We start from the raw sequence: 115343 nt of genomic DNA on the forward strand, positions 1-115343 counted from the left end.
CGCGACGGCGTGGATGTCTACGTCCTGCAGTATTACCTGGAAGGCAGTTGCGGACAGCGCGATGGCAACAGCGACGGCGCCACACGCCCAGGCGATCTGTTCATCGTCGACGCTGCGCAGCCGCTCGCCACAAGCACGACCGACAGCCGCTTTCTAAGCCTGGCCGTCCCACGGCGCCTGCTGGCACCGTTGCTGCGCGCACCCGACGAACTCAGCATGCGCGTGCTGCGCGGCGATGCCCCGATGGTCGGGCTGCTGCGCGATCACCTGTGTTCGCTCTATCAATCGATGGGGAAGTTGAGCGATGCCGAAGCACAGGCTGTCATCCCGGGCACCCTGCAACTGGCTGCGGCCGCCATCAACTGCCAGGTGACCGAAGCCAATGCGCCGTCCGTTAGGGAAAGCCTGTTTGCCTCGATCTGCCGGCACATGCAGCACAACTTGTCGGATTTGACGCTTTCGCCTGAAGGCGTAGCCGTGCAGTTTGGTATCTCGCGTGCCACGCTGTACCGGCTGTTTGAGCGCGAAGGCGGCTTCTTCAACTACCTGCGCATACAGCGCCTGCGGCAGTGCCACGCGATCCTGGCCGACCGATCGCAGACACACCGTTCGGTGGCCGAAATCGCTCAGACCTACGGTTTTTCCGACGCTTCGAACTTTGCACGTGCGTACCGCCGCGCAACGAGCATGTCACCGCGTGAGACGCGCATGCTGGCCGTCGAAGGTCGCGCCGCTGCCATGCCCTTCGTGCAGCACAAGGACTGGCGCACCTGGGTCATGCAGATGCGCTGATGCGCGCAGCGCCCCCTTCCCGCACGCGCTTTTCCTCCCACCTCCCCCGTTTGCCGTTCCCGGGCTGAGACGCGCTGACAGGTTCCCGCGACAGCGGAACCGGTTAGCAGCGGCATGCGCCTTCTTCGTTGAACCGCGCCCGGCGTGCATGCGAGCATCCGGCCCGACCTGACGAGCGCCGATGCGCTTGCGGCGGGCACGGACGATGTGCCCTCTCTTCGTCGAACAGGTCAAAGCGGTGCGGACATCCCGCGCTTAGCACAACTCACAACGACAAAACGGGGGTCTCGTGAAAGACATAACGGGAAAAACGCTTGCCTTGACGCTGTTCGCAGCCGTGGCCCTGGCCGCGTGCGGCGGCGGAGATTCCGGCAGCAACACGGCCAGCAATGGCGGCGGCAACAATGGCGGCAACACGCCGCCCGCATCCACCTGCGGGGAAACTGGCGTCGATGCGAAGTACGCCTGCCAGACCGGCAGCACCGAGCCGCTGTATGCCTACCAGTGGGCGCTCAAGCAGGCGGCCAGCTTCTTTGCGGCGTTCGGCCTCGTGGCTAACGGCACGACCGACATCAATGTGGAAGACGCGCACAGGGCCGGCATCAAGGGCCAGGGCGTGAACGTGCTCGTGCTGGACGACGGCATCGACGTGCACAACGAGGACCTGTCCGCCAATGCCAACTCGGACATGACGCACAACTTCGACGATGGCTCGAACGATCCGACACCGGCAGATATCCCGGCGAACATCGCGCTAGCGCACGGCACCAACGCGGCCGGCATCATCGCCGCAGCGCAGAACGGCAAGGGTGTGATGGGCATCGCACCGCGCGCGACGCTCGGAGGCGCACGCTTCCTCGGGGCAGCGAATTCGGACACCAACGCGGCCTACGGTGGCGCCGACTGGTCGAAGAACGGCCACATCATCAATGCGTCGTACGGTGCGAACCCGCAGGCGCCCGTGGAGTACGACACGCCCACCTCGGCACAGGCAGCGGTTCGCGCGTTTCCGAACCTGCGCGGCGGCCGTGGGCTCGTGATGCTCAAGGCTGCAGGCAACGAGTATGAAGCGATCGTGGTTCCAGGGCTGCCGGTGCGGACGTGCCCTGCCGCCGGTGGCGTTCCTGGACTCGTCAGTTGCGAGAACTCCGCCAATGACCCCGAAGCGCTTGAGCCGGGCGTGATCATGGTGGGCGCGGCCAACGCGCGTGGCGTCAAGTCGAGCTATTCGAATGCCGGATCGGTCAACTGGATCACGGGCCTGGGCGGCGAGTACGGCAACGGCGGCAAGTACGGCGAGGTTGGCTCCGGGCCGAAGATCTTCTCCACCGATCTCAGCGGGTGCACTCGCGGCTACAGCCGTGCCAATACGGACGAACTGGATGACTTTGCGATTGCGGGCACAGCCACCAATCTGAAAGACAACCCGAAGTGCGACTACTCGAGCATGAACGGTACATCCGCGGCGACGCCCACGGTGTCCGGCGTGGTTGCCCTGATGCTCGCGGCCAATCCGAATCTGACCTGGCGCGATGTGCGTGAAATTCTGCGAGCCACCGCACGCAAGATCGACCCGGACTACGGCAATCGCGACGGCCGCAATGCCAAGATCGACCTGACGAGCAACACGGCCACGGCGGACACGAGTACGAGCTTGGTTGACGGCGCCACCACCGCACGCCTGGACTACGGCTGGCAGACCAATGCCGCTGGTTATGCGTATTCGACGTGGTACGGCTTTGGATTGGTCGACGCATCCGCCGCCGTGAAGATGGCCAAAGCCACCACAACGTATAAGCCGGCTACCTTGTCGGTGCCGGATTTCTCGGCCGCGTTCGCCAACGTCGCCCAGCTGAACTACGGCGCGGTGCAAAAGCTCGGCCAGTTCAACGTGTCGGCCACTGATAAGGTGGACGCCTTGCAGTTGCGGGTGTCGGGCTCCGTCTGCATTGGTAGCGTCGGCTTCTTTGTGAAATCGCCGTCGGGCACGGTGTCGGCGTTGTCCCTCCCGTACAACGGCTACTACAACGACGGCGTCAATGCCGTGAACAAGTACGGCCTTGGCAGCTACGCCTTCTACGGCGAAAACGCAGCCGGCACGTGGGAGGTCTATGCCGTAAGCGGCGTACCGACCAACGCCTGCTCGACGTACCAGCCCCAGGGCGGCACCCACACCGTGACCCTGCCCACGCCGCTGGCCGTGGAATACCGCGTGATTGCCGCCAAGTGAGCCCGTTCGGAGAACATTCAACATGATCCATGCAACTCTTATGAAGACCGCGTCGCTGGCGGTGCTCCTCTCGATGGGCGCCGCCTGCCAAGCCGCGGACCTGGCGGTCGGCAAGCACCTGAGCACGCAGGAACTTGCGCAGTACGCAAGTGCACCGACGGTGCAGATCGAAACGCAGTCGTTCAAGGTGCTCTCCAGCGGCACGCGTACCAAGGCCGCGGGCGCTGCGTCGGCAGCCGTCACGCAAGTCGCCAATGAGCGCGGCGTAGTCGGCGAGAGCCGCAACGAGGTGGTGGTCTCGCAGGTGTCAGTCGACAGCGTGCGTCAGGCAGTCGGCGCCCTGCCCGCAACACCCGTGTCGGCGGAGTATTACGGACACCTGAACATCAGCACGCTGCGCTTTGCGTCGTTCCAGGAGGCCGTGAACGCGCGTGCGCAGCTCAAGAAGACGCTGCCGCAGGCGCGGGTAGACATTCCGATCCAGTACGCCAAGCCCGTGGCGCGCTGAGCGCGCCGCCCGGTTGCACAAGACGCCCCGCCTCCGCGCGGGGCGTTTTGCATGGGGCGGCGTATCATCCGGGCCTTTCCCCAGTCAGGACAACACCATGACCAAGGCCACCGGCAGCTTCGAAGCGCTGGCCGCACGCGAAGGCGGCCTGCAGCACCGCCTCTCCTCCGCGCAACTCACCATGATCGCCATCGGCAGCGCGATCGGCACCGGCTTGTTCCTCGGCAGCGGTGCAGCCATTCAACTGGCCGGCCCGGGCGTGATCGCCAGTTACGCCATCGGGGCGTTCATCGCGCTGCTGCTCATGGGCTGCCTTGCAGAAATGGTGGTGGCGCATCCGACCACCGGCTCCTTCGGCGCCTATGCCGAGCACTACGTGAGCCCGCTGGCCGGCTTCCTCGTGCGCTATGCGTATTGGGCGGCCGTCGTCTTCGTCATCGGTGCAGAAGTGACCGCGGTGGCGGTGTACATGGCGTACTGGTTTCCGGGCGTGCCGGCGTGGGTGTGGATCGTCGGGTTCTCGGCCGTGCTTGTGTGGATCAATGCGAGCAGCGTCGACGTGTTTGGCGTGGCCGAATACTGGTGCTCGATGATCAAGGTGGTGGCCATCGTCGCGTTTCTGGCGGTGGCGAGCTACGCCATCTATCGCGCACCCGACGGCGGCCCGATCGGCTTTCACAACTACGTGAGCGCGGGCGGCTTCCTGCCGCACGGCTGGAATGGCGTGTGGTTTGGCGCGGTGGTCAGCATCTTCAGCTTCTTCGGCATCGAGCTGATTGCCGTGGCCGCCGGCGAGGCTCGCGAGCCCGAAGCCGCCGCCACCAGCGCCTTCCGCTCAACGCTGTTCCGGCTGGTGTTCTTCTACCTCTGCACGCTCGCGCTGATGCTCGCCGTCGTGCCGTGGCAGCAGGCCGGCACCGGCAAGAGCCCCTTCGTGCGGGTGATGGAAATTCTCGGCATAGCCGGGGGCGCCGGCGTGATGAACTTCGTGGTGCTCACCGCGGCGCTGTCGTCGATGAACGCACAGCTGTATGTATCGACGCGCATGCTGTTCAGCCTCGCACGCGGCGGGCAGGCACCTCAGGCGCTGGGCGCGGTGAGCCAACGCGGCGTGCCGCTGCGCGCGCTGGCGGTGTCCAGTTCGGGTGCGGCATTGGCGGCCGTGCTGAGCGTGGTGCTGCCGGGGCACTCGTTCCTGCTGATGATGTCGCTGGCGATGTTCGGTGCGCTGTTTACGTGGCTCGTCATCTTTGTGACGCACCTGCGCTTCCGGCGGGCCGCCGAGCGCGAGGGTCGCGCATTGCGCTTTCGCATGTGGGGTTTTCCGGTGCTGACCACGCTTGGCGCCATCGCCATGGCGGTCATCATCGTGAGCACCGCTTGGATGCCCGATTTCCGGATGACGCTGGTGGTGGGTGTGCCGTTTCTGGTGGTGCTAGCGGTGGTGTTCGGGTGGGTGCGCGGCCGGCAGTGAACGCCTGACCGCGCCCCGGCTTCAGGCGCGCGCCAGCGCCTGATCCAGATCGGCCAGCAGATCATCGATATGCTCGATGCCGATCGACAGCCGGATCGTCTCCTGCCGCACGCCGGCCTTGGCAAGCTCGGCCTCAGACAGCTGCCGGTGTGTGGTCGACGCCGGATGCGTTGCCAGCGACTTGGCGTCGCCAATGTTCACCAGCCGCGTGAACAACTGCAGCGCATCCTGAAAACGCGCCCCGGCAGCAAAGCCGCCCTTCACGCCAAACGTGAGCAGCCCCGGCGCCTTGCCTGACAGGTATTTGTGCACGAGCCCGTGGTCGGGGTGATCGTCCAGGCTGGCGTGGTTGACCCACTCCACCTTGGCATGCCCGCGCAGATGCCGGGCGATCTGCGCCGCGTTCTGCGTGATGCGGTCGATGCGCAGGCCCAGCGTTTCGATGCCCTGCAGGATCAGGAACGCGTTGAACGGCGACAGCGCCGCGCCGGTATTGCGCAGCGGCACCACGCGGGCGCGGCCGATATACGCCGCATCGCCGAGCGCTTCCGTATAGACGACACCGTGGTAGCTGACATCCGGCTCGTTCAGCCGCTTGAAGCGCGCCTTGTGCTTGGCCCACGGAAACTTGCCCGAATCGACGATCGCGCCGCCCAGGCTCGTGCCGTGGCCGCCCAGGTACTTCGTCAGCGAATGCACGACGATGTCGGCGCCATGTTCGAAGGGCCGCGCCAGGTACGGGGTCGGCACCGTGTTGTCGACGATGAGCGGAACGCCGTGGCGGTGCGCGATCTCGGCCAGCGCGGCAATGTCGGTGATGTTCCCGAGCGGGTTGCCAACGGTCTCGGCAAAGACGGCCTTGGTGCGGTCGTCGATCAGCGCTTCGAATGAAGCGGGGTCGCGCGGATCCGCAAACCGCGTGGTGATGCCCGACAGCGGCAGCGTGTGCGCAAAGAGGTTGTAGGTGCCGCCGTACAGCGTGCTGGTCGAGACGATGTTGTCGCCGGCTTCCGCAATCGTCTGGATCGCATACGTAACGGCCGCCTGCCCCGACGCCAGCGCAAGCGCCCCGATGCCGCCTTCGAGCGCGGCGATGCGCTTCTCCAGCACATCGTTGGTCGGGTTCATGATGCGCGAGTAGATGTTGCCCGGTACCTTCAGGTCGAACAGATCGGCGCCGTGCTGCGTGTCGTCAAATGCGAACGCAACGGTCTGGTAGATCGGCACGGCCACGGCGCGGGTCGTCGGGTCCGCGCTGTAGCCGCCGTGGACGGCCACGGTGTCGAGTTTCCAGGCAGGGGCTGTGGTCAGCGATTGCTGCGTCATCGTTGCGTCTCCGGAGGATTGATCTCCGGCGAGCATAGGGTGTGCCCTTCAGCGTGCGAACGACCGTTTTTGTCTTTGGTTATGCGTTCCGCCCCTCGTGCGCGCCCCCTGCAGCGCACTCCGTCTGCCAGCGCGCGATCAACGCGCGCAGCGCGGCGTCTCGCACCTCCAGGATGGCGAATACGCCCAGGGCATCGAGCGCGGGAACCGCCTCGCGCATCAACTGCGCCGCCTCGGCACGCTGGGCGCAATCGATGTCGGGATTCAGCCAAGCCTGCGCGTTGGCCAGGAAGGCGGCCACCGTGCCTTTGCGGATGGTCAGTCCATCGAAGTCGGCATGGCTGGCGGTGTCGGGAAGAACATCTTCTGGACGCATGGTCTATGTGCTCCTGGGTCATTGACCACGCCACTGTAGAGCGGGTAGCTTGGCGTCACTCCGTGATTACCGCCAATCAATACGCTTTTTGAGCCATGCCTTCCAAACCCCTTCTTCCAGCCGCGCGCGTGCACTCGGCCGGTGGTCGATGGATTTACGCGGTGGACCAGGCTAGCGCCGCGCCGCGTGCGACCGCACCCCACAGTCATGCGCGCGGGCAGTTGTTCGGAACGGATGTTGGCGTATTGACCGTGCAGACGGGCGCAAGCCGTTGTGTGGTGCCTGCAGCGCAAGCGGTATGGATTCCGCCCGGCGTCACGCACGGTGCGCAAACGCATGGGCCATTCGTCGGCTGGGCCGTCTACCTTGCGCCCGATGCATGCGAAGACTTGCCAGGCGCCCCCTGCACGCTGTCGATGTCTGTGCTGCTGCGCGCCGCCATCGCACGCGCAGCGACGTGGACGGACGCGCCGCTCGATCCCAAGCAGCAGCGCATCGCGGCAGTGATTGCCGATGAAATCCGCGCGCTCACACCGGCGGCCACCGCGTTGCCGATGCCCGTCGACACGCGACTGCGCAAGATCGCCGATGCGCTCATTGCCGATCCTGCCGATACCCGACGCCTGCAGGAATGGGCCGACTGGGCCGCCGTGGCCCCGCGCACGCTCACCCGGCGATTTGCCGGGGAGACGGGCTACGCGTTCGAGACGTGGCGCCACCGGCTGCGCATGATGTGCGCACTGGAACGGCTGGCGGCCGGCGCACCGGTGACAACGGTGGCGCTCGATCTCGGTTACGACAACGTCAGCGCGTTCATCGCGCGGTTTCGCGCAACGTTCGGCATCACGCCGGGCCGATACGCCGCCGGCGGATGCGCCGGGCTCACATTGACTTCTTGACCATCGCGCAAGCCGGCTCCGCCAGCGTATTGAACGCCTGCTCACCCGGAATCGTCTGCACAAGCTTGTAGTAATCCCAGGCCCGCGCCGACTCCGACGGCTTCTTGACCTCGAACAGGTAGATGTCGTGAATCATCATGCCGTCGGCGCGCACGTAGCCGCCCTGGGTGTACATGTCGTCGATCTTCATCGACTTGAGCTTGGCCATCACGCGGTCGGAATCATCCGTGCCGGCTGCCTGCACGGCCTTCAGATAGGTGAGCGTGGCCGAGTAGTCTGCCGCTTGCAGTGCGCTCGGCATCTTCTTGAACTTGGCATAGAACCGTTCGCCGAACTTGCGCGCGGCCTCGCTGGCATTCCAGTACCACGGGTCGATCAGCTGCATGCCCTGGGCGGTCTGCAGGCCCAGCGCGTGGATTTCGTCGATGGTCATGACCAGGCCGACCACGCGCATTTTCTTGTCGAGGCCAAAATCCTTGGCGGCCTTGATGGCGTTGATGGTGTCGCCGCCCGCGTTGGCCAGGGCCACGGCTTGCGCGCCGGAGCTTTGGGCCTGCAGCAGGTAGGACGAGAAGTCGGGCGCACCCAGCGGGTGCCTCGTGCCGCCCACCACCTTGCCGCCACCCGCCGAGATCACGCGGCGCGATTCGGCGTCCATGTCCTTGCCAAAGGCGTAGTCCACTGACAGCAGGTACCACGCGTTCACCCCCTGCTTGCGCAGCGCGCCGATGGTGCCGCGCACGTGGGCGTTCGTGTCGTAGGCGTAATGGACGGTGTACGGCGTGCATTCCTCGTTGGTCAGGCGCGGTGTGCCGCCGCCCAGGTTGACGTACACGCGCTTCTTGTCTGCCGCGATGCGGTTCATGGCCAGACCGGCTGCGGAGTTGGGCCCCGCAAACAGCACGTCCACGCCTTCGCGGTCGATCCACTCGCGCGCCTTGGAGGCAGCCACGTCGGCCTTGTTCTGGTGGTCGGCAGAAAGGATCTCGATGGGCTTGCCCAGCACCTTGCCGCCAAAGTCGGCCACCGCCATGCGGATGGCTTCCAGCCCGCCGGGGCCATCCAGATCGGCATACACGCCCGACATGTCGGTGACGAAGCCGATCTTGACCTTGTCGTCCGAAACCTGGGCGTGGGCAAACGAGGCTGCAATGGCAAGGGCCATCGCAGCCATGGCGCGGCGTGCGGGCATGTGTGTCTCCGGTGTGTTGTGTTGTCTGCGCGTGCTCTGCGGCGCGCGGCATTTGGGAGACATGGTAGCGAGGCCAATCGTGACGAACAGCCTCGCTGGAGGGGACACACTGTCAAAACGGAGTCAACAGTGGCCGCGCCCGGAACCGCCTAGGCGAAACCGTAGAGCTTGACCGGATTGGCGACAAAGATCATCTGCTGCCAATCCGCACGGCCGATCCACGCGGCCATCGTATCGAGCAGCGCGGCATCGTCGGGCTTGTTGGCGCTCTGGGTCGGATGCGGCCAGTCGGTGCCCCAGAGCATCCGCTCCGGCGCCATGTTGATGAAGGCCTTGGCCACGGGTTCGACATCCGCATAAGCGGGCGCACCCGTCCTGGAATCGACGTACGGACCAGACAGCGTGACCCACGTGTTGCCCTTGTCGACCAGGCGCTGTGCGGTGCGCATGGCGTCGGACTGCATGCCGCCCGGCTGTGGCACGTGGGCAATGTGATCGATGACAAGCGGACACGGCAGCGCAAGGAGATGCGGCTCCAGCGCGGGCAACTTCGCGCCTTGCACGACCAGTTCGATGTGCCATCCAAGCGCGCCGATGCGTGACGCCAGCGGTGCGAGCATCTCGACGGTGGTGGCCCCCGGATAGCTCAGGTTGAAGCGGATGGCCCGCACACCTGCGGCGTGCATCTCGGCGAGCTGGGCATCCGTCACGGACGTATCGACCACCGCGACGCCGCGCGCATTGGGCCCGAAACGCCTGAGCGCATCCAGCGTGCAGCGGTTGTCCGTTCCGTACGTCGACGGCGTGACGACCACGTTGCGCTGCACGCCCAGACGCGCCTGCACCTTGCGGTACTGCTCGATGCTCGCGTTGGGCGGCCGCAGCGTGGTGCCTGGGGCGCTCGGGAATCGGTCATCGTAGATGTGCATGTGGCAATCCACGGCGCCGGCCGGCAGCTTGAACGTCGGCGGGGCGCTGCCCGTGGACCACAACTCTTCTGCTTCGGTAAGCCCCGGAACAGCGGCCGCCACGGCACCGGCACCGGCCATCTGCAGGAACCGCCTTCTGCTGAATGCGTGCATGGTCAGGCGGTCTCCGTCTTGCTCAGCACCTGCGCTTCCGGCGTCGAGCGGCTCAACAGCAGCAGCGTCGTCACGCTCACCAGCGTCAGCACGGCCAACGGCATCAGCGCCAGTGCATAGCTGCCGGTGGCTTGCTGGACCCAGCCGTACACATTCACCATCAGGCCGCCGCCGATGAGGTTGGCAATCGCGTTGATGGTGGCAAGGCCCGCAGCGGCTGCGCTGTTCGAGAGCATGCCGGAGGCCAGCGCCCAGAACGGTCCCTTGAACGAGTAGGCCCCGACCAGCACCGCGCACAGCATCACCATGGTCGGCACGAGCGACCCGCTGAGCGACGTGCCGAAGAGGCCCAGGCCGATCAGCAGCATGGGGATGGCGGTGTGCCAGCGGCGCTCCTTCAGGCGGTCGGAGCGGCGGCCCCACAGCACCATCAGCACCGATGCCACGGCATACGGCACCGAGTTCAGCAGCCCCGTCTGCATGACGGTCAACCCGAACGATTTGAGAAGCTGCGGCTGCCATACCGACAGCGTGCTGCCGGCGGCCGATGCGCACACGTCCACCAGCGCGAGGCACAGCACGTAGCGATTGCAGAACAGCTTGAGCAGCGGCATCTGCGCAACCTTCTTCGGCCCGCGCGCTTCACCGGCCAACGTATTCGTGAGCCACTGGCGCTCTTCGTTCGACAGCCATTTGGCTTCCTCGGGCCGATTGGTCAGCACGCGCAAGCAGGCAAAGCCAAGCAGCACCGTGGGGATGCCCTCGAGGATGAACAGCCAATGCCAGCCGCGCAGGCCGGCAACCCCATCCATCTGCAGCAGCGCGGCGGAGAGGGGCGAACCGATGAAGCTTGCCGCCGGGATTGCAACCATGAACGTCGCCACAATGCGCGCACGATGCGTTGCCGGAATCCAGTACGAGAGATACAGCAGCACGCCGGGGAAGAACCCGGCTTCTGCAGCACCGAGGAGGAAGCGCAAGGCATAGAACGAGGCCGGGCCGCTCACCAGCGCCGTGGCCGCCGAGACCAGCCCCCACGTGATCATGATCCGCGCGATCCAGATGCGTGCGCCGTAGCGTTGCAGCGCCAGGTTGCTCGGCACCTCGAAGAAGAAGTACGACACGAAAAAGAGGCTGCTGCCGAAACCGAACACACGGGCCGTCAGCCCGAGGTCATGGTTCATCTGCAGCGAGGCCATGCCCACGTTGCCGCGGTCGATGAAGGCCAGCAGATAGCAGACCATGAGAAACGGCACGAGCCGCCAGACCACCTTGCGAAGGGTCCGCTGCTCGATCTCGGTGACGCCGGTACCGCCGGTCACTTGCATGTGTGTCTCCTGGCGCCGTCGGGTGCTGTGCGGCGCTGTTTGAATGTCTAGGTAGAAAGGTACTGCGATCGCACGATCAGCGTGTTGCGGCTTCACCGGCATCGGCGCCCGGGTCGCCCAGCCAGGCGATGGCCAGTGCGCCAATGATGAGCACAGCCGACACCGCTAGCAGCGGCGCCGTAAAGCCCTGCGAGTACTGCTTGATGGCACCGACCATTGACGGACCGACAAAGCCGCCGAGGTTGCCGACGGAAACGATCAGCGCCAGGCCGCCCGCGGCCGCACGCCCCGTAAGGAAGGTGGATGGAATCGCCCAGAACGTGGCCTGGAACGCCAGGATGCCGCTCACCGTCACGCACAGCGCCGCGAGCTTGAGCGCCGGTGCATCCAAGGCCGTGCTGGCCGCCAGCGCCACCGCTGCAACCACCAGCGCGGCAGCCACATACGGAACGCGGTTCTGCGCGCGGTTCGCCGTGCGGGCCCACCACAGCATGACCACCGCACCCAGCGCATACGGGATGGCCGTCAGCCAGCCGACCACGGTGTGCTCGACGCCAAACTGCTTGATGATCTGCGGCATCCAGAGGCCCACGCCGATGGAGCCGACGATGCCGCAGAAATTGATGAACGCCAGCACGAAGACGCGCCAGTTGGTCATGGCATCGCGCAGGGTCGCGCCGTGCTTGCTGGCGATGTCGCGTTGCTCCATGGCGAGGCGGCGCGCGAGTACGGCCTTCTCATCGTCGGTGAGCCATGTCGCCTTTTCCGGCCGATCCGCGAGCACGAACAGGCACGCGATGCCAAGCAGCACGGCCGGCAGCCCTTCGATCAGCAACAGCCATTGCCAGCTGCGCAGCCCATGCAGGCCGCCGAGTTCGAGCAGCGCGCCGGAAACGGGTGAGCCGATCATGTTCGCCACCGGAATGCCCACCAGGAAGGCAGCCGTCACCTTGGCGCGCCACTTGCCCGGAAACCAGTGCGTGAAGTAGAGGTAGATGCCCGGCGTGAAGCCTGCTTCGGCAAGACCCAGCAGAAAGCGCGCCGCCGCAAAACTCTTGGGCCCGACCACAAACGCCGTGGCCATCGAGAAGATGCCCCACGTAATCATGATCCGCGCGATCCAGATGCGCGCGCCCACCTTCTGCATGATGAGGTTGCTCGGGATCTCGAACAGGAAATACCCGATGAAGAACAGCCCCGCCCCGAACCCGAACTGTTCGGCCGTCAGGCCAATGTCCTTGTTCATGGTGAGCGCGGCAAACCCCACGTTGGTGCGATCAAGATAGCTGATCACATAGCACGCGAAGATGAACGGCAGGATGCGGCGGAACGCCTTGGCCAGCGTGCGTTCGCTCGCCTGGTAGTCCGCATCGGGCAGCGTGGCGGCGGGACGCACATCTGCGCCATGCGCTGGCGTGGTGGCACTCAAGGTCTGGGACATTTGCATGGTCTCCTCCATCGCGCTTCTGTGAGCGCTCAGGGTCGGGTATCGATGAGCTGGGGCTAGGTCGTGGCTTTTGTCTGCTTTGCCCGATGCGGCAGCGGGCCGGCGATGTCCATCTCGGTCTTGAGCACCGTGCCGGACACCGATTCGGTCATGAAGAGCGTCTTCATTTCCGGGCCACCGAAGCACAGGTTCGTGAGCGATGCACCTTCGGGGCTGGTCAAGACCATGTCCGGCTCCGCACGGTGGTTCAGCACCCATGCGCAGCCGAGTCCGGGGTTGGCCACGAACAGCCGCCCCGCCGTGTCGATCGTCAATCCATCCGGGCCGCTCGGGCCGTACGACGTGAAGAACTGGCCGACCTTGCTGACGGAGCCATCGGCCTGTAAGGGCACACGCCACACGCAGTTGCCGCGCGTCATGGCGACGTAGAGCACCTTCTCGTCGGGCGACAGCACAAGCCCGTTGGGGCTGGGGCAGTTGCCGAGCAGCATGTCGAGCCGGCCTTCCGGCGAGAGGCGATAGACGCGCCCCGTCGGGTCTTGCAGCCCGGTCTGCCCCTGGTCGGTGAAGTACAGGTTGCCGCGGGAGTCGAACGTCAGGTCGTTCACGCCCTTGAAGCGCTCGGAGTTGCGGCGCTCAAGATACGGCGTGACTTCGCCACGCTTGATGTCGAGCAGCATCAGCCCGTTGCGGTAGTCGGTGATGAGCAGGTGCGCATCGTCGACGAACTTCATGCCGTTGGGCTCGCCGTCGTATTCGGTCACCAGTTCCCAATCGCCCGCCATCGAGATGCGGAAAACGCGGCCATGCGGGATGTCCGTCACATACAGATGACCGTGGCCGCGGCCGTCCGGACACCACACCGGCCCTTCGAGAAACGAGTCGGTGGCTTGCCCGCCGCGATTGGCGCGTGCCCATTCCGTCTGGACATCGGGCTTGCGGAACTTGGCCGGCATGCGCGTGAAGACTTCAGCTTCACGCACCGCCGGTGGCGAGAGCAGGAACATGGACATCACGCCGCCGTGCGGGCACGTTCCTCGATCACCGCGAGCACATTGGCCGCTGCGCCCTTGCCCATGTTCACGTAGGCCGCATCGCTCACACCGCCGATGTGCGGCGACAGGATGATGTTCGCAACGCCCTGGAATGGGTGCGGCACCGTCATCGGCTCCACGTCGAAGCTGTCGAGCCCTGCTGCACGGACTTGGCCGCTGGCCAGCGCGTCCACCAGCGCGGCTTCGTCAATGAGGCCGCCGCGCGCCGTGTTGACCAGGATCGCGCCGGGCTTGAAGCAGCTGAATGCATCGCGGTTCAGCATCTTGCGGTTCTCGGCGGTCAGCGGGCAGTGCAGCGACACCACATCGGACTGCGCGTACAGCTCGCCAAGGCTCACCAGCTTGACGCCTGCCGGCGCCTCCTTGGCGTACGGGTCGAAGGCGATGACATTCATACCGAACGCCAACCCGATCGTGGCGGCCCGCCGGCCGATCGCACCCAGGCCGACCAAGCCAAGCGTGCAGCCATCCAGCTCGACCGACTTGTGCGTTGCCTTGTCCCAATGTCCGGCACGCATGCGCGCGTCGAGGTGCGGGACAGACTTGGCACACGCCAGGATCAGCGCCCACGCATGTTCGGCCACGGCGGCGGCATTGGCCCCCACTGCAGCACGCACCGCAATGCCACGCGCAGCGGCGGCATCCTGATCGATGACGTCGATACCGCTGCCGTGCTTTGAGATCACCTGCAGGTTGCCGGCGGCCGCGTCCATGATGCGGGCGTTGATCTTGCCGTAGCGCACGATGATCGCCACCGGCTTGTGGCGCGCGCAGAGCGCGACGATGTCGTCTTCGGTGGGCTGCTTGCCGGCAAACACGACTTCAAAATCGCCCAGCATCTCCAGGGCTTGCGGTGCCAGGTCAGCCGCCGTGACGAGCAGGACGGGCTTGGTTGCAGTCGTGCCCATTACAGTGCCTCGCCTTCGGCCAGCATGCCCGCGGCGCGCAGTTCTTTCTCGAGCCAGCCGGGGCGCGTATCGCCCTTGCGGATCGCCGCAATGCGGGCCGCTTCGGCGTCCACCTTTTTCTGTGCGAGCACGAGAATGCGCTCGACGTCGGCACGCGGGATCACGACCACGCCATCTGCGTCGCCCACGACCAGGTCACCCGGGTGCACCGTTGCGCCGGCAGCCGATACCGGCAGGTTCACGCGGCCAGCCACGCTCTTGGTCGGCCCGCACGGGTTCAAGCCGGCAGAAAAGATCGGGAACGTGCCGTGCGCCAGCTCATGCGAATCGCGCACCGCGCCATCGATGACAAACCCGGCAATGCCCGTTGTCTGCGCCTGCGTGGCCATGATCTCGCCGATGAGCGCGCAACTCTGGTCGCCCTTGCCGTCCACCACGATCACATCGCCGGGCTTTGCGACCGCCAGGGCGGCATGGATGGCGAGGTTGTCACCGGGGCGCACCTCCACCGTGACGGCCGGCCCGGCCACTTTCATGGTCGGCGCGAGCGGTTTGACGCGACAGTTCAAGGTGCCGCGGCGGCCGGCAACGTCAGCCAGGATGGCCGCCTGGAAGCGGGCAGCCGCCTCGACCAGCGCGGGCGAAACGCGTTCGATGTCGCGAACGATGGCGGAAGTGTTGTGTGAAAGGGTACTCATGAAAACCTGCCTCAGACTTTGATGTTTTACTGTGTAAAACTGTGGTGTACTCAGTGAAATCACTATAGCGACGGCAAGCGGGGCGATCCACTAGCGTTTACCCTTCCGCTAGATACAACAGCGTTGTACACAGTACAATCTCACCGTTCGAAGTTCGGGGAGTCGGAAAATGGGAAATGACGGCGTTGCCGCAGTAGAAAAGGCGCTGGCCTTGCTGGATTGCTTCAAGCCGGGGGCGGAGGCCCTGTCACTCGCGGCCTTGGCGCAAGCATCGGGCATGCACAAGACCACGGTGTATCGGCTGATGAACTCGCTGGAGCGCATGAGTTATGTCACCCGCTCCGAGTCCGGTGCGTACTCGCTCGGACCGCGCCTGCTGTATCTCGGCAAGCTCTACGAGCAGTCGTTCCACTTGTCTTCCGTGGTGGAGCCGGTGCTGCATGCGCTGGCGGCGGCCACGCGAGAAAGCGCATCGTACTACGTCGTCGATCACGGCCGGCGGCTGTGCCTGTTCCGCGCCGAGCCGTCCGAAGGCCTGCGCGAGACCCGCCTGCCTGGCACGTCGCTGCCGCTGGACGACACTGCCATCAGCCACGTGCTGCGTTATTGGGGGCTGGGTGAAGCGCTGTATGACGGCGTGCCCGAATTACCGCTCTTCACCTCCGGCGCGCGCGACCAGCACACGGCGGCGTTTGCCACGCCCATCTTCGGTTCCGGCGACAAGTTCATGGCGGCGCTGACGCTGTCGGGCGCAGCCTCCCGGCTGGAAGCGGCGCGCACCGCTGGGGATGTCGTCACGAAGCAGTTGCAGGCGGCGTCCGAGCTGTCGCGCAAGCTTGGTGCAAGTGCGGCGTTGTGCGAGCGCTTCTACGGCGGTTGATGGACGCCACGCTCGCGCCTCCGCGCTAAGAGCGCCCGGCGGATTCAGCCGGAGCCTGCGCCGCCGGTTCCGTTTCGGACGGACGCTTCGCATGGCCAATGCGCTGCGCGTGATAGATGCCGGTGTGGCCCGAGAAGAGATAGCTCACCACGCAGGCAATGCCGGCAAACGTGCCGACTTCGGGGCCGAAGAGTTCCATCGCCATCAAGGTCGACGCGATGGGCGTATTGGCGGCGCCCGCAAACACGGCAACGAACCCCAGGCCCGCCAGCAGCGGGAACGGCAGCGGCAGCACGTAGCCCAGCGCATTGCCCAGCGTGGCGCCGATGTAGAACAGCGGCGTGACCTCGCCGCCCTTGAAGCCGGACGCCAGCGTGACGATCGTGAACGCCGCCTTGCCGGCAAAGTCGTACGCCGGCAGCGGAATGTGGAACGCATCCACGATGACCGGAATGCCGAGGCCGAGATATTTGTCCGTCCCCAGCGCCAAGGCCGCCGCCACGACCACGCTGCCGCCCAGCACCGGACGCAGCGGCCCGAAGGCGATGCGATGCTTCAACAGGCGGCTGAGCCGGTGCGTGAGCGCCGCGAATGTCATGCCCGCCAGACCGAAGACGATGCCCGCCACCACGACCAGGCCGATCGCGACGGGCGTGAGATGCGGCACAAACGGAATCGCATACGGCGTGTGGTGCACGCCCAGCAACGGCGGCACCAGGTCGCCCACGATGGCCGCGATGAAGCACGGCAGGATCGCGTCATAGCGCAGACGGCCGATCGCGAGCACCTCCAGCCCGAACACGGCGCCGGCCAGCGGCGTGCCGAACACCGACGCGAAACCCGCGCTGATGCCCGCCATCAGCAAGATGCGCCGGTCCGCCGGGGCCAGCGAGAACAGCCGCGTGAGGTAGTCCGCAAAGCTGCCGCCCATCTGGACGGCCGTGCCTTCGCGCCCGGCAGACCCGCCAAAGAGGTGCGTGACAACGGTGCCCAGCAGGATAAGCGGCGCCATGCGCCTGGGCACGACGCGCTTCGGGTCGTGGATCTCATCGATCAGCAGGTTGTTGCCGCCTTCCACCGAGCGCCCCGTGTAGTGATAGAGCAAGCCGACGGCAAGGCCCGCCACGGGCAGGAACCACAGCAACCAAGGATGGGCCATGCGCGTGTCGGTCGCCCAGTCCAGCGCCAGCAGCAATACCGCGGAGCCCAAGCCCGCAAGCATGCCGACAAGCGCCCCCAATGAGAGCCAGCGCAGCAGATACCCGAACATGAGCAGCGGCTCGGAGCGTGTAACCATTTTCTTCATGATGGCCAGATTCGAAGAACTCAAACCTGAGCGACAGAACGTCGTTTGGGCGTGTGCCTACAACTTCCTTCGTCCAGGAACTTGTAGGCATCATCAGCCGGACGCGTCATCCGCAGCCCGGCGGTTAAGGGAGGCATGCCATCTCCGCAAGGCTCAAGATTGTGCCCGAAGCCAGTTGCTGCCACAACCGGGAACGCTCACCCGCGCCGCCCATAAAAAAGCCCGCCCGGGCATCGCGCCTGGGCGGGCTTTTCCGGCGTCAGGGGTGCCGCCTACTGCCGCAAACCCTTCACGCGGTCTGCGGTGATATCGGCGGGTTGCCCGCCAAAGCTCGTCCGCAGGTAGTTGGCCAAATCGGCCAGTTCCGTATCGCTCATCTGCGCAAAGCCCGGCATCTCCTGCATGGCTTCCGTGCCCGGGAAGCGCTGCGCTTCAATGCCGTCGAGCATGGAGACGATCAGGTTATGCGCGTCGGCATTGCGCACCGTGGCGTTGCCCAGCATCGGCACGGCCACATGGGGCTTGCCTTCGCCGTCGCGGCCATGGCAACCGGCGCAGACGGCGAGGTAATGCGCGCGTCCGGCCTTGAGCTGATCGACATTCTCAGGCGTGGCGGCCACCGGCTTGAGCGGCTGCGGCGCAGGCGCCTTGTCGCCCAGCAGATACGTCGTCAGTGCCGCCACATCGGCCTGACTGAGGTACTGCGTGCTCAGGTGGACGACCGGGTACATCTCGCCAAACGCCGAGCCTTGCGGCGCGATGCCCACACTGAAGAACGTCTGCAGGTCGTTCTGCGTCCAACCCCGTGATGCCAGACCGGCAGGTGTGATATCCGGCGCGACCACACGGCCCAGCGCCGCACCGGCAAGCGGTTTGCCGGCATCGAGCTGACCGGCAAACCCGCGCGGGCTGTGGCATTCCGCACAGTGGCCCAGCGCGTTGGCCAGATACCGGCCACGCTGCCACGCTGCTGGGTTGCCCACCGATGCATCGGGCAGCGCGTTCTTCAGGAAGAACACGTTCCAGCCCGCCATGGCGATGCGGATGTTGTACGGAAAGCGCAACTCATGCTCGCGGTTGGCAACGGCAGCCGGCTTCACCTGCTGCATCAGGTAGGCGTACATCGCATCGGTATCGCCGCGCGACAGGCCGCGATACGACGTGTACGGCATCGCCGGATACAGGTGCTTGTCGGGCGTCACGCCGTCGTGCAGCGCCTTGTAGAAATCGTCCGCGCTCCACTTGCCGATGCCCTGTTCCTTGTCGGGCGTGATGTTCGTGCCGTAGAAGGTGCCGAACGGCGAGGCCAGCGCCACGCCGCCCGCAAACGGCGCGCCGTCCTTGGCGGTGTGGCAGGCTGCGCAGTCGGCCGCGCGCACGAGGGCGCGGCCGCGATTGATCAGGTCGGCGCCGGTCAGCTTGGCCGGGGGCGGCTGGTCGGCGGCGGGCGGGATATCGGCGGAGCGGTCACCGCAGGCAGACAACGCCGCGGCGGCCAGCAGCGGCAGCAGCGCCTTTCGCGTCCATTGAGCCAAGTGCATCAGTTCAGCCATGGCCATCACTTGCCGTCCTTGACGAGCCCGGGCGTGCTGAGGACAACGTCCTTCACGGCCTCGAAGTAGCGCACGTAGCCGGTGCAGCGGCAGATGTGGTCGTTCAGCGCTTCGGTGATCGTCTCGTCAAGCTTGTCGCGCGCGACCGGCTCGCGTTTAAGGCGCTCCACCAGCACCGTCGCCCCGTTGACGAAGCCCGGCGTGCAATAGCCGCACTGAAAGCTGAAGTGCTCCAGGAACTTCTGCTGCACGAGCGTGAGCGACACCACCTCGCCTTTCTCATCGCGCTTGGCGTGCCCTTCCACCGTGCGCACCTTCTTGTTCTGGAAGAAATGCGCGCCGGTAATGCACGTACGCACTTCTTCGCTGGTGCCGTCCGGCTTGTCGAGGATGACCGTGCAGGCGCGGCACACGCCCTGCCCGCAGCCGAGCCTTGAGCCGGTCAGGCCGGCGTATTCGTGCAGGAAGTCGATCATCATCAGGCCCTCGGGCACTTGCGTGGGGCCGACATCCTTGCCGTTGATATGAACGGTGAGCGGTTGTGTCGTGATGGTCGTGATGGTCGTGTCGCTCATGCCAGTACCTCCTGAATCTTTTCCGCGGTCACTGGCAGGCTGGTGAAGCGGTGTCCGATGGCATGCGCGATGCCGTTCACAATGGCGCCCACCACCGGGATCATCACCACTTCGGCAATGCCCTTGGGCGGATCGGTTTCCGACACCGGCGGCAGCACCGTGCCGGTCTGCGTCCACACGGCCACGTCTTTCGCACGCGGCAGGTGGTAGCGGTTGAAGTTCCACGTGCCGTTGCCTGGGCCATCTTCGTACAGCGGCAGCGCTTCATGCAGCGCGTGGCCGATGCCCATGGCGAGCCCGCCCTGCAATTGCCCCGACACCAGCTGCGGCGAGATCTGCGTGCCGCACTCCATGATCGTGTGGTGCGACAGCAGATCGACCTTGCCGCTCGCTTCGTGCACCGACAGTTCGACCAGCGTGCCCACCGCGCTGTAATACGTGACCGACGCGTTGTTACGCTGCGTAGGCGCGATGAAGACCTTCTTGCGGTCCAGCACGTGATACCCGCCCGGCGTGGTCATCCTGGCCTTGCGCGCCGCGTCGGCCCCGTCGCCGTAGCGCACGGACAAGCCGTCGATCGGCACGCGCGTGGCTGCGCCGTTGACTTCGAAATCGGCCTCCGACCATTGCCAGCGGTTGAACACGTGCACCACCGCGCCCGTCACCAGGCCCAGCTCGTGCGCCTTCTTGACAATCTGCTCGTAGGGCAGCGCCTCCAGGCCACCGGCCGTGAGCTTGCCGTCGACCCAGCGCGCGTCTTCCACGCGCACCACGAGCGACGCCGCCTGGCCGCCGCCGATGCCCTGGCTCCAGATCGCCATCGCCGCCGGCCACAGGCCATGCATGAAGACGATGCGCGCCGCCTCACGCGTGCTGTGCGTGAAGTAATACGCCGAGTTGGTCGCGCTGGACGGCGACGCATATGCCGGAGACCAGCGCGGGTTGGCCGATGCCTTGTCCTGATCGGCCTGGCTCATGAGGTACGGGTCGCCGCTGGTGACAACGGGCAGGTCCGCCCAGTCCGTCACCGCCACGCGCACTTCCGCTGCGGGGCGGCCCAGCCAGCGTGCCACGGCCACGGCTTGCGAGGTCGACATGCCGGTGCCGATTTCCGCTGCCACGTGGTGCAGCGTGATCTGCCCATCGGCGCGGATTTCCACCTTGGCGAACGACGCCTCGGCGCCCGTGCCGAAATCCTTCTGCACGCACGCAAACCCAACGCCGTAGCGCTTGCCAGGGTTGGCTGCTTCAAACTCGGCCTTCTTCTTCGCGCGATTCACCCACAGCGGATGCACCTTGGCCGCCTGCAGCACTTCATCCACGCGGATGGCGCCGGCGGGAATCGCGCCCTGCGTGTTCTTCATGCCCGAACGCAGCGCATTCTTCAGGCGGAACTCGATCGGGTCCAGCTTCAATTGCTCGGCAAACTCGTCGACCATCACTTCGGTCGCGGCCATGCTCTGGAGCGTGCCGTAGCCGCGCGCCGAGCCCGCGTCGATGGCGCGGGAGGCAATCGCCACGGCAGTCAGGTCGTTCTTCGGGAAGTAGTAGATCGACTGCGCGGCCGTTGCGCCCACCATCGCGACGGACGGCGAGAAATTGGCACGCCCGCCGCCGTTGGCCTCGAAGTGACCCTGGAACGATTGGAACAGGCCGGTCTTTCTGTCCACCGCGATGCGGTACCGCATCTTGAATGCGTGCCGCTTGATGGAAGTCTGGAACTGCTCGTAGCGGTCATTCGCCAGACGCACCGGCTTGCCGTCGGCATACAGCGCCGTCACCAGGCCGTAGAACGGGAAGTTGTAATGGTCTTTCGAGCCGTAGCCGACCGTGTAGCACGGATGCACGATCACCTGCTTCACCGGGAACGCACCGCGGGCCTTGGCGATCATCTCGGCCGCGCTCTCGCCCACCTCTACCGGACTTTGCGTGGGCACGATCATATGCAAGGTCTGCGTGGTGCTGTCGTACCAGCAGTTGGCGTTGTCGTTTTCCAGCGCGGCGGTATCGACCGATTGCGTGTTGTACTCGCGTTCGAGCACCAGCCAGTCCGCAGGCGGTTTGTCGAGTTCTGCGGCGATCTGGTTGGCGTAGAAGATGCCCTGCTCGCCCAGCTTGCCGTGATCCACGCCGTCGGGCCACACGGGCTCGTGCTTGCGCATCATGCTCGGAAAGATCGGCGCGTTCTTCAGGCTGGAGAACACGTCATCGTCATACGGCCCTGCGCCGCCCACGCGCACAAAGCGGAAGGTGCCCCATGGATCGCGCTCGAGCGGCCCCATCTGCGCGCCGTAGCGGATGATCTTGTCCTGGAACTTGAGCTTGTCTTTCGCAAAACGGAAGCGCGCGAAGTCGTGATAGATCAGGATGGCGACGGCGTGGCCCAGGTAGGCGGGCGTCTTGCCGGTGGGCAGCAGCATGTCGTCGCCGTAGAACGCAGGGAAGGCGACGCCATCGCGCGCCAGGTCGTCTGCGGTCACCACACGATCGGGCTTGAGCGCGTCGCCGAGCAGGCTCAGGTCGAAACCTTCGTACGTGCGATCGGCCAGCGTGGTGCGCAGGATGAACGCGTGCGACTGCTGCTGCGGCCAGTGCGGCATGTCGCGCGAGCGGATGTCACGTGCGAAGACCTTGTCGCCCGTCACCTTGGCAATGCCGTCGATGCGGAACTTGGGCGTGCCTGTCTTCGGGTCCCACTGGACAGGCGTGAGGATCTTTTCTTCAAACAGGGCCGCAAATGCGCGGCCGCCCAGCGGTGCGATGACCACCGAGACGCCAGCCACGACGGTCGCTTTGAGAAAAGCGCGGCGTGACGGATGGGTAAGCGGCATGAATTCTTCCTCGAGGGGAGGATGATGTGGGGAAAGAGGAGGCGGCCAGGTGCGGGGGTTGCAAGCGGCTGCGCCTCTTTCGATTTTGGTTCGCGCGTTGCCGCAAAACAAGGCGAAGGCGTGAATACCCGTTATTCGGGGCCCGTTATCTGCCTTGGCATGATCTTGTGCATGCGCAGCATATCGGCCTCATCGCTCGCACCGCCGGGGCCCGTGTTGTCCAATTGCATTCACCAGTGTGCGCAATTGGCCGTGGATTGTTCAAGGCTGCCCGATCCGGCATGCTGCATGGATTCAGCAGCCGTCCACCAGAGACCTCGCGCAGGAGACACGCATGACCGCCCACCTGATCTTCGACGACCGCCCCACCGATGCCGATACGCTGCTCGCACGCGGTGCCGCCCTTGCCGGCGGTCTGCGCCGCATGGGCGTGCAGGAAGGCGACGTGATCGGCGTGCTGCTGCGCAATGCACCGGCCTACATCGACGTGATGCACGCCTGCCGCATCGCGGGGTGCTACTTCTGCCCGATCAACTGGCACTTCACGCCCGCCGAGGTGGAATTCCTCGTGCGCGATTCGGGCGCCAAGGTAGTGATCGGCCATCGCGATCTTGTCGACGCGGCGGAACCGCTGCTGCCGGCCCATGTGCAGCTGCTGCGCGTGGACGCCGAAGGCACCGACCGTGCCGACGGCTATGCCAACTGGCTTGCGCTGCAGACGCCGTACGACGGGCCGCTGGTATCGCCGCGCGGGCACATGGCCTATACCTCGGGCACCACCGGGCGGCCCAAGGGCGTGGTACGTCAGGCCGTGCCGCTCGACCAGCTCGACGCGCATCTGCAGAAGGCACGTGCCGTGGTGGCGGCCACGTTCGGTATCGTGCCGGGCTGCCGTGCGCTGGTGCCGGCGCCGCTCTATCACAGCGCGCCGAGCCTCTTCGCCCAGCAAGCCGCGCAGATGGCGGAGCTGCTGGTGGTCAACGCGCGTTTTGATGCGCTGCGCGTGCTCGAGCAGATCGAGCGCTACCGCATCGACACCGTCTACCTCGTGCCGATCATGTATGTGCGCCTGCTCAAACTGACGGACGAAGAGCGCAGCCGCTACGACCTGTCCTCATTGCGCTTCGTGGCGTCCACTGGTGCACCGTGCGCGCCGGAGATCAAACGCAAGATGATCGACTGGCTCGGCCCCGTCATCTATGAAACCTATGCGTCGAGCGAAACCGGCATGATCACGGTGATGGACCCGCGCGACGCAGCCGCCCGCCCCGGCAGCGCCGGCCGCCCGGTGTGCGATGCACGCGTGCGCATCCTGCGTGAAGACGGCACGCCCTGCGCCACCGGAGAGATCGGCCTGATCTACAGCCATCAACCCGCCTACCCCGACTTCACCTACCGCGGCAATGACGAGGCGCGCGGCAAGATCGAACGCGACGGCCTCGTCACGCTCGGCGACATGGGCTATCTCGATGCCGACGGCTACCTGTATGTGTGCGACCGCGCATCGGACATGGTCATCTCAGGCGGCGTGAACATCTACCCGGCCGAGATCGAACATGCGCTGCTGCGCCACCCCGATGTGGTCGACTGCGCCGTCTTTGGCGTGCCGTGCGATGAATACGGCGAGCGCCTCGTCGCCGTGGTGCAGACCGAACGCAAAGACCCGCAGGCCGAACCCGTGATCGAATGGCTGCGCGGGCAGATTGCAGGCTTCAAGATCCCGCGCCAGATTGAATTCACCACAGCACTGCCGCGCGACGACAACGGCAAGATCGCCAAGCGCCGGCTGCGCGATGCGTGGTGGGGCGACCGGCAGCGACGCGTTTAATCGCCGGACTCAACCAAGCCCCGCCAACGGGTGCACCTCCGCCCGCCAGGGCGACGTCAGAAAATGCCGCACCCGCTCGGGCCGCACCTGCGGCAGCGTGGCCGGCGCCCAGCCGGGCCGGTGATCCTTGTCCACCAGATGCGCGCGCACACCTTCGCAGAAATCGCCTTCCTGGATTCCGCGCGCAACGATGCCCAGTTCCATTTGGAAGCATTCCGCCAGTGACAACTGCCGCCCCCGCAGCAACGCTTCGCGCGTGACATGCAGCATCGTTGGCGAATGCGTGGTCATGGCGTCAAGCGTCGCCTGCAGCCACTGGCGCGGCTCGCGTGCCGATTCGCGCTCGAGGCTCTCTCGCAGCGTGGCCACAATGCGATCGACCGAAGAACGCCGGTCGAAATAGCGCAGCACCCATGGCATCGCCTGTGCAAGCGGCGCGTGCGGAACGACGTTGCACGGCGGCTCGAACACGCGGCGCAGCGCTTGCATGAGGTCGCCATCGTGCGGCATGCGCTGCAGCCGGTCTTCGAACGAGGCAAGCCATTCGGCAGGCACGCACACATCGGCCAGGTGGCAATGCAGCGCATCGGCACCGGTCAGCGTCACGCCTGTCAGACCGACATACAGCTCAAGCTCCGGCGACATCACGCTCAAAAAGCGCGTGGCGCCCACGTCGGGCAGAAAACCGATGCGCGTTTCGGGCATCGCCATCTTCGTGCGCTCGGTCACGACACGCAGCCTTGCGGCTTGCCCAAGGCCCATGCCGCCGCCCATGGTGATGCCATCCATCAGCGCAACGATGGGCTTCGGAAACTGGTGCAGCGCGTAGTCGAGCCGGTATTCGTCGACGAAGAATTGCAGCCAGCCGTCGTCGCCGTCCATGCGGCCCTGTTGGGCAAGCTGATAGAGCGCGCGGACATCACCGCCGGCGCAGAAGCCCTTCTGGCCCGCGCCGCGCAGCACCAGCGCGGCGATGCCGTCGTCATGGCGGCATTGCTCCAGCAGCGTCGCCAGTTGGCGCACCATGCCGTGCGACAGCGCATTCAGCGCAGACGGCCGGTTCAAGGTGATGACGGCCACGCGGTTCACCACGCGCATCAACACCTCGGGCTCGGCAGCGGCGGCCTCGGGCGGCGCCGCCTGCAGTTGGACGGCACTCATTGCAGCGTCTCCGATTCGTGTGTGGAATGCCAGCGCGGCGCGCGCTTCTCAAGGAAGGCGTTCACGCCTTCGCGCTGGTCCGGGTGGTCGAACAGATCGACAAAGCGCTCGCGCTCCACGGCCAGCGCCGCGCTGCGCGGCACGCCATTGCGCGCCTGATGGATGAGCTGCTTGCTGAAGGTGACGGCCTGCGGGCTCAACGTCGTTACACGCAGCGCCATGGCGATGGCGGCTTCGCGTGCAGCGCCCGTTTCCACCACCTCTTCCACCAGGCCGATGCGCAGGGCGGTCTGCGCATCGACGCGCTCGCCGGTCAGGATCATGCGCTTGGCCCAGCCTTCACCCACGAGCCAGGGCAGCGTCTGCGTGCCGCAACCGCAGCACAGCAAGCCGACGGCCGTCTCCGGCACGGCCAGCTTGGCATGGGCCTCGGCGATGCGGATGTCGCATGCCAGCGCGCACTCCAGGCCACCGCCCATCGCAAAGCCGTTGATGGCAGCGATCACCACCGGGCGCGCATTCTGCAGCGCCTCGAACGCGGCACCGAAACGTGCAGCGGCCTCGCGCGCCACATCGCGATTGCCATCGGCAAAGGTGTTGAGGTCGGCGCCCGCGCTGAAGAACTTCGGCCCGTGGCCCGTGACGACGATGGCGCGTACGCGTGCATCGGCGTTCAATCGCTCGACAGTGCCTTGCAGCTGCAGCAGACCTTCCGGGGTGAACGCGTTGGCCGGCGGACGCTTGAGCGTCAGCACCGCAACGGTGCCCTCATGCAGCGTTTCCAGTTCGATCATCACGCCGCTCCGTCTTTCCGATACAGCTTGATGACGGCGGAGAAATCCAGCTTGCCATCGCCCTTGCTGCTCACCGTTTGATAGAGCTGCTGCGCCAACGCGCCCAGGTAGACCGGCTGACGGACGGACTTTGCCGCATCGCCTGCCAGGCCCAGATCCTTGAGCATCAGGTCGGTACCGAATCCGCCCGTATAGCCGCGCGACGACGGCGCGGTCTCGATCACGCCCGGGAACGGGTTGTAGGTATCCGAACTCCAGCACCGGCCCGTCGACGTGTTGATGATGCCGCCCAGCACCTTCGGGTCGATGCCCAGCGCTTCGCCCAGCGACATGGCTTCGGCCACGCCGGCCATGGTGATGCCGAGCACGAGGTTGTTGCAGATCTTCGCGCCTTGGCCGGCGCCGGTGTCGCCGCAATGCACGAGATTCTTGCCCATGGCGGACAGCACCGGACGCACCTGCTCGAACGCCTGTGCGGTGCCGCCCACCATGAACGTCAGCGTGCCGGCCGCCGCGCCGCCCGTGCCGCCCGAGACCGGCGCATCGACAAAGGTGTTGCCGTGCTCGGCCGCCAGCGCGGCAAACGCCTTCACGCTGGCCGGGTCGATGGTGCTCGAATCGATGATGGGCACGCCCTTGGCAATGCCCGCCAGCACGCCGTCTTCCGCCGTCAGCACGTGGCGTACATGCGCGGCGGCGGGCAGCATGGTGATCACGGTTTCCGCGCCTGTCGCAGCGTCTTTGGGAGACGCGGCGGCCATGGCACCGGCTTCCACCAGCGCGCCCACGGCCTGCGTATTCAGATCAAAGACGGTCAGCGCGTGGCCCGCCTTGAGCAGGTTGCGCGCCATCGGGGCGCCCATGTTGCCCAGGCCGATGAATGCGATTTTCATGACAACGCTCCCGGTGCGATCAGCGCAGGCTGATGGTGGTATTCACGCCGCCGGCATCGACCGCGTCGTCAAACCAGCGCGCCGTGACCGTCTTCGTTTGCGTGTAGAACTGCACGACCTGCTTGCCGTACGGGCCCAGGTCGCCCAGCTTGGAGCCGCGCGAGCCGGTAAAGCTGAAGTACGGCACGGGCACCGGAATGGGAATGTTGATACCGACCTGCCCGACGTCGATCTCGCTCTGGAACTTGCGCGCGGCCGCACCGCTCTGCGTGAACAAGCCCACGCCGTTGCCGAACGGGTTGGCATTGACCAGCGCAATCGCATCGTCCAGCGTGGGTGCGGTCAGCACCAGCAGCACGGGCCCGAAGATTTCGTTGGTGTAGATGTCCATATCGGTCTTCACGTCGGTAAAGACCGTGGGGCCGATGAAGTTGCCGTCTTCGTAACCCGCCACGCGCACATTGCGGCCGTCGAGTGCCAGCGTGGCGCCCTGCTGCACGCCCGATTCGATCAAGCCGAGAATGCGTTGCTTGGCGGCGCGTGACACGACGGGGCCGACATCGGTACCCGGCTCGACACCGGCATTCACCTTGAGCGTTTTTGCCTTGGCGATCAGGTCCGGCACCCACTGCTGCGCAGCGCCCACCAGCACGACGACGGAGGTCGCCATGCAGCGTTGCCCCGCTGCGCCGAAGGCCGCACCCACCAGCGCATTGATGGCCTGCTCGCGATTCGCGTCTGGCAGCACCACGGCGTGGTTCTTGGCGCCCATCATCGATTGCACGCGCTTGCCGTGCTCGCTACCGAGGCGATAGACATGCGTGCCGACCGCGGTGGACCCAACAAACGAAATCGCCTTCACATGCTCATGCGTGCACAGCGCATCCACCACGTCCTTGCCGCCGTGCACGACGTTCAGCACGCCCGGCGGCACCCCGGCCTCCAGCGCCAGTTCAACCAGCTGCATGGTCGACAGCGGATCCTGCTCCGAAGGCTTGAGCACGAACGTGTTGCCGCACACGATGGCCATCGGAAACATCCACAGCGGAATCATGGCCGGGAAGTTGAACGGCGTGATGCCAGCGCACACACCAATCGGCTGGCGCAGCGTGTAGGTGTCGACCGCGCCGGCTACGTTCTCCAGGAATTCGCCCTGCTGCAGCGAGCCCACCGAGCACGCATGCTCCACCACCTCCAGCCCGCGGAAGATGTCGCCTTCGGCATCGGGCAGCGTCTTGCCCTGCTCGGCCGTCAGCGTGCGGGCGATGCGCGGCGAGTGCTCGCGAATCAGCGCCTGGAACTTCAGCATGATGCGCATGCGCGCGCCGACCGGCGTGTTCTTCCACGTGGCAAATGCCGCATGTGCGGACCGGATGGCCGCGTCCACTTCGCCGGCCGTGGCAAAGGGCACGCGCGCCAGCACTTCCTGCGTGGCGGGGTTCAAGATGTCGCGCCATTCCTTCGACTGCGATTCGACAAACTCGCCGCCGATCAGCAGCTTGACGGTGGGCGGGGTGTCCTGCTGTGCAGCAGGCTTGGCGGAAGCGAGGGAAGCAACGGCGCTCATGGGAGTCTCCTGGCGATTCGGTATCGGTTGCGGTGGCGGTAGCGGTAGCGGTAATGGGTTCAATGCGGGACGGGCAAATCAGGCGAAGTCTTCTTCCCAGTACTCGCCGGGCAGGCGAGCCGGTTGCGGCGTGCGTTCAAGCTCCAGCCGGCGGAGTTCCACGCGGCGGATCTTTCCGGAGATGGTCTTGGGCAGCTCGCTGAACTGCAGCCGGCGGATGCGCTTGTAGGGCGCCAGCTTTTCGCGCGAGAACAGGAACACCGCGCGCGCCAGTTCGGGGCCAGCCTCATAGCCCTGGCGCACCGTCACGAACGCCTTGGGCACGGACAGCCGCAGCGGATCGGAACTCGGCACCACGGCGGCCTCGGCAATGGCCTCGTGCTCGATCAGCACGCTTTCCAGCTCGAAGGGGCTCAGCCGATAGTCGGACGACTTGAACACGTCATCGGTGCGGCCCACGTAGACGAAGTAGCCGTCGTCGCGGCGCATCGCCACATCAGACGTGTGGTAATAGCCGTTGCGCATGGCCTCGGCCGTGGCTTTGGCGTTGTTGGCGTAGCCCTGCATCAAGCCGAGCGGGCGGTGCGAGAGCGGCAGCACGATTTCGCCTTCGCTGGCGGGCTGATCGTCGTGGTCGACCAGCTCCACGCGGTAGCCGGGCAGCGGGCGCCCGACCGAGCCCGGCACGACCGGCTGGCCCGGCGTGTTGCCGATCTGGCAGGTGGTCTCGGTCTGGCCAAAGCCGTCGCGAATGGTCACGCCCCAGGCGCTGCGCACGCGCTCGATGATCTCGGGGTTCAGCGGCTCGCCCGCACCGACGATCTCGCGCAGCTTGACGGCGTATTCCGCCAGCGGCTCCTGCACCAGCATGCGCCACACCGTGGGCGGCGCGCACAGCGTGGTCACGTTGAAGCGCACCAGCACGTCCAGCGTGTCCTTCGGCACGAAGCGGGCGTAGTTGTAAACGAACACGCAGGCCTGCGCATTCCACGGGGCGAAGAAGCAGCTCCACGCGTGTTTCGCCCAGCCGGGTGAGCTGATGTTCCAGTGGATGTCGCCGGGTTGCAGGCCGATCCAGTACATCGTTGACAGGTGGCCGACCGGATAGCTCTGGTGCGTGTGCTCGACCAGCTTCGGCTTGGACGTGGTGCCCGAGGTGAAGTACAGCAGCAACGGGTCGGTCGCCTTGGTCGGCCCGTCGGGCACGAACTGCGCGGGCGCATCGTAGGCTGCTGCCAGGTCGATCCAGCCTTCGCGCTGCGCGCCCACGGCGATGCGCTTGACGCTCGCATCCACACTGTCGAACTTGTGCAACTCCGCCGCGTCGACAACCACGCAGTTCGCGCCGCCCAGTTCAACGCGGTCGCGCACGTCATCCGGCGAAAGCTGCGTCGTGGCCGGCAGCACCACCGCACCGAGCTTCATTGCCGCGAGCATCACGTCCCACAGTTCGACGCGGTTCGGCAGCATCAGCAGCAGACGGTCACCCCGCACGATGCCGAGCCCCCGCAGGAAGTTCGCCATGCGCGACGAGCGCTCCGACATCTGCGCAAACGAAAGCTTCAACCCACCGCTTTGCGGGTCATCGACGATCCACAGCGCCGGGTTGTCGTTGCCGCGCGCCATCACGTCGAAGTAGTCGAGCGCCCAGTTGAACGTGTCCAGCGTCGGCCACGCAAACTCGCGATACGCCCGGTCGTAGTCGGTGCGATGGCGCAGCAGAAAATCGCGCGCTTCCACAAAACCCTGTGCTGCAGATACCGCTTCGTTCATCGTTGTCTCCTGGTCGGCGCGTTTGCGCTCTTTCGTATGCGGTCGATGTGCGCGGGGCGTGCTACACGTGCCGCGCGATCACCATCCGCTGGACTTCGCTGGTGCCTTCGTAGATCTGGGTGATGCGTGCATCGCGGTAGTGGCGCTCGACGGCGTAGTCGGCCAGGTAGCCATAGCCGCCGTGGATCTGGATGGCGTTGGAGCAGATCTCCTCCGCCAGTTCCGATGCGTAGAGCTTGGCCTGCGAGGCTTCCGACAGGCACGGCTTGTCTGCGCTGCGCAGGCGCGCCGCGTGATGAACGAGCAGCCGCGCCGCATTCAGGCGCGTGGCCATGTCGGCCAGCATGTTGGCGATGGTCTGGTGCTCGCGCAGCGCCTTGCCGAACTGGATGCGCTCATTCGCGTAGTTGCGCGCCGCATCGAACGCGGCGCGCGCAATCCCCACGGCCTGCGCGGCGATGCCGATGCGTCCGCCTTCCAGGTTCGACAACGCGATCTTCAAGCCCTCGCCACGCTCGCCCAGCAGGTTCTCCTCGGGCACGGCGCAGTCTTCCAGTGTGATCGGGCAGGTGTCCGACGCGCGAATGCCGAGCTTGTGTTCGGGTCGCCCCACGTGAAAGCCCGGCGTGTCCGTCGGCACGATGAAGGCGGAGATGCCGCGCTTGCCCGCCTCAGGGTCCGTCACGGCAAAGACGATGGCGATGTTCGCGCGTGCGCCGTTGGTGACGAACTGCTTGTTGCCGTTGAGCACCCACTTGCCGTCGCGCAGCACCGCACGCGTGCGCAGGTTGTTGGCCTCTGAACCGGCATGCGGCTCGGTCAGGCAGAACGCGCCAATCGCGCGGCCGGTGGCCAGGTCCGGCAGGTAACGCGCCTTCTGCGCCTCGGTGCCGAACTTGAGGATCGGGCCGCAGCCGACCGAGTTGTGCACGCTCATCATCGTCGCGCTGGCAGCGCAACCGGCGGCCACTTCTTCCAGCGCGAGCGCATAGGCCACGTAGTCGGTGTACGAACCGCCCCACTCCGCCGGCACGATCATGCCGAGCAGGCCCAGCTCGCCCATCTCGCGCACCACCTCGTCGGGCAGGGCGCCGTCACGGTCCCACTGCGCGGCGTTGGGCGCCAGGCGCTCGGTGGCAAAGTCGCGCGCAGCGTCGTGGATCATCCGCTGCTCTTCGGTATAGAAGTCGTCCATCGCTTGGCTCTTGCTTGTTGGCTGACCGGTGCCGCGTGACGCTGCCTGTGCAGGCGCCTTACACTGTGCAGCCCGCGGCGCTCGGGTTCGATGGGGAAAAAGTGTAGGCACGCGGCTGGGCGGCTTCGATGCCCGTCACGATCAACTTGCGTGAGCGGATTTGCCATACCGATGAAAAACAACGAAAAAGGAACCGTCTCTGTCAGCCTCGTCAACGAGGCCGTGACGCGTGCGCGCGCGCATGGCGTGGACATGCAGGCCATCATGGCCGCCGCGGGCATCACGCCGCAGATGCTGGCGCAGCCGCGCAGCCGCGTGTCATCGGCGCAGTACGGCGCGCTGTGGGCCGGCATTGCGCAGGCCATGGACGACGAGTTCTTCGGGCAGGACGCGCACCCCATGCGCTGGGGCAGCTTCGTGGCGATGACACAGGCGGCGCTCACCGCGCGCACGGGCCGGCAGGCGCTGGCCCGTGCCACGGGTTTTCTGCGGCTGGTGCTGGACGATCTGCACGTGCGCGTTGAAGAAGACGATCAGCGTGTGCGTCTCGTCTTTATGCACCGCAAGGGCACGCGGGTGCCGCCCATGTTCACCTACGCCACGTGGCTCATCATGGTCTACGGCCTGGTGTGCTGGCTCGTGGGGCGGCGTATTCCGTTCATTGCCGCGCGCTTCCGTTGTGCGGCGCCACAGGACGCGCAGGAATACCGCCTGATGTTCTGCGACGACATGGCGTTCAAGCACGATGCGTCGTACGTCGACCTATCGCGCGACTTTCTCGACCTGCCGGTCATTCAGACGGCCGCGTCCAGCAAGACGTTCCTGCGCGACGCGCCGGGCAACTTCATCGTCAAGTACCGCAACCCGGATTCCTTCGCCGCGCGCGTACGCAAGACGCTGCGCAATCTGCCGGTGGCCAGCTGGCCCGCGTCGGACGCAATGGCGCTCAAGCTGAACGTGGCCGAGGCCACCATGCGGCGGCGCCTGAAGCTGGAAGGCCACACGTATCAGTCGATCAAGGACGACCTGCGGCGCGACATTGCCATCGGCCAGTTGCAGGACACGCGCCGCACCATCGCCGACATTGCCGTCGCGGTCGGCTTTGCCGAACCGAGCGCCTTTCACCGCGCGTTCCGCAAATGGACCGGCATGCGGCCAACGGACTATCGACTGGCCAGCGCAGGCTGAGGCTGCGCGGGGACGGCGTCCCCGGCCGTACCGCTGACTTCCCGCAGGGTCTCCAGAAACGCCTTGAGCACCGGCGAGTGATCGTCCACGCGATAGTGGACGTACAGCGGTACAGCAGGCAGCGCCGGCTCCAGCGGGCGGAAGACCACACCGGGCGGTGCCAGGTTGGCCGTCGATCCCGGCAGCAGCGCCACGCCAAAGCCCGCGCTCACCAGCGCCAACAGCGTCTGCACTTCGGTCACCTGTTGGCGCACGAGCGGCGCAAAGCCGGCCTGGATGCACAGATGCAGCAGGTGATCGGCAAAGCGCGATCGCTTGGATTCGAACGCAACAAACGGCTCGCCGGCAAAGTCGCCGAGGGCCAGGCTGGTGTGCCCGGCCAGGCGGTGCGTGGCGGGTAACGCCATCACGATCGGCTCGTGCTGCAGCAGTTCGCTGCGCACGGCGGGGTCTTCCTGCCCCAGCCGGAAGATGCATGCATCGATGCGGCGCTCCTTGAGCGCGGCCACCTGCGCGGCGGGCGTCATCTCCTGCAGGCGCCATTCAACGCCGGGGTAGCGCTCGCGAAACTGGCGCAACGCTTCGGGCAGCAGCCCCACCATCACCGAGCTGATCATGCCGATTTCCAGCTCGCCAACCTGACCGCGGCCCGCCTGCCGGGTGAGGTCCAGCGCGCGGTTGAGCTGCGCAAACACGAGCGGCGCCTGCTCCTTGAGCGTGCGTCCCGCCGCTGTGAGTTCCACGCGGTGGTGGCTGCGCACAAACAACGGCGTGCCGATCTCGTCTTCCAGCAGCCGGATCTGCTGGCTCAGCGGCGGCTGCGACATGAACAGGCGCGCCGCCGCCCGCCCGAAGTGCAGTTCGTCGGCCAGCACCGAGAAATAACGCAGCAGGCGGATGTCCACGGTATGCGCTATGCCTTCAGGTCGAAGTTGAACGGCGTCTCGCGCTGGCGCTTGCCGGTCAAACGGAAGATGGCGTTGGCAATGGCGGGCGCCACGGGCGGGTTGGCCAGCTCGCCCACACCGCCGGGCTTGTCGCGGTTGCCATCGATGATGACGATGTCGATGGCGGGCATGTCCGACATGCGCATCACGGGGTAGTCATGGAAATTGCTCTGCTGCACCGCGCCGCCCTGGATGTCGATGCGATCGAACAATGCATGGCCGAGGCCCCACATGAGGCCGCCGTACAGTTGCTCCTCCACGCCGGTGCGCGAGACCGCCAGGCCAACGTCGGCCACGCAGGTGAGCTTTTCGACAACGACGCGGCCGTCCTTGCGCGCCACCTGCGCCACCACGGCGATGTAGCTGTCATACGCCTGATGCGTGGCGACGCCCAGTGCGTGGCCGTGCGCCGCCCTTCCCCACCCCGCACGCTGTGCGGCGGTGCGCAGCACGTCGACATGCCGGGGCCGGTCGGCCATGTGAGCGACGCGGAAATCAACCGGATCGCGCCTGGCCGCCACAGCGAGTTCATCGATGAAGCTCTCGGTGGCGAAGACGTTGGGGATGAAGCTGACGGCGCGGTACCAGCCTGTCGGGATGCCCGTTTCGTGCCGCACCCAGCCGATGTCCATGTGGTTGGCGCGGTACGGAAAATCCCACTTTGAGAGGGCCTCGGTGGTGCTGTAGTCCATGCGATCGGGGCGGTCGAAGTAGCCCGGCTCCCACTGTTCCGGCGATGCGGGCGACACCGCGCGAATGCGCAGCGCATCGAGCCGGCCCTGCGCATCAAGCGCGCCTTCGAGGCGATGATACGTGGCGGGGTGGCCGTACAGCGCGCGCATCTCGTCTTCGCGGCTGTTCATCAGCTTGACGGGCACGCCGGTCTTTTTGGCAAGGTAGGTGACTTCGAACAACCAGTATTTGCTCTCGCGCGCACCAAAGCTGCCGCCCGACACCATCTCGTGCAACACCACCTTGTCGCGCCGCACGCCGCAGATCACCTCGGCAGCCTCCATGGCGGTAGATGGCACCTGGATGCCGCCCCAATATTGCATGGCGCCGTCCTTGAACCACGCGGTGATGTTGACGGGTTCGAGCGGATTCTGCTGCTTGTAGGGCATGCGATACGCCGCATCGATGCGCTTTGTGCCGTGGGCGATCGCCACGTCGGTGTTGCCGGTCTGCACGGTGTGCACCACGCGCGCCTTGCCGCTGGCAAGCCATGCGGCCTGGTGCTGCGCGACCTGGCCGCTGTCGAAATCGGCGAAGGCGCTGTCGTCCCAATCGACCTTGAGCGCCGCGCGCCCCTTGTTGGCGGCCCAGTAGTCATCGGCCAGCACGGCCACGCCTTCCTGGTTACCGCCCAGCACATCGGCGCGCATCGGGATGGTCATGACCTGGCGCACGCCGCGCACCTTCAACGCCTCGGCGCTGTCGATGCGGCGCACGCGTGCACCGGGCATGGGCGCACGCTGCACGACCGCCACCAGCATGCCGGGCAACGACACATCGATGCCGTACTGGTACCGGCCCGTCGCCTTGGCCAGCGCATCGCGCTTATGCCGGAGCTTGCCGATGTACTTGAAGTCCGCCGGCTTCTTCAACGTGACGTTGGCAGGCGCAGGCAGACGGCCCGCCGCATCGGCCAATTCGCCGTAGGTGGCCCTGCGGCCGTCGGCATTGCAGATGACGGTGCCGTCTGCGGTGCTGCAAGCGGCCACGGGCACGCCCCAGCATTGCGCCGCCGCGCTGATGAGCATGGCGCGCGCCGTGGCGCCGGCTTGCCGCAGGCGCGCATATTCGAGCGACACGCTGGTACTGCCGCCGGTGGAATACACCTTCCAGATCGGATGGATGTAGTCCTGGAAGAACGGATCTTCCGGCGTGACGACGGCAATGCGCATCGGGTCGACATCCAGCTCTTCGGCCACGCAGGCGGCCAGCGCGGTTTGCGTGCCGGTGCCGGAATCGTGCTTATGGACGACGATCTTGACGGTGTTGTCGGCCAGCACGCGCACCCACGCATTGGGTTCGAATTCCCCCGCGGCGCCATCCTTGCCGGCGGCCAGTGCATCGGGCAAGCGAAAGCCGACCGCCAGCCCCGCCGTCAGCAGCGCGCTCTGCTGCAGGAAGCGGCGGCGCGACGGTGCGTGCAAGTCACGCGGCGCGTTCATGCCTTGCCTCGCTCGTCGGCGGCGCGCTTGATGGCCTGGCGGATGCGCCCGTAGGTGCCGCACCGGCAGATGTTGCCAGCCATGGCATTCGTGATGGCCTCGTCGTTGACGGGCGTGCCTGCCGCCAACAACGCAGCGGCCGACATGATCTGCCCCGACTGGCAGTAGCCGCATTGCGGCACGTCTTCGGCCACCCAGGCGCGTTGCAGCGGGTGCGTGCCGTCTTTCGACAGGCCTTCGATGGTGGTCACGCTGTGCCCGGCCGCCGCCGCTGCCGGCGTGATGCACGCGCGGATCGGCGCGCCGTCCAGATGGACGGTGCAGGCCCCGCAAAAGCCGCCGCCACAGCCAAACTTGGTGCCCGTCAGCTTCAGCCGATCGCGCAGCACCCAGAGCAGCGGCATGTCGGCATCGGCGTCATCCAGCGCGTGGGGCGCGCCATTGACCATAATCTCGGTCATCATTGTCTCCTCCAGAATCGGGCCGTCTTGTGCGGCCGCGCCTGGCTGCAATATGAAGCCGCGTACGGGCGCCCCGCCAGCGACGATTTCTGCCAGCCCGTGTAAGTCGAACTAACAGGTCACCCATCGCCGCCATGTACAAGCGTTATCCGTCGATCCAGTCGATGCATGCCTTCCTGCAGGCGGCGCGCACCGGCAGCTTTACCAAGGCCGCCCAGCAACTGGACCTGACGCACAGCGCGATCAGCCAGCAGATCCGCTCGCTGGAGGAATTCATCGGCCAGCCGCTGTTTGTGCGCGAGGCAGGCGGCATCGTCCTGACCGACGCAGGCCAGCTCTTTGCCAGCATGCTCACCGACGGCTTTGGTCAGGTGGACCGGGCGCTGTCTTCGGTGCGCAACCGGCACGTGCCGCAAACGCTCATCGTCGATGTCGACAGCGAACTGGCGCAGGGCTGGCTCAATGCGAGGCTGCCGCAATTACTCGAGGCCCTGCCCGGCTACCAGGTGATGTTCCTGTCCACCACGCGCGGCGAGCGGCCCTCGTTCGAGCGCGTGGACGTTTCGCTGCGCTACGGCTATGGCGAATGGGATGACTGCGAGATGGCGCTCGTCTGTGGCGACCACGTCACCGCCGTGGCGGCGCCCGCGCTGCTGGAGCGCCATGGCGTGCAGGCGCCGCTGGCGCCTGCGGCTGCGATGAGGCTGCCGCTGCTGGGTTACACGCGGCGCTCGTGGATTCCGTGGCTGGACGCCGCCGCTCTGGAACCGCTCGAGCCCGCCGTGGTGGCCGCATTCGACAACGCCGCCAACATGGTTGCCGCCGCCGAAGCCGGCGTCGGCGTGGCGCTGGTGCGTGGGCTGCTGGCGGCCGATGCACTGCAACACGGGCGCCTCGTGCGGCTGACCGATGTGGCCATCCCGGCGCACTACAACCTGTATGCCGTCTGGCAGCGCGGCCAGGGTGAGCGCGCACAGGCGGTGGTGAACGCAGTGCAGCAACTCGCGCGCGACACGCTGGGCGCCTGAGCGCCCGCCGCCTTCCGACCGACTTGCCGATATCGGCAACGTATCAAGACCGCCGCCAAATAGTATTGGCCGGCCCCCGGCCCCGACTCCGATACTGCGCCCCAAGCAGCACGCATCCGGCATCACGCGATCCGGCGAGGGGAAGGCACACGCCTAGCAAAGAGCGCCGCGCTGCAGGACGTGCCTGCCCCCACCGGGAAGCCATCACGCGCTTCCTCCCAGTCATCAGGAGATCCAACGATGATCATCGACATCAGCTGCTACCCCACCGACCTGGTGGACCTCGCGTGGTGGCACGACGGCGACCCCTTTACCGGCGAGCGCCTGCTCGAAATGATGGACGGCCCTTACATGATCAACGGCAAGCCGCGCCGTATCGACAAGGCCTTCATCCAGCCGCCGCAGGGCAACACCATCTACACGTGGACGGACGGCGAGCTTTCGGGCCGCGAGTCCATCGACGCCTACATGGCGTACACGCTCAAGATGGTGCAGACCTACCCCGACCGCTTCATCGGGTGCTTCGTCTACAACCCGCGCTGCGGCGTGCAGAACGGCGTGGAGGCCATCGAGCGCTATGTGAAGGAGCACGGTTTCAAGATGGTCCAGATGCAGGCCAACATGCACGCCTACCGGCCGGACCGCGCGCTGGATTGGGTGATGCCCGCGTTCGAGAAATGCGCCGAGCTGGGCGTGCCCGTCAAGCTGCATACGGGCGACGGCCCCTACAGCATTCCGTCGGAATGGATTCCGATGATCAAGCGCTTCCCGAACGTCGATTTCATCATGGCGCACTTCGGCGTGCAGACCGGCGGCGTCTACGTGTTCGAGCCGATGCAGTGGGCGATGGAGCTGCCCAATGTGTATTGCGAATCGGGCTGGTGCCTGCAGTCACGCATCGTCGAATTTGCCAAGGTGCTGCCCAAGCACAAGATCCTGTTCGGCACCGACACGCCGCCCAACGAGCCCGGCATGTGGCTGCGCCTGCTGGAAGTGTTGTGCATGGACCCGCCGCAGGGCCTGAACCTCGATGAAGACACGCTCGAGGATTACCTGGGCAACAACATCGCCCGCATGATCGGCCTGGAGCCGACCCGTCCGCCCAAGACCGTGGCCGAAGCCGAAGCGCAGCTCGCGCTGGCTGCCGCCTGAGCCACCGCAGACCGCACGGAGCGCAACACATGATTATCGATACCCATCTGCACCCGACCAACCTCGTCGACGAGGCCTGGCGCCACACCGGCACGCCGTTCAACGGCGAGCGCATGATCCAGCTGATGGACGGCCCGTACATGATCAACGGCAAGCCGCGCCGCATCGACATGGGCTTCATCCAGCCGCCGCCGGGCAACACCGGCTACCGCGACGGCAACCGCCGCGGCCGCGAGGGCATTCGCGACTACATGGCGTACATCGCCGAACTGACCCAGAAGTATCCGGACCGCTTTATCGGCAACTTCACCTACAACCCGCGCTGGGGCCCGGAGAACGGCGCGGCAGAGCTGGAATTCCACATCAAGGAATACGGCTTCAAGATGGTCAAGCTGCACGCCAACATGCACGGTTACCGGCCCGACCGCGCGCTCGACTGGCTGCGCCCGGCGATGAAGGTCTGCGCCAAGTACAACATCGTGGTGCTGATCCACACCGGCGACGGCCCGTACACCATCCCGACGATGTTCTACCCGATCATCCGCGAGTTCCCGATGGTGAACTTCATCATCGGCCACTTCGGTATCCAGACCGGCGGCAACTACTCGTTCGAAGCGTTCTGGATGGCGATGGACACGCCCAACGTGTACTGCGAATCCGGTTGGTGCTTCCAGTCGCGCATCGTCGAATTTGCGAAGCAGTTGCCGCGCGACAAGATCGTCTTCGGCACAGATTCGCCGCCCAACGAGCCCGGCATGTGGCTGCGCGAGCTGGAGGTGCTGTGCTCGGCGCCGCCGCAGGGGCTAGGCATCGATGAGGACCACCTCGAAGACTATCTGGGCAACAACATCGCGCGACTGGTCGGCATCGAGCCCACCAAGCCGCCCAAGGACCTGGCCGAGGCGGAGCTTCGCCTGAAGTCGACCTACGTCCAGACAGCAGAAGCGGCCTGAGCGCCGATCCCGCGGGTGCCGCGCCTCTGTGGTGTTCGGCGCCCGCCTCTAGCGAGGTGTGCCATGAGCATGACCCGGCTTGGCGAAGGCCAGGATTTCCACGTCTTCGCCAATCTCTATCGCGAGCTGTATCCCGAAGATGTGCTGACGGTGCGCCACGGTATCTCCGCCGACCAGGACGTCACCGCCGTCATCGATCAGCTCGCTGCGCGCAACCAGACCCCCATGCTGGTCTGCGAGCAGGTCAGCGGCCTGCAGGTGCCGCTGGTCACCAACGTCTTTGCCTCGCGGTCACGGCTGGCACGGTTGTTCGACGTGTTGCCGCATCAACTGCACGATGCCTTCCAGGCACGCGCCAATGCGCCCATCGCACCGCGTGTGGTCTCGCACGGCCCCATCACCGACGAGGTGATCGAAGGCGATGCCGTCGACGTTGCGCTGCTGCCGATGATCAAGCACTTCGAGAGCGATCGCGCGCCCTACATCACCAACGCCATCATCGTGGCCGAGGACCCGGTGACGGGCGTGGCCAACATGAGCTATCACCGCTCGATGCGCCACGCACGCAACGCATTGGCGACGAGCCTGCACTCGCGCGGCCACCTGTGGCGCATGCTGCAGACCGCGCGCGAACGCGGCGACGTGCTGCGCGTGGCGATGGTGGTGGGCGCGCATCCGCTGTTCATGCTGGCCGCCGCCGCCCGCCTGCCGTTTGGTGCCGACGAACGCGCCGTGGCGGGCGGCCTGCTCGGCGCGCCGCTCGATATCGTGCGCACGCCACGCTACGGCATCGGCGTGCCGGCGGCAGCGGAGTTCGTGCTGGAAGGCACCATCGACCCCGCCGCCTATGCCGAGGAAGGCCCGTTCGGTGAATTCACCGGCTATTCGTCCGACCGCTCCACCAACAATGTGCTGCGCATCGATGCCCTGATGCGCCGGCGCGACGCGTGGCTGGTCGACGTGGTGGGCGGCCCGTACGCCGAGCACCTGACGCTGGCCCGCCTGCCGCGCGAAGCCGAGATGAGCGAGAAGCTCAAGGCGCGTTTCCCATCGGTGACGGCGCTGCACTATCCGAACTCGGGCACCCACTTCCATTGCTATGTGGCGCTCAACCCCACGCGCGACGGCGAGGCGCGGCAGGTCATGCTGGCGTTGCTCGGCTGGGATCCGTACCTCAAGACCGTGATTGCCGTGGATTCCGATATCGACCTGCAGCAGGACGAGCAGGTGCTGTGGGCCATGGCCACGCACTTCCAGCCGCATCAGGATGTGTTCATGGTCGACGGCCTGCCGGGCAGCCCGCTGGATCCGTCATCGTCCGTGCACGGCACGACCTCGCGCATGGGCATCGACGCCACGCGCGGCGCCGGCTTCGAAGGCATCCGCGCACGCATCGATCCGCAGGCGATCGCCCGCGCGGGCGACATCCTCCACCAGGCCGGAGTGCGGCCATGAGCGCGCGCCACCCTCGCGCTCCCGCCCGGCCGCGCATGGTGGTCGGCATCAGCGGTGCATCGGGCTTCGTCTACGGCGTGCGGCTGCTCGAACTGCTGCGCGCGCTCGATGTGGAGACGCACCTGGTCGTCACGCGTTCTGCGCTGCTGACGATGGCGCACGAAACGCCGTACAAGCTGGCCGACGTGATCGATCGCGCTACGCATTACCACCGCGCGGACGACATGGCCGCCGGCATTGCCAGCGGATCGTTTCGCGCGCTGGGCATGATCGTGGCCCCGTGCTCGATGAAGTCTCTGGCGGAAATTGCCACAGGCGTTTCGTCGACGCTGCTGACACGCGCGGCAGACGTCACGCTCAAGGAGCGCCGTCCGCTCGTACTGATGGCGCGCGAGACGCCATTCACGCTCGCACACCTGCGCAACATGCAGGCCGTCACGGAAATGGGCGCCATCGTCGCACCGCCCGTGCCGGCCTTCTATGCGCGCCCCAATACGTTGGACGACATGATCGACCACACCCTCGGCCGCGTACTCGACCTGTTCGGGCTCGATGCCGGCACCGCCCTGCGCTGGGGCGAAGAAGCCTTACCTGCCTTAGTCCGTACCCCACCCACGCTCGACAAGGAGACAACATGAAACCCCAAGCCACGGCCCACGCCACGCTTCCCGGCCCGAACACCAAGATTCCGGTCACCATCCTCACCGGCTTCCTCGGCGCCGGCAAAACCACGCTGCTGAACTTCATCCTGCGCGAAAACCACGGCCGCAAGATCGCCGTGATCGAAAACGAGTTTGGCGAAGTCGGCATCGACGGCGGCCTGGTCATGGCCTCGGAAAACGAAGAGATCTACGAGATGGTCAACGGCTGCGTGTGCTGCACGGCCGAGGTGCGCGAAGACCTCGTGCGCATCGTGCGCCAGCTTGTCGCGCGGCCCGAACGACTGGACCACATCCTGGTGGAAACCAGCGGCCTGGCCGATCCGTATCCGGTGGCGCAGTCGTTCTTCATCGACGACCCGATTGCCGAACATGTGGAGCTTGACGCCATCGTGACCATGGTCGACGCCAAGCACATCGCCGCGCATCTGGACGACCTGCAGCTGGACGGTGTCGACAACCAGGCCGTCGACCAGATCGTCTGCGCAGACCGCATCGTCATCAACAAGGTGGATCTTGTGGGCCGCGACGATATCGACGCGCTGCGCGGGCGCATCCGCGGCTTGAACGCCACGGCCGACATCGTCACCTCCAGCTATGCCGAGGTCGATCTGAACAAGATCATCGGTGTCGGCGCGTTCGAGGCGACGCAGAAGCTGCTGGAGATCGGCGCAGACGCCGGCCACGGCGAGCATGACGCGCACGACCATGAACATGACCACGAACATGAGCATGCTCACGCCGATGCTCACGAGCATGACCATGAGCACGAACATGAGCACGACCACCAGCACGATCCGAGCGTCTCGTCCGTGGGTTTTGACGTGCCGGCCGACGTGGATCTCGTGCGCTTCCACACGTGGATCGACACCCTGCGCACCGAGCAGGCGGAAACGCTGTTCCGCATGAAGGGCATCCTGGCCGTGAAGGGTCAGCCGCAGCGCTACGTGCTGCAGGGCGTGCACAGCCTCATCGACTTTCGCGCAACGCAGCCGTGGGGCAGCGTTGCGCGCAGCAGCAAGATCGTCTTCATCGGCCGCGACCTCGACCGTGCGGCCCTGCAGGACGGTTTCAACGCGTGTCTGGCGGCGTGAGCATGCCATGACATGACATCCCCCTGACCCGAGGGCGGCTCCTGGCACGCCCCGGGCATGACAACGATAGGAGACAACCATGACAACAGCCGTACACCCGGTCGACCAGATTCTGTCGACCCGACAGATGTTGACGTTGGGCTTGCAGCATATGGCGGTGTCGTACATCGGCGCCATCGCGGTACCGATGATCATCGCGTCGGCGCTCAAGATGTCGCAGGCGGACACCATTGTGCTAATCAGCACCACGTTGTTCTGCTCGGGCATCGCCACGCTGTTACAGACCATCGGGTTCTGGAAGTTCGGGGTGCGGCTGCCGATCCTGCAGGGGGTGGCATTCAGCAGCGTGGGGCCGGTGATCGCCATCGGCACCAACCCTGCCGTAGGTTTCGCGGGCGTGTGCGGTGCGGTCATTGCGGCCGGGCTGTTTACGCTGCTCGCCGCACCGCTGGTGGGGCGGCTGCGGCGATTTTTTCCACCGGTGGTCACGGGCTGCATCGTGACCGTCATCGGCCTGCAGCTCTTTCCCGTCGCGTATGACTGGGTGGGCGGCGGACGCAACGCTGCCAACTTCGGTGCACCATCGTTTCTGCTGGTGGCCGCGGTGGTGGTCGCCACCATTCTCCTCATCAACCGCTTCGGCAGCCCGCTGCTGCGCAACCTCGCCGTGCTGGTGGGCATGATCGTCGGCACGTTGCTGGGCTGCGCCATGGGCATGGGCAACTTCCACGGCGTGGCAGACGCGCCATGGGTCACGCTGCCCGTGCCGTTCCACTTTGGGGTGCCTGTGTTCGCCGTGGTGCCCGCGCTGACCATGATCGTGGTGATGATCGTGCAGATGGTGGAGTCGATGGGCTTGTTCCTGGCCATCGGCGACATCGTCGAAAAGCCGATCGAAGAAGAGGAAGCCATCAACGGCCTGCGCGCCAACGGGCTGGCCAGCGCCATCGCCGGCATGTTCGCCGCATTCCCCTTCATCGCCTTCATGGAAAACGTCGGCCTCGTGGTGCTCACCGGCGTGCGCAGCCGCTGGGTGGTCGCCGTGAGCGGCGTGCTGATGTGCCTCGTGGCGCTGGTGCCCAAGGCGGGCGCCGTGATTGCGGCCACGCCGACAGCCGCATTGGGCGGCGCGGGCATCGCCATGTTCGGCGTGGTGGCCGCGGCGGGCATCCAGACCCTGGCGCGCGTCGACTATGAACACAACCGTTACAACGTACTGATCGTGGGCTTCACGATTGCCGCCGCGCTGGTACCGGTGCTGGCGCCGACATTGTTCAAGCAGCTGCCCGACTGGTCGCAACCGTTCCTGCACAGCGGTGTGGTCATCGCCTGCCTGGTGTCGGTCGCGCTGAACCTGCTGCTCAACGGCACCGAAGAAGCGCACGTGCCCGCGTCGGTCGTGCGCACGGCGGGCCGCGCCTGATTTTCCAATGGACCTCTCCATGCACAACACGCCTCAAGACATCCTCATCCGCCGCCCTTTGGCCGTCATGACCGGCCTACGCGGTGACGCAGCACGCGCCGGTGCGGTCGACATCCGCATCGCGGGCGGGCGCATCGCCGAGATGGGCCCCGACCTCATGCCCCGCCCCGGCGAGCGCGTCATCGACGCCAGCGACTGCATCGTCTACCCGGGCTGGATCAACACACATCACCACCTGTTCCAGAACCTGCTGAAGGCCGTGCCGGAAGGCATGAACCAGGACCTGCAAGGGTGGCTGGCCAGCGTGCCGTATCCGCGCCTGCCGCTGTTCACGCCGGAGCTGATGCGCACAGCTGCGCGCCTGGGCATGGCGGAGCTGCTGCTGTCGGGCGCCACCACCTGCGCCGACCACCACTACCTCTATCACGCAGGCGGCGGCACCGAATCGGGCGACATGCTGTTCGACGTGGCCGATGAATTCGGCATGCGCTTCGTGCTATGCCGTGGCGGCGCCATCGAATCGGCCAGCAGCCATCCGGGCTTCTCGAAGACGGCGCTGCAGCCCGAAACGCTCGACCAGATGCTGGCCGACATCGAGCGGCTCAAGCACCGCTATCACGACGACGCACCCGACGCGATGCGCCGCGTGGTGGTGGCGCCGACCACACCGACGTTCTCGTTGCCGCCGGCATTGCTGGTCGAGCTGGCACGTGCCGCGCGCGGGATGCACCTGCGCATGCACACGCATTTGTCGGAGACCGACAACTACGTGCGTTTCTGCCGCGAGAAATACAACTGTCTGCCCGTGGAGTTCGTGGCCGAGCACGAGTGGCTGGGCCCGGACGTCTGGTTTGCGCACCTCGTGCACCTGCAGCCGTCGGAGATCCGCATGCTGGCCCAGACGGGCAGCGGCATCGCGCACTGCCCGGTCAGCAACAGCCGGCTGGGCAGCGGCATCGCACCGGTGCCGCAACTGGCGGCGGCCGGCTTGCCGGTGTCATTGGGCGTGGACGGCGTGGCGTCCAACGAATCGGGCAGCATGACCGGCGAAGTCAACACCGCTTGGCTCATCCACCGTGCCACGCAAGGTGCCGGCGCCACCACCGCCGAAGACGTCATTCACTGGGCGACCGCAGGCGGTGCGCGCGTGCTCGGCTTGAGTGAGGTCGGCACGCTGCAGGTCGGGCAAGCCGCCGATCTGGTGCTCTACGACATCAACCACCCGCGCTTCTACGGCTTCCACGACCCCGCGCTCGCGCCCGTGGTCGCCGGCGAGCCCATCACCGTGCGCACCAGCATCATCGGCGGGCGGGTTGTGGTGGACGAAGGTGTGGTGTGCGGGCTCGATGTGGCGAGCATCCGCGCCGAAGCCAGCCGGGGCGTGGCCGACCTGATGGCGTGTGCCTGACGGATCAGACGTCCAGCCGCAGCGCCATGTGTTCTTCGTCGTAGAAGCGGTCACCGACACGCATGGCGCGGCGCTCGACGCCAAAGGTCTCGAAACCCGCGTTGCGATACAGCGTTTGCGCACGCGGGTTCTCGGCATTGGCACACAGGTGGATCTGCAACACGCGCACCGCACGCGCATGTGCAATGGCGGCGTCGAGCAGACGGCCCGCAATACCGCCCCGCCGATGCGCAGGGTCAACAAACACGCCCCACAGCATGGCCTTGTGGGCAACCTGCGCCAGCGGCTCGCGACGCAGTCCGGCAATGCCGATCAGCTCCGGCCCTGCGAATGCACCGAACACGATCTGATGCTCGGTCGCCCGGATGCGGTTGCGGGTTTCCTCCAGCGTGCGGCCCGACTCTTCATCGTGCGTCGGCCAGATAGCGGTCGGCGCATCTTGAATGGCCTTCAGGCGGAGCGCCTTGAACGCTGCCGCATCCTCATCGATCAACGGGCGGATGGCGATGTCGCTCATGGCTGTTTGGCTTCGACGGTAAATGCATCGCCGGTTTCGAAGAACGCGCCGCCCGCCAGGTAATGCACGGTCTTGCTGCCCGCATCGGTAAAGTGCCAGCGGCCGTTGCTGAACAGCGCGGGGTCCGCCCAGGCGGCGGTCACTTCAGCAATGAAGAGGTCGTAGCGCTTCTCGTTGTGCGGTTCGGGAATGACGCGGCATTCCAGCCACCCTGCGCAGCCTGCCACCAGCGGCACGTCGATCGTGCGGGCTGGCACCGTGGCCAGGCCGAGCGCATCGAACTTGTCGCCGTCCCGGCCGGACAGCGTGCCCACCGTGAGCGTGGTCTCGGCAATTGCGCGTGTGGGGATGTTCAGTGCAAACACGCCCGAGGCTTCGATCAGCTCGCGTGTGAGCGTGCGGCTGTCGACCACGACCAGCACTTTGGGCGGGTCAAAGTCGAGCGGCATCGCCCAGGCTGCGGCCATGACGTTGCGGACACCGTTATGGGCGCTCGTGACCAGCGTGGTCGGGCCGTGGTTCAGGAGGCGGTAGGACTTTGCGAGTTCGACTGGGGTGAGTGTGATGGGGTTGGGCATGATGGCGCGGGACTCAGGGGGAGGCGTCATCATAGGGTAATGGTGTTGGAGGGGGTGGGCGGGGGTTTCTGCCTTGTTCTTTTGTTGTTGGTGCATCCCTTGTTTCATCCCCTGCCGGGGCTGACTCACTTTCTTTGTCTTGCCAAAGAAAGTAAGCAAAGAAAGGCGCGCCCGAGATGGCGACCCCCTCCTTGAATTTATGTCGCAGGGAGGGAGGGGAGGCAAACTCGCTGCGCTCAGACAGCCTCCCCTCTTTTTCCTCCCTGCAACAGAAATTCAAGGCGCCATCTAGGGCAGGAAAGTCAAAGGACAAAGCAAAACACCCTGGGCGCAAGCCCAACGACAAAGGCCAACCTCGCGACGGGTTGGCCTTTTTCTTTTGACGTTAGGCCCTTGATGGCGCCTTGAATTTTCGTAAGCGGGCGGAAACAAGACGGGAAACTGTCTGAGCGCAGCGAGTTTTTCCCGTCTCCGCCCGGTTACGCAAATTCAAGGGATGGGTCGCCATCTCGGGCGCGCCTTTCTTTTGCCTACTTTTCTTTGGCAAGACAAAGAAAAGTAGGTCGTGCCCGGCAGGGTACGAAACAGGGATGAACCACATAAAAGAAACCCCAGCAAACCCCATCAACCGGGCCAAAACTCATCCCGCAACGCGCCGCGCAATATGCTCCAACGCCTCCTCCACCTGATCAATCAAAATCAGGCAGAGATCACCCGGCTGCAACCGCCCCAGCGCGGTGTCGATCGCCAGAAATTCACCACGGATTTCCTCAACACGGCTCGTGCGCGAGGCACCCTGCAGCCCTTCACGCAGCAACGCGAGCACTTCACCGTCAGCACGCCCACGCTGGCATTGGTCTTCGTACAGCACGACATCGTCAAACACGCCGCCAAGAATCTGCGTCTGCTTGCGGATGTCTTCGTCGCGGCGGTCGCCGGCACCGCTGATCACCACCATGCGGCGCTGTGCCGGCATGGTGGCCACGGCGTTGCACAGTGCCTGGATGGCATCCGGGTTGTGGCCGTAGTCGGCGATGAGCGTGGCGCCCTTGTAGTCGAACAGGTTGAAGCGGCCTGGCGCGGTGGCGGCGTCATTTACGAAGGTGGCGAGGCCGCGGCGGATCACCGCCCAGTCGATGCCGAGCGCCCATGCAGCGGCAATCGACGACATCGCGTTTTCCACCTGGAAGCCGATCGTGCCGTTGCGCGTGAGCGGAATGTCGGCCAGTGCGATGCGCGTTTCGTCGGCACCTTCGGCGGCGACGATCTCGGCGCCGTCGACAAACACCACGCGCTTGCCTTGTGCGCGGTGCAGCGCCATGGTCGGCAGGCCCGGATCGTGCGCGAAGAACGTGACCGAACCGGGGCAGCCGTCGGCCATGCGCGCGACCATCGGGTCGGCGGCGTTGAGCACCGCCATGCCGCGTGGCGCCACGTTCTGCACGATCACGCTCTTGAGCACGGCCAGGTCTTCCACCGTGCTGATGTAGTTCAGGCCCAGGTGGTCGCCTTCGCCCACGTTGGTCACCACGGCCACATCGCAGCGGTCGAACGCCAGACCTTCGCGCAGCAGCCCGCCGCGCGCGGTTTCGAAGACGGCGGCATCGACATCCGGATGCAGCAGCACGTTGCGCGCGCTGCGCGGGCCGCTGCAATCGCCGGTGTCGATGCGCTGGCCCTGGATGTACACGCCGTCGGTGCCGGTCATGCCCATGCGCAGGCCGCTGGACGCCAGAAGATGCGTAATCAGGCGCACGGTCGTGGTCTTGCCGTTGGTGCCGGAGACGGCGACCAGGGGGATGCGGCCGTCGTCGCCGTCGGCAAACATCGTCGAGATGATGGCCTCGCCCACGGCGCGGCCCTTGCCGTATGACGGCTGCAAATGCATGCGCAAACCCGGCGCGGCGTTCACTTCCACGATGCCGCCAGCCTGGTCCTCGAAGGGCTTGAGCATCGTCTCGCACACGGCATCCACGCCGCAGATGTCGAGGCCGACCATCTGCGCGGCCGCCACGGCCCGCGCCGCGATGGCAGGGTGCACGTCGTCGGTCACGTCGGTGGCGGTGCCGCCCGTGGAGAGGTTCGCGTTGTTGCGCAGGACAACACGCGTGCCCTTCGGCGGCACGGCATCGGCGCTCAGGCCTTGCTTGGCGAGCGTGGCCAGCGCAATGTCGTCAAAGCGGATTTTCGTGAGCGACGTGGCGTGGCCTTCGCCGCGGCGCGGGTCGCGGTTCACTTCGTCGACCAGCTCGCGCACGGTGTGCTTGCCGTCGCCGATCACTTGCGGCGGGTCGCGGCGCGCAGCGGCCACCAGGTGCTTGCCCACCACGAGCAGACGGAAGTCATGGCCGGGGATGTAGCGCTCGACGATGACGTCCGAAGAAATGTCGGCGGCCACTTCGTACGCCGTCATCACTTCTTCGCGCGTGCGGATGCGCACCGCCACGCCCTTGCCCTGGTTGCCGTCGCGCGGCTTGACCACCACGGGGCCGTGGATTTCCTGCGCGGCTTCCCACGCCTCTTCGGCACTGCGCACCGAACGGCCCAACGGCACCGGCACGCCCGCCGCATGCAGCAGCGTCTTCGTCAGGTCCTTGTCCTGCGCGATGGATTCGGCCACGGCGCTGGTCATGTCGGTTTCAGCGGCCTGGATGCGGCGCTGCTTGCTCCCCCAGCCGAACTGCACCATCGAGCCCTGCGTCAGGCGGCGGTACGGAATCCCGCGCGCCACGGCGGCGGAAACGATGGAACCGGTGCTCGGCCCCAGGCGCACGTCTTCGTCCAGCTCGCGCAGACGGTGCAGCGCATCGTCCAGATCGAACGGCTGGTCGTCGCGGGCGGCCAGGCAAAGTTGGCCGGCCAGCTCGAATGCCAGTCGGCCCACCTCTTCTTCGGTGTATTCGACGACGACCTGGTAGGTGCCGGGTTCGAGCGTGGGCTCGGTGTGGCTGAACGTCACCGGGCAACCGGCGGCAGCTTGCAGGCCCAGCGCGGCGGCTTCCAGCGCGTGCGCAATCGATGGCGCGTCGGCTTCGTCATCGGGACGCATCGGGCCAATCGCCGGAAAGCGCGCACGCAGGCGGTCTTCAAAGCCCGGCAGCTCGGCCAGCAGTTGGGATTGGTCCGAGCAGGCCACGATGGCCTCGATGGCCGTATGGCGGCACCAGAGATTTGGGCCGCGCAAGGCCCGGATACGAGAGACTTCCATGCAATCAGCTTTCCGTTGTGCTTTGGGCGTTCTTTCTGACTCAGGCCCGATCGTCAGGCCTTGGATTCGGCGCGGCCCATCCACTGGTGAACCTGCTCGACGGTGCCCTCGATGGCGCATTCGTCGCATTGCAGAACCAGCAAGTCGCCTGCGTTGAGCTGCGAGAGCGCCGCTTCCACGGCGTCCCGGCGCTTGCCGCCTTCGACAACGACTTCGGCCACGCGACCGCCGGCCTGTAGCCCCTGCTTGAGCAGCGCGTGCGCCTGGCGGTCGAACTCGGCATCGGCGCGTTTGACGCTGCCGTCTTCGCACAGCAGCACGCGGTCGAACGTCTGTCCGATGACGGTGCCTTGCGCCACGAGATCTTCATCGCGGCGTTGCAGGCCGGCACCGAACACCAGCGTGCGGCGTTGCGCGGGGAAGTTGTCCAGCGCAGCGGCCAGGGCTTCCAGTGCCGACGCGTTGTGCGCGTCGTCCACCACGATCGTGGCGCCGTTGTGCTGGAACAGCGTGAAGCGGCCCGGCACGTCCACCTGACCCACATCGAAGGTCAGGATGCCGGCGCGCATCAGGTCGTTCGAAATGCCCAGCGCCCAACCCGTCGCCACGGCCGCCAGCACGTTTTCAAGCTGGAACGGCACGCGGCCGGCGTAGGTCAGCGGAATGGCGGACACGTCGGCCAGCGCCAGTTCGGTCGGGCCGGTGGCGAGCACCACCTTGCCGTCACGCACGAACACGGCCCGCTTGCCCGCGGCGCGATGCTCAGTCATGGCCGGCAGATCGCCCGACAACGCGAAGAAGATCACATCGCCGTCACACAGATCCGCCATTTCAACGAGACGCGCATCGGCGGCATTGAGCACGCCGACGCCGGTCTTCAGCACAACGTCGATCTGCGTGCGCAGGACGCTATACATGCGGTCTTCGTCTTCGACGTAGAAGTCGCCCAGGTGATCGGGCTTGCCGAAGTTGGTGACCACGCCGACCTGGCAGCGGTCATACGGCAGCCCCTGCGAGAGGATCATGCCGCTGTCGCTCTCGAACACAGCCGCTTCCACGGCGCGGTTCATCAGGATGCGGTGGCAGGCGTCCCATGCGGCGCGGTCGGTGCGCGCGCCGGATTCCACCTGGCGGCGATCGAGGTACAGGCCGTCGCTGCAGCCCAGCCCCGTGTGCCTGCCTGACAGTTGCAGCATCTGCGCGACGAGCTTGGCCACGACGGTCTTGCCGTTGGTGCCCGTGATGCCGACGATGGGAATGCGGCCATCGTCCTGCGCGCCGTCCTTGTCGGAAAACAGGTGATCGACAATCGCGCGGCCCACCGGGCGCGGTTCGCCCTGTGCCGGCCGGATGTGCATCAGCAAACCGGGCCCGGCGTTGACTTCGACAATGGCGCCACGTTGCTCATCCAGCGGGCGCGAGATGTCGTCGGCCACCAGGTCCACGCCGGCAATGTCGAGCCCGACCACGCGTGCGGCCAGCGATGCATGCGCGGCCACGCTGGGGTGCACGCGGTCGGTCACGTCAAAGGCGACGTTGCCGTTGCGCTGGATCAGCACGCTGCGGCCCGCGGGCGGCACGGCGCTGCCGTCGGCATAGCCCTGGCGCTTGAGTTCGAGGCGCGCCGCGGAATCCAGGCGAACGCAGTTCAGCGGGTGTTCTTCGGTGTTGCCGCGACGCGGATCGGAGTTGATCTGCGATTCGATCAGTTCTTCAATCGTCGAAGTGCCGTCGCCGACCACCGACGCGGTTTCGCCCATCGCCGCCGCCGCCACGCGGCCGCCCACCACCAGCAGGCGGTGTTCGTTGCCGGAGACGAAGCGCTCGACGATCACGCCGTTGCCTTCCTCGATGGCCACGGCGTAGGCGGTTTCCACCTCTTCGCGGGTCATCAGGTTCGTGAACACGCCGCGTCCATGGTTGCCGTCGTACGGCTTGACGACCACCGGCACGCCGATGTCTTCGGCTGCGTCCCAGGCGTCTTCGGCGCTGTCGACCATGCGGCCTTCCGGCACCGGCACGCCGCACGACTGCAGCAGGCTCTTGGTCAGGTCCTTGTCGCGCGAGATCGATTCGGCAATGGCGCTGGTGCGGTCGGTTTCGGCCGTCCAGATGCGGCGCTGGCGTGCGCCGTAGCCGAGCTGCACAAGGTTGCCGTCCGACAGGCGGATCGACGGGATATTGCGATCATCGGCGGCGTCGACGATGCAGGCGGTGCTGGGGCCGAGGCAATGTTCGTCCACCAGGTCGCGCAGCGTTTCGACGGCGGCGTCCACGTCGTACGGGCGGTCTTCGATGGCCGCCATGACCAGATCACGGGCGGCGAACAGGGCAGCGCGGGTCACGTCTTCGTGCCACGCACGGACGATCACCTTGTAGACGCCGCGCACGGGCGTCTCGCGCGCCTTGCCGAAACCGCCGGGCATGCCGGCCAGGTTCTGCAACTCAAGCGTGACGTGTTCCAGGATGTGGCCGGGCCAGGTGCCTTCCTTCAGGCGCATCAGGAAACCGCCGCGCACGCCGGGGCTGCAGCGGTGCTCGATCAGCGTTGGGAGCCATGTCGACAGACGCTCGTAGAACCCCGGAATCGTGTTGGAAGGGAAATCCTCCAGTTCACCAATATCGACCCATGCCTCCAGCACTGGCCGATATGTCCACATATTCGGGCCGCGCAGCGACATGACATCGAGAATCTCAATGTCCTTCTTCTTCATTGACTTTGCTTGGAAGCAGGGGGCGATGTACCCGTGAATTGGTCCGTGAAATCGAACCGTTACCTTTCAATAACGTTACAACGGCGTCGGCGTTGACGTCTTGAGCCCGAAGTGCGTTGTGCAGCGCACCAAATGCCGTGCTGGCGTGGCTATGTATACTTGCGAGCAAAATTTGCAGGCCGCAACCATTGCGACGCCGCGCTCTTGCCTCGATTTATGTTCGTCCTTTTCCCGTTTTGGGCTGTTTTTTGGCCATTTGGACGCGCTTTTTGAATTCTTTGCGCCACTGATGACCCAGTCCTCCCCATCGTCCGCCCCCACCGTCGCCCGCGCTCAGGAACCCTGGAGTGTCGTGCTGGCTCCGAGCCTCGCTCCAGAAGAAACCGTCCTGGCCGGGCTGCAGCTGGATTTGGACGCAAGGCTGCATTTTACCCACGGGTGGCTGGCGGTTACGAACCGCCGCCTGGTCGGCCAAGCGCCCGGCGAAAAGGATTTGCAAAGCTGGGACATCGCTCCTGGCATGACGCTTGCCCATAGCGACCACGCCGGCGTCGGCACGCTGGAGCTGTCCGACGGCCAGCGCCGGCTGGCCAGCTGGCGGTACACGCTGGGCCGCAACACCGACGCGCTGCGGCTGGCCGACGCCTTTGACGCCCAGCGCAACGCCCTGACCACCGGTGCCCAGGCCGCGCAGCCCGACGCGGACATCTGCCCGACCTGCAAGGCGCCCCTGCCGCCCGGCGAAGACAACTGCCCGCAATGCAGCCGTGAACTGGAACAGCCGCCCTCGACCTGGGCGCTGCTGCGCCTGTGGCGCTTTGCCCGGCCGTATCGGTGGGAATTGCTGGCCGGCTTCGCCCTGCTGCTAATCGGCACGGCCGCCACCCTGGTGCCGCCGTACCTGACGATGCCCTTGATGGACAAGGTGCTGATTCCCTACCAGAACGGGCAACCCGTCGATTACCGGCTGGTGACGCTCTACCTGTTAGGGCTGTTTGGCGCAGCGCTGGTGGCATGGGTGCTGGGCTGGGCGCGCACGTATCTGCTGGCGCGCGTGTCCGAACGCATCAGCGCCGACCTGCGTACGACCACCTACGAGCACCTGCTCAAGCTGTCCCTCGAATACTTTGGCGGCAAGCGCACCGGCGACCTCATGGCGCGCATCGGCTCGGAAAGCGACCGCATCAGCGTGTTTCTGTCGTTGCACCTGCTCGACTTCGCCACCGATGTGCTGATGATCGCCATGACGGCCGTCATCCTGGTCTCGATCGATCCGTGGCTGGCGCTCGTCACGCTCGTGCCGCTGCCGTTCATCGCGTGGATGATCCACCTCGTGCGCGACCGCCTGCGCCACGGCTTCGAGAAGATCGATCGGATCTGGTCGGAAATCACCAACGTGCTGGCCGATACGATCCCGGGCATCCGCGTGGTCAAGGCGTTTGCCCAGGAAAAGCGTGAAGTGACGCGCTTTGCCGAGGCCAACAAGCACAACCTGGCGATCAACGATCGTGTCAACGCGGTGTGGTCGTTGTTTACCCCGACCGTCACGCTGCTGACCGAAGTCGGCCTGCTGGTGGTGTGGATCTTCGGCATCTGGCAGGTGAGCCACGACGCCATCACCGTCGGTGTGCTGGTGGCGTTCCTGACCTATATCAGCCGCTTCTACACGCGGCTGGACTCCATGAGCCGCATCGTGTCCGTCACGCAGAAGGCGGCGGCGGGCGCCAAGCGCATCTTCGACATTCTCGACCACGTATCGAGCGTGCCGGAGCCGGCCAAGCCTGTGCACATCGAGAAGGTGAACGGCGCGATCGAGCTGCGCGACCTGGGCTTCCGCTACGGCAACCGCGCGGTGATCCGCGGCCTGAACCTGTCGATCCAGCCGGGGGAGATGATCGGGCTGGTGGGGCACAGCGGCTCGGGCAAGAGCACGCTCGTGAACCTGATCTGCCGCTTCTACGATGTGTCGGAAGGCGCGATCCGTTTGGACGGCACCGACATCCGTTCGCTGCCCGTCTCGGAATTCCGCCGCAACATCGGCCTGGTGCTGCAGGAGCCGTTCCTGTTCTTCGGCACGATTGCCGACAACATTGCCTACGGCAAGCCCGATGCCACGCGCGAAGAGATCATTGCAGCCGCACGTGCCGCCCATGCGCACGAGTTCATCCTGCGCCTGCCGCATGGCTACGACTCGCTGGTGGGCGAACGCGGCCAGGCGCTGTCGGGCGGCGAGCGGCAGCGCATTTCGATTGCGCGCGCGCTGCTCATCAACCCGCGCATCCTGATCATGGACGAGGCCACGTCGTCCGTGGACACGACCACCGAGAAGGAAATCCAGAAGGCGCTCGACAACCTCGTGCAGGGCCGCACAACGATTGCCATCGCGCACCGCTTGTCGACGCTGCGCAAGGCGGATCGCCTGGTCGTCATGGATCGCGGCCAGATCGTCGAAGTGGGCAACCACGATGAGCTGCTCGCGCGCGAAGGGGCGTACTACAAGCTGTATCAGGCGCAGGCCCGTAATGTCGACGCCGACACCGATCTGACCAGCGACGGCGAGCGCGTGGACGCCGCCGCGCCGGCTTACGCGCAGTGATCCCCTTTTCTGAAATGACTGCGATGCAAACGCCCGACTTCAGCCTGAGCCGCAACGGCTTCGGCAAGCTTGTCATGACCCTGGCCGACGGCACCGTGCATGAAGGCGTGGTGCCCGTGCGTGCCTTTCCCATCTCCGCCGCCGACGAGGGCTTGAGCCTGATGAGCACCGACGGCCGCGAGCTGGCATGGATCACGCAGCCGGCAGCGCTGCCCGCGCCCATGCGCGCGCTGATCGACGCCGAACTCGCCGCGCGTGAGTTCATGCCCGAGATCCGCAAGATCGTCGGCGTATCGACCTACGCCACACCGAGCACATGGACGGTGCAGACCGACCGAGGCCAGACCGACCTCGTGCTGCGCGGCGAAGAAGACATCCGCCGCCTGACCGGCACCACGCTGCTGATTTCCGACAGCCACGGCATCCACTACCTGATCCGCGATCTGCTGTCGCTGGACAAGCACAGCCGCAAGATTCTCGACCGGTTCCTGTAAGCCCGCGCGGTCGTTACCGAGGCATCGGCTGCACGGCCGTCACGACTTCGTTGAGCAGGCGTTCAGCCTGTTTCCAGATGGCGCGCTGGTTGTAGTCGCCCGCCGTGATGACGACCACCATGTCGAGCCCCGGCACGATCCACAGGCGCTGGCCGCCGTTGCCGATGCCACCGATCCAGGCGTATTCCGCACCGCCCGCCGCCACCTTGCCGAGCCACCACTGATAGCCGTACTGCAAGCCCATGCCCGTGTCGATGTGGGGCGCCGTTGATTCGGCAATCCACTCGGCGGGCACGAGTTGCCGCCCATTCCATTGACCGTGCTGCAGCACGAGCTGGCCGATGCGTGCCAGGTCTCGGGGGCGCAGGCGCACGCCGGCAAACGCCAGCGGGCGGCCGCGGTAGTCGTCGACCCATTCCCAGTCGGTGATGCCCAGCGGTTCGAACAACTGCCTGCGCGCGTATTCCGGCAACGGCATGCCGACACGCTCCGCCAGCAGCAGCGCCAGCACTGCCGTGTTGCCGCCGTTGTAGTTGAACTGCGTGCCGGCCGGGGCCGCCATCGGCCGGTCAAACACGTAGTGCGCCTGAGACGTGTGCCAGAACAATCCGAACTCGTCGTTGTTGAACAGGCTCGTCGCACGCCATTCGTTCCAGGCCAGGCCGCTCGACATCGACAGCATCTGGGACAGCGTGATCGCTTCGCGGCCGTCGCGATTCAGCTCCGCCAGCGCCGGAAACAGCGATAGCACCGGCGTGTCGAGCGGCGGCGTCTTGCCCTGCCCCTGCGCAATGCCCCACAGCAGGCTCGTCACCGATTTGCTGATCGAGCGAATGTCGTGAAGCGTGCTGGCGTCGAACGTGCGCGTGGTGCGGAACAGGTCCTTCACGCGCTCATCCTTGCCCGGGTGATAAACCTCCCCCACCAGCCGGCCATGACGCACCACGAGCAGGCTGTGGAAATTGATATCGGCATCGGCGAAATTGCGCAGGACGGTGCAGAAGTGACCGGCATCGAAGCCCGCTGCGGCGGGGTCGGCTTCGATCTGCCAGCCGTCGTTCAACTGGGCGGGCGCCTCGCAAGTTGCCGCCTGCGCGCCGTATACCGTGCAAACCCATGCGAAAGCGATGCCAATGCTGCGCAGCCGTAGCGTCATCCCAGCCCCCTTGATGTGGCGCCAAGTATCGTAACCCGCACTTGAAGAATCAAACCCTTTGCGATGAATGGGCGATTCAGGCCCCCGATCAGCAATGGATCGGCCATCCGGTGGACCCCTCGGCCCACGTTGGAACCCGGCCCCGCGTTACCATGTCGGACCATTCTTATTCACCCGCTACATCACAGGCACCTATGGTCACACGTCGAACCCTTCTTGCCTCCGCCTCGGTTACCGCCACGCTGGCGGCGCTCGGTATCACACCCGAAGCGCTGGCCGCCGATCGCGTCAAGCTCGGCGATGCGGCGCCGTTCTCTTTCGATGCGCTGATCGAGCGCGCCCGCGCGATGGCCAGCAAGCCGTACGCGCCGCCTGCCACGGCGCCGGCCGACATCCTGTCCAAGATCGACTACGAAGCGCACGGCAAGATCAAGTTCGACACCGCCCACGCGCTGTTTGCCGACGGCCCGGGCCAGTTTCCGGTGACGTTCTTCCACCTGGGCACGTTCTTCCGCGCGCCGGTGCGCATGCACGTGGTGGAAAAAGGCGCCGCTCGCGAGATCGTCTACGACGAGTCGTACTTCGACATGCCGGCCGACAGCCCCGCGCGCAAGCTGCCGCGCGGCAGTGGCTTTGCCGGCTTCCGCTTCCAGGAAAGCCGCCTGGGCGACCAGAAAAAGCTCGACTGGAAGAAGAACGATTGGGTCGCCTTCCTGGGCGCGTCTTACTTCCGCGCCATCGGCGAGCTGTATCAGTACGGGCTTTCCGCCCGCGGCATTGCGCTCGACGTGGCGCAGGCCGGCAAGCCGGAGGAGTTTCCCAATTTCACGCACGTGTGGTTCGACACGCCGGCAGACAACCGCGCCGATTCCGTAACGATCTACACGCTGCTCGACGGCCCGAGCATCACTGGCGCGTACCGCTTCGTGATGCACCGCACGAAGGGCGTGGTGATGGACATCGACACGGCCATCTTCCTGCGCAAGGATGTCGACCGCTTCGGCATCGCGCCGGCCACGTCGATGTACTGGTTCTCGGAAACCGCCAAGGGCACCGCCACCGACTGGCGCCCCGAGGTGCACGACTCCGACGGCCTGGCCCTCTGGACCGGCAACGGCGAACGCATCTGGCGCCCGCTGAACGATCCGCCGCGCACGATGGCGTCTGCCTTTGGCGACAACAACCCGCGCGGCTTCGGCCTGCTACAGCGCGACCGCGATTTCAACAACTACCAGGACGGCGTGCATTACGAGCGCCGGCCGAGCCTGTGGGTCGAGCCGCTGGAAGGCTGGGGCGAAGGCGCCGTGCAGCTCATCGAGATCCCGACCGACGACGAGATCCACGACAACATCGTCGCCATGTGGGTGCCGAAGGCACCGGCGCGTGCGGGCAGCCAGTATCGTCTGCGCTATCGCCTGCACTGGCTGGCCGATGAGCCGTATCCGACGCAACTGGCGCGCTGCGTGGCCACACGCATGGGCAACGGCGGGCAGCCGGGCCAGCCGCGTCCGCGCGGCGTGCGCAAGTTCATGGTCGAGTTCAAGGGCGGCCCGCTGGAGAAACTGCCGTTCGGCACCAAGCCGGAGGCCGTGCTCAGCACCTCGCGCGGCACGTTCTCGTACGTGTTTACCGAAGCCGTGCCGAACGGCGTACCCGGCCACTGGCGCGCGCAGTTCGACCTGACGGTCGACGGGAAGGAGCCGGTCGACATGCGGCTGTTTTTGCGTGTGGACGGCAAGCCGCTGTCGGAGACGTGGCTGTACCAGTACCACCCGTTCCAATCGCCGGTGGGGCCGGTGGCGTCGTAAACGCCATCGCACACTCAACAAACAAGGCGGGGATTTCCCCGCCTTTTTCATTACTGGTAGGACAGCGTCACCACCGCGAGCGCTGGCTCCACCCCCGGCGAGCGCGACAAGGTGAGCGTGCCGTTGTTTGCCGTCAGCAAGCTGGCCTTGAAACCGCCGTATTTGACCAGGACGTCCGCCTTGCTGCGTGCATCGCCCACCCGCAGGGGCCTGAGCGACGATGCCCCACGCGCCTCCACCGACACATCGACCGGCACGGCCCGCACCGCCGTCGAGCGAAAGTCGAGCACCACCTGATCGCCGGACGCGGATGAACGCGCCTGCAAACCCTCGCCTGCGCCCGCCGCCCGCAGCGCTGGCTGCACACGGAACCCCGCCTCGACGATGGCGCCCGTGAAATAAATCACGCCGTCCTGGCTGCCGCCCGCAAGCGCGCCACTCGCTCCGACGGCCGTCGTGATGGCGACGGCCATTGCCTTGTAGACCCTGAACATAAGACCCCCCGGATGCCCGCCCCTCGGGCGATGTTTCGCGTCTGGTCGCCTTCCGACGGACCGCCGCAATAGTTTTTTACGATTTTCATCGTCCTCCAGATCCATCTCACTGTGGATTGCGGGCATCCCCAATTGCGGGTCAGATAGAGGAACCTGCAGCCGCGCGTCTCACGGCGCCGGCCACACGTCGAGCGCTTGCATCAACTGCTTGCCCAGCGGAATGCGTTTGGCCATATCGCCCTCGTGCGGCATGTCGATGTTCAGCGCAAACGCATAGACGCGCCCGGCACGCTCGACCCAGCCGACCCACCAACCGATCTCCGGCTGGTATTCGGTGGCGACGCCGGTCTTGGCATACAGCGCGGCATCGCCCTGCTGCTCGATCAACAGCATGCGGTGGACCATGTCCCACGTGCGCGGCTTGACCGGCAACTGCTTGAGCGCCATGCGGCTGGTGAAGCGCGCTTCTTCAAACGCAGAAATCTCCAGCGGGCCGCGTAGCCAGAATTGATCGATCACGCCGCCCAGCTGGCGATTGCCGTAATCGAACGCATCGACATACGCCTGCATGCGCTCAAACCCGACGCGGCGCGCGACTTCCTGATAGATCGGCACGGCCGACAGACGAATCGCCTCGGGCAACGCCATGTCGTGCTCCCACTGCTTGTAAGGCTGCGGCTTGCCGCCGTAGGGCAGCACTTCCTGGTCGTCGCGCACGGCGCCGGTGTCGAAGGCGATCAGGCTGTTCGGAATCTTGAACGTCGATGCCGGATGGATGCGCCGCGCGGCGCGCGCCGGATCGACGACATACGTGCGGTCGGCGCTGATGTCCATCAGCACGAAGGTGCCGGAGACGCCGGCGTCGTCGAACACGCGCTTGAGGTCATTGCGCACGACCAGCTCGGCATGAGCGGTGGCGGTGCTGAGGGCAACGGCGCAGGCCGTGAGGCCAAACGCGAAGGTCTTCGACCAGCGAGAGAACATGAAGGGCTCCATGAAATGAGTGAATGGCTGCCGGCTCGCGTCGATGCGGACAAGAGCCGGCGCTGCGCATCGTAGGGAGCGCGCCATGCAGCCGCCAGCGTGCAAGGCAAGCCTCACGTCACGCGCGTAACGCCTGTAACAAAGAGCTTGGCGCACAATGGCGCCACGTTTTCGCTTCGCCCGATTGTTTGCATGACGCCTCCGCCCCTGCCCGCCCTTCATGTCGAGCTGACCACGCCGCAAACCGTCGACGGCCGGCGTGCGCCGTTCCAGAGCCTGTGGCTGCTAGTGCGACTGGCCTACGCGCATCGTCTGTCGCCAGAGCAGCCGCTGGTGCGACTGGCCGACCTGCGGGGTGCCGTATCGGACGCAAGCACCCAGCGCATGATGATCAGCCGCGCCTTTCGCGACTGGCAGAACTGGGGCGTGCAAGCCGGCTGGGGCGAACAGCGCGACCGCGAGCCGCGCTTTCTCAACGCAGACAAGCGCAGCCAGGGCCCGTTCTGGCTTACGCCCGAAGACGCGTCGCGCGTGATCTGCCTGGTGGAAGGACGGATTGCCGATGACACCGATGTGCGCGCCTTCCTCGGTATCGCCGCGCCGGAGGGCAACCCAGATATGGGCGGTGAACCCAACGCCAGCGCACTGTCCGGACCCGCCCCCGGCACGCCAAATCCGGCTTTCTGGCACGCCTTTCTGACGGCGCGCCACGCCATGCGCGAAGGCCGCCTGCTGCATGCGCTCAGCACCGGCACAAGCACCTCCGACACCGAGCGCGGCGGCGCCCTGCTCGCCTTGCGCCACGCCGGCGACGCCGCAGACAACGACTTCCAGCGCGCCCTCGTCACCCTGGGCGAGGCAATGGCCGCGCGCCGGCTGGGCGATTCGACACGCGCCAGCGCCTTGCTCTCGCAACTGCGTGCGCACCGCCGGCAGCGCCATGTGCTGGGCAACGATTACCTCGCGGCCATGGAGCGCATCGTCACCGCATGGTGCGCGTATGACCGGCGCGACCTCGACTTTGCCGCGGGCCTGCTCGCGCGCTTGGCCGACGCCGAACCCAGCCGCAGCCTGCTGCGCTATCACCCGCAGATCCGTTTCGAGTGGAACAACCTGAGCGCACTCATCGAACGCGCCCGCCTGCTCTACGCCGATGCCGACGGCATTGCATCAGACGTACGCGCCCAGGCCGCGCAGCGCATCGTCGCGCAGTTCGAAACCGCGCTTGCTGCCGCGCTGGAAAGCCAGGCCTCCGACGCCGTGCAGCAAGTCGCCGCCAACCTCGGCATGACGTGCTGGCTGCTGCGCGATGTGCTTGGCAACGCGGTACATGCCGACGGCACGGTCGATGCCGTCCGTTGGCTGGCCATGAGCGAATGGCAGGCGCTGCGCAACGGCGGGCCGCTGCAATCGGCGTGGAACGCCATCGCGCTCATGCGCATTGCACGCGCCGATACAAGCCGCACTGCGCTGACGTTGAACGACCTGCGCGCGCAGGCCGGGCCGTTTGCCGAAGCCTTTGACGCGCGCTACTGGCCCCAGCGCTGGGCCGACGTGGCGGCGCTGCGTCTGCGCGAACACGACAGTGGCCGTCATCGCTACGGCCACGTCCAGGTGAGTGGCCTGCTGCTGGAGCTGGCGTGGTTTGCCCACGCAGACCGCGATCACGCCACCGCGCGCACGACGATGGAGCGCCTCTCGCAAACCATGCAAGACCTGGCGCCGCACGATCGCGCGTACTTCGTCCAGGCACTGAAGCAACTGACGCAGATGGCGGAAACGCCGCCCTGAGCCGTACGCGGAGCTGCACTCCCAGTAGATCGATGGAGGGATAAATTCGTTGCATCCCTAACGATCCGTCGCTAGACTGCCGCACATGTTTGATCACTGCCTGTACTTCAACACCACCGCGCTGGCGCGCTCCGTCGAACGCGAATGGGCGGCAGCGTACGCGCCGTTCGGCCTGACGCCGCCGCAAGGCTTTGTGCTGCGCGTGGTGCTCAAACGGCCCGGCGTGCTCAACCGCGAACTGGCCGAGGTGCTGGGCATTGCGCGGCCCACCGCCACGCGTCTTGTCGATGGCCTGGTCGCCAAGGGGCTGGTGGAGCGCCAGCCGTCCGCAGAGGATGGCCGCGAGTGGAACCTGTTCCCCACGGAAGCGGCCCGAGCAGTGGAAGCCGCGCTGCAGGCCGCCAGCGCCAAGGTGGCGCGGCGCTTGCGCGAGCACGTCGGCGCAAGCGCGTTCGACGATACGGTGCAGGCCATCCGCGACGTTCGGAGCGCGCTGAACACGTAAGACAGTAAGACAAACGGGGCGGCCATTGCCGCTTTTTTGATCATCAAATAGTTGCATCACTACGCATATCAACCAGGAGCGCGCGCATGACTACCGTTCTCGTCACCGGCATCGAGCCGTTTGAATCCGACCCGACCAACCCTTCGTGGGACATCGCGCACGCGCTCGACGGCACGCAGGTGGATGGTGCGGTCATCGTGGCGCGGCAACTGCCGTGCGTGTTTGGTCTTGCCAACGAACAATTGGTGGAGGCGATCGAGGCAACATCGCCGACCCTGGTGTTCGCGCTCGGGTTGGCCACGGGCCGAACGGAGATCTCGGTGGAGCGCGTGGCTATCAACGTGATCGACGCACGCATTCCGGACAACGCGGGCAATCAGCCCGTCGATACGCCTGTGGTGCCCGATGGGCCGGCGGCGTACTTTTCCACGCTGCCGATCAAAGCGATCGTGCAAACGCTGCGCGAGGCCGGCGTGCCGGCGGGCGTGTCGCAAAGTGCCGGCACCTACAACTGCAACCACCTGTTCTACGGTTTGATGCACCACATCGCCACCCGCGCGCCGCACGTGCGCGGCGGCTTCATTCACGTGCCGACCACGCCCCAGTTGGCGGCCCGGCATGCGGGCCGGCCCAGCCTTTCGATCGATACGCAAATCGAAGGGATCCGTCTGGCCGTGCGTACCGCACTGGCCACGCGCGCAGATGTGAAGGTCAGCGGCGGGGCCGTCCACTGACACGCGCACCGCCGGGGGCGGGCCCGACGCAGTCAGGCAACCAGCGGCATGAGCAACATCCGCGCGGCCAGTTCCTGCCGGAACCCTTCGAAGGCCTGCATGGCGGAATCGGCGCCGCGCGCGGTGTTCTGCAAGCGGATGCCGGCAACTTGATGGATGCCCACCGTGGCGAACACGTACCGCAGATACGGCATCAGGAAATCGGTCTGCGCGTGGGCACCATCGAAGTTGCCGCCGGAGGCGGACACCACCAGCACCGAGCGATCGGTCAGCGTGCCGACCTTCCCCTTTGGCGTGCGGCGGAACGTGCGCTCCGGCCGCACCACCAGATCGATCCACGCCTTCAGCGCCGAAGGCACCGTGTAGTTGTGCACCGGTGTGGAGATCAGCACCGCGTCCGCCGCCTCCAGCTCGCCGATCAGCGTTTCCGACAGCGCAAGTTGCGCGCGATGCGCTGCGGTGCGCTCGGCGTCGGGCATGAGGCTGGCCTCGATGAAGGCGGCATCGGGATGCGGCAGCGGCGTCGCCGCCAGGTCGCGCTCGATGATGCGCAGGCCACCGGAGGCTTGCGCCAGTTGCGCAATCACGAACTGCGCACCACGCCGACTGTGCGAGCGATCGTCACGGGGGCTCACAGCCACGTGCAGCAGGGTTGTCATCGCATTGCTCCAGGTTGCGTGTTCATGCCAAACCGCAAGGCGCCCGCAAGCAGCCCGTTGCGGTAATAGAAGCGATGGCCGAGCACGTTGGACAGCGGCGTGTCGAGCACCAGCCTTGCACAGCCCAGACGCTCCGCTTCGGCCTTGAGATGGTCCATCAGGACATTGCCGAGGCCACTGCTGCGCAGCTTGGCATCGGTCACAAGATCATCGACATACAGGAACGGCCCGTAGACGAGGTTTTCCTGCTGGCGATAGCCCGCAAGGGCAACCGGCGCGCCGTCACGCCAGACGGCGATAAGGCGATAGCCGTCTTCCACCTGCCGACGCCAGCGCGCGGCCAGTTCGTCCGCGTCGGCAAGGTGCGGCCGCAATTGCTGCATGAGGGGAAAGCACGCACGCAGCGCGGCTTCGTCATCAATGGGGCGGATGGTGTCCATGGTCATGCACCCTCCGCTGCCGCCGCGGCCGGCACCTGCGGGGCAAAACGCATCGCAACGGCAATGCGGTTCCACGCCTGGATGTTGGCGACGGCGGCCGTGAGGAAGGCGACTTCCGTCCGGGAAAAATGCTCGAGCACGGCGTCGTATTCGTGGTCTTCCACGCCGTGGCCGGCAGCGCGGGCCAACGTGGTCAGCGCCTCCGTCCAGGCCAGTGCGGCGCGCTCACGCGGGGTGAAAACGGCCGGCGTGTCGCGCCAGACCGCCACCAGATCCAGCTTGGCCGGCGCCACACGCAACTTGCGCGCGAGGTTCAGGTGGAACTGCACGCAAAACGCGCAGCCGTTGATCTGCGATGCGCGCAGCTTGATGAGTTCGGTCAGCGGCTTTTCCAGCCCAGAGGCGTCCACCGCCTTGCTGAGCGCCTGCAACGCCGGCGCCACGCCGACGGCAGTATCGACAAATTCCGAGTAATCCATGCGCGGGGAAAGATCTTCCATGGCTGGCTCCTGAAGGGGTTCGGGTGGGATGAGTGGTAATATCAGTGTTCGAACATCATATTCGAACTCTTACATCATGAGCAAGCGCACCCCTGTTGCCTCCGAGGAACACGACACATCCGCCAACGCGCCCGCCATTCCCCAGCCCGGCCAAGGCAAACGCGGCGAAGAGGGCTATCTCGGCTACCTGCTGCGCCAAGCCAGCGCCGCGCAGCGGTTGCGCATGGAGCGCGCCATGGCCGACGTGGGCGTCACACTGCCGCAATTCCTGGTGCTCACGATGCTCCGCGCCTACCCGGGCATCTCGAATGCCGACCTCGCCCGGCTGGCCATGCTGACGCCCCAGACGGTGAGCGTGATCGTCACCAACCTGGAGCGCAGCGGCGCCATTACCCGCCGGCCCCACGCCGTGCATGGCCGGATCCAGCACATCGACGTCACGCCGGAAGGTTCCGACCTGCTCGCCGCATGCCGAGACCGCTCAAGCGGCATCGAGCAGGATCTGGTCAACGGGTTCACGCCGGAAGAAGAAGAGGTGGTGCGGCGCTGGCTCGTACACGTCGCCAAGCTCGGCAACGACAAGCCTGCCGCCTGATCCGAGGTCAGTTTTTTTCCTGCCGCCCCCACGGATGTCCTTGACTTCCGGATGGCCGCCACTATCATGCGATGTATCTTACGATATATCTGATGATGCTCTTCAGGAGAACGGCAATGCGCGGATGGTTTGGACATCACCCCAGGATGTGGATTGAAAAACACTTCATGATGGGCCGCCACGGTCATGGCGGCCACGGCTTCGGACGCGGCATGGGCGGCTTTGGCGGCCCCGGCGGCTACGGAGAAGGCGATGACGAGGGCGGCAGCCCCTGGCGTGGCCGACGGCTCAGTTCAGCCGATCTGCAACTGGTACTGCTGGCGCTCCTGAAAGGCACCCCGCGCCACGGCTATGAATTGATCAAGGCGGTGGAAGAGCACTCGCTTGGTTTCTACACGCCAAGCCCGGGCATGGTCTACCCGGCCCTGTCGTACCTGGAAGATCACGGTTTTGCTTCCGTCACCGTCGAAGGCAACAAGAAGCGCTACGGCATCACGCCCGAAGGCGAAGCCTGGCTGGCGGAGCGCCAGAACAGCGCCGACGCCATCCTCGCGCAGCTGCGCGCCATGGGTGAGCGCGTCAAGCGCATGAACGAAGCCATGGCCTTCGACCGCGAAACCGACAATGCCGCCGAATGGACGGACACGGGCCACGACCCGCTGCGCACCGCGCGCTGGCGCCTGAAGTTCGCCCTCATGGAAAAACGCTTCGCTTCGCGCGAAGAACAGCAACGCGTGGCAGACATCCTGCTACGTGCCCTCAAGGAAATCACCGGCGAGCGGTAAGCGGCCAGCAGCATCTGTTCAGCCAACCCGGGGCGATGTTCGGTCGCCCGGGCCACCGCGTCAGTCCAGTCGGTTCATTCCGCAGCCATCTATGTTTGCCTTCAATCGCACACAAGGTCTCATGTCGCAGCTGCTCAGTTCTGTCAAACCCGCCACACGCCGCGTGCGTGTGCGCGCCATCCATACGTTGTCGCCCCGCATGCGACGCGTGGTCTTTACCGGCGTGGCCGCCACGGATCTTGCTGATCTGGCCGAAGCGCCGCCCGGCGCCGCCATCAAGCTGATGTTTCCGCACGATCGCGCGGGCAACGGCCGAACGCTCGGTCGGGCCTACACCATCCGCCGGTATCACGCGGCGCGCGGTGAACTCGAAATCGATTTTGTCGTGCACGACGAAACGCCGGCAGCCCAGCACGGCCCCGCCGCACGCTGGCTCGAGCACGCCGCGCCCGGCGATGAAGTGGAATTTGCCGGCCCGAAGCGCGGTTTCCGTGCCGACCCCGCCGCGCCTTGGACGCTGCTCATCGGCGACGAAACCGCGTTGCCTGCGATCTTCGCGATCCTGGAGACGCTGCCTGAGCACGCGCAGGTGCTGACCTACATCGCCATTGGCGATGCCCGCGCCCGGCTGCCGCTGGAAGGCGCCTTGGCCGCGCACCCGCGCAGCCGCCACATCCATTGGGTGGAAAGCGATACGGCGCACGCCGGCGCCATGATGGTCGGCGCGCTCAGCGCGCAAGCCATGCCGGCCGGCACGCCGCAGGTGTTCCTGGCCGGCGAGGCGTCGTTGCTCAAGCAGGTGCGCACGCTGCTCGAAGGCGCCTGGGCCGTCCCGCACGACGCCATCGACGCCAAGGGCTACTGGACAGCCGGCCTCTCGCGTGAAGAACGCAAGGCGAGCGAGGCGCGCTGATCCTGGCGTCGCGTTGTGTCGCGTCAGGTCGCGACTTCTGCCTGGGGTGTGGTGCCCCTCACCCACTCGCGCAACAGGCGCTGCCCGTGCAGCAGCGCCGCGTCCATCGCTTCGCGCGGCGAGCCGAAGGTGCATCCGGGCCGCACCGGCTGCGAGCCCGATAACGATTGCCCTTCGGCCCCGCGAAACACCACCTCCACGCGTGCCTCCCAGCCCCGTCCACTGGCGGGCACCACGCGCGGGACGATTTCAACGTCTCCACAGATCTTGTGCACTCGTTCCTCCATCTGCAGCGCCTGAACGGCGCATTGCCAGCAACGTAGCAACGGCCATGCCAATCTGCGCCGCGCCTGGAATTTGATCCAGATCAACTCGCGGCGCCGGCATCACCTTTAGGCCGCCCGCAGCCTGCCGATGCAAAGAAGGACAGCGAGCCTTTCAAGCTCACGCCTCCTTCCGATACTCCGCGCCCACGAAGCGCGGCACCACCATGCGCAAGAACCTGCCGGTCACCCAAGCCGAAACCGCCCTCAACCCGACGGACTACCTCATCTCCCGCACCGATCTCAAAGGCCGCATCGTCTTCGCCAATCCGGCGTTCGTGCGCATCAGCGGCTACACGCAGGAGGAGCTGGTCGGCGCGCCGCACAATCTCGTGCGCCACCCCGACATGCCGGAAGCCGCCTTCGCGGATTTGTGGGCCACGCTGCAAGCCGGCAAGGCGTGGCGCGGCTTCGTCAAGAACCGCCGCAAGGACGGCGGTTTCTACTGGGTGCTGGCCAACGTGACGCCGGTGTTTCAGAACAACGTGGTGGTCGGCTATACGTCGGTGCGTTCCATGGCGACGCCTGCGCAGATCGCGCGCGCGCAACGCGCCTATACCGCCATCAACGAAGGCGACACGTCGTACACCGTGCGCGCGGGCCGCATTCTGCGCACAGGATGGCGGCGCGCGGTCAATCTGTTCCAGATCGACAGCCTGCGCTTCAAGGTAATCGGGCTGCAAACGCTGATTGCATCGGCCATCCTGATCGGAACGGGCTGGGCGCACATCGCGCTGGAAGCGGCCGATCTGCATGGCGCAGCGTGGCTCGTGTTCAGCCGCGACTGGCTGTGGCTCACCGGCGTGGGTTGTGCCGGGCTGGCGACGATGTCAGGCGTGCTGCTCGCACGCACGCTGATCCGACCGCTGGAAGAAGCCGCCACGCTTGCCACGCGACTGGCCGCCGGCGACCTGACCACCGTGGTCGAAGTCCGCTCCAGCGACGAGCTGGGCGAAGTCATGCGCGCCATGGGCACCATGCGCGCAAGCCTGTCGTCGATCGTGCGCGACATCCAGGACGGCGCCGCCAACGTCGCGCACAGCACGCTGCAGATTTCCGCGGGCAACCATGACCTCTCCGCGCGCACCGAGCAGCAAGCCGCCGCGCTGGAAGAAACCGCATCGAGCATGGAGGAGCTGACCTCGATGGTCGCGCAGAATGCCGACCACGCCCGTGCCGCCAGCGCCCTTGCCGAAGAGGCCTCCACAATCGCGGCCGACGGCGGCCAGGTCGTGCAGCGCGTGGTGCAGACCATGGACGCCATCCGCGCCGACAGCCAGCGCGTGACCGAGATCATCGCCACTATCGAAAGCATCGCGTTCCAGACCAACATCCTGGCGCTCAACGCAGCGGTGGAAGCGGCCCGCGCGGGCGAAGAAGGCCGGGGCTTTGCCGTCGTTGCCGGCGAGGTGCGCAACCTGGCCCAACGCAGCGCGCAGGCCGCCGCACAGAGCAAGGAGATCATCCGCGCATCCGACCAGTCCGTGCGCGACGGCGTTGATCTCGTCCACAAGGCGGGCGCCACCATGACGCAGATCGTGCAATCGGTGCAGACCGTCACGCAGCTCATGTCGGAAATCTCCGCCAGCTCGCGCGAGCAGAGCAGCGGCATTGCGCAGATCAACGCGTCGGTTTCGCAGCTCGATGGGGTCACGCAGCAGAACGCCACGCTGGTGGAAGAAGCGGCGGCCGCCACGTCGGTGCTGGCCCGCCAGTCGGAAGACCTGAAGCACGCCATCGCCGTGTTCCGCGCGTAGCGCCGCAGCGGCAGCGCTGCCTTACACGGTGAAGCGCGTGTCGCGTTCCAGCAAGGCCGTCACCGCCTCAGGCAACAGCGGCTCGCTGAAGTAATAGCCCTGCAGCACATCGCATTGATGGGAGGCCAGGAAGGCCGATTGCGCAGCATCTTCCACGCCTTCGGCACACACCTTCACGCCAAGGTTGTGGGCGAGCACCACGACGGTCGTGCAGATGGCGGCATCGTTCGAATCGCGATCGATGTCCTTGACGAAGGCACGGTCGATCTTGATGAGGTCGATCGGCAGGCGCTTCAAATACGCCAGGCTCGAATACCCCGTGCCGAAATCGTCGATGGCAATGCGCACGCCAAGCTGGCGAATGGCCGTGAGGTCTTCGATCGTGCGTTCGGTGCCTTCCATCAGCATCGACTCGGTCACTTCCAATTCAAGGAAGCCGGAGCCGAGGCCGTACTGGCGCTGCAGCTTGAGCAGCGTCGGCAGCACGGTGCCGCGCTTGAACTGCAGCGGCGACACGTTCACCGCGAGCGTCAGGTCATCCGCCAGGCCGCGCTTGTGCCATTCGGCGCGTTGCTGCGCGGCTTCAGTCAAGACCCAGTTGCCGATCTCGACGATCAGCCCGCTCTCTTCGGCCACCGGAATGAACGCAGCCGGCGGCAGCAATCCGCGCGTCGGATGAATCCAGCGGATCAGCGCTTCCAGCCCGCACACGCGGCCGGTTTTGGTGTCGATCTGCGGCTGGTACAGCAAGCGGAACTGGCCCTGCTCCAGCGCAGCACGAATCTGGTGCTCCAGGTTCAGCCGGTACGACACGCCGATATCCATTTCCGGCGCGAAGAATTCCAGGCGGTTGCGGCCGTTCTGCTTGGCGTAGTACATCGCCATTTCGGCATGGCGGATGAGGCTATCGGCGTCGGCGCCGTGCGCCGGATATTCGGCCACGCCGATGCTTGCCGTCACGAACACTTCGTGCCCTTCCACGCGCACCGGCTCGGCAAACAGATCAAAGCCGAAGTCGACGCCGCGCGAACCGGCGTGCGAGATCACCAATGCAAACACGTCGCCACCAAAGCGTGCCACGGTGTCCACCGTATCGGCGGCATCGCGCAGGCGCTCGGCCACCCGGCGCAGCACCTCGTCGCCCAGCAGGTGGCCGAGGCTGTCGTTGACGACCTTGAAACGATCGATGTTGACGAGCGCGACATAGAAGCGGCTGCGCTGGCGGGCGGCCATTTCCACCGACTGCTGCACCCGGTCGGCCAACAGCGTGCGGTTGGGCAGCCCCGTGAGGGGGTCGATGGTGGCGTGCTGGGCCAGGCGCGTGCGCGTCATCTCCTGCTCAGTCACGTCGTCCTGGATGCCGACGTAGTGCGTCACCGCGCCCTTGGCGTCGCGCACCGGCGAGAGCAGGAAGTTGTTCAGGAACGCGTGGCCGTCCTTGCGGAAATTGCGCAGCAGCACGCGGATCTCGCTCTCGTCGCGCAGCGCGGTCCGCACCTCGTTCAACGCGGGCTGCCCAGGCTCGGACGAATGCAGAAAGCGCGCGTTGCGGCCCAGCACTTCTTCTGCGCGATACCCCGTCATGCGCTCGAAGCCGGGGTTCACATACACGATCGGCAGATCGGGCTGCTGCGCGTCGGCCACGGTAATGCCCGACGGCACCGATTCGACCACGCGGCGCAGCAGGCGCAGTTGCTCGTCGGATTCACGCCGCTCGGTGATGTCCTGCATGGTGCCGAACAGCGCGATGACCTCGTCGCGCTCGTTGCGCTCGATGTTGCCGCGCGAAAGCACCCAGCGGTGCTCACCGTCGCGGCGGATCATCTCCAGCTCCAGCGAGTACGGCTCTCCTTCGGTCACGGCGCGGCTCGCGGCGTCGCGCAGACGGTTATAGCTGTCGGCGGTAAAGAACTGCGCCTGCTGGGCGAAGGCCGGCGGCGCACCGGGCGGCATGCCCGTCAACACGTACATGCCCGACGACCACGTGGTCGAGTCGCGCAGCACATCCCAGCGCCAACTGCCGAGGAGCGCAATCTGCTCCGCCACGCTCAGGTTCGCTTCGCTGCTGCGCAGTTCCTGCTCGATCGCGGAGCGCTGCGAGATGTCGGTCACCCCGCCGACCATGCGCACGGCGCGGCCGTCCTGATCGCGATACAGGCTCGCGCGAATTTCCACCGTGCGTGTGGCGCGATTGGCGTCGATCACGCGACAGACGTGCTGCCAGTTGTCACGGTCCGAATTCAGTACGGCGCGCAGCTCCTGGGCGAAGGCATCGACATCGTCCGGATGTACGAACTGGTGGAAGGTCAGCGTGCGCGAGGTGCCGCCCCCGGTGCCATCGTCGTCGCCCTGGCCGAGCAGGGCATCGCTGCCCAGCAGCCGATGCAGGCTGGCGTTGGCCCAGGACTCGCCGGTCGCGATATCCCAGTCGAAGATCCAGTCGTTGGTCGCGCGCGCCACGCGCTGGAAGCGTTCGGTCAGGCGGTGGACCGTGGCGTCGTGCCGCTGGATGGCGGCGCGCATTTCGTTGAAGGTGCGCTCCAGCAGCGAGAGTTCATCGCGCGAGGCACCGTGCTCGGGCACGCGCGCCGAAAAATCGCCCGTTGCGTAGTGGCGCGCGGCGTCGACGAGCGCGTCGATGCGCGGCATGACCATCCGCCGCAGCGCCATCTGGATCAGCGCGAGCAGCATCACGACCATCAGCAGAATGGCGCCCCCGCCGGCCAGCGTCACGTTGCGCTGCTGGCGAACGATGTCGGTGGCATCCACGCCGCGCACGATGCGCAAATGCCCGCCGGCAGCATGCGGCACCACCATGGCGGCATAGGCGCGGCGCACGCCGTCGGTGTCGTCCAGCAGCAGCGGCTCGCCGGGCTGCTGCCCCGCCGAAGCCAGGAGCGGCCCGCGCACGACGGCCGGCACCTGCGCCGCAGCCAAGGTGCCGTGATTCGACAGCACGTTGCCGTCCGCATCCACCAGATAGACTGGCGCTTCCGGCACGCCTTCAATGGCGGCCGCAATCAGCGCGCTTTGCCGTACGGCCGCATACGCCACGCCGCGGATGGCGCCGTCGCCGCCTGCCATCGGCCGCGCCAAAATCAGGACCGCCTGGCTGGAGGCGCGTCCGGTCACGAACGTCGACAAGGAAGACCGCCCCGTCGCCAGGATCTCGTTCAGGTAAGGCCGGTCCGACAGATCGATGCCAAGCTTCGCCGTGTCCGGCGTGCATACCAGCTTGCGGTGCACATCGATGATGCCGAGGTTCGCGAGTTCGCTCTGATTATGGAAGACGCGGTTGACGAAACTGCTGCACTCCTGCGGCTCCATGCGCAGCGCCGAATCGTCGGCAAGCACCACGGAGAGAAGCGTATTGGCGTTGGAGAGCACCATGCCGACGCGCGCAGCGGCGGCCTCGGTTTCGTGGGTCAGGTGCTGGGCAAGGTGGTCATTGAGCCGGTCACGGTAAAGCGCCACACCGGCAATCGCCACGACGATGGCCGGCAAGGCGGCCACCGCGGCCAAGGCGAGCAAGCGGCCGCGCAACGTGGTGGGAAAGAGAGCGTGCTTCGGCACTTGAATGACCGGTAGAGCCTTATGTGGAGAGCGGATGCACTCTGCGGTTGCACGATGCGCGGCTCAAGGACCATCCCTCGGCGCACGATGCAGTTGCGGCATCGTGCCGGCTGACGGCTGACGCAGTGCGCAAGCATTTTGCTTGCAATTCCTATCGCACGCAACTTGTGGATAGTCTGTAGTCGACCCGGCCGCAAATCGGCGTGGCAGGCCGCGCGAGGGGTGATGGCAGTGTATGCAGTGTGGCGCGCCAACTGTCGTTGCCGCTGCCTTGGCCGACCGCGATACACGTCCAGGGCCGCAGCGTCGGCACCGTTTGGAGCAGGTCGCTGCGGGGGCACGCGCCCATAGAAAAAGCCACCGGATAGCGGTATCCGGTGGCTTCAAGAATACGCTTTGAACGGGGAAGTTCAGCGCAGTTGAAGGATAGGCAAGGCCCCCGGTCAGGCCAATACCCAGGATAGGGTAATTTGGGAAAAACCCTGCATGGGCAGCGGATTTGGTCGCTCGCCCCTTCCGCGTGTGCCTTCTGCACAACGCCCGGATCCGTAACAACCCGTCCTCCGAAATATCCATCCTGGCGACCGGGTGCCGCAGCCCGTCACATGGGATGTTGCGTTATAATGAAAACGATTCGCATTTAGCTTCTTTGCTGTACCACGTTAAGTTAACGATCACGCACGATGCGGCTTTCCGAGCTTTCCCGCCGGGCGACGGCGGTGGTGGATCACGTTGAAGACCGTGAACCCGCCGATCCCATCAGCCAACGCCTGCGCGAACTCGGGTTCGTGACGGGCGAAGAGGTGCGCGTGGTGGCCGTCGGCCCGTTCGGCGGCGACCCGCTCGTCGTGCAGGTGGGCTTTACCCGCTTTGCACTGCGCCGCCAGGAGGCTGCCCGCGTGCGCGTGCGCGCCGAACCGGCCACGCAACCCGCCGCCACCATCACCGCGCCCGAAACGGCCTCGCCCGCAAAGGTGCGCGAGGCGGCATAGCCCGCCTCCTATTGCCGCAGCTTTACGGCTCCGCTTATCCGGCTTCATGCAGATGCACGCTTCTTCCTCCTCCGCTTCAACCCCCGCATTGCGCGTTGCGCTGGTTGGCAACCCCAACTGCGGCAAGACCGCGCTGTTCAACCTGCTGACGGGCAGCCGCCAGAAGGTCGCCAACTATGCGGGCGTGACGGTCGAGCGCAAGGAAGGCCGCTTTACCGCCCCATCGGGCCGCCATGTGCAGATTCTCGATCTGCCCGGCGCCTACAGCCTGGTCGCCACCAGCCCGGACGAGGCCATCACGCGCGATATCTGCCTGGGCACGTTCCGCGGCGAGTCGCGCCCCGACATGCTGATCTGCGTGGTCGACGCCACCAACCTTCGGTTGCACCTGCGCTTCGTGCTGGAACTGCAGCGCCTGGGCTTGCCGATGGTGCTGGCGCTGAATATGGTCGATGCGGCCGAGCGGCGCGGCATCCGCATCGACCGCGCCAAGCTGGAAGCCGCCCTGGGCGTGCCCGTGGTGCAGACCGTGGCCATCAAACGCAATGGCGCGGCCGACCTTGTTGCCCATATCGATCACGAACAGCTGCCGGCCGTGCCGGTCGGGCTGCCGGCCGATGCGGATCCGCACGTTGAAGTGAAGCGGCTGCTCGATACCGCCGTGACCATGCCGCGCAGCACGGCCGAGCTGGACGACCGGCTCGACCGTATCGTCCTGCACCCGGTGCTGGGCCTGATGCTGCTGGCCGTGCTGATGTTCTTCATGTTCCAGGCCGTGTTCTCGTGGGCGCAGCCGCTCATGGACGGCATTCAGGGTGCCGTGGAAGCCGTGGGCGTGTGGGTCGGCAACGTCATGCCCGACGGCATGCTCAAGAGCCTGCTGGTCAACGGCATCATCGCCGGCACGGGCAGCGTGCTGGTGTTCCTGCCGCAGATCCTGATCCTGTTCCTCTTCATCCTGTCGCTGGAAGAATCGGGCTATCTGCCGCGCGCGGCCTTCCTGCTCGACCGGTTGATGGCAGGCGCGGGGTTGTCGGGGCGCTCGTTCATTCCGCTGCTGTCGAGCTTTGCGTGCGCGATTCCCGGCGTGATGGCCACGCGCACGATTCAGGATCCGCGCGACCGGCTGGTGACGATTCTCGTGGCACCGCTGATGACCTGCTCGGCGCGGCTGCCCGTGTATGCACTGCTGATCGGTGCTTTCATCCCGGTGCGGCAGGTGTGGGGCCTGTTCAATCTGCAGGGGCTGGTGCTGTTCGGGCTGTACATGGCGGGCATCGTGTCGGCGCTGGTCGTGGCCTATGTGCTCAAGTACCTGAAGCGCGATCGCAACGAGCACCCGCTCATTCTCGAATTGCCGTCGTACCGCCTGCCCAGCGTGCGCAACCTGATCGTCGGCCTCGTCGAACGGGCGCGCATTTTCCTGCGCCGCATCGGCACGGTCATCCTCAAGATGATGGTGGTGCTGTGGTTCCTTTCGACGTTCCCGGCACCGCCGGCCAACGCCACGCTGCCGGCCATCGATTACAGCTTTGCCGGGATGATCGGCCGTGCGCTTGAAGTCGTGTTCGCGCCGATCGGCTTCACATGGCAGATGTGTATTGCGCTGATCCCAGGCATGGCGGCACGTGAGGTGGCCGTGGGCGCGCTGGCGACGGTGTACTCGCTGTCGGCAACGCATGAAGATGCGGCTGCGCAGTTGGCGCCGATCATCTCGCAGCAATGGTCGCTGGCCACGGCATTGGCCTTCCTGGCTTGGTACGTCTACGCGCCGCAGTGCATCTCGACGCTGGCCACCATCCGCCGCGAGACCAACTCGTGGAAGGTCATGGCGGGCACCGCCGGCTACCTTTTCGCGCTGGCCTACCTGGCCGCTTTCGCCACCTACCAGATCGCACGGGTGCTGACATGAGCGTGTACCACGTTGTCGAAACCGGCGTTGTCGCCACCGTCGTGGCGCTGAGCGCGTTGTCGCTGACCGGCCGCTATGCGCCGGCGATGCGTGCCCGCACGGCGGCGCGCGTGGCAGGCTGGTGTGATCGGCCGTCGCGGCCGGGCTGGATGCGCGCCTTCGGGCAGCGCTTGCTCACGCCGGGCGAGGCGCCTTCCTGCCACTCCGATCCGCTGTCGGGCAGCGCATGCGGCAGTGGTTGCAGCGGCTGCGCCTCAGGTGAATCGTCATCCGCCACCCCGGTCGAACAGCCGATCCACTTCGTGCGGCGCAAATAACAGCCGACGCAACGCCACAACACTCACGGGCTCGCATCACGCGGGCCCGTTTTGTTTTTGCGCAACGCAGGCGTAGACTGGTCCAAACCTGAACGGGGGACGCGTCATGACCGAAGAGTTGCTGGTCCAGTTGATTGCGGAAGTCGAGAAGGAAGACCCGGTGGATTTCGCCAACCTGCCCTTCGACGAGCAGATGTTGCGCGACCTAGTCTGCAAGCTGGTGTCGCGCCAGCTGACGCAAATGGAAAATGCCCACTTCAGCCAGGACGAGGTGATCGTCTCGCTCACCGCGAGCATCGCCAAGCTGGTCCTCGAAAATCTCGTGCTGAATGCGCGCCTGCTGGCACAGCAGGGGCACGGCGAAAGCGCACGCGCGCTGCTGGAGCGGATCTCCCGCCAGGCGAAGGGATAAGCAGCGCAGTTACCGGGCCGGCACCACGTTGTACTGCGTGCGGGCGCGGGTCAGCAGGCGCTTGGCGACGGACAGGCCGCGAATGGCGGCGGCATCGTCGTCCACGGGAAAATCAAATTCGGCGCTCCAGTTGCAGCCGGTGTGATCGGGGCGGTGAATGCACATCGCGCGCAGTTGGCACTGTGCGCATTCGGGATGTTGCTGGACGCAGCGGGCCAGCAAGGTCTTGAGTTCATCTTCGGACTTCAGACGGCGTTGCATCGGCATCTCCTGAATAACAGGGAGTTGGAACCCCGAGCGCGCGGTGAGTTTCGCCATGATCCCGTCGATACTGTTTCAGCAAGTTACCGGGTCACATCAGGCATTCAACCCTATCGCGCCGGACACGCCCGCACTTGCCTGACACGCAGGGCAGACGCCGTAGAGCGCCAGCGCGTGATCGCGCAGCACGAAGCCGCGCTCGTTGGCCACGCGCTCCTGCCGCGACTCGATGGCGTCGTCGTGAAACTCTTCCACGCGACCGCACGTCAGGCAGATCAGGTGATCGTGATGCGCGCCCTCGTTCAGCTCATACACCGCATGGCCGGCCTCGAAGGTATGGCGCAACAGCACGCCGGCATCCACCAGCTGATTGAGCACGCGATAGACCGTCGAGATGCCGATGTCGAGTTCCGACGTGAGCAACTGGCGGTACACATCTTCCGCGCTCAGGTGGCGGCTGTGCTCCGTACCGGCGGTGAGGATTTCCAGAATCTTGACGCGCGGCGATGTGGCTTTGAGCCCGGCCCGGCGCAGGTCGGTCGAGTTTGGCATGGCGTTCGTTGGGGCGAGATTTGGGTACAGCAGGCGGGGCGTTACAGCGGGCGAGAACCCAAAACGGCTACGTTGCACGCATGCACGCCGGTCGCTGAGTTCTTGAAGAAAAAAAACGGCATGGCTGGCAGCCCGGAAAGTCGCAGTCGGGAAAGCGGGGTCTGAGTGCTTTCCCGACTGTCGGGCGGCTTGCTACTGCCAAACGCTCTGTGTGTCAGAGCGGTCCCCACAAAAGATCGGTTGCCGGGCGCCGGCCCGTGAAGCAGCGGGCGCGCAGCGAAATTCGGTTCGATGCGCCGTGCCTTGGAAGATGTGCCCTGGGAGCGAATCCATCGGCTGCAGCGCTGTCGATGGACACACTATAAATGCGAATGATTCGCATTACAAGCGTTTTCTTTGCGGACCGTGAAAGGACCCTCCTGGGGCGTGGTCACCCGCGCAGCCCGCGCGTTACACCGGTCCGATCGCGGGGGCGTAGCCGCTGGGGGCAAAGCGCAACGTCGTCACCATCGACGCGATCACGATGGCAATCAGCAGCGACCACGGCAATTGAAAACCGCCCGTCAGCTCGCGCAGCCAGCCAACTGCGTAGGGAATGATCCCCGTGATGATGAAGCCGATGCCTTGCACGAACGCCGCCAAATAACCGGCAGCGCGCGCATCGGGCAGGTGATCCAGCGTAAGCGTCAGGCACAGCGAGAACATCGAGCCGAGCCCACCGCCAATGAGCGCAACCCACAGCGTGGTGCCGGTTTGCGGCGCGAGCATCAAGCCGACCATGCCGACGAGCTGCAAGACCAGCACGACCACCAGCCACGGGCGGCGATCGGGCCAGCGGCGCGCGAGCAGCGGTGCTGCCAATGCGCCGATCACCTGGAAGATCGTCATCAGGCCGATCAGGCTGCCTGCGTCCTGCGCGCTCCAGCCGAGCTGACGGTAGAACATCGGCAGCCACGCGATCATGCTGGTGTAGCCGCCGTTGGCCGCGCCAAAGTAAATGGCCAACAGCCATGCGCGCCGGTTGCCGAAGAAATTGAGCACTGGTCCGCGCTGCGCGGGTGCGGCGGCCTCACGCGGCCGAGCCGTCGTCCACAACACAAGGGCTGCCAGCGCCGGCAGCGCCCACACGCCGAGACCGACATGCCAATCTGCGATGTGTGCAATGCGCGGGCTGAGCGTCGCCGCGATACCGCCGCCGGCCATCAGCGAGGCGGAATACAAGCCCAGCGCCATCGGCACACGCTGCGGAAACCACCGCTTGACGAGGCCCGGCACCAGCGCCTGGACAATCGCCACGCCCGTGCCGGCCAGCGCGGCGCTTGCGATCAAGGCGCCGCCGTGCCCAGCCCACAATCGCCACAGGCATGCGCCCGCAATGGCCAGCAGGCTGCATGCCACACCGCGATGCTCGGGCAGCCAGCGCGCAAGCCAGGGCAGGAACAGGGCGACGCTGCCCATGCACAGCACGGGAATCACGGTCAGCAGCGAAGCGCCCTGCAAGCCGAGCCCCGTGCCCGCGCGAATTTCTGCCAGCAGCGGCCCGATGGTCGTGAGAATCGGCCGCAGGTTCATTCCAAGCGCAACCACGACCACGACGCCGAGCCAACCGGCATCAGCGCGCATCGACGGAGTTACGGTATGAGGTGACACCTCGGCGGCGGTGCCCTGTGCGGCCACGTCGCTCACGATTGACGTGCCTGCCATGCTTCGTAAAGGCCCTGCTCGCCCGTGGGCCGGCACGAACGCAGTTGCAACTCGCCGTGCTCCGGTGCGCCCCGCATCTCGGCATACAGCGCGGCGGTCGACATGCCGAAGGGCGCGCCATCTTCGTTCGAATACGCAAAGTACGCCGCGCGAATGCCGCAGCGGTGCATCGCGGCAAAGCACATGGGGCACGGATGGCCGCTCGCGTACATCACCGCGCCGCGCAAGTCCGGCGTGGCCAGCGCACGGCTCGCCTGGCGGATCGCCTGCATTTCGGCATGGGCGGTCGGATCGTGGGTGGCGCGCACCTCGTTCACGGCACGCGCCACGATCTTGCCGTCGCGCACGAGCACCGCGCCAAACGGCAATCCGCCGGCGTTGACGTTACCGCGCGCAAGCTCCACCGCCTCACGCATGTACTGCTCATCGGACATCGGGGTTCTCCACAGACGAAATTGCGGGTCGATTATGGTTGCGCCCCTAAACATGTTCAAATTAAATAGTGAAATGATGTTCAGTGGATTTTCAAATGATTGATCTTCTCTTGCTGCGCAGCTTTGTCACGGTCGTGGATACCGGCAACTTCACCCGGGCGGCCGAGCATCTGCATCTGACGCAGTCGACGGTCAGCCAGCAGATCCTGCGGCTGGAGCAGCAATTGGACTGTCGCCTGCTCGACCGCAGCCAGCGCCAGGTGCTGCCCACCGAAGAAGGCGACCGCCTGCTCGGCTACGCCCGCCGCCTGCTGCGCCTGGCCAACGAAGCGAGCGAGGCGCTCAGCCCCGAGCACACCGGGGGCGTGCTGCGGCTGGGCGTGCCCGAAGACCTCGGCAGCGGCGCGCTGATGCCGCTCATCGCCAGCTTTGCACGCGAGCGCCCCCGGCTGCGGCTGGAAGTGGAAAGCGGCCTCTCTCACCACCTCCTGCGTCTGTATCGCAACGGCGATCTCGACATGCTGCTCGTCAAGCAATGGGGGACTGACAGCGACTGCCATGCGCGCTGGGCGGAGCCGGTTTGCTGGATCGACAGCGCCGAGCGGCCGCACACGCTGCCGCTCGGGCCATCGCAACCTGCGTTGCCGCTGGTGGTGTTTCCAGTGGGCGCGCTGTATCGGCAAGAGATGCTGCATGCGCTGGAATCGATCGGCCAGCCGTGGCGCATCACGTATTCGAGCCCGAGCCTAGCGAGCCTGTGTGCTGCTGTCAGCGCGGGGCTGGGCGTGAGCCTGCTGCCGGCCAGCACCGTGCAGGCCGGGCATCGCGTGCTCGGCGCTGCGGATGGTTTTCCGGAGATCGGGGGGCTGGAACTCGCGCTGTTTGCACGACCGGATCTCGACAGCGCGGGGCGTGCGCTGCGCGATCGCCTTGTCGAGATGTGCGCAGCGCGTGCGCAGGCGCTGCAGTCGGCTGCCGGCTGAACGCCTGGGCACCAAAGAAAAAGCCGGACCCGCTTGTCGCGAAGTCCGGCTCGGTACGGGTACGGCCCAGTTCAGCTTCAGGCAGCTTCCGCCAGCGGCACGCGAATCAGATGATCGAACGCCGACAGTGCGGCCTTCGCGCCATCGCCAGTGGCGATGATGATCTGCTTGTACGGCGTCGTGGTCGCATCGCCTGCAGCGAATACGCCTTCCGCGCTGGTCTGGCCGCGTGCGTCGACGACGATCTCGCCAAAGCGATTGCGTTCGAGCGCGCCGTCCAGCCATTCGGTGTTGGGCACCAGGCCGATCTGCACGAACACGCCTTCCAGCGCGACCGTGTGCTCGACGCCATCGACGCGGCTCTTGTAGCGCAGGCCATTGACCTTCTGGCCGTCACCGGTGATCTCGGTGGTCTGCGCGTTGGTGACGATGGTCGCATTCGGCAGGCTTTGCAGCTTGCGCACCAGCACAGCATCGGCCTTCAGCTCGCTGGCGAATTCCAGCAGCGTGACGTGGCTCACCAGGCCGGCGAGGTCGATGGCCGCTTCCACGCCCGAGTTGCCGCCGCCGATGACGGCCACGCGCTTGCCCTTGAACAGCGGGCCATCGCAGTGCGGGCAGTACGCCACGCCCTTGTTCTTGTACTCCTGCTCACCCGGCACGTTGACGTTGCGCCAGCGTGCGCCGGTCGACAGGATGACCGAGCGGCCCTTGAGCACCGCGCCGTTGGCCAGCGTCACCTCGGCAAGGCCGCCCGGCTTGTCTGCCGGCGTGAGCTTGACCGCGCGCTGCGTGTTCATGATGTCGACGTCGTACTGGCGCACGTGCTGCTCCAGCGCGGCGGCAAACTTCGGCCCTTCGGTCTCCTGCACGGAGATGAAGTTCTCGATGCCCAGCGTGTCGAGCACCTGGCCACCAAAACGCTCGGCCACCACGCCAGTGCGCACGCCCTTGCGGGCCGCGTACACGGCAGCCGCCGCGCCGGCCGGGCCACCACCGACGATCAGCACATCGAACGCTTCCTTGGCGGCCAGCTTTTCAGCATCACGCGCGGCAGCGCCGGTGTCGATCTTGGCGAGGATCTCTTCCACGCCCATGCGGCCCGTGCCGAACGTCTCGCCGTTCAGGAACACGGTCGGCACGGCCATGATCTGGCGTGCCTCGATTTCGCCCTGATACAGCGCGCCGTCGATGGCGACGTGCTGGATGCGCGGGTTGATCACGGACATCACGTTCAGCGCCTGGACCACGTCCGGGCAGTTCTGGCACGTGAGCGACATGTAGGTCTCGAAGCGGAAATCCCCTTCGATATTGCGAATCTGCTCGATGACGTCGGCTTCCAGCTTGGGCGCATAGCCGCCCACTTGCAGCAGCGCCAGCACGAGCGAGGTGAACTCGTGGCCGGTCGGGATGGCGGCAAAACGCACGCTCACATCCGCGCCGGTGCGGCGGATCAGGAACGACGGTGCGCGCTCGGCGGCATCGCGTTGTTCGGTCAGCACGATCATGCTGGACTGCTCGGCCACGTCGCGCAGCAGGTCCATCATGTCGCGGGAGCCCTCGCTGTCATCGACGTTGGCGACCAGCTCAATGGGCTGCACGAGGCGTTCGAGGTAGGCCTTCAGTTGGGCCTTGACATCAGCATCCAGCATGACGACTTCCTTTATTCGTTTTGATTCAGTGACAGGGCGCGGCGCATGCCTGCGCCCTTAAGCAAACGGCCGGCAGAGCCGGCCGTTTTTTCTCGCTGCATGTCTGCAGCAAACAGCCTTACAACTTAGATCTTGCCGACCAGGTCCAGCGACGGCTTGATCGTCTTGGCGCCTTCGTTCCACTTGGCCGGGCACACGTTGCCCGGGTTGTTGGCGACGAACTGGGCAGCCTTGAGCTTGCGCAGGGTTTCCTTCACGTCACGGGCGATGGCGTTGTCGTGCACTTCCATCGTCTTGATCACGCCTTGCGGGTCGATCACGAACGTGCCGCGCAGTGCCAGGCCTTCTTCCGGAATGTGCACGCCGAATGCGTTGGTCAGCGCGTGCGTCGGGTCACCCACCAGCGGGAACTGTGCCTTGCCCACGGCCGGCGACGTTTCGTGCCACACCTTGTGCGAGAAGTGCGTGTCGGTCGTGACGATGTAGACCTCGGCGCCAGCCTTCTGGAATTCAGCGTAGTTGTCCGCTGCGTCTTCCACTTCGGTCGGGCAGTTGAAGGTGAACGCGGCCGGCATGAAGATCAGCACGGACCACTTGCCCTTGAGCGACTCATCCGTGACTTCGATGAACTTGCCGTTGTGGAACGCTTGGGCCTTGAACGGTTGGACTTGAGTATTGATCAGCGACATAGTGGTTTTCGGTTGGGTTGCTTGGTTGACAACGGAGTGGATCGTATCGTCGATCGGTGCATTGCACAAGTTGATTGATATGATTTTACCGATTGTTTTTTTCTATTGCCAGGGCAACCGAGCGCCGCGCGCCCGAAGCGCCGCATGCCTGCAACGTGCGCGTGCGCGCATAGACGAAATTACACATCGCACCCGCAGGTTGCACACGCTGCACGTGTTATCGCAGCGCACACATCACGTCCGGCCTAGGCGGCGTGAGCGACGAGCCACCGTCTTGTCAGCGTCTGTCTGACTGGCATAGGTCTTGCGCGAGGAGGTCGATCGCAAACCTCCGCCGCGCATCGGCGCCCTCCACTGTTCATGCAGCTGGATGACGGCCCGGCAGGCGAATTCCCCCGGGAGCATGACCTTGTCGCTGAACGTTCTCTTCGTCGCTTCTGAAGCTGTGCCGCTGGCCAAGACCGGCGGACTCGGAGATATGGTCGGAGCGTGCGCGAGCGCGCTTCGACGCGCCGGCATGAAAGTCACCGTGATGCTGCCGGGCTATCCCGACGCCATCACGCAGTTGCAGCACACGCGCACGGTGTGCGAGTGGACCGACCTGCCCGGCGGGCGGGCGCGCCTGTTGAGCGGACACATGGGTGCGCAAGGCATTCCGGTCCTGCTGTTCGACGCGCCGGCCCTGTTCGCGCGGCCGGGCAATCCGTATCTGGATGCACATGGCGAGCCGTATGAAGACAACGCGCTGCGCTTTGCGGCGTTCAGCCAGGCGGCTGCGCGCGTGGCCGGGGGCGTGCCGGGCGTGCATCGCGCTGACATCGTGCAGGCGCATGACTGGCATGCCGGGCTGGTACCGCTGTTCGTCAAGCGGGCGCAGGTGCCGGTGAAGACGGTCTTTACCGTCCATAACCTCGCGTTCCAGGGCAATTTCCCGATGCACGTGGTGCCGGACATTGGCGTGCCGCCCGATGCGGCGCACGAAGCCGAGTTCTGGGGCCAGTTCAGCTTCCTGAAGGCGGGCCTGCTGTGGGCTGATCGCATCACCACCGTGAGCCACGCCTATGCGCGCGAAATCCTGACCGACACGGCGGGTTGCGGCATGCAGGACCTGCTGCGCGCGCGACAGCAGGATCTGGTCGCCATCCTCAACGGCATCGACAACGATGTGTGGAACCCCTCGAAGGATCCGCTGCTGCCGCAGCCGTTTGTGGCGTCCAACCTGAGCGGCAAGCACACCGCCAAGCGCGTGCTCCAGCAGCGCTTTGGCCTGCCGGAAGACGCCAAGGCGCCGTTGCTGGCCCTGGGCAGCCGCCTGACGCATCAAAAGATGGCCGACGTGACGTTGCAGGCGCTGCCCCAACTGCTGGAATCGAACCCGCAATTGCAGGTAGCCGTGCTCGGCTGCGGTGAACACGCATACGAGACCGGCATGGCGGAACTGGCGGCGCGCTATCCGCGCCAGGTGGCCGCCAAGATCGGCTACACCGAGGCCTATGCCCACCTGCTGCACGCCGGCGCCGATATCCTGCTGCATGGCAGCCGCTTCGAGCCGTGCGGCCTGACGCCGCTCTACTCGATGCGCTACGGCACCGTGCCGATCGCCTCGCGCGTGGGCGGCCTGATGGACACCATCACCGACCACGGCTCGCCCGAAGCCGCCATGCACGGCGCCACAGGTTTCCTGTTCGACGGCGACACCGCCGACGCCATGGTCGCCGCCGTGGAGCGCGCGTTGCACGTCTTCGCCCAGCCGCAGGCGTGGCGCATCCTCCAATACAACGGCATGACGACCGACTTCGGCTGGTCGCAACCTGCCCGCGAATACATCGCGCTGTACCGCACGCTGGTGCCGGCCGCCACGCCCATGCCCGCTGTGGCGCTGGTGCAGACGCCCGTCGCACCGGACGTTGTGCACACGCCCCGCCCCGACCAACCTGTGCGTACGCCGGCGCGGCGACGCTCGACGGCGCTGTCCGACGAGATCCGAGCGCACGCGGTGGCGCGCGCCGCCAGTGCCGAAAAAATCCGTGCCTGACCGCGCCTGACGCCCTGCCCCGCTTTCACGCATGCCAGAGACCAAGTCGCCCAAGCCCGCTACGCCTCGTAAAACCACTGCCGCACTGAAGGCGGCCAAGCCGCCCGGCAGCAACGCCAAATCGGTCACGAAGCCGGCCGCGCCGCCCGCCGAAGGGCCGCCGGCTGCGGTGGAAGCTCCGTATGCGCCCGCCATCTGCTACGTCCATCCGCTGCAATTGGGCAGGCTCGACCGGTGGGACGGCGTGCTCGATCGCATCGCCGCACTGGGTTTTGACCATGTGTTGATGGCGCCGCCGTTTGCCGTGGGTGCGGCCGGCAACGTCTTCGTCACGCGGGACCATGCGCAACTGCATGCAGCACTGGGCGGCGGGCCGGCCGACGCCGCGCTCGCCACGCTGGCCGAAGGGTGCCGCGCGCGCGGGCTGACGCTGTTGCTCGACCTCGTAATCGACCGCGTTGCCGTCGACGCGCCGCTGCGTGCCGACCACCCAGACTGGTTCGCCAGCCACGCCGAAGACGGCGACGCGCTCGACCCACGCCTGCCGCCGTCGCATCTGGAGGTCGCCTCCTTCCGGCACGACGACCCGCGCACCGCCGACGCCATCCTCACATGGTGGACGCAGCAGTTGCGCAACTGGGCCGCATTGGGCATCGGCGGATTCCGCTGCGAAGCGCCGGGCCGTCTGCCTGCCGAACGTTGGCGCACGTTGATTGTCGACGTGCGCAAGGAGACCGCTGCCGTCCGCTTCCTCGCGTGGACGCCCGGCATGGACGGCGCGGCCATCGATGCACTGGCCGGTGTCGGCTTTGACGCGACGTTTTCGTCGCTGCGCTGGTGGGATTTCCGCGCCGGCTGGATGGTGGAAGAGCACGCGCGCCTGGCCGCCGTCGCACCGCCCATCGCCACGGTGGAAGCGCCGTTCGGCACGCGCTACGGCCAGGCATTCGGCGACGCGATGATCCGTGAACGCGCCTACCGCCGTCTCCTGCACGTGGCGGACACGCTCGATGCCGGCTGGCTGATGCCGCTGGGCTTCGAACGCGGCGCACTGCTGCCGATGCTGGCCGAGCGCGGTGATCCCTCCGACCAGCAATGGATCGACGCGCATGCCGCATTCGACCTGAGCGACGCGGTGCGCGATGTGAATGCGACCATCCGCGCCGCACGCCAGACGAATACCGTCGCGCCGCACGCCGAACTGCGCATGCTGACGGGCCCCGACGCGCCCGCCACCGCGCTCTTGCGCGCCGACGGCCCGGACCTGCGCGCAGGCGATGCCGCCACACTGACGGTCATCAATCCCGACCTGTACATGGGCGTGTCGGTGCATGCCGACCACTTCCTGCCCGGCGTGGCCGGCGGCTTTACGCGCGGCGTGGCGCTCGATCTGCTGACGGAACCGGTCGGCAGTTGCGACGACACGCTGCGTGCCAATGCGCGTCCGTTGGCGGAGATCGATCTGCTGCCCGGCGACGTGCAGGTCTGGCGCGTCTTCCGCAACGCCCCGGTGCGCACGCCCGCCGCAGGCAAGCCGGCCAGGAGCCCGCGCGCCAAGGCCGGCGAAGCGAAGGACCCCGTCAACGCTGCCATTGCCGCACCGCGCATCGGTATCGAACAGGTGCAGCCCTCCGTTGAAGACGGACGCTTTGCCGTCAAACGCCTGGTGGGTGACGACATCGTCGTCGAGGCCGACGTGCTGATGGACGGGCACGACAAATTGGCCGTCCACCTGCTGTGGCGCGCTCAGGATGAAGACCCCTGGCAGCACGTGCCGATGGTGGCCCTGGGCAACGACCGCTGGCGCGGCGCATTCCGGCCGGAACGGCTGGGGCGGCACGTGTACGCCGTTGCCGCATGGCGCGATGCCTTCGGCACCTATCGCTCCGAACTCGAGAAGAAGCACACGGCCGGTGTCGACGTGACGCTGGAGCTGGAAGAAGGCGCGCGGCTGGTCGCACAGGCAGCCGAGCACGCCCCCCAGGACGCCGCTGCCGACGCGCTGCACAAGCTTGCCCGACTGCTGGCGGAAGCCGATCACGCGCACCGTCTCAAGCTGCTGCTGGACCCGGTGACCGCGCAGGTGATGGCGCAGGCCTCGCACTACCGGCCGTTCTATGTCGAAAGCGTGACGTACCCGCTCGACGTGGAGCGCGCCGGCGCAGCGTTCGCAAGCTGGTACGAACTGTTCCCACGCTCGGCGTCGGATGACGAACAGCGGCACGGCACCTTCGACGATGTGATCCGCCGCCTGGGCGCCATCCGCGGCATGGGCTTCGACGTGCTGTACTTCCCGCCCATCCACCCCATTGGCCGCACCAATCGCAAGGGCCGCAACAACAGCCTGCGCGCGGAGCCAGACGACCCCGGCAGCCCGTACGCGATTGGCGCTGCCGAAGGCGGACACGACGCCATCCATCCGCAGCTCGGTACGTTGGAAGACTTCCGCCGTCTGATGCGCGCCGCGCGTGAGAAGGGGCTGGAGCTGGCGCTGGACTTCGCCATTCAATGCTCGCCCGACCACCCCTGGCTGCGCGAGCACCCCGGCTGGTTTGCATGGCGCCCCGACGGCAGCATCAAATACGCCGAGAACCCGCCCAAGAAATACGAAGACATCGTCAACGTCGACTTCTATGCCGACGACGCCAAGCCCAGCCTGTGGACGGCGCTGCGCGACGTGGTGATGTTCTGGGCGGACGAAGGCGTGCGCCTGTTCCGCGTCGATAACCCGCACACCAAGCCGCTGCCGTTCTGGGAATGGATGATCGGCGAGGTGCGTGCGCGCTATCCGGATACGGTGTTCCTGTCGGAAGCCTTTACGCGGCCCAAGGTGATGTACCGGCTGGCGAAGGTCGGCTTCTCGCAGTCGTACACGTACTTCACGTGGCGGCACACCAAGCAGGAATTCATCGATTACCTGACCGAGCTGACGCGCACGCCGGTGCGTGAATATTTCCGCCCGCACTTCTTCGTCAACACGCCGGACATCAACCCGGTGTTCCTGCAGACCTCGGGCCGGCCGGGCTTCCTGATTCGTGCGGCGCTGGCGGCCACGCTGTCGGGCCTGTGGGGGGTCTATAACGGCTTCGAGCTGTGCGAAGGCGCCGCGGTGCCCGGCAAGGAGGAGTACCTCGACTCCGAGAAATACCAGTTGCGTGCGTGGGACCACAACCGCCCCGGCAACATCGTCAAGGAAATCGCCCTGCTCAACCGCATCCGCCGCGCCAACCCGGCGCTGCACTCGCATCTGGGCGTGACCTTCCAGCCGGCCTCGGGCGACCAGATCCTGTTCTTCAGCAAATCGACGCCGCCCGTGCTGCCCGCACGGTTGGAAACCTCGCAGACCGAGCTGGCCAACGCCCTGTCGCCGGACCGCTTTGGTGACAACACGGTGTTCGTCGCCATCAACCTCGACCCGCACCACGCGCACGAATCCGACATCGAACTGCCACTGTGGCAATGGGGCCTGCCCGACCACGGCGCGCTGATGGCCGAGAACCTGGTCAACGGCCAGCGCACGGTCTGGCGCGGCAAGTGGCAGCACATCCGCCTTGAACCCGAGCAGCCGTTTGCCATCTGGCGCGTGCGCCCGGCCCTGCCTTCGGAGGAAAACCCGTCATGACGCGCAATCCGACCGCGCTGCTGGTGGACGACGCGCTCTGGTACAAGGACGCCGTCATCTATCAGCTGCATGTCAAATCGTTCTGCGATTCCGACAACGACGGTGTCGGCGACTTTCCCGGCTTGATCTCCAAGCTCGACTACATTGCCGAGCTGGGCGTGGACGTCATCTGGCTGCTGCCGTTCTACCCATCGCCGCGCCGTGACGACGGCTACGACATCGCCGAATACCGCGGCGTGCATCCCGATTACGGCACCATGGCCGACGTGCGCCGCTTCATTGCCGAAGCGCATGCGCGGGGCCTGCGCGTGATCACGGAACTGGTCATCAACCACACGTCGGATCAGCACCCGTGGTTCCAGCGCGCGCGGCGCGCCAAGCCGGGGTCTGCGCTGCGCGACTTCTACGTGTGGTCCGACAACGACAAGAAATACGCCGGCACGCGCATCATCTTCATCGATACCGAGCCCTCCAACTGGACGTGGGACCCGGTGGCCAATGCGTACTACTGGCACCGGTTCTATTCGCACCAGCCCGATCTCAACTTCGACAACCCGCGCGTGCTCAAGGCCGTGATCGGCGTGATGAAGTTCTGGCTCAACCTCGGCGTGGATGGTCTGCGGTTGGATGCCGTGCCGTATCTCGTGGAGCGCGAAGGCACGTCGAACGAGAACCTGCCCGAGACGCACGAAGTGCTGCGCAAGATCCGCGCGGCCATGGATGGGGAATTCAAGAACCGCCTGCTGCTGGCCGAGGCCAACCAATGGCCGGAAGACACGCAGGAATACTTCGGTGCCGGCGACGAATGCCACATGGCGTTCCACTTCCCGCTGATGCCGCGCATGTACATGGCGATCGCGCGTGAAGACCGTTTCCCGATCACCGACATCATGCGCCAGACGCCGGAGGTGCCGCCCGGCTGCCAATGGGCCATCTTCCTGCGCAATCACGACGAATTGACGCTCGAAATGGTGACCGACGCCGAGCGCGACTACCTCTGGGAGGTCTACGCGAGCGACCGCCGTGCGCGCCTGAACCTCGGCATCCGCCGCCGGCTCGCACCGCTGCTCGAACGCGACCGCCGCCGCGTCGAGCTGATGAACAGCCTGCTGTTCTCCATGCCCGGCACGCCCGTCATGTACTACGGCGACGAAATCGGCATGGGCGACAACATCCATCTGGGCGACCGCGACGGCGTGCGCACGCCGATGCAATGGTCCCCCGACCGCAACGGCGGCTTCTCGCGCGCCGACCCCGAACAGCTCGTGCTGCCCGCCATCATGGGCTCGCTGTACGGCTATGAATCGGTGAACGTGGAAGCGCAAAGCCGCGACGCGCATTCGCTGCTGAACTGGACACGCCGGCTGCTGGCCACGCGCAAGCGGCATCGCGTGTTCGGGCGTGGTTCCATCCAGTTCCTGCAGCCTTCGAACCGCAAGGTGCTGGCGTATATCCGCGCGCTGGAGGGCGAGGCGCCCATCCTCTGCGTGGCCAATCTCTCCCGCGCCTCGCAGGCTGTGGAGCTGGACCTGTCCGCCTTTGCGCAGCGGGTGCCGGTGGAGCTGATCGGCGGGACGGCGTTTCCGCCCATCGGGCAGTTGTCGTATCTGCTCACGCTGCCGCCGTACGCCTTCTACTGGCTGGAGCTGCGCGAGAACGAGCCGGGGCCGACCTGGGCGCAACCGGCCGCCGAGCAATTGCCCGAGTTCACGACGCTGGTGCTGCGCGCCGGCCTCGATGCGGTGGCCGACACGCGGCAGCGCGAGGCACACCGTCAGTTGATCGAACGCGAAATCCTGCCGACGTATCTGCCCAAACGCCGCTGGTTTGCCGCCAAGGACAGCGTGCTGCGTAGCGCGAAGTTTGCGTGGGGCGCGACCGTGCCGGTAGATGCCGCCTCCACCAACCGCCCGCTGGCCGGGGCGACGCGGCCCGAAGTGTTCCTCAACGAAGTGGCCGTCACGCTGGGCAGCCCCGACGGCACCGAGCGCGTCGAGCGCTACCTGCTGCCGCTGTCCATCGCCTGGGAATCGTCAACGCTGCCGGCCCTGCCCATCCAGCTGGCGCTGGCGCGCGTGCGGCGCGGCCGCCATGTCGGCTACCTGACCGACGCCTTCACCACCGAGACCTTCGCCCGCGCGCTGCTCACCAACCTCGTGCGCGGCACCACGCTGGAAGCCAATGACGGCACCGTGCATTTCGAGCCCGAGCCGAACCTCGCGGAGCTGGCCCAACCTGCCGAGGCGCCCGAAGCCGGCAGCAAGCGGCCTGCGCCGCTGCCTCTGGCACCGGACACGCCCATCCAGTGGCTGGCGGCCGAGCAATCGAACAGCTCGCTGGTGATTGGAGAGTCCGTCATCGTCAAGCTGATCCGCCGTATCGCGCCGGGCATCCACCCCGAAGTGGAGATGACGCGCCACCTCACGCGCGTGGGCTATGCGAACACGGCGGCGCTGATCGGCGAGGTGTCTCACCACGCTGCCGACGGCGAACGCGCCACGCTGGCCGTCATGCAGAGCTTCGTTCCCAACCAGGGCGATGCGTGGACGTGGGCGCTCGACTACCTGCGGCGCACCATCGACGAACTGGCCGTACAGATGGAAGGCGTGACCACGGGCGATGGCGAATCGTCTCCGGTCGCCGTCTCGGAAGCGCGCGTGGATACCGACGAGGCATTGGCCGGCTACGTCAACTTCATCGGCGTGATCGGCACGCGGCTGGGCGAATTGCATGCCGCATTGGCGGCGCCCACCGAAGACCCGAACTTCGGCGCGCGCCTTGCCGACACCGACGATGCCGCCTACTGGATTGCCCGCGTGAGCGAACAACTCACCCGCGCGCACGACAACCTGACGGCATGGCAACGGCAAAACCCCGACAGCGCGTTGCAAGCCGACGTGCAATGGCTGCTGTCGCAACATCAGGCACTGCTCGACGCCGCCCGCACGCATGCCGAAGACGGCCTTGGCGCCACGCTGTCGCGCATCCATGGCGATTTCCACCTCGGCCAGGTGCTGGTAGCACAGGGCGATGCCTTCCTGATCGACTTTGAAGGCGAACCTTCGCGCCCTGTCGAGGAACGCCGGCGCAAGACCAGCCCGCTGCGCGACGTGGCCGGGCTGATGCGCTCGCTCGACTACGTGGTGGGTGCCATGCGGCAAAGCCCCGAACACGTGGCGGGGCCCGCGCAGGAACGCCGCGACATCCTGCTGGAACGCTTCCGCGCTGCCTCCACCGAACGCTTCCTGGAGGCGTACGCGGCCGCCATTCGCGGGCCCGATCTGAGCGCGGTGGACCAGCCCGTGGTCGATCTTCACCTGCTCGATCTGTTCCTGCTGGAAAAGGCCGCGTACGAGGTCAACTACGAAGCATCCAACCGCCCGACCTGGCTGCCGATTCCGCTGGAAGGCTTCACGCGGGTGGCACGTCGCCTGCTGCATGCAGAGCCACCACCGCCTGCTGCGGAAGACTCGACCGGAGGCCCACCGTGACCGCGCTCGACTTTGCCACCCCAACCAAAACCGCCACCGAACCCGAGGCGCCGATCGTGCTGCCGCCGGGCGTCGACCAGATGCGCGTGGATGCGCTCACGCATGGCCGTCTGGGCGATCCGTTTGCCGTGCTGGGCCCGCATCGCCTGGACACCGACGACGGCGCGCGCTGGGTTGTGCGCGCTTTCTACCCGGGCGCACGCCGCGTGCAGGCCATCGACTCGCGCGGCCAGATCATCACGGAGATGACGCCGGTCGGCCGCACGGGGCTGTTCCACGGCCCGCTGCGTGCCGATGCGCAGGACGTGTATGGCCATCCGGAGCTGTATCGTCTGCGCATCATCTGGCCTGCGGGCACCGGCCATGAAGCCGTGCAGGAAACCGAAGACCCATACGCCTTCGGGCTGCTCCTGGGCGACCTGGACCTGCATCTGCTCAACGAGGGCACGCACTGGGCGCTGGCAAGCTGCCTGGGCGCGCAGGCGATGCGCATCGACGGCATCAGCGGCGTGCGCTTTGCGGTGTGGGCACCGAATGCGCAGCGTGTGTCGGTGGTGGGCGAGTTCAACCAGTGGGACGGCCGTCGCCACCCCATGCGCCTGCGCCATCAGGCCGGTGTGTGGGAACTGTTTTTGCCCAGCGGCCTGGGCGTCGGCCCCGGCGCGCGCTACAAGTTCGAACTGATCGGCGCCGACGGCCGGCTGATGGTCAAGGCCGACCCCGCCGCCCGCCAGACCGAACCGCCGCCCGCCACCGCCTCGGTGGTGGCCGACCCGGCGCCGCTGCGCTGGAACGACGACGCGTGGATGCAAACGCGCGCCGAACGCCAAAAGCCCGACGCGCCCATCAGCATCTATGAAGTGCATGCCGGCTCCTGGCTGCGCGATCTGGAAGACGGCGGCCGCAACCTGCAATGGGACGAGCTGGCCGACCGGCTGATCCCGTACGTCACGGCGCTCGGCTTCACGCACATTGAACTGCTGCCGGTGGCGGAGCATCCGTTTGGCGGCAGTTGGGGCTATCAGCCGCTGGGGCTGTTTGCGCCCTCTGCGCGCTTTGGGGCGCCGGAGGCGTTTGCGCGCTTTGTCGACCGCTGCCACCAGGCTGGCCTGGGCGTCATCGTCGACTGGGTGCCCGCGCACTTCCCGACCGACGCGCACGGGCTGGCGCAATTTGACGGCACCGCGCTGTACGAACACCAGGACCCGCGCGAAGGTTTCCATCAGGACTGGAACACGCTCATCTACAACTTCGGCCGCAACGAAGTGCGCGGTTTCCTGATCGCCAGCGGGCTGGAGTGGCTGGAGCGCTTCCATATCGACGGCCTGCGCGTGGATGCCGTGGCGTCGATGCTCTATCGCGACTACTCGCGCCGCGCCGGCGAATGGGTACCCAACCGCTACGGCGGCCGCGAAAACCTGGAGGCCGTGGCGTTCCTCCAGCAAATGAACACGGTCGTGCACGAACGCTGCCCCGGCGCCATCACCATCGCCGAAGAATCGACCGCGTGGCCCGGCGTGACCGCGCCCGTCGAGTTCAACGGCCTGGGCTTCGACTACAAGTGGAACATGGGCTGGATGCACGACACGCTGCACTACATGCAGCGCGACCCGGTGTACCGCCAGCACCATCACGACGGCATGACGTTCGGGCTGGTGTACGCGTTCTCCGAGCACTTCATCCTGCCGATCTCGCACGACGAGGTGGTGCACGGCAAAGGCTCGCTGCTCGGCAAGATGCCCGGCGATGAATGGCAACGGCTGGCGAACCTGCGCGCGTACCTCGCGTTCATGTGGACGCACCCGGGCAAGAAGCTGCTGTTCATGGGCAGCGAGTTCGGGCAAGTGGGCGAATGGAACCACGATGCCTCGCCCGAATGGCACCTGTTGGACGACCCGCGGCACCGTGGCGTGCAGCGGCTCGTGCATGACCTGAATGCGCTGTACCGGAACGAACCGTCATTGCATGCGCGGGACACCGCGCCGGAAGGGTTCAACTGGGTGATTGGCGATGACCGCACCAACAGCGTGTTTGCGTTCCTGCGGCTGGATGGCGAAGGGCGGCCGATGCTCGTGGTGGCGAATATGACGCCGGTGCCGCGGGAGGGGTATCGCATTGGCGTGCCACCGGCGGACGGGGCCACGCAGTGGCGGGAGGTGCTGAACACGGATGCTGCCGTGTATGGCGGCAGCGATTTCGGGAACGGCGGGGCGGTGGATGTGGACCACGTGGCGGCGCATGGGCAGGGGCAATCGTTGGTGTTGCGGCTGCCGCCGTTGGGGGTTGTGGTTTTGAAGGTTTGATTTTTGTTTTGGGTTTTTTGTTTTGGTGTTGGTGGTTTGCCTTTCTTTCATCCCCTGTCGGGGCTGACTCACTTTCTTTGTCTTGCCAAAGAAAGTAAGCAAAGAAAGGCGCGCCCGAGATGGCGAAGGATTCCTTGAATTTATGTCGCAGAGAGGGAGGGGAGGCAAACTCGCTTCGCTCAAACAGCCTCCCCTCTTTTTCCTCTCTGCAACAGAAATTCAAGGCGCCATCTAGGGCAGGGTACGGCCACACCGTCGTGGCGCTGGCGTTGGTGTTGGAGCACACCGCTTCGTGCGCCGTGCTCTTGCTGCGACGGGGGGTCCGCGCTTCAACTTGGGAGTTCAGAACGCGTGCTTTGGCGTTCAGGGACTTCGACTTTGAGGTTCTGAACTTGGACGTTGAGGTTCTGGACTTCAGCTTTGCGGTTCTGAACTCCGACTTCGGGGTCCCGAACTTGAGCTTTGGGGTTCTGGACTCCGACTCTGAGGTTCTGAACTCGGACTTTGAGGTTCTGAACCTGAATTTTGAGGTTCTGAACTTCAGCTTTGCGGTTCTGAAACTTCGACATCAAGGTTCTGAACGCCAGCTTTGCGGTTCTGAAACTTCGACATCAAGGTTCTGAACGCCAGCTTTGAGGTTCCGAACGCCAACGTTGGCGTTCAGAACCCCAATCCCGGGGCTTTGAGCCTCGACAGAAAGAAGCACACAGCGCCACGGGAGGTGCCCAGCCGGTTTGGCCGTCCCTGCCCTAGATGGCGCCTTGAATTTTCGTAAGCGGGCGGAAACAAGAACGGGAACTGTCTGAGCGCAGCGAGTTTTCCCGTTCTCCGCCCGGTTACGAAAATTCAAGGAGGGGGTCGCCATCTCGGGCGCGCCTTTCTTTTGCTTACTTTTCTTTGGCAAGACAAAGAAAAGTGAGTCGTGCCCGGCAGGGTACGAAACAGGGATGCACCACCAAGCCAAAAAGACGCACAACGAAACAGCCTCTAATGCTCCGCTTCCCCAAAACCCTCTCCCCCGGCAAACCCTTCCCCCTAGGCGCCCAATGGGACGGCCTGGGCATCAACTTCGCCGTCTTCTCAGCCAATGCCAGCAAGATCGAACTCTGCATCTTCGACCCCACCGGCCGCAAGGAACTGACCCGCTTCGCCCTGCCCGAATGCACCGACGAGGTCTGGCACGGCTACCTACCCGGCGTGGAAGCTGGCCTCGTCTACGGCTACCGTGCCTACGGACCGTGGGAGCCGCAGCACGGCCATCGCTTCAACCCGCACAAGCTCCTGCTCGATCCGTACGCCCGCCGGCTGGTGGGCTCGCTGCGCTGGTCCGATGCGCTGTTCGGCTATCGGCTCAATTCCAACCGTGGGGACCTTTCGTTCGACCGCCGCGACAGCGCCCCGGCCATGCCCAAGGCCGTCGTCACCGACGAGTCGTTCAACTGGGGCAACGACGTCCGCCCCAACACGCCGTGGTCACGCACGGTGATCTACGAAGGGCACGTTCGGGGGATGTCGATGCTGCGCGAAGACCTGCTGCCGCCGGAGCGCGGCACGTTCAGCGCCCTCGGCGACAGCGTCTTCATCGACCACCTGCAGCGGCTGGGCATCACCGCCATCGAACTGCTGCCCATTCATGCCTTCCTGCAGGACCAGTTTCTGGTCGAGCGCGGCCTGCGCAATTACTGGGGCTACAACACGCTGTGCTTCTTTGCGCCCGAGCCATCGTACCTGTCCGCGCCATCGCTGCATGAGCTGAAGGTGGCGATCCGGCGGCTGCATGCGGCGGGCATCGAAGTGCTGCTCGACGTGGTCTACAACCACACGTGCGAAGGCAGCGAGCTGGGGCCGACGCTGTCGTTCCGCGGGCTGGACAACGCGAGTTACTACCGCCTCGTGCCGGGCCAGGAGCGTTACTACATCAACGACACGGGCTGCGGCAACACGCTGAACCTGTCGCACCCGCGCGTGCTGCAGATGGTGATGGATTCGCTGCGCTACTGGGTCAACGCGTTCCATGTGGATGGCTTCCGCTTCGACCTGGGCGTCACGCTCGGGCGCGAGGGCAACGGCTTCGATCAGGGCTCGGGCTTCTTCGATGCGATACGCCAGGACCCTGTGCTTTCCACCGTCAAGCTGATCTCCGAACCCTGGGACGTGGGCCCTGACGGCTACCAGGTCGGCAACCACCCGCCCGGCTTTGCGGAATGGAACGACCGCTTTCGCGATGGCATCCGCCGCTTCTGGCGCGGTGACTCGGGCCAGCGGCCCGACCTCGCCGCACGCCTGACGGGCAGTGGCGATTTGTTCGACCGCCGCCACCGCCGGCCGTGGGCATCGGTCAACTACGTGGCCTCGCACGACGGTTTCACGCTGCACGATCTGGTCAGTTACGCCGACAAGCACAACGATGCCAACGGCGAAGACAACCGCGACGGCCACAACGACAACTGCAGCGCCAACTGGGGCGCCGAGGGCCCGACCGATGACCCCGCCATCCAAGCCCTGCGCGAACGCGTGACGCGAGCGCTGCTGGCCACGGTGTTCTTCTCCAACGGCACGCCGATGCTGTTGGCGGGCGATGAATTCGGCCGCACGCAAGACGGCAACAACAACGCCTATTGCCAGGACAACGCCCTGTCGTGGCTCGATTGGTCGTTGCTGCAGAAAGACCCCGGGCAGGCGCTCGCCCGCTACACCGCGCGGCTGATCGCGCTGCGCAAGGCCAGCCCCGCGCTGCGCTGGCCGCATTACGTACACGGCAACACCGAGATCCTGCCGGGCGTGCCGGACATCGCCTGGTTCGACGAGCGCGGCCAAGTGCTCTCGCCCGACGCGTGGAACGACAGCGAGGCGCGGGCGTTGGCGCTGCGCCGCGCCTGTGTCGAAACCATCGACGCGGAGGCGCGCCCGCATGTGGCGTTGCTGCTCATCAACGGTGCGGCGACGGACCTGACGTTCACGCTGCCCGAGCCGGCCATGGACTGGCTGCTCGCCATCGACAGCGCAACGCCCGAGGAAGACGCTCGACCGCACAGCGGCAGCACCCTGAAAGTGGCGGGGCGCAGCGTTGTGCTGCTGCTTGCCACGCAGCTCGCCACGATCGCGCAGATTGCGGGGCAGCCGGATGCAGACGCCAGCGGCGAAACCCTCGGGCAGGTTCCCGACGCACAGGCCACACCGCAGAACGCACCGCAGAACGACAGGCCCGAACAACCCGCGACCGATGACGAGCGCGCCGCACCGACCGCCGGCCAAGTCGCCAGCGATGACACTGGAGACGCCACGCGATGACCGTACCCGCCCCCCGGTTTGCACACGACATGCCGTTCGGCGCCACCGTCCTGGCTGACGGCAACACCCGCTTCCGGGTGTGGGCACCGGACGCGACCGCCGCCTGGATCGACATCGACGATGTGCGGGGCAACGAGGCCATCCGCATGGATGCCGAACCCGACGGCTGGTATGCAGCCGTGGCGCCCGTGGGCGCCGGCACGTGCTACCGGTATCGCCTCACCAATCAGGACGGCGTGACGCTGTCGGTGCCCGACCCTGCAGCCCGCGCGCAGTGGCAGGACATACCGGGCCCGAGCCTCGTCGTCGATCCGCAGCGCTACCGTTGGCAGCACGCCGACTGGCAGGGCCGGCCTTGGCACGAGACGGTGCTGTACGAACTGCACGTCGGCGCGCTGGGCGGCTTCAAGGGTGTGCGTGGGCGGCTGCCGGAACTGGCGCGGCTGGGCATCACGGCCATCGAGCTGATGCCGGTGGCGGAGTTTCCGGGCGCGCGCAACTGGGGCTATGACGGCGTACTGCCCTTTGCGCCTGACGCCAGCTACGGCACGCCGGACGACCTCAAGGCGTTGATCGACACCGCGCACGGGCTCGGCATGATGGTGTTTCTCGATGTGGTCTACAACCACTTCGGGCCCGACGGCAACTACCTGCACCACTACGCGCGCAGCTTCTTCCGCGACGATGTGCATACGCCCTGGGGCGCCGCCATCGATTTCCGCATGCCGCAGGTGCGCGAGTTCTTCATCCAGAACGCGTTGATGTGGCTGATGGAATATCGCTTTGACGGCCTGCGGCTCGACGCCGTGCACGCCATCACCGAGCGCGACTGGCTGGGCGAACTCGCCGCCCGCGTACGGCTGTCGGCCGAGCCCGGCCGGCATGTGCATCTGGTGCTGGAGAACGAGCACAACGCCGCATCGCTGCTGCGCGATGGCGCCACCCATGGCGACTTCGACGCGCAGTGGAACGACGACGGCCACAACGTGCTGCACGTGCTGCTGACCGGCGAACGTGAAGCGTATTACGCCGCCTATGCGGACGCGCCCGCGCAGCGCCTGGCGCGCGTGCTGCAAGACGGCTTCTGCTACCAGGGCGAGCCGTCGCCCATCCACGAAAACGCGCCGCGCGGTGAGCCGAGCGCGCACTTGCCGCCCACCGCGTTCGTGCTGTTCCTGCAGAACCACGACCAGATCGGCAACCGCGCCTTTGGCGAACGGCTGACGCAGCTGGCCCACCCCGATGCGTTGCACGCGGCGCAGGTGCTCTTGCTGCTGAGCCCGCAGATTCCGATGCTGTTCATGGGCGAGGAATGGGGCAGCACATGCCCGTTCCAATACTTCACCAGCCACCACGGCATGCTGGCCGAAGCCGTGCGGGAAGGCCGGCGCAGGGAGTTTGCGAAGTTCGCGGCATTTGCCGATCCGCACCAGCGCGAGCGCATTCCCGACCCGAACGACGAACTGACCTACCTCGCGTCGTGCCCCGGCGAGGCCAACCTGGCCGAACCCGGACAGCTCAACACACTGAACCGCATGCACCGCCTGCTGGCGCTGCGCCACGCAGAGATCATCCCGCGTCTGCCCCAGGCGCGCGCGCTCGATGCAGTGGCACTCGGCAACGCGGGAGCCCTGGCCCGCTGGCGCATGGGCGATGGCAGCGTCCTCACGCTGATGGTGAATCTGTCCGATCAGCCCGTGGCGGTGCCGACGGTGCTGGCCGGCAGCCCCGCCGACCTGCTGCACGAATCGCGCGAGGGCGCCGCCGCCGCGCTCATCGCGCATCGCCTGCCGGAGCGCGCGTGCGTGGCATTGCTGCACACGCCATCGCCCACCTGACCGCCGACAACCGCAACGCGCCAACGTATCAACGCACCCGCACACCATCCATGGATCGCACGACCAACTTATCCGGCACGCAACGCACGCCGCTCCAGCAACTGGCCACCGATGCCGGCCTGCTGGTCGACTGGGAAGACGCGGCGAGCCAGCCCAAGCAGGTGGCCGACGACGTGCTGCGAGCCGTGCTGCAGACGCTGGGCCTGCCGGCCGGCACGGCGGCCCAGGTGTCGGAGAGCCAGGCGCGCCTGCGCGCAGAAGCCGAAGAGGTGGCCATACCGCCGCTCGTGACGGGCGTGGTCAACCAGCCGATCGTGCTGCAGACTGCGGCGCCGCAGGCGGCCTTGCTGGACGGACAAACCTATCGTGTCGATCTGGAGACAGGCGGCAGCACCGACGGCAACATCAGCGTCAGCGCAAGCGAGCACCATGCAACGCTGCGCTTGGGGCCCGTGCACGCCGTGGGTTACCACCGTCTGACCATCGACGGAGGGCCGGGCACGGTGATCCAGGCCACGCTCGCGATTGCGCCCGCGCGTTGCTATGGCGTGGCCGACGCGCTGCGCCAGCACGACCGCCCGGCCGATGCGCGCGTGTGGGGTGCGTCTGCGCAGCTCTATGGCTTGCGATGGGGAGCTGAACGCGCCGCCAGCAGCGCCGGCCTGGGCGACTACACCGCTGCGGGCACGCTGGCACGGCACCTGGCGCAGCACGGGGCGGATGCACTGGCGCTCAGCCCCGTGCATGCCATGTTCACGGCCGACGCGCGTCGCTACTCGCCGTACTCGCCATCGAGCCGCCTGTTCCTGAACGCATGGATGATCGACCCCGCCGCGCTCTTCGGAGAAGAAGCCGTGCGGCAGGCCGTGGTGGACTGCAACCTCGTCGCGGACTATGCCCGGCTGGAGGCTGCACCGCTCATCGACTGGCCGGCCAGCGGCAACGCCCGCATGACGGTGCTGCGCGCGTTGCACCACCGCCTGCTGCAGGCACCGCTGGGGGACACCACCGCGCAGAGGCTGCTGGACGATTTTCGTGCGTACTGTATCGACGGCGGCGTCAGCCTGCGCGACCACGCGCACTTTGAAGCGCTGAATGCGCAGCTTGGACCCGCGCACTGGAAGCAATGGCCCGAGCAGTATCAGGACCCGAGCTACCTGGGCGTACAGGCATTCGCACGCGAGCATGAGGACGCGGTCAATTTCCACCTCTTCCTGCAGTGGGCGGCGGCGCGCCAGTGGGCCCTGGTGCAGCGCACCGCGGAAAGCGCCGGCATGGCCATCGGCCTCATCGCCGACCTGGCCGTGGGCACCGACAGCGCAGGCAGCCACGCGTGGGCCCGTCAGCAGGACTTGCTGATCGGCGTGACGGTGGGGGCGCCGCCCGACCTGTTCAACGCACAGGGGCAGGGCTGGGGGCTGACCACCTTCAGCCCGCGCGCCATGCGCACGCAGGGCTTCTCCGCCTTCATCGAGATGTTGCGCGCGGTGATGGCGGTGCCCGGTGGCGTGCGCATCGACCACGTGCTCGGGCTCATGCGGCTGTGGGTCATTCCGGATGGTGCACGGCCGCTGGACGGCGTGTACCTGCGCTACCCGATGCAGGATCTGCTGCGGCTGGTGGCGCTGGAATCGTGGCGCAACCGCTGCATCGTCATCGGCGAAGACCTTGGCACCGTGCCACCGGGCCTGCGAGACAAGCTCGCCGAGGACGGGCTACTGGGCATGCGCATCCTCTGGTTCGAGCGCGAATACACGCGCGACGAGGCGCCGTTCAAGGCCCCGCGCACGTGGGCGCCGGCGTCCGTCGCGATGACCAGCACCCACGATCTGCCCACGCTGGTCGGCTGGTGGATCGGCAACGATCTGCGCTGGCAAGCGCAACTCGGCCTGTTGCCCGCCGGCATGAGTGAGAGCGAGGCGCACGCGCGCCGCATGGACGATCGCGCTGCGCTCGTCGCCGCCTTTGCCGAGCACAACCGGCTGGTGCTGGCCGAAGGCGGTGTGCCGATGATCGGCGTGGCGCCGCTGCAGGCTGCGCTGGAACAGGCGCGCGCCGCCAACGCCGCGCAAGCCGACGTCATCCTGCAAGCCAGCGCGCAGGACTTTGCCACGGCGGCCACGGTGTTTACGGGCGCCGCCAACACGCCGCTTGCGCTGGTGCCGCTGGAAGACCTGCTGGGGCTTGTCGAGCAGCCGAACCTGCCGAGCACGATCGACACGCACCCGAACTGGCGCCGCCGCCTGCCGGCGCCCGCCCCGACGCTGCTCGACGCGCCCACGGTTCAGGCGCGCCTGTCAGCGCTGACCAACGCGCGCATCAGCCTGTCATGAGCGAACCGACCACACCCCTCACGCCCCTCACATCCCCAGCGCCCGTCACCCTCCAGCGCGTGCCGCGCGCCACGGTGCGGCTGCAACTGCACCGCGAATTCACGTTCGACCATGCGCGCGCGCTGCTGGACGACTTCGCCGCGCTCGGCATCTCGCATCTCTACACGTCGCCCATCACCACGGCACAGCCGGGCTCCACGCATGGCTACGACGTTGTCGACCCGACACGCGTGAACCCCGAGCTGGGCGGTGAACCTGCGCTCGAACGGCTGGTGGATGCGCTGCACGCGCGCGGCATGGGCCTCATCGTCGATATCGTGCCGAACCACATGGGCGTGGGCGGCGCACACAACGCGTGGTGGCTGGACGTGCTCGAATCTGGCCCCGACAGCGCCTACGCCAACTTCTTTGATATCGAATGGCAGCCGTCCAACCCGGCGCTGCGCAACAAGGTGCTCGCGCCGTTCCTGGGTGAAAGCTACGCCGACGCGCTGGCCGGCGGCCGACTGCAACTGGCCTACGACGATGCGGCCGCGCGACTGGCTATTGCGTACTACGACCACCGCTTTCCGATTGCGCTGGCCGACTACCCCGCGCTGCTTCGCACCGGCAACGCGGACACCGCCACGCATGCAGTGGCTGACCGCTTTGCCGCGCTCGGCACGATCCGGTCATTGCGCACACGCCGCGAGCGTGCAGACGAAGCACGCAACGCGCTACGCAACCTTGCCACCACCGAAGCCGGCGCCGCACATATCGCCGAAGCCGTGCGCACGCTCAACGCGCAGCCCGATCAACTCGACGCGCTGATGGCGCGCCAGCATTGGCGTCTGGCTCACTGGTGCACCGCCAACGACGAGATCAACTGGCGCCGCTTCTTCGACATCGGCTCGCTGGCCGGCCTGCGCATGGAGCGCGCCGAAGTCTTTGAAGCGACGCACGCGCTGCTGTTCCGGCTCTACCGCCTGGGCTGGATCGACGGTGTGCGCATCGACCACGTGGATGGCCTGGCCGACCCGGCCGCCTACTGCCGCCAGCTACGCCGCCGTCTGCAGGCCGAGCACGCGGCGCGCCCCGCTGACCGGCTCACGAATCATCCGTGGATCGTCGTCGAGAAGATCCTTGCCCATGACGAAGCGATGCGCACCGACTGGGGCGTCGACGGCACCAGCGGCTACGACTTCATGAACCACGTGGGCGCGTTGCTGCACGACGCGCATGGCGAGACCGCGCTCACGCAAGGGTGGCTGGAATGGATCGGCGCGCCGGCGGCCGAAGCGCCGTTTTCGGCCACCGCCGTAGCGGCACGCCGCCAGATCCTGCATGCGCACTTTGCGGCAGAACTCGATGCAGCCGCGTCGGCGTTGCATGCGGTGGCACAGCAGGAGCGCAGCAGCCACGACGTGACGTGGCACGCCATCCGGCGCGCGCTGGCCGAGGTGATCGTCCACTTTCCGGTGTATCGCGCCTATGCGAGCACGCAGCAACGCGATGCCCAGGACACGGCCATCCTGCAATCCGCGATGTCGGGCGCGGCTGCCTGCCTGCGACGCATCGACCAACCTGTGCTCGGCTGGCTCGACACCTGGCTCGGCGGGCAGCCCGCCGGCCAGGACAAGCTGCGCCAGCTCGCATTGCGGCGGTGCCAGCAGTTGTCGTCGCCGGTGGCGGCCAAGGCAGTGGAAGACACGGCGTGCTACCGCTACGGGCGGCTGCTGTCGCGCAACGAGGTCGGCGCGGATCCGGGCGAGTTCTCGATGAGCGCCAACGCGTTCCATCACGCCATGCAGAAGCGCGCCCTCACATGGCCGCACGCCATGCTGACGACCGCCACGCACGATCACAAGCGCGGTGAAGACGTACGCGCGCGGTTGGCCGTGCTGTCGGAGCGGCCCGCGCAATGGCTGGCCGCCGCACATCAATGGCGTACGGAGCACGCTGCGCGGGTCCGTCATCTGCCGACCGGCCCCGCGCCCTCGCCCGCTGCGCAGTGGATGCTGTATCAAACGCTGGTGGGCATCTGGCCGGCGGGCCTCGACTGGCATGACACCGACGCCGTGCGCGAGCTGGCCGAGCGTGTCGCGCAGTGGCAGGAAAAGGCGCAGCGTGAAGCCAAGCTGCGCACCGACTGGTTCGCACCCGATGCAGAGTACGAAGCCGCCAGCCGCGATTTTGTCTTGACGCTGCTGACGGGCGAGGCCGCCCAGACGTTCCTGCCGTCTCTCTCGGCTTTCGTGCAAAGCGTGGCCCCGGCCGCGGCCATCAACGGCCTCGCTCAGACTTTGCTGCGCACCACGCTGCCCGGTGTGCCCGACCTCTACCAGGGCGCCGATTTCTGGGACACCAGCCTCGTCGACCCTGACAACCGTCGGCCCGTCGACTATGCCGCACGGCACCGAGCACTCCGTGCATTGCACCCGCATGCAGACAACAGCCTGGCGCCGCTGCTTGCACATTGGGCCGACGGCCGCATCAAGCAAGCCGTGCTGGCACGTGCGTTGGCCCTCAGGGCGGCACTGCCAGCGGTATTCGAATCAGGCGACTACCAGCCGCTTGCCGTGACTGGCAGCGGCGCGCAGCATGTGTTGGCGTTTGCGCGCACGCATGGCACCGACGCAGTCGTCGTGATCGTGCCCCTGCACGCCTCGGCCCTGCTCGGCCATACCGCCACACCAGCGTTTGCGACGGGCGCATGGCGGGACACCACGGTATGCCTGCCGTCCGCGCTCTCGCATGTCCCCCTGCGTAGCGCATTCGACGGCCAGGCACTCCAGAGTCCACGCCTTGCGCTGGGCCAGGTGTTGGCACACCTGCCGGTCGCCCTCCTGCATACCTGATCGCCGCTTCACCCCTCCGCACGGGTTAACACCGACTGCATCGCCTTGTGTCTCGCCCTAAAATTCCTCTATTCATATAGATGACTAGAGCAATGTGTACTACACATGTCGCTCACGTCACCCGGAGGAGACGGCATGTTCGGCTGGTTCAAAGAGATTTCGAAAGGGGAAAAGCGCACGTTCTGGGCCTGCTTTGGCGGCTGGGCGCTCGACGCGCTGGACGTACAGATGTTCAGCCTCGTCATCCCGACCATCATCGCGGCGTGGCACATCGGCAAGGCCGAGGCCGGGCTGGTGTCGGGCGTCACGCTGGTGGCATCCGCACTGGGTGGCTGGATTGCCGGCGCGCTGACCGACCGCTTCGGCCGCGTGCGTACGCTGCAGATCACGGTGCTGTGGTTCTCGCTGGCTACATTCGCCTCGGCCTTCGCGCAGAATTTCGAGCAGTTTCTGGTGCTGAAGGCCATTCAAGGCTTCGGCTTTGGCGGCGAATGGGCGGCGGGCGCCGTGCTGATGGCCGAGAGCATTCGCGCCAGCCACCGCGGCAAGGCCATGGGCACCGTGCAGAGCGCGTGGGCCGTGGGCTGGGGCGCCGCGGTGCTGCTGTATGCGCTCACCTATTCCTTCATCGAGCCCGACCTCGCCTGGCGCGTGATGTTTGCGGCGGGCTTGCTGCCGGCGCTGCTCATCATCTACATCCGCCGTGGCGTGAAGGAACCGGTGCCGGCCGCCAAGCCGGATGCGCACGCCGATGCGATGCCGATCTCGCGCTTTCCGCTGCTCGACATCTTCCGCCCGCAGGTGCTACGCATGACGCTGATCGGCGGCCTGCTCGGCGTGGGCGCGCACGGCGGTTACTACGCGCTGATGACCTGGCTGCCGACGTACCTCAAGACGGAGCGCCACCTGTCGGTGCTCGGCACGGGCGGCTACCTGGCGGTGATCATCTTCGCCTTCTGGTGCGGTTGCGTGGCCAGCGCGTGGCTGCTGGACGTGCTCGGCCGCCGCGGCAACATCCTGCTGTTTTCGTGCTGCTGCGTGGTGACGGTGCTGGTGTATCTGCTGGTGCCGCTGTCGGACGGCGCGATGCTGGTGCTGGGCTTTCCGCTGGGCTTCTTTGCGGCGGGCATTCCGGCCAGCATGGGCGCGCTGTTCAACGAGCTGTATCCGCAGGGCGTGCGCGGCACGGGCGTGGGCTTTTGCTACAACTTCGGCCGCGTGGTGTCTGCCGCGTTCCCGGTGCTGGTGGGCAAGATGAGCGCCTCGATGTCGCTGGGCACGGCCATCGGCATCGACGCGGCCATCGCGTATTCGATCGTCGCAGTGGCGGTGCTGATGCTGCCCGAGACGAAGGGCCGCGATCTCGCTGCCGTTACGGTCTGACGCCCATCACAACATCATGACGACGCACTCGATCCGTCGCCGCCAGGAGACCCCATGCCCACTCGCCGCGCCTTCAACACCGGATTGCTTGCCATGCTAGGTTCCACCGCCCTTGCCGGCTGCGCCGCCACCGGCAACAGCGACGCCACGCGCGGCACCTCTGGCCGCATCACTGCCATCGACACGCATGCGCATGTATTTGAGCGCGGCTTGCCGCTGGCCGATGCGCGCCGCTATGCGCCCACGTATGACGCGCCGCTGCCGGCCTACCTGGCGCAGCTCGACGCGCATGGCGTGTCGCACGGTGTGCTGGTCCAGCCGAGCTTCCTGGGCGTCGACAACAGCTACCTGCTGGCTGCGCTCAAACAGGCGCCGCAGCGCTTGCGCGGCGTGGCGGTCATCGACCCGGCCGCGCCCGAAACCCTGCTCGCGCAGATGAACGCCGAGGGCATCGTCGGCATCCGCCTGAACCTGATCGGTGCGGCGGACCCGCAATTGAAATCGCCCGTGTGGCAAGCCGCGCTGACACGCCTGCATGCGCTCGGCTGGCATGTGGAACTACACGTCGAGGCACGCCGCCTGCCCGCGCTGCTGCAGCCGCTGCTGGAAGCGCAGGTGAACGTGGTGGTCGATCATTTCGGCCGCCCCGACCCGGCGCTCGGCGTGGACGACCCCGGCTTTGCCGCCTTGCTCGCCGCCGGCCGCTCGCGCCGCGTGTGGGTGAAGATTTCCGGCGCATACCGAAACGGCGCCAACGGACGCGGCGAAGCCATCGCCCAGGCCGCCATGCCTCGCCTGAAAGATGCGCTCGGCCTGGACCGCCTGGTCTGGGGCAGCGACTGGCCGCACACGCAGTTCGAATCGCAGATCAACTACGACAAGATGTGGGCCTTCGCTGGCGTGCTCCTGCCCAGCGCAGCAGACCGCAAGCAAGTGCTGGTCGACACGCCTGCGCAGCTGTTCCGCTTCGTCTGAAGGCGCCAGCGCCGCAACGCGTCTGCGCGATACCCCGTTTCGCGAATCACGAATTTCGCCGCGCAGGCCGCGCTCCTACACTGGGCGCTCCTCGTCCCCACACGCCGTAAGGAGCAGCCATGCAGCAGCATCGTCTCGTCGACGCGCAATTCGGACAGGTCGCCCAGGCCTACCTGACCAGCGCAGTGCACGCACAGGGCGCCGAGCTCGATGCGCTGGCTGCGCTGGCGCAATCGATGCCGCACGCCAAGGTGCTCGATCTGGGCTGCGGCGGCGGGCACGTCAGCTTTGCCATGGCGCCGCACGTGGCCGCCATGGTGGCGTATGACCTGTCGGAAGACATGCTGAGCGTCGTGGCCGCCGAAGCCGCTCGCCGCGGTCTCACGCAATTGCACACGCAAGCGGGCCCCGCCGAGCGCCTGCCGTTTGACGATGCCGCGTTCGACATCGTTGCCACGCGTTTTTCCGCTCACCACTGGTACGACGTGCGCAAAGGCCTGGCCGAAGCGCGCCGTGTGCTCAAACCCGGCGGTAAGCTCGTCATCGTGGATATCGTGGCGCCCGAGGTGCCGCTGCTCGACACGCTGCTGCAAACCGCCGAGGTGCTGCGCGATGCGTCGCACGTGCGCGACTACCGTGTGTCCGAATGGCAGGCCATGCTGACCGAGGCCGGTTTCCAGCCCGGCACGCCACGCACCTGGAAGCTGACGATGACCTTCGACAGCTGGATCGCCCGCATCCGCACCCCGCAGGTCCGGGCCGATGCCATCCGCGATCTGTTCGACCGCGCCGCCGACGAAGCGCGTGCGTACTTTGCCGTGGCGCCCGACCATTCGTTTGCGATCGACGCGATGCTCATCGAGGCGACCTGAAGCGGTGGAGTGAACCGGGCGCCTTCATCCCGCCCTCATCCTTTTTGTCACACCCGTTCGAGGGGTGCCCTGATACGGCGCCATTTTCAGGGTTTCGCTTAATCCTGAATGAAAAAAATGTGATATCGGAACACGTGTACGAACGCGGGGTTGCCGGTAGCCTTCCGGGTTACCGTCGACTCCGGCCGGCATTGGCGCGCGGCCACTGCGCCGACTTCCGACTTCCATGTACGCCCTGTTTCCCGCCTTCGTCTCGTCGCTCTTCCTGTTCTACGGCGTCTACGTCGTGACCACGCGCGGCCGCACACGCGCGAGCCTGGCGTTTCTCGGCATGACCACGCTCACGTGCCTGTGGCAGGGCATCTGGGCGTTCCTCTTCCAGACGCATGATGTCGGCACGGCCCAGGTGCTGGCCAAGCTCGGCTGGATCGCCATCCTGGTCATGCCGACCATGCTGTATCACTTTGCCGTGGAGGTGGCCGAAGCGCCGAGCGAGCGGCACTGGCTCCTGGCCGCCTATGCGCTGGATGCCGCCCTGATCGCGCTGCTGCTGACCACCAACCTCGTCATCGATGGCGTGCATGCGTTCCACTTCGGTTTCTATCCGAAAGCGGGCGTGCTGGAAGCCGTGCACATCGCCCAGACAGTTGCGCTGGTCACGCGCGGCATGTGGGTGCTGTACCGCGCGCAGCGGCATGCCACCGCCGAAAAGCGCAAACGGTTGCTGACGTGCCTGTTCGGCGTGGGGCTGATTTCGCTGGCGGCGGCCGACTACGCGGTCAACTACGGCGTTGCGTTCTACCCGCCGGGCGTGCTCCCGCTGGCCATTGCGCTGGGCATCATCGCCGTGGGCGTGGTCAAGTTCGACCTGATGCGCCCGTATGCACTGGCCGCCACCGTTGCCCATGAAGTGCGCACGCCGCTGACGACCATCCGCCTGCAGGCCGCCGAAATCGCCCGCGCCTGGCCCGACGTCTACCGCGGCTATCAGCTCGCCATCGACAACGGCCTGTGCCAACCGCCGCAACATCCGGCCATGCTGGATCGCCTGTCCAAACTGGCGGGGGCCATCACGTCGGAAGTCGCATCCGCGCACAGCGTGATCGAAATGGCGTTGGCATCCGTCACGCTGGAGCGCCTCGACCGGCGCACCTTTGCGGCCCACTCGCTGCGCGAATGCGTGGAGACGGCCGTGGCGCAGTATCCGTTTCAGGCCGGCGAGCGCGAACGCGTGCACGTGGAGGCATTCAACGCCGACTGGCGCTTCGTGGGCTCCGACACGCTGCTGGTCTATGTGCTGTTCAACCTGCTGAAGAACGCGCTGCACGCCATCCAGATCGCGCGCAAGGGGCACATCGAAATCTCCGCCCGTCACGATGGCGACAGCTACGTGCTCGTCGTGCGCGACAGCGCCACCGGCATTCCGCCCAGCGTGCAGCGCCGCATGTTCGACCCGTTCTTCTCGACCAAGCATGTCGGCAAGGGCTCGGGCGTGGGGCTGACATTCTGCCGCCGCGTGATGCAGGCATTCGGCGGGCGCATCCAGTGCGAATCCGTGGTTGGGGAATACACGCTGTTCTCCATGCGGTTTCCCCAACCTCCTGCTATCTGACGTTCACACCTTCAGAGCGTCAGGACACCTGCGCCAGTTCCGGGAGCGTGTCCAGCTCATACGCCTTCACGCGCGTGCGCACGTGTTCCGGCAATCGCTGAATCACGCGCTCGGCGTTGGCGCACACCACCTGCTGATACCCCAGCGACACCAGCCGCCCGCCTGAAACAAACCGGAACACCATGTAAAACGAGCACGGCTGCACCCGGAAGGTGTTCAGGTGGCATTCCACGCGCTGAAACGGAAATGTCTCTTCAACGAATTCCTGATGCGCCAGCTTGGTCACGAAGATCACGCGTCCGCTCATGAGCAGATCTGCGTCAATGCATTCGTGGAACCAGCGCTCGCGCACCACGCCCTGCCACTCGAAATACCGGGCGAAATACGTATTGGCGTAGGCGTTGGAATCCTTCAGATAGACATCGAAGGCGTGCTGGAACGTCTGCTGCGCAGAAATGGCTTCGGGCAGCTCGGCATTGCGCAGATAGTGGTCGACAACTGTGGCAATGGATTGGCCTGTCGGCATCGCATACTCCAAGAATGGATTTGGCTGCTGGCGGCAGCCGCGCATGTGCGGTGGTCCCGCGCATGCGTCCATTCTTCCGATGCACTTGCCGTTGCGTAACAAGGCAATGCCGTAGCCCTACGAACGGGCGGTCTACTCCCGGCCCGCAACACTCCGCAGCCCCGGCGGCCCCTGATGAAAGCGGAACGTGTTGCGCCCGTTGCGCTTGGCATCGTAGAGCGCCGCATCGGCCCACTCGAAGAGCACGTCCAGTCGTTCGTCGCCGGGCGTGAGCGTGACGGCACCGGCTGACAGCGTGACGTACGGCGCAGCAACGGATGCCGCATGCGGTTCGGCACGTTCGGCCACCATGGCCACGGCGCGGGCCACGGCCTGGCGGGCGTCATCGCGGTTCAGGTCGAACAGCATGGCCACGAATTCTTCGCCGCCCACGCGCGCGATGAAGTCATCGGGGTGACGGCACGCCATGCCCAGCGTGTCCGCCACCATGCGCAGGCATTCGTCGCCTTGCAGGTGGCCGTAGGTGTCGTTGTATTGCTTGAAGCAATCGATGTCGAACAGCGCCAGCGTGACGGGGCGATGCTCCCGGCGGGCATGGTCGAACAGGCGCGGGGCCTGTGTCTCAAAAAAGCGGCGATTGAACAGTTGCGTAAGCGCGTCGCGATTGACATCGTTCTCGAGCACGCTGAGCTTGGCCTGCGTACGCTGCAGCTCGCCGCGCAGTGCGTCCTGGGCGCTGGCCATGCCGGCACGCTGCATCTGCTCGACCGTCACGTCGCGCAACAACAGGAACACGCCCGCGTGGCGTCCGCGCGCGTCGCTCAGGCCTTCGAGCGTGACTTCCAGCGTGCGGCCCGTTTCAGGCAGCCAGACCTGGTGGCGATTGGGCAGACGCGTCCGCTCGAATTCGCGCAGGATGCCCGCCACGTTCAGCACGGCGGGCGGCATGGCATGTATCTGGGCGCTGGGCAGCAGATAGCGCGCGGCGGCGTTGATGCTGGCAATGGAACCATCGCGGGCCAGCACGATGCAGCCGTCCCGCATGGCTTCGACGATCTTGCCGCGGGCATAGGCGGCGGTATCGCGCAGGCGCGGCCGCAGGACGACCCAGCCCAGCAGCGCGGTGCTGACCGCAAACGTGGCCGGTGTGAGATCGCCGCCGATGGCCGTCGTCCAGCGCTGCAGATACGCCAGATGCGCCACCAGCGGCAGCAGTTGCCCGATGACCAGCGCCAGGCGCACTTGCGTGCGCGACGACACGTAAAGCCCCGAGGCCGCTTCGTCGATAGGGAGCACCAGCAGCACGAGGCTGATGGCGAGCAGCACGTAGTTGTAGGCCGTGCCGATCCAGAAGGCCCGCCCGTGATCGAACACGGCGCGCTGCATGCCGTCGATGACGACAAAGCGCGCATCAAGCCATACCAGGTGATGTAGTTCATTGGTGGCGACCAGCCCGATGAACGCGGCGGCCACCAGCAGCGCCAGTACCCAGCCGGCGCGCACCAGGGGCAACGCATTGAGTTCGGGCCGGATGAGGCCGATCACCATGCGCAGCCATGCGGCCGGCACCATCATGATCCCGAGGTACGCGACCTTGGCCCAGCCCACGCGCACGGGCATGTCGAAGGTCACGACCTCCATCAGCCGTGCGCCGCTCCACAGCGCCGTGCCGAGCGCGAGCAGCATGAAGGCAGAGACCTCCGTGTCGTCACGGCGCGGCCATGACAGGCCGATCAGCGCGATCGAGACGAGCGCGGCGCAAACCAGTGCGGCGATCAGCATGATGGGCACGCCGCGCGCGCATGGCGTTGCCGGCGAATGACGACGCCAGCCGGTTGGTCCACGTGTATTCCCCGTTCGTTTGTTGTTCTTGCAGTGTATCGGGCACTGTTGTCGGGTGAATGACTGCGCGATGCGCCTCCATGACCCGCCATTCCTATCGGCAGAAATTGTAAAAACTGAAGGCCAGCGCGGCTTTGCAGCGCATGGCGGCGCCGCTGCGTGCCGGCATGCGTATATCGATCTGCCAACGAATTCGTTTGCGCGGCGCAGCAATCACCCTACGCTTGAGCCCCTAAAAATCATCAGGGGGTTGTCATGCAAGCAAGCGTTTCGGGCGCATTCTCGTTGTCGGGTCTGGCGCTGGCGTTGGCAAAGTCGTCACGCCAGGCCGTGGGCGTGGTCATCGGGGCAGCGCTGGCGGTGGCGGTGCTCCACGCGCCGCAAGCCCACGCCGACAGGCTGGACGACATCAAGAAGGCGGGTGTCCTGCGGGTGGGCGTGTTCGACGCCAATCCGCCGTTCGGTTACGCCGATGCCAAGACCGGTCAGCCTGTTGGCTTGGATGTGGACTACGCGCAGGAAATCGCCAACAAGCTGGGCGTCAAGCTGGAACTGCGCGCCACCAACCCGGCCAACCGCGTGCCGCTGCTCACGTCCGGCAAGGTGGACATCGTGGCCGCCAACTTCACCATTACCGACGAGCGCAAGAAGCAGATTGAATTCAGCACGCCGTACTTTGCCAGCGGCCTGCAGTTCATCGCCAAGAAGGGTGTGCTCAAGCAGCCGGACGATCTGAAGAAAGACGGCATCCGCCTGGGCGTCGACAAGGGCACCACACAGGAAACCACGCTGCGCGACGGCTATCCCAACGCCCGCGTGATCGCCTATGACGACTCCCCGCTCGCGCTCACCGCACTGCGCACCGGGGCCATCCAGGCTTTTGCGCAGGACGGTGCCAAGCTGGGCGCGTTGCTGGCTACGCTGCCCAATCGCAGCGAACTGGAGATCTCGCCCTTCGTGCTGACGCGCGAGTACATGGGCATCGGTGTGCCGAAGGGCGAAACGAAGCTGACGGCGACCATCGACCAGATCCTGCAAGGTCTCGAGAAGGACGGCACCGCCGGCCGCATCTATGACCGCTGGTTCGGTCCGAAGAGCGCCGCCCCGCTGCCGCGCGACTTCATCATCGGCAGCACCAAGTGAGCTTGAGCCTGCCGGCCCTCCTCCAGCCCCTGCCGCCGCGTTATCTCGGCTGGATGCTGGAGGGCTTCGGGATGACGCTGCTGGTGTCGGCGGCGGCCATCGCGGGCGGGCTGACCGTGGGTCTGCTCTTGACGGCGCTGCGCGCGAGTGCTCAGCCGTGGCTGCACTTGCCGGCCCGCGCGCTGGTGGCCTTCCTGCGCAAGACGCCGTTACTCGTGCAACTGTTCTTCTGGTATTTCGGCGCGGCGCAATTGCTGGGCGAAGACGTGGTCGGTGCCATCACCGGTTGGGGCGGCATCGCCGTGGGTGCCTGGCGATTGCCTGCGCCGTCGTTCGAATTTCTGGCGGCGGCGTTCGGCATCGCGCTGTACGCCGGCGCGTTCTTCTCGGAAGAGCTGCGCGCCGGCATTCGGGCCGTGCCGCGCGGGCAGCGCGAGGCCGCACTGTCGCTGGGCTTCACGCCGCGTGCCGCCTTCCTGCGCGTGGTGCTGCCGCAGGCGCTGCGCGTGTCGGCGCTGCCGCTGCTGGGGCAATGTGCCAACACCATCAAAAACACCTCGCTCGCCATGGGCATCGGGCTGGCCGAGCTTGCGTATAGCGCCCGGCAGGTGGAAACCGACACGCTGCTCGCCTTCCAGGCCTTTGCCGTGGCAACCGTGCTGTATGCAGGGCTGATCCTGTTGCTGCAATGGGCCGCGCCCCAGGTACTGCGGCGGCTCGGCTGGGCATCGACATCGACGCTGCCGAACGGAGCGCCCTCGTGACGACGGAAGCCGTGCTCCTGCACCTGCGCTACCTGCTGATCGGTCCGTATCCGAATGGCCCGCTGGCCGGCGCGGCGCTCACCTTGTGGATGGCGCTGTGGGCGTGCGTGATCGCCACGGCAGCGGGTGTCGGCGCGGCGCTGCTGCTCGATCGGCTCGACGCCATGCCAAGGCTGCGCCGGCTGGCGCGTCTGCTGCGCGGACTGCTGGCCACGCTGCGAGCCATCCCGGTACTGATGCTGATGTTCTGGGCGTACTTTCTGATCCCGATGGCGCTGGGCGTGGCGGTGCCGGAAACCGCCACGGTCGTCGCCGCGCTTGCCGCCGTGGGCGCTGCCTACATCACCCAGAGCATGGAGGCCGGCTTGCGCGCCGTCGGTGCCGGGCAGCGCAACGCGGCGCTGGCGCTGGGCATGTCGCCCACACAGGCGTTGCTGACCGTCGTGCTGCCGCAGGCGTGGCGCATCATGCTGCCGTCGCTGGCCAACCAATGGGTCTCGACGGTCAAGGACACATCGCTGGCCTACATCGTGGGCGTGGTGGAATTGTCGACTGCCGCCAGCCAGGTCAACAGCCGCACCGTTGCCTACCCGGCGGAGGTATTCGGCGCGGTGGCCGTGCTGTATTTCCTGCTGTGCACCGGCATCGAGGCCTTACCCAATTGGTTGCGCGCGGGCCCCCGCACGCCGGCGGCGCAACCGGCCCACATGTCGACCTGGCAACGCTTTTTGCGCTGGCGTGAACGCCCTGTTTCAGATGCCGTGACATAGGTCACATCGCTATCTTGGGTTCACAAAACGTCGGTATCATCGAGAACATGACCGATACCCGCGCCTCTACCCATCTCTATCCCGCGCACGACCTGGCGATCTGCACCGACGCCAACACTGCCGTCGAGCGCATCACCGCCATCTACGAGCGCTCCGCGCAGGCGATCCGCGATCGTTTCCACGCCTTTGCGCGTGGAGAGGACTGCAGCGAAGACCTCTCCGCCTGCTATCCGTACCTCGGCATCACCGTCGACCCGAAAACGCTGGTGAGCGACGCGCGGCCGGCGTGGGGCACGGTGGCATATCCGGGCGTGTACGGCACGACGCTCACGCGGCCGGACTTGTTCCGTGACTACTACCGCGTACAGATCGAGCGCCTGCTGCACTATCACAACAGCCCCGTCGTGGTGGGTGTGAGCAACCGGCCGATTCCGCTGCCGTTCGTGGTGGAAGCGTCGACGGTGGACATCACGCCGGAACAAGCGCGCGCGCTGGGCGGTGCGTTTACGCTGCCCGACCTTGCGCAGATCGACGACTCCATCGCCAACGGCACATACCGCCCCATTGGCGACGAACCGCAGCCCTTGTCGATGTTCACGGCCGAGCGCGTCGACCTGGCCCTGCAGCGCCTGTACCACTACACCGCCACGCACCCGAAGCACTTCCAGCGCTTCGTGCTGTTCACCAATTACCAGCGCTATGTCGATGAGTTTGCCGCCCTCGGCCGCAAGCTGATGGAGGACGGCAACGACGAGGGCTACATCCGCTTTGTCGAGCCCGGCGACACCGAACACGAACTCGGCACGCCCGCGCCGGACGACTCCCACCGCATCAAGGGCCTCCCGCAGATGCCCGCCTACCACCTGGTGCGCGAAGATCGTCTGGGGGTGACGCTGGTGAACATCGGCGTGGGCCCGTCCAACGCCAAGACCATCACCGATCACCTGGCCGTGCTGCGTCCGCACTGCTGGATGATGATCGGCCACTGCGGCGGCCTGCGCCGCTCACAGCAGCTGGGCGACTACGTGCTTGCCCACGCCTATGTGCGCGACGACCACGTG

General features: G+C 66.2%; 90 protein-coding genes and 1 riboswitch (2 of these 91 running past the window's edge). Of the genes, 48 read left to right on the top strand and 42 right to left on the bottom strand.

What is annotated here, in order from left to right:
• From ABIC76_RS03220 to ABIC76_RS03235, 4 genes are all read left to right on the top strand, one after another.
• A protein-coding gene (locus ABIC76_RS03220; protein WP_354532946.1) for an AraC-like ligand-binding domain-containing protein crosses the window boundary here: on the top strand, positions 1–792 show its 3' portion. Its footprint begins 225 nt before the window's first position; 792 of the gene's 1017 nt are visible here — the last part of the coding sequence; its start codon lies off the left edge, out of view; the stop codon is at positions 790–792.
• A gap of 319 nt (positions 793–1111) precedes the next feature.
• Complete coding sequence (locus tag ABIC76_RS03225) at positions 1112–3022, top strand: S8 family serine peptidase (RefSeq protein ID WP_354532947.1); 1911 nt, start codon at positions 1112–1114, stop codon at positions 3020–3022.
• A 40-nt stretch (positions 3023–3062) separates the two neighbouring features.
• Positions 3063–3530: a hypothetical protein gene (locus tag ABIC76_RS03230; protein ID WP_354532948.1), complete on the top strand. Its 468-nt coding sequence runs from the start codon at positions 3063–3065 to the stop codon at positions 3528–3530.
• A 97-nt stretch (positions 3531–3627) separates the two neighbouring features.
• Positions 3628–5004 carry an amino acid permease gene (locus tag ABIC76_RS03235; protein WP_354532949.1) on the top strand — a complete coding sequence of 459 codons (1377 nt, stop codon included), beginning with the start codon at positions 3628–3630 and terminating at the stop codon, positions 5002–5004.
• A gap of 21 nt (positions 5005–5025) precedes the next feature.
• Here the strand turns inward: ABIC76_RS03235 and ABIC76_RS03240 are convergent, their stop codons facing one another.
• Positions 5026–6330: an O-acetylhomoserine aminocarboxypropyltransferase/cysteine synthase family protein gene (locus tag ABIC76_RS03240; RefSeq protein WP_354532950.1), complete on the bottom strand. Its 1305-nt coding sequence runs from the start codon at positions 6328–6330 to the stop codon at positions 5026–5028.
• A gap of 79 nt (positions 6331–6409) precedes the next feature.
• The gene (locus ABIC76_RS03245; RefSeq protein ID WP_102065911.1) at positions 6410–6706 is read right to left on the bottom strand and encodes a hypothetical protein; all 297 of its coding nucleotides are present in this window, start codon (positions 6704–6706) and stop codon (positions 6410–6412) included.
• 95 nt (positions 6707–6801) lie between these two features.
• Between ABIC76_RS03245 and ABIC76_RS03250 the strand changes: the two genes are divergently transcribed.
• Positions 6802–7605: an AraC family transcriptional regulator gene (locus ABIC76_RS03250; protein WP_354532951.1), complete on the top strand. Its 804-nt coding sequence runs from the start codon at positions 6802–6804 to the stop codon at positions 7603–7605.
• On the opposite strand, the gene ABIC76_RS03255 is transcribed toward ABIC76_RS03250, so the two are convergent.
• The 7 genes from ABIC76_RS03255 to ABIC76_RS03285 all read right to left on the bottom strand — a co-directional run bounded on the left by ABIC76_RS03255 (position 7589) and on the right by ABIC76_RS03285 (position 15315).
• Positions 7589–8797 carry an ABC transporter substrate-binding protein gene (locus ABIC76_RS03255; RefSeq protein WP_354532952.1) on the bottom strand — a complete coding sequence of 403 codons (1209 nt, stop codon included), beginning with the start codon at positions 8795–8797 and terminating at the stop codon, positions 7589–7591. The genes ABIC76_RS03250 and ABIC76_RS03255 overlap by 17 nt on opposite strands.
• A gap of 149 nt (positions 8798–8946) precedes the next feature.
• On the bottom strand, positions 8947–9879 hold the full coding sequence (locus ABIC76_RS03260) for an amidohydrolase family protein (RefSeq protein WP_354532953.1): 933 nt from the start codon (positions 9877–9879) through the stop codon (positions 8947–8949).
• A 2-nt stretch (positions 9880–9881) separates the two neighbouring features.
• Positions 9882–11207: an MFS transporter gene (locus ABIC76_RS03265; protein WP_354532954.1), complete on the bottom strand. Its 1326-nt coding sequence runs from the start codon at positions 11205–11207 to the stop codon at positions 9882–9884.
• Between the two features lie 76 nt (positions 11208–11283).
• The gene (locus tag ABIC76_RS03270) at positions 11284–12654 is read right to left on the bottom strand and encodes an MFS transporter (RefSeq protein WP_502947832.1); all 1371 of its coding nucleotides are present in this window, start codon (positions 12652–12654) and stop codon (positions 11284–11286) included.
• 56 nt (positions 12655–12710) lie between these two features.
• Positions 12711–13661 carry an SMP-30/gluconolactonase/LRE family protein gene (locus ABIC76_RS03275; protein WP_354533535.1) on the bottom strand — a complete coding sequence of 317 codons (951 nt, stop codon included), beginning with the start codon at positions 13659–13661 and terminating at the stop codon, positions 12711–12713.
• Between the two features lie 5 nt (positions 13662–13666).
• On the bottom strand, positions 13667–14617 hold the full coding sequence (locus ABIC76_RS03280) for an NAD(P)-dependent oxidoreductase (protein ID WP_354532956.1): 951 nt from the start codon (positions 14615–14617) through the stop codon (positions 13667–13669).
• A complete protein-coding gene (locus ABIC76_RS03285) occupies positions 14617–15315 on the bottom strand; it encodes an RraA family protein (RefSeq protein ID WP_102065904.1) in 699 nt (232 codons plus the stop codon). Before ABIC76_RS03285 ends, ABIC76_RS03280 begins: the two co-directional genes overlap by 1 nt.
• Before the next feature lie 169 nt (positions 15316–15484).
• On the opposite strand from ABIC76_RS03285, the gene ABIC76_RS03290 reads away from it, so the two are divergent.
• Positions 15485–16195, top strand: coding sequence for an IclR family transcriptional regulator (locus ABIC76_RS03290; RefSeq protein WP_354532957.1), 711 nt, complete (start codon positions 15485–15487; stop codon positions 16193–16195).
• 25 nt (positions 16196–16220) lie between these two features.
• Here ABIC76_RS03290 and ABIC76_RS03295 read toward each other — a convergent pair whose 3' ends face one another.
• From ABIC76_RS03295 to ABIC76_RS03310, 4 genes are all read right to left on the bottom strand, one after another.
• The gene (locus ABIC76_RS03295) at positions 16221–17501 is read right to left on the bottom strand and encodes a voltage-gated chloride channel family protein (protein WP_354532958.1); all 1281 of its coding nucleotides are present in this window, start codon (positions 17499–17501) and stop codon (positions 16221–16223) included.
• Positions 17502–17578: 77 nt separating this feature from the next.
• Positions 17579–17656, bottom strand: a riboswitch (Fluoride riboswitch).
• A gap of 117 nt (positions 17657–17773) precedes the next feature.
• A complete protein-coding gene (locus ABIC76_RS03300) occupies positions 17774–19042 on the bottom strand; it encodes a c-type cytochrome (RefSeq protein WP_502947846.1) in 1269 nt (422 codons plus the stop codon).
• A 17-nt stretch (positions 19043–19059) separates the two neighbouring features.
• Positions 19060–19629 (bottom strand): (2Fe-2S)-binding protein, encoded by a 570-nt coding sequence (locus tag ABIC76_RS03305; protein ID WP_102065901.1) that lies wholly within the window; start codon positions 19627–19629, stop codon positions 19060–19062.
• Positions 19626–22460, bottom strand: a complete 2835-nt coding sequence (locus tag ABIC76_RS03310) for a xanthine dehydrogenase family protein molybdopterin-binding subunit (RefSeq protein ID WP_354532960.1) — start codon at positions 22458–22460, stop codon at positions 19626–19628. Before ABIC76_RS03310 ends, ABIC76_RS03305 begins: the two co-directional genes overlap by 4 nt.
• A 334-nt stretch (positions 22461–22794) precedes the next feature.
• On the opposite strand from ABIC76_RS03310, the gene ABIC76_RS03315 reads away from it, so the two are divergent.
• Complete coding sequence (locus tag ABIC76_RS03315; protein WP_354532961.1) at positions 22795–24288, top strand: acyl-CoA synthetase; 1494 nt, start codon at positions 22795–22797, stop codon at positions 24286–24288.
• Positions 24289–24297: 9 nt separating this feature from the next.
• On the opposite strand, the gene ABIC76_RS03320 is transcribed toward ABIC76_RS03315, so the two are convergent.
• The 6 genes from ABIC76_RS03320 to ABIC76_RS03345 form a co-directional block, all read right to left on the bottom strand.
• Entirely contained in the window at positions 24298–25449 is a 1152-nt protein-coding gene (locus ABIC76_RS03320) for an enoyl-CoA hydratase/isomerase family protein (protein WP_354532962.1), read from the bottom strand.
• Positions 25446–26243 (bottom strand): enoyl-CoA hydratase, encoded by a 798-nt coding sequence (locus ABIC76_RS03325; protein ID WP_354532963.1) that lies wholly within the window; start codon positions 26241–26243, stop codon positions 25446–25448. Before ABIC76_RS03325 ends, ABIC76_RS03320 begins: the two co-directional genes overlap by 4 nt.
• Complete coding sequence (gene mmsB, locus ABIC76_RS03330) at positions 26243–27136, bottom strand: 3-hydroxyisobutyrate dehydrogenase (protein WP_062738782.1); 894 nt, start codon at positions 27134–27136, stop codon at positions 26243–26245. Before mmsB ends, ABIC76_RS03325 begins: the two co-directional genes overlap by 1 nt.
• A gap of 19 nt (positions 27137–27155) precedes the next feature.
• Complete coding sequence (locus ABIC76_RS03335; protein WP_354532964.1) at positions 27156–28703, bottom strand: CoA-acylating methylmalonate-semialdehyde dehydrogenase; 1548 nt, start codon at positions 28701–28703, stop codon at positions 27156–27158.
• A gap of 78 nt (positions 28704–28781) precedes the next feature.
• The gene (locus tag ABIC76_RS03340; protein WP_354532965.1) at positions 28782–30476 is read right to left on the bottom strand and encodes an AMP-binding protein; all 1695 of its coding nucleotides are present in this window, start codon (positions 30474–30476) and stop codon (positions 28782–28784) included.
• Between the two features lie 61 nt (positions 30477–30537).
• Positions 30538–31671, bottom strand: a complete 1134-nt coding sequence (locus ABIC76_RS03345) for an acyl-CoA dehydrogenase (protein WP_027679405.1) — start codon at positions 31669–31671, stop codon at positions 30538–30540.
• A gap of 171 nt (positions 31672–31842) precedes the next feature.
• On the opposite strand from ABIC76_RS03345, the gene ABIC76_RS03350 reads away from it, so the two are divergent.
• Positions 31843–32859: an AraC family transcriptional regulator gene (locus tag ABIC76_RS03350; RefSeq protein WP_354532966.1), complete on the top strand. Its 1017-nt coding sequence runs from the start codon at positions 31843–31845 to the stop codon at positions 32857–32859.
• On the opposite strand, the gene ABIC76_RS03355 is transcribed toward ABIC76_RS03350, so the two are convergent.
• The 3 genes from ABIC76_RS03355 to ABIC76_RS03365 are packed head-to-tail and all read right to left on the bottom strand — an operon-like array spanning position 32835 to position 36441.
• Positions 32835–33764, bottom strand: coding sequence for a LysR family transcriptional regulator (locus ABIC76_RS03355; protein ID WP_354532967.1), 930 nt, complete (start codon positions 33762–33764; stop codon positions 32835–32837). The two genes, ABIC76_RS03350 and ABIC76_RS03355, sit on opposite strands and share 25 nt — an antisense overlap.
• An 8-nt stretch (positions 33765–33772) precedes the next feature.
• Positions 33773–35980: a xanthine dehydrogenase family protein molybdopterin-binding subunit gene (locus ABIC76_RS03360; RefSeq protein WP_354532968.1), complete on the bottom strand. Its 2208-nt coding sequence runs from the start codon at positions 35978–35980 to the stop codon at positions 33773–33775.
• Positions 35977–36441 carry a (2Fe-2S)-binding protein gene (locus ABIC76_RS03365; RefSeq protein WP_102065890.1) on the bottom strand — a complete coding sequence of 155 codons (465 nt, stop codon included), beginning with the start codon at positions 36439–36441 and terminating at the stop codon, positions 35977–35979. Before ABIC76_RS03365 ends, ABIC76_RS03360 begins: the two co-directional genes overlap by 4 nt.
• A 134-nt stretch (positions 36442–36575) precedes the next feature.
• Here ABIC76_RS03365 and ABIC76_RS03370 point away from each other — a divergent pair, with 134 nt between their 5' ends.
• From ABIC76_RS03370 to ABIC76_RS03405, 8 genes are all read left to right on the top strand, one after another.
• On the top strand, positions 36576–37469 hold the full coding sequence (locus ABIC76_RS03370) for a LysR family transcriptional regulator (RefSeq protein ID WP_354532969.1): 894 nt from the start codon (positions 36576–36578) through the stop codon (positions 37467–37469).
• 240 nt (positions 37470–37709) lie between these two features.
• Positions 37710–38621, top strand: a complete 912-nt coding sequence (locus ABIC76_RS03375) for an amidohydrolase family protein (RefSeq protein WP_045202142.1) — start codon at positions 37710–37712, stop codon at positions 38619–38621.
• Between the two features lie 29 nt (positions 38622–38650).
• Positions 38651–39574 carry an amidohydrolase family protein gene (locus ABIC76_RS03380; protein ID WP_027679411.1) on the top strand — a complete coding sequence of 308 codons (924 nt, stop codon included), beginning with the start codon at positions 38651–38653 and terminating at the stop codon, positions 39572–39574.
• Positions 39575–39637: 63 nt separating this feature from the next.
• Complete coding sequence (locus ABIC76_RS03385; protein WP_102065888.1) at positions 39638–41029, top strand: UbiD family decarboxylase; 1392 nt, start codon at positions 39638–39640, stop codon at positions 41027–41029.
• Positions 41026–41667, top strand: coding sequence for a UbiX family flavin prenyltransferase (locus ABIC76_RS03390; RefSeq protein ID WP_197742997.1), 642 nt, complete (start codon positions 41026–41028; stop codon positions 41665–41667). Before ABIC76_RS03385 ends, ABIC76_RS03390 begins: the two co-directional genes overlap by 4 nt.
• Complete coding sequence (locus ABIC76_RS03395) at positions 41664–42782, top strand: CobW family GTP-binding protein (RefSeq protein ID WP_354532970.1); 1119 nt, start codon at positions 41664–41666, stop codon at positions 42780–42782. The genes ABIC76_RS03390 and ABIC76_RS03395 overlap by 4 nt, the downstream gene beginning before the upstream one ends.
• Before the next feature lie 79 nt (positions 42783–42861).
• Positions 42862–44205 (top strand): nucleobase:cation symporter-2 family protein, encoded by a 1344-nt coding sequence (locus ABIC76_RS03400; RefSeq protein ID WP_045219489.1) that lies wholly within the window; start codon positions 42862–42864, stop codon positions 44203–44205.
• 19 nt (positions 44206–44224) lie between these two features.
• On the top strand, positions 44225–45613 hold the full coding sequence (locus ABIC76_RS03405) for an amidohydrolase family protein (RefSeq protein ID WP_354532971.1): 1389 nt from the start codon (positions 44225–44227) through the stop codon (positions 45611–45613).
• A 4-nt stretch (positions 45614–45617) separates the two neighbouring features.
• Here the strand turns inward: ABIC76_RS03405 and ABIC76_RS03410 are convergent, their stop codons facing one another.
• The 4 genes from ABIC76_RS03410 to cphA (ABIC76_RS03425) all read right to left on the bottom strand — a co-directional run bounded on the left by ABIC76_RS03410 (position 45618) and on the right by cphA (ABIC76_RS03425) (position 52630).
• Positions 45618–46130, bottom strand: coding sequence for a GNAT family N-acetyltransferase (locus tag ABIC76_RS03410; protein WP_354532972.1), 513 nt, complete (start codon positions 46128–46130; stop codon positions 45618–45620).
• Complete coding sequence (locus ABIC76_RS03415; protein ID WP_354532973.1) at positions 46127–46741, bottom strand: flavin reductase family protein; 615 nt, start codon at positions 46739–46741, stop codon at positions 46127–46129. Before ABIC76_RS03415 ends, ABIC76_RS03410 begins: the two co-directional genes overlap by 4 nt.
• 607 nt (positions 46742–47348) lie before the next feature.
• Entirely contained in the window at positions 47349–49916 is a 2568-nt protein-coding gene (cphA, locus tag ABIC76_RS03420; RefSeq protein WP_102065883.1) for a cyanophycin synthetase, read from the bottom strand.
• A 53-nt stretch (positions 49917–49969) separates the two neighbouring features.
• On the bottom strand, positions 49970–52630 hold the full coding sequence (cphA, locus tag ABIC76_RS03425) for a cyanophycin synthetase (protein WP_102065882.1): 2661 nt from the start codon (positions 52628–52630) through the stop codon (positions 49970–49972).
• Positions 52631–52919: 289 nt separating this feature from the next.
• Here cphA (ABIC76_RS03425) and ABIC76_RS03430 point away from each other — a divergent pair, with 289 nt between their 5' ends.
• Together ABIC76_RS03430 and ABIC76_RS03435 are read left to right on the top strand one after the other, a co-directional pair.
• On the top strand, positions 52920–55226 hold the full coding sequence (locus tag ABIC76_RS03430) for a cyanophycin metabolism-associated ABC transporter (protein WP_354532974.1): 2307 nt from the start codon (positions 52920–52922) through the stop codon (positions 55224–55226).
• Positions 55227–55249: 23 nt separating this feature from the next.
• A complete protein-coding gene (locus tag ABIC76_RS03435) occupies positions 55250–55720 on the top strand; it encodes a cyanophycin metabolism-associated DUF1854 family protein (RefSeq protein ID WP_354532975.1) in 471 nt (156 codons plus the stop codon).
• A gap of 13 nt (positions 55721–55733) precedes the next feature.
• Here the strand turns inward: ABIC76_RS03435 and ABIC76_RS03440 are convergent, their stop codons facing one another.
• Positions 55734–56876, bottom strand: coding sequence for a serine hydrolase domain-containing protein (locus ABIC76_RS03440; protein WP_354532977.1), 1143 nt, complete (start codon positions 56874–56876; stop codon positions 55734–55736).
• A gap of 194 nt (positions 56877–57070) precedes the next feature.
• Between ABIC76_RS03440 and ABIC76_RS03445 the strand changes: the two genes are divergently transcribed.
• Positions 57071–58684, top strand: coding sequence for an OpgD/OpgG family glucan biosynthesis protein (locus tag ABIC76_RS03445; RefSeq protein WP_354532978.1), 1614 nt, complete (start codon positions 57071–57073; stop codon positions 58682–58684).
• Positions 58685–58734: 50 nt separating this feature from the next.
• Here the strand turns inward: ABIC76_RS03445 and ABIC76_RS03450 are convergent, their stop codons facing one another.
• Both ABIC76_RS03450 and blaOXA read right to left on the bottom strand, forming a co-directional pair.
• Entirely contained in the window at positions 58735–59178 is a 444-nt protein-coding gene (locus ABIC76_RS03450; RefSeq protein ID WP_354532979.1) for a hypothetical protein, read from the bottom strand.
• Between the two features lie 168 nt (positions 59179–59346).
• Positions 59347–60162 (bottom strand): OXA-60 family carbapenem-hydrolyzing class D beta-lactamase, encoded by an 816-nt coding sequence (gene blaOXA, locus ABIC76_RS03455; RefSeq protein ID WP_354532980.1) that lies wholly within the window; start codon positions 60160–60162, stop codon positions 59347–59349.
• 192 nt (positions 60163–60354) lie between these two features.
• On the opposite strand from blaOXA, the gene ABIC76_RS03460 reads away from it, so the two are divergent.
• From ABIC76_RS03460 to pcp, 3 genes are all read left to right on the top strand, one after another.
• Positions 60355–61953: a hypothetical protein gene (locus tag ABIC76_RS03460; protein WP_354532981.1), complete on the top strand. Its 1599-nt coding sequence runs from the start codon at positions 60355–60357 to the stop codon at positions 61951–61953.
• An 85-nt stretch (positions 61954–62038) separates the two neighbouring features.
• Positions 62039–62458, top strand: coding sequence for a MarR family winged helix-turn-helix transcriptional regulator (locus ABIC76_RS03465; protein ID WP_027679426.1), 420 nt, complete (start codon positions 62039–62041; stop codon positions 62456–62458).
• Positions 62459–62544: 86 nt separating this feature from the next.
• Positions 62545–63192: a pyroglutamyl-peptidase I gene (gene pcp / locus ABIC76_RS03470; RefSeq protein WP_354532982.1), complete on the top strand. Its 648-nt coding sequence runs from the start codon at positions 62545–62547 to the stop codon at positions 63190–63192.
• A gap of 32 nt (positions 63193–63224) precedes the next feature.
• Here pcp and ABIC76_RS03475 read toward each other — a convergent pair whose 3' ends face one another.
• The 3 genes from ABIC76_RS03475 to ABIC76_RS03485 are packed head-to-tail and all read right to left on the bottom strand — an operon-like array spanning position 63225 to position 64791.
• Positions 63225–63851: an FMN-dependent NADH-azoreductase gene (locus ABIC76_RS03475; RefSeq protein WP_354532983.1), complete on the bottom strand. Its 627-nt coding sequence runs from the start codon at positions 63849–63851 to the stop codon at positions 63225–63227.
• The gene (locus tag ABIC76_RS03480) at positions 63848–64297 is read right to left on the bottom strand and encodes a GNAT family N-acetyltransferase (RefSeq protein ID WP_354532984.1); all 450 of its coding nucleotides are present in this window, start codon (positions 64295–64297) and stop codon (positions 63848–63850) included. Before ABIC76_RS03480 ends, ABIC76_RS03475 begins: the two co-directional genes overlap by 4 nt.
• On the bottom strand, positions 64294–64791 hold the full coding sequence (locus ABIC76_RS03485; protein ID WP_102065871.1) for a carboxymuconolactone decarboxylase family protein: 498 nt from the start codon (positions 64789–64791) through the stop codon (positions 64294–64296). The genes ABIC76_RS03480 and ABIC76_RS03485 overlap by 4 nt, the downstream gene beginning before the upstream one ends.
• A gap of 76 nt (positions 64792–64867) precedes the next feature.
• Here ABIC76_RS03485 and ABIC76_RS03490 point away from each other — a divergent pair, with 76 nt between their 5' ends.
• The 3 genes from ABIC76_RS03490 (at position 64868) to ABIC76_RS03500 (ending at position 67084) form a co-directional block, all read left to right on the top strand.
• A complete protein-coding gene (locus ABIC76_RS03490; protein ID WP_354532985.1) occupies positions 64868–65386 on the top strand; it encodes a MarR family winged helix-turn-helix transcriptional regulator in 519 nt (172 codons plus the stop codon).
• A 116-nt stretch (positions 65387–65502) separates the two neighbouring features.
• Entirely contained in the window at positions 65503–66171 is a 669-nt protein-coding gene (locus ABIC76_RS03495; protein WP_027679432.1) for a PadR family transcriptional regulator, read from the top strand.
• Positions 66172–66262: 91 nt separating this feature from the next.
• Positions 66263–67084 carry a siderophore-interacting protein gene (locus ABIC76_RS03500; protein ID WP_354532986.1) on the top strand — a complete coding sequence of 274 codons (822 nt, stop codon included), beginning with the start codon at positions 66263–66265 and terminating at the stop codon, positions 67082–67084.
• Between the two features lie 23 nt (positions 67085–67107).
• Here ABIC76_RS03500 and ABIC76_RS03505 read toward each other — a convergent pair whose 3' ends face one another.
• Positions 67108–67359: a hypothetical protein gene (locus tag ABIC76_RS03505; protein ID WP_354532987.1), complete on the bottom strand. Its 252-nt coding sequence runs from the start codon at positions 67357–67359 to the stop codon at positions 67108–67110.
• A gap of 215 nt (positions 67360–67574) precedes the next feature.
• On the opposite strand from ABIC76_RS03505, the gene ABIC76_RS03510 reads away from it, so the two are divergent.
• Positions 67575–69164 (top strand): methyl-accepting chemotaxis protein, encoded by a 1590-nt coding sequence (locus ABIC76_RS03510; RefSeq protein WP_354532988.1) that lies wholly within the window; start codon positions 67575–67577, stop codon positions 69162–69164.
• Positions 69165–69185: 21 nt separating this feature from the next.
• Here ABIC76_RS03510 and ABIC76_RS03515 read toward each other — a convergent pair whose 3' ends face one another.
• Entirely contained in the window at positions 69186–72737 is a 3552-nt protein-coding gene (locus ABIC76_RS03515; RefSeq protein ID WP_354532990.1) for an EAL domain-containing protein, read from the bottom strand.
• Between the two features lie 683 nt (positions 72738–73420).
• Between ABIC76_RS03515 and ABIC76_RS03520 the strand changes: the two genes are divergently transcribed.
• The 4 genes from ABIC76_RS03520 to ABIC76_RS03535 all read left to right on the top strand — a co-directional run bounded on the left by ABIC76_RS03520 (position 73421) and on the right by ABIC76_RS03535 (position 76370).
• Positions 73421–73729 carry a FeoA family protein gene (locus ABIC76_RS03520; protein WP_102065866.1) on the top strand — a complete coding sequence of 103 codons (309 nt, stop codon included), beginning with the start codon at positions 73421–73423 and terminating at the stop codon, positions 73727–73729.
• A gap of 46 nt (positions 73730–73775) precedes the next feature.
• Positions 73776–75641 (top strand): ferrous iron transport protein B, encoded by a 1866-nt coding sequence (feoB, locus tag ABIC76_RS03525; RefSeq protein WP_102065865.1) that lies wholly within the window; start codon positions 73776–73778, stop codon positions 75639–75641.
• Positions 75638–75958: a DUF6587 family protein gene (locus tag ABIC76_RS03530; RefSeq protein WP_102065864.1), complete on the top strand. Its 321-nt coding sequence runs from the start codon at positions 75638–75640 to the stop codon at positions 75956–75958. The genes feoB and ABIC76_RS03530 overlap by 4 nt, the downstream gene beginning before the upstream one ends.
• Before the next feature lie 106 nt (positions 75959–76064).
• Positions 76065–76370, top strand: a complete 306-nt coding sequence (locus tag ABIC76_RS03535) for a hypothetical protein (RefSeq protein ID WP_004627974.1) — start codon at positions 76065–76067, stop codon at positions 76368–76370.
• 9 nt (positions 76371–76379) lie between these two features.
• Here ABIC76_RS03535 and ABIC76_RS03540 read toward each other — a convergent pair whose 3' ends face one another.
• The 4 genes from ABIC76_RS03540 to ABIC76_RS03555 form a co-directional block, all read right to left on the bottom strand.
• Entirely contained in the window at positions 76380–76631 is a 252-nt protein-coding gene (locus ABIC76_RS03540; RefSeq protein ID WP_102065863.1) for a hypothetical protein, read from the bottom strand.
• A 96-nt stretch (positions 76632–76727) separates the two neighbouring features.
• Entirely contained in the window at positions 76728–77183 is a 456-nt protein-coding gene (gene fur, locus ABIC76_RS03545) for a ferric iron uptake transcriptional regulator (RefSeq protein WP_354532991.1), read from the bottom strand.
• A gap of 450 nt (positions 77184–77633) precedes the next feature.
• Complete coding sequence (locus tag ABIC76_RS03550) at positions 77634–78887, bottom strand: CynX/NimT family MFS transporter (protein WP_354532992.1); 1254 nt, start codon at positions 78885–78887, stop codon at positions 77634–77636.
• Positions 78866–79321 (bottom strand): nucleoside deaminase, encoded by a 456-nt coding sequence (locus tag ABIC76_RS03555; RefSeq protein WP_354532993.1) that lies wholly within the window; start codon positions 79319–79321, stop codon positions 78866–78868. Before ABIC76_RS03555 ends, ABIC76_RS03550 begins: the two co-directional genes overlap by 22 nt.
• A 95-nt stretch (positions 79322–79416) precedes the next feature.
• Between ABIC76_RS03555 and ABIC76_RS03560 the strand changes: the two genes are divergently transcribed.
• Positions 79417–80304, top strand: coding sequence for a LysR family transcriptional regulator (locus tag ABIC76_RS03560; protein ID WP_102065861.1), 888 nt, complete (start codon positions 79417–79419; stop codon positions 80302–80304).
• A 77-nt stretch (positions 80305–80381) separates the two neighbouring features.
• Here ABIC76_RS03560 and ahpF read toward each other — a convergent pair whose 3' ends face one another.
• A complete protein-coding gene (ahpF, locus tag ABIC76_RS03565) occupies positions 80382–81956 on the bottom strand; it encodes an alkyl hydroperoxide reductase subunit F (RefSeq protein ID WP_354532994.1) in 1575 nt (524 codons plus the stop codon).
• A gap of 125 nt (positions 81957–82081) precedes the next feature.
• The gene (ahpC, locus tag ABIC76_RS03570; RefSeq protein ID WP_004627987.1) at positions 82082–82645 is read right to left on the bottom strand and encodes an alkyl hydroperoxide reductase subunit C; all 564 of its coding nucleotides are present in this window, start codon (positions 82643–82645) and stop codon (positions 82082–82084) included.
• A gap of 403 nt (positions 82646–83048) precedes the next feature.
• On the opposite strand from ahpC, the gene glgA reads away from it, so the two are divergent.
• The 13 genes from glgA to ABIC76_RS03635 all read left to right on the top strand — a co-directional run bounded on the left by glgA (position 83049) and on the right by ABIC76_RS03635 (position 109237).
• The gene (glgA, locus tag ABIC76_RS03575; protein WP_102065859.1) at positions 83049–84680 is read left to right on the top strand and encodes a glycogen synthase GlgA; all 1632 of its coding nucleotides are present in this window, start codon (positions 83049–83051) and stop codon (positions 84678–84680) included.
• 31 nt (positions 84681–84711) lie between these two features.
• A complete protein-coding gene (locus tag ABIC76_RS03580; RefSeq protein ID WP_354532995.1) occupies positions 84712–88302 on the top strand; it encodes a maltotransferase domain-containing protein in 3591 nt (1196 codons plus the stop codon).
• A complete protein-coding gene (gene treS, locus ABIC76_RS03585) occupies positions 88299–91793 on the top strand; it encodes a maltose alpha-D-glucosyltransferase (RefSeq protein ID WP_354532996.1) in 3495 nt (1164 codons plus the stop codon). Before ABIC76_RS03580 ends, treS begins: the two co-directional genes overlap by 4 nt.
• The gene (gene glgB, locus ABIC76_RS03590) at positions 91790–94096 is read left to right on the top strand and encodes a 1,4-alpha-glucan branching protein GlgB (RefSeq protein WP_354532997.1); all 2307 of its coding nucleotides are present in this window, start codon (positions 91790–91792) and stop codon (positions 94094–94096) included. The genes treS and glgB overlap by 4 nt, the downstream gene beginning before the upstream one ends.
• Positions 94097–94215: 119 nt before the next feature.
• Positions 94216–94719 carry a hypothetical protein gene (locus ABIC76_RS03595; RefSeq protein ID WP_354532998.1) on the top strand — a complete coding sequence of 168 codons (504 nt, stop codon included), beginning with the start codon at positions 94216–94218 and terminating at the stop codon, positions 94717–94719.
• Between the two features lie 367 nt (positions 94720–95086).
• A complete protein-coding gene (glgX, locus tag ABIC76_RS03600; protein WP_102065855.1) occupies positions 95087–97387 on the top strand; it encodes a glycogen debranching protein GlgX in 2301 nt (766 codons plus the stop codon).
• Complete coding sequence (gene treZ / locus ABIC76_RS03605; RefSeq protein WP_102065854.1) at positions 97384–99225, top strand: malto-oligosyltrehalose trehalohydrolase; 1842 nt, start codon at positions 97384–97386, stop codon at positions 99223–99225. Before glgX ends, treZ begins: the two co-directional genes overlap by 4 nt.
• A gap of 50 nt (positions 99226–99275) precedes the next feature.
• Positions 99276–101558: a 4-alpha-glucanotransferase gene (gene malQ, locus ABIC76_RS03610; RefSeq protein ID WP_354533536.1), complete on the top strand. Its 2283-nt coding sequence runs from the start codon at positions 99276–99278 to the stop codon at positions 101556–101558.
• Positions 101555–104395: a malto-oligosyltrehalose synthase gene (gene treY, locus ABIC76_RS03615; RefSeq protein WP_354532999.1), complete on the top strand. Its 2841-nt coding sequence runs from the start codon at positions 101555–101557 to the stop codon at positions 104393–104395. The genes malQ and treY overlap by 4 nt, the downstream gene beginning before the upstream one ends.
• A 135-nt stretch (positions 104396–104530) precedes the next feature.
• The gene (locus tag ABIC76_RS03620; protein ID WP_354533000.1) at positions 104531–105778 is read left to right on the top strand and encodes an MFS transporter; all 1248 of its coding nucleotides are present in this window, start codon (positions 104531–104533) and stop codon (positions 105776–105778) included.
• A 54-nt stretch (positions 105779–105832) separates the two neighbouring features.
• Positions 105833–106753 carry an amidohydrolase family protein gene (locus tag ABIC76_RS03625; RefSeq protein WP_354533001.1) on the top strand — a complete coding sequence of 307 codons (921 nt, stop codon included), beginning with the start codon at positions 105833–105835 and terminating at the stop codon, positions 106751–106753.
• A gap of 119 nt (positions 106754–106872) precedes the next feature.
• Positions 106873–107625: a class I SAM-dependent methyltransferase gene (locus ABIC76_RS03630; RefSeq protein ID WP_354533002.1), complete on the top strand. Its 753-nt coding sequence runs from the start codon at positions 106873–106875 to the stop codon at positions 107623–107625.
• A gap of 226 nt (positions 107626–107851) precedes the next feature.
• Positions 107852–109237 (top strand): sensor histidine kinase, encoded by a 1386-nt coding sequence (locus ABIC76_RS03635; RefSeq protein ID WP_354533003.1) that lies wholly within the window; start codon positions 107852–107854, stop codon positions 109235–109237.
• 19 nt (positions 109238–109256) lie between these two features.
• Here the strand turns inward: ABIC76_RS03635 and ABIC76_RS03640 are convergent, their stop codons facing one another.
• Together ABIC76_RS03640 and ABIC76_RS03645 are read right to left on the bottom strand one after the other, a co-directional pair.
• Positions 109257–109763, bottom strand: a complete 507-nt coding sequence (locus ABIC76_RS03640) for an acyl-CoA thioesterase (RefSeq protein ID WP_316898639.1) — start codon at positions 109761–109763, stop codon at positions 109257–109259.
• Between the two features lie 132 nt (positions 109764–109895).
• Complete coding sequence (locus ABIC76_RS03645; protein ID WP_354533004.1) at positions 109896–111545, bottom strand: diguanylate cyclase domain-containing protein; 1650 nt, start codon at positions 111543–111545, stop codon at positions 109896–109898.
• Between the two features lie 315 nt (positions 111546–111860).
• On the opposite strand from ABIC76_RS03645, the gene ABIC76_RS03650 reads away from it, so the two are divergent.
• The 4 genes in view from ABIC76_RS03650 to ABIC76_RS03665 are tightly spaced (at most 53 nt apart) and all read left to right on the top strand, a layout consistent with a single transcriptional unit that may run on beyond the window.
• On the top strand, positions 111861–112748 hold the full coding sequence (locus tag ABIC76_RS03650; RefSeq protein WP_102065846.1) for an ABC transporter substrate-binding protein: 888 nt from the start codon (positions 111861–111863) through the stop codon (positions 112746–112748).
• 53 nt (positions 112749–112801) lie between these two features.
• The gene (locus ABIC76_RS03655) at positions 112802–113512 is read left to right on the top strand and encodes an amino acid ABC transporter permease (RefSeq protein WP_354533537.1); all 711 of its coding nucleotides are present in this window, start codon (positions 112802–112804) and stop codon (positions 113510–113512) included.
• Positions 113509–114282, top strand: coding sequence for an amino acid ABC transporter permease (locus tag ABIC76_RS03660; RefSeq protein ID WP_354533005.1), 774 nt, complete (start codon positions 113509–113511; stop codon positions 114280–114282). The genes ABIC76_RS03655 and ABIC76_RS03660 overlap by 4 nt, the downstream gene beginning before the upstream one ends.
• Before the next feature lie 47 nt (positions 114283–114329).
• Positions 114330–115343, top strand: the 5' portion of a protein-coding gene (locus tag ABIC76_RS03665) for an AMP nucleosidase (protein WP_102066143.1). Its footprint extends 468 nt past the window's final position; 1014 of the gene's 1482 nt are visible here — the first part of the coding sequence; the start codon lies at positions 114330–114332; its stop codon lies beyond the right edge, outside the window.

Source organism: Ralstonia sp. 1138 (genome assembly GCF_040544795.1).
Classification (GTDB): domain Bacteria; phylum Pseudomonadota; class Gammaproteobacteria; order Burkholderiales; family Burkholderiaceae; genus Ralstonia; species Ralstonia flatus.

Coding starts and splice junctions, on each gene's coding strand:
- ABIC76_RS03230 (WP_354532948.1), top strand. CDS start 3,063: ATGAAGACCGCGTCGCTGGCGGTGCTCCTCTCGATGGGCGCCGCCTGC.
- ABIC76_RS03235 (WP_354532949.1), top strand. CDS start 3,628: ATGACCAAGGCCACCGGCAGCTTCGAAGCGCTGGCCGCACGCGAAGGC.
- ABIC76_RS03240 (WP_354532950.1), bottom strand. CDS start 6,330: ATGACGCAGCAATCGCTGACCACAGCCCCTGCCTGGAAACTCGACACC.
- ABIC76_RS03245 (WP_102065911.1), bottom strand. CDS start 6,706: ATGCGTCCAGAAGATGTTCTTCCCGACACCGCCAGCCATGCCGACTTC.
- ABIC76_RS03250 (WP_354532951.1), top strand. CDS start 6,802: ATGCCTTCCAAACCCCTTCTTCCAGCCGCGCGCGTGCACTCGGCCGGT.
- ABIC76_RS03255 (WP_354532952.1), bottom strand. CDS start 8,797: ATGCCCGCACGCCGCGCCATGGCTGCGATGGCCCTTGCCATTGCAGCC.
- ABIC76_RS03260 (WP_354532953.1), bottom strand. CDS start 9,879: ATGCACGCATTCAGCAGAAGGCGGTTCCTGCAGATGGCCGGTGCCGGT.
- ABIC76_RS03265 (WP_354532954.1), bottom strand. CDS start 11,207: ATGCAAGTGACCGGCGGTACCGGCGTCACCGAGATCGAGCAGCGGACC.
- ABIC76_RS03270 (WP_502947832.1), bottom strand. CDS start 12,654: ATGCAAATGTCCCAGACCTTGAGTGCCACCACGCCAGCGCATGGCGCA.
- ABIC76_RS03275 (WP_354533535.1), bottom strand. CDS start 13,661: ATGTTCCTGCTCTCGCCACCGGCGGTGCGTGAAGCTGAAGTCTTCACG.
- ABIC76_RS03280 (WP_354532956.1), bottom strand. CDS start 14,617: ATGGGCACGACTGCAACCAAGCCCGTCCTGCTCGTCACGGCGGCTGAC.
- ABIC76_RS03285 (WP_102065904.1), bottom strand. CDS start 15,315: ATGAGTACCCTTTCACACAACACTTCCGCCATCGTTCGCGACATCGAA.
- ABIC76_RS03290 (WP_354532957.1), top strand. CDS start 15,485: ATGGGAAATGACGGCGTTGCCGCAGTAGAAAAGGCGCTGGCCTTGCTG.
- ABIC76_RS03295 (WP_354532958.1), bottom strand. CDS start 17,501: ATGAAGAAAATGGTTACACGCTCCGAGCCGCTGCTCATGTTCGGGTAT.
- ABIC76_RS03300 (WP_502947846.1), bottom strand. CDS start 19,042: ATGCACTTGGCTCAATGGACGCGAAAGGCGCTGCTGCCGCTGCTGGCC.
- ABIC76_RS03305 (WP_102065901.1), bottom strand. CDS start 19,629: ATGAGCGACACGACCATCACGACCATCACGACACAACCGCTCACCGTT.
- ABIC76_RS03310 (WP_354532960.1), bottom strand. CDS start 22,460: ATGCCGCTTACCCATCCGTCACGCCGCGCTTTTCTCAAAGCGACCGTC.
- ABIC76_RS03315 (WP_354532961.1), top strand. CDS start 22,795: ATGACCGCCCACCTGATCTTCGACGACCGCCCCACCGATGCCGATACG.
- ABIC76_RS03320 (WP_354532962.1), bottom strand. CDS start 25,449: ATGAGTGCCGTCCAACTGCAGGCGGCGCCGCCCGAGGCCGCCGCTGCC.
- ABIC76_RS03325 (WP_354532963.1), bottom strand. CDS start 26,243: ATGATCGAACTGGAAACGCTGCATGAGGGCACCGTTGCGGTGCTGACG.
- mmsB (WP_062738782.1), bottom strand. CDS start 27,136: ATGAAAATCGCATTCATCGGCCTGGGCAACATGGGCGCCCCGATGGCG.
- ABIC76_RS03335 (WP_354532964.1), bottom strand. CDS start 28,703: ATGAGCGCCGTTGCTTCCCTCGCTTCCGCCAAGCCTGCTGCACAGCAG.
- ABIC76_RS03340 (WP_354532965.1), bottom strand. CDS start 30,476: ATGAACGAAGCGGTATCTGCAGCACAGGGTTTTGTGGAAGCGCGCGAT.
- ABIC76_RS03345 (WP_027679405.1), bottom strand. CDS start 31,671: ATGGACGACTTCTATACCGAAGAGCAGCGGATGATCCACGACGCTGCG.
- ABIC76_RS03350 (WP_354532966.1), top strand. CDS start 31,843: ATGAAAAACAACGAAAAAGGAACCGTCTCTGTCAGCCTCGTCAACGAG.
- ABIC76_RS03360 (WP_354532968.1), bottom strand. CDS start 35,980: ATGAACGCGCCGCGTGACTTGCACGCACCGTCGCGCCGCCGCTTCCTG.
- ABIC76_RS03365 (WP_102065890.1), bottom strand. CDS start 36,441: ATGACCGAGATTATGGTCAATGGCGCGCCCCACGCGCTGGATGACGCC.
- ABIC76_RS03370 (WP_354532969.1), top strand. CDS start 36,576: ATGTACAAGCGTTATCCGTCGATCCAGTCGATGCATGCCTTCCTGCAG.
- ABIC76_RS03375 (WP_045202142.1), top strand. CDS start 37,710: ATGATCATCGACATCAGCTGCTACCCCACCGACCTGGTGGACCTCGCG.
- ABIC76_RS03380 (WP_027679411.1), top strand. CDS start 38,651: ATGATTATCGATACCCATCTGCACCCGACCAACCTCGTCGACGAGGCC.
- ABIC76_RS03385 (WP_102065888.1), top strand. CDS start 39,638: ATGAGCATGACCCGGCTTGGCGAAGGCCAGGATTTCCACGTCTTCGCC.
- ABIC76_RS03390 (WP_197742997.1), top strand. CDS start 41,026: ATGAGCGCGCGCCACCCTCGCGCTCCCGCCCGGCCGCGCATGGTGGTC.
- ABIC76_RS03395 (WP_354532970.1), top strand. CDS start 41,664: ATGAAACCCCAAGCCACGGCCCACGCCACGCTTCCCGGCCCGAACACC.
- ABIC76_RS03400 (WP_045219489.1), top strand. CDS start 42,862: ATGACAACAGCCGTACACCCGGTCGACCAGATTCTGTCGACCCGACAG.
- ABIC76_RS03405 (WP_354532971.1), top strand. CDS start 44,225: ATGCACAACACGCCTCAAGACATCCTCATCCGCCGCCCTTTGGCCGTC.
- ABIC76_RS03410 (WP_354532972.1), bottom strand. CDS start 46,130: ATGAGCGACATCGCCATCCGCCCGTTGATCGATGAGGATGCGGCAGCG.
- ABIC76_RS03415 (WP_354532973.1), bottom strand. CDS start 46,741: ATGATGACGCCTCCCCCTGAGTCCCGCGCCATCATGCCCAACCCCATC.
- cphA (WP_102065883.1), bottom strand. CDS start 49,916: ATGGAAGTCTCTCGTATCCGGGCCTTGCGCGGCCCAAATCTCTGGTGC.
- cphA (WP_102065882.1), bottom strand. CDS start 52,630: ATGAAGAAGAAGGACATTGAGATTCTCGATGTCATGTCGCTGCGCGGC.
- ABIC76_RS03430 (WP_354532974.1), top strand. CDS start 52,920: ATGACCCAGTCCTCCCCATCGTCCGCCCCCACCGTCGCCCGCGCTCAG.
- ABIC76_RS03435 (WP_354532975.1), top strand. CDS start 55,250: ATGCAAACGCCCGACTTCAGCCTGAGCCGCAACGGCTTCGGCAAGCTT.
- ABIC76_RS03440 (WP_354532977.1), bottom strand. CDS start 56,876: ATGACGCTACGGCTGCGCAGCATTGGCATCGCTTTCGCATGGGTTTGC.
- ABIC76_RS03445 (WP_354532978.1), top strand. CDS start 57,071: ATGGTCACACGTCGAACCCTTCTTGCCTCCGCCTCGGTTACCGCCACG.
- ABIC76_RS03450 (WP_354532979.1), bottom strand. CDS start 59,178: ATGTTCAGGGTCTACAAGGCAATGGCCGTCGCCATCACGACGGCCGTC.
- blaOXA (WP_354532980.1), bottom strand. CDS start 60,162: ATGTTCTCTCGCTGGTCGAAGACCTTCGCGTTTGGCCTCACGGCCTGC.
- ABIC76_RS03460 (WP_354532981.1), top strand. CDS start 60,355: ATGACGCCTCCGCCCCTGCCCGCCCTTCATGTCGAGCTGACCACGCCG.
- ABIC76_RS03465 (WP_027679426.1), top strand. CDS start 62,039: ATGTTTGATCACTGCCTGTACTTCAACACCACCGCGCTGGCGCGCTCC.
- pcp (WP_354532982.1), top strand. CDS start 62,545: ATGACTACCGTTCTCGTCACCGGCATCGAGCCGTTTGAATCCGACCCG.
- ABIC76_RS03475 (WP_354532983.1), bottom strand. CDS start 63,851: ATGACAACCCTGCTGCACGTGGCTGTGAGCCCCCGTGACGATCGCTCG.
- ABIC76_RS03480 (WP_354532984.1), bottom strand. CDS start 64,297: ATGACCATGGACACCATCCGCCCCATTGATGACGAAGCCGCGCTGCGT.
- ABIC76_RS03485 (WP_102065871.1), bottom strand. CDS start 64,791: ATGGAAGATCTTTCCCCGCGCATGGATTACTCGGAATTTGTCGATACT.
- ABIC76_RS03490 (WP_354532985.1), top strand. CDS start 64,868: ATGAGCAAGCGCACCCCTGTTGCCTCCGAGGAACACGACACATCCGCC.
- ABIC76_RS03495 (WP_027679432.1), top strand. CDS start 65,503: ATGCGCGGATGGTTTGGACATCACCCCAGGATGTGGATTGAAAAACAC.
- ABIC76_RS03500 (WP_354532986.1), top strand. CDS start 66,263: ATGTTTGCCTTCAATCGCACACAAGGTCTCATGTCGCAGCTGCTCAGT.
- ABIC76_RS03510 (WP_354532988.1), top strand. CDS start 67,575: ATGCGCAAGAACCTGCCGGTCACCCAAGCCGAAACCGCCCTCAACCCG.
- ABIC76_RS03520 (WP_102065866.1), top strand. CDS start 73,421: ATGCGGCTTTCCGAGCTTTCCCGCCGGGCGACGGCGGTGGTGGATCAC.
- feoB (WP_102065865.1), top strand. CDS start 73,776: ATGCAGATGCACGCTTCTTCCTCCTCCGCTTCAACCCCCGCATTGCGC.
- ABIC76_RS03530 (WP_102065864.1), top strand. CDS start 75,638: ATGAGCGTGTACCACGTTGTCGAAACCGGCGTTGTCGCCACCGTCGTG.
- ABIC76_RS03535 (WP_004627974.1), top strand. CDS start 76,065: ATGACCGAAGAGTTGCTGGTCCAGTTGATTGCGGAAGTCGAGAAGGAA.
- ABIC76_RS03540 (WP_102065863.1), bottom strand. CDS start 76,631: ATGCAACGCCGTCTGAAGTCCGAAGATGAACTCAAGACCTTGCTGGCC.
- fur (WP_354532991.1), bottom strand. CDS start 77,183: ATGCCAAACTCGACCGACCTGCGCCGGGCCGGGCTCAAAGCCACATCG.
- ABIC76_RS03550 (WP_354532992.1), bottom strand. CDS start 78,887: ATGGCAGGCACGTCAATCGTGAGCGACGTGGCCGCACAGGGCACCGCC.
- ABIC76_RS03555 (WP_354532993.1), bottom strand. CDS start 79,321: ATGTCCGATGAGCAGTACATGCGTGAGGCGGTGGAGCTTGCGCGCGGT.
- ABIC76_RS03560 (WP_102065861.1), top strand. CDS start 79,417: ATGATTGATCTTCTCTTGCTGCGCAGCTTTGTCACGGTCGTGGATACC.
- ahpF (WP_354532994.1), bottom strand. CDS start 81,956: ATGCTGGATGCTGATGTCAAGGCCCAACTGAAGGCCTACCTCGAACGC.
- ahpC (WP_004627987.1), bottom strand. CDS start 82,645: ATGTCGCTGATCAATACTCAAGTCCAACCGTTCAAGGCCCAAGCGTTC.
- glgA (WP_102065859.1), top strand. CDS start 83,049: ATGACCTTGTCGCTGAACGTTCTCTTCGTCGCTTCTGAAGCTGTGCCG.
- ABIC76_RS03580 (WP_354532995.1), top strand. CDS start 84,712: ATGCCAGAGACCAAGTCGCCCAAGCCCGCTACGCCTCGTAAAACCACT.
- treS (WP_354532996.1), top strand. CDS start 88,299: ATGACGCGCAATCCGACCGCGCTGCTGGTGGACGACGCGCTCTGGTAC.
- ABIC76_RS03595 (WP_354532998.1), top strand. CDS start 94,216: ATGGCGAAGGATTCCTTGAATTTATGTCGCAGAGAGGGAGGGGAGGCA.
- glgX (WP_102065855.1), top strand. CDS start 95,087: ATGCTCCGCTTCCCCAAAACCCTCTCCCCCGGCAAACCCTTCCCCCTA.
- treZ (WP_102065854.1), top strand. CDS start 97,384: ATGACCGTACCCGCCCCCCGGTTTGCACACGACATGCCGTTCGGCGCC.
- malQ (WP_354533536.1), top strand. CDS start 99,276: ATGGATCGCACGACCAACTTATCCGGCACGCAACGCACGCCGCTCCAG.
- treY (WP_354532999.1), top strand. CDS start 101,555: ATGAGCGAACCGACCACACCCCTCACGCCCCTCACATCCCCAGCGCCC.
- ABIC76_RS03620 (WP_354533000.1), top strand. CDS start 104,531: ATGTTCGGCTGGTTCAAAGAGATTTCGAAAGGGGAAAAGCGCACGTTC.
- ABIC76_RS03625 (WP_354533001.1), top strand. CDS start 105,833: ATGCCCACTCGCCGCGCCTTCAACACCGGATTGCTTGCCATGCTAGGT.
- ABIC76_RS03630 (WP_354533002.1), top strand. CDS start 106,873: ATGCAGCAGCATCGTCTCGTCGACGCGCAATTCGGACAGGTCGCCCAG.
- ABIC76_RS03635 (WP_354533003.1), top strand. CDS start 107,852: ATGTACGCCCTGTTTCCCGCCTTCGTCTCGTCGCTCTTCCTGTTCTAC.
- ABIC76_RS03640 (WP_316898639.1), bottom strand. CDS start 109,763: ATGCCGACAGGCCAATCCATTGCCACAGTTGTCGACCACTATCTGCGC.
- ABIC76_RS03645 (WP_354533004.1), bottom strand. CDS start 111,545: ATGCTGATCGCCGCACTGGTTTGCGCCGCGCTCGTCTCGATCGCGCTG.
- ABIC76_RS03650 (WP_102065846.1), top strand. CDS start 111,861: ATGCAAGCAAGCGTTTCGGGCGCATTCTCGTTGTCGGGTCTGGCGCTG.
- ABIC76_RS03655 (WP_354533537.1), top strand. CDS start 112,802: ATGCTGGAGGGCTTCGGGATGACGCTGCTGGTGTCGGCGGCGGCCATC.